At 47.0% G+C, this 115,343-nt stretch carries 96 protein-coding genes and 1 pseudogene (2 of these 97 cut by a window edge); 32 read left to right on the top strand and 65 right to left on the bottom strand.

Going from position 1 to position 115,343, the window contains the following annotated elements:
• The 6 genes from lepB to AC5YB3_RS19175 form a co-directional block, all read right to left on the bottom strand.
• A protein-coding gene (lepB, locus tag AC5YB3_RS19200; RefSeq protein WP_494525957.1) for a signal peptidase I crosses the window boundary here: on the bottom strand, nucleotides 1-515 show its 5' portion. It extends 445 nt beyond the left edge of the window; the window shows 515 of its 960 coding nt (coding positions 1-515); the start codon lies at nucleotides 513-515; the stop codon falls past the left edge of the window.
• 121 nt (nucleotides 516-636) lie between these two features.
• A complete protein-coding gene (locus AC5YB3_RS19195) occupies nucleotides 637-1,758 on the bottom strand; it encodes an ABC transporter permease (protein ID WP_006081051.1) in 1,122 nt (373 codons plus the stop codon).
• Entirely contained in the window at nucleotides 1,748-2,704 is a 957-nt protein-coding gene (locus AC5YB3_RS19190; protein WP_494525956.1) for an ABC transporter ATP-binding protein, read from the bottom strand. Before AC5YB3_RS19190 ends, AC5YB3_RS19195 begins: the two co-directional genes overlap by 11 nt.
• On the bottom strand, nucleotides 2,701-3,819 hold the full coding sequence (locus AC5YB3_RS19185) for an HlyD family secretion protein (protein ID WP_494525955.1): 1,119 nt from the start codon (nucleotides 3,817-3,819) through the stop codon (nucleotides 2,701-2,703). Before AC5YB3_RS19185 ends, AC5YB3_RS19190 begins: the two co-directional genes overlap by 4 nt.
• The gene (locus AC5YB3_RS19180) at nucleotides 3,816-4,517 is read right to left on the bottom strand and encodes a TetR/AcrR family transcriptional regulator (RefSeq protein WP_006085296.1); all 702 of its coding nucleotides are present in this window, start codon (nucleotides 4,515-4,517) and stop codon (nucleotides 3,816-3,818) included. The genes AC5YB3_RS19185 and AC5YB3_RS19180 overlap by 4 nt, the downstream gene beginning before the upstream one ends.
• Nucleotides 4,518-4,641: 124 nt before the next feature.
• Nucleotides 4,642-4,989, bottom strand: coding sequence for a hypothetical protein (locus AC5YB3_RS19175; RefSeq protein WP_011846399.1), 348 nt, complete (start codon nucleotides 4,987-4,989; stop codon nucleotides 4,642-4,644).
• A gap of 864 nt (nucleotides 4,990-5,853) precedes the next feature.
• On the opposite strand from AC5YB3_RS19175, the gene AC5YB3_RS19170 reads away from it, so the two are divergent.
• The 9 genes and pseudogenes from AC5YB3_RS19170 to AC5YB3_RS19130 all read left to right on the top strand — a co-directional run bounded on the left by AC5YB3_RS19170 (nucleotide 5,854) and on the right by AC5YB3_RS19130 (nucleotide 19,294).
• Nucleotides 5,854-6,711, top strand: coding sequence for a lipase family protein (locus AC5YB3_RS19170; protein ID WP_226058678.1), 858 nt, complete (start codon nucleotides 5,854-5,856; stop codon nucleotides 6,709-6,711).
• Nucleotides 6,712-6,722: 11 nt separating this feature from the next.
• A complete protein-coding gene (locus tag AC5YB3_RS19165) occupies nucleotides 6,723-8,051 on the top strand; it encodes a DUF4785 domain-containing protein (protein WP_494525954.1) in 1,329 nt (442 codons plus the stop codon).
• A 502-nt stretch (nucleotides 8,052-8,553) separates the two neighbouring features.
• On the top strand, nucleotides 8,554-11,820 hold the full coding sequence (locus AC5YB3_RS19160) for an nSTAND1 domain-containing NTPase (protein ID WP_494525953.1): 3,267 nt from the start codon (nucleotides 8,554-8,556) through the stop codon (nucleotides 11,818-11,820).
• A 22-nt stretch (nucleotides 11,821-11,842) separates the two neighbouring features.
• Entirely contained in the window at nucleotides 11,843-12,217 is a 375-nt protein-coding gene (locus AC5YB3_RS19155) for a DP-EP family protein (protein WP_063883207.1), read from the top strand.
• A 274-nt stretch (nucleotides 12,218-12,491) separates the two neighbouring features.
• A pseudogene (locus AC5YB3_RS19150) lies at nucleotides 12,492-13,553 on the top strand (transposase).
• 301 nt (nucleotides 13,554-13,854) lie between these two features.
• Entirely contained in the window at nucleotides 13,855-14,883 is a 1,029-nt protein-coding gene (locus AC5YB3_RS19145; RefSeq protein WP_006081041.1) for a sensor domain-containing diguanylate cyclase, read from the top strand.
• A 132-nt stretch (nucleotides 14,884-15,015) separates the two neighbouring features.
• Nucleotides 15,016-17,610, top strand: a complete 2,595-nt coding sequence (locus AC5YB3_RS19140) for an FAD-binding oxidoreductase (protein WP_494525952.1) — start codon at nucleotides 15,016-15,018, stop codon at nucleotides 17,608-17,610.
• A gap of 105 nt (nucleotides 17,611-17,715) precedes the next feature.
• On the top strand, nucleotides 17,716-18,594 hold the full coding sequence (locus AC5YB3_RS19135; RefSeq protein WP_494525951.1) for a DMT family transporter: 879 nt from the start codon (nucleotides 17,716-17,718) through the stop codon (nucleotides 18,592-18,594).
• 175 nt (nucleotides 18,595-18,769) lie between these two features.
• Nucleotides 18,770-19,294: a lipocalin family protein gene (locus AC5YB3_RS19130; protein ID WP_063883209.1), complete on the top strand. Its 525-nt coding sequence runs from the start codon at nucleotides 18,770-18,772 to the stop codon at nucleotides 19,292-19,294.
• 158 nt (nucleotides 19,295-19,452) lie between these two features.
• On the opposite strand, the gene AC5YB3_RS19125 is transcribed toward AC5YB3_RS19130, so the two are convergent.
• Together AC5YB3_RS19125 and AC5YB3_RS19120 are read right to left on the bottom strand one after the other, a co-directional pair.
• The gene (locus AC5YB3_RS19125) at nucleotides 19,453-21,045 is read right to left on the bottom strand and encodes an ABC-F family ATPase (RefSeq protein WP_012196852.1); all 1,593 of its coding nucleotides are present in this window, start codon (nucleotides 21,043-21,045) and stop codon (nucleotides 19,453-19,455) included.
• 367 nt (nucleotides 21,046-21,412) lie between these two features.
• Complete coding sequence (locus AC5YB3_RS19120; RefSeq protein WP_494525950.1) at nucleotides 21,413-23,647, bottom strand: heavy metal translocating P-type ATPase; 2,235 nt, start codon at nucleotides 23,645-23,647, stop codon at nucleotides 21,413-21,415.
• A gap of 147 nt (nucleotides 23,648-23,794) precedes the next feature.
• Here AC5YB3_RS19120 and AC5YB3_RS19115 point away from each other — a divergent pair, with 147 nt between their 5' ends.
• Nucleotides 23,795-24,304 carry a MerR family DNA-binding protein gene (locus tag AC5YB3_RS19115; protein ID WP_494525949.1) on the top strand — a complete coding sequence of 170 codons (510 nt, stop codon included), beginning with the start codon at nucleotides 23,795-23,797 and terminating at the stop codon, nucleotides 24,302-24,304.
• A gap of 14 nt (nucleotides 24,305-24,318) precedes the next feature.
• On the opposite strand, the gene AC5YB3_RS19110 is transcribed toward AC5YB3_RS19115, so the two are convergent.
• The 9 genes from AC5YB3_RS19110 to AC5YB3_RS19070 form a co-directional block, all read right to left on the bottom strand.
• Nucleotides 24,319-26,367: an alpha/beta hydrolase family protein gene (locus tag AC5YB3_RS19110; protein WP_259520963.1), complete on the bottom strand. Its 2,049-nt coding sequence runs from the start codon at nucleotides 26,365-26,367 to the stop codon at nucleotides 24,319-24,321.
• Between the two features lie 63 nt (nucleotides 26,368-26,430).
• A complete protein-coding gene (locus AC5YB3_RS19105; protein WP_006081033.1) occupies nucleotides 26,431-26,673 on the bottom strand; it encodes a hypothetical protein in 243 nt (80 codons plus the stop codon).
• Between the two features lie 215 nt (nucleotides 26,674-26,888).
• Nucleotides 26,889-27,647, bottom strand: coding sequence for an SDR family oxidoreductase (locus AC5YB3_RS19100; RefSeq protein WP_494525948.1), 759 nt, complete (start codon nucleotides 27,645-27,647; stop codon nucleotides 26,889-26,891).
• A gap of 24 nt (nucleotides 27,648-27,671) precedes the next feature.
• Nucleotides 27,672-28,574 carry a 3-hydroxyisobutyrate dehydrogenase gene (gene mmsB, locus AC5YB3_RS19095; RefSeq protein ID WP_259581995.1) on the bottom strand — a complete coding sequence of 301 codons (903 nt, stop codon included), beginning with the start codon at nucleotides 28,572-28,574 and terminating at the stop codon, nucleotides 27,672-27,674.
• Between the two features lie 145 nt (nucleotides 28,575-28,719).
• A complete protein-coding gene (locus AC5YB3_RS19090) occupies nucleotides 28,720-29,871 on the bottom strand; it encodes an enoyl-CoA hydratase/isomerase family protein (RefSeq protein ID WP_006085280.1) in 1,152 nt (383 codons plus the stop codon).
• The gene (locus tag AC5YB3_RS19085) at nucleotides 29,871-30,644 is read right to left on the bottom strand and encodes an enoyl-CoA hydratase (protein ID WP_494525947.1); all 774 of its coding nucleotides are present in this window, start codon (nucleotides 30,642-30,644) and stop codon (nucleotides 29,871-29,873) included. The genes AC5YB3_RS19090 and AC5YB3_RS19085 overlap by 1 nt, the downstream gene beginning before the upstream one ends.
• A gap of 59 nt (nucleotides 30,645-30,703) precedes the next feature.
• Nucleotides 30,704-31,861 (bottom strand): acyl-CoA dehydrogenase family protein, encoded by a 1,158-nt coding sequence (locus tag AC5YB3_RS19080; RefSeq protein WP_347672624.1) that lies wholly within the window; start codon nucleotides 31,859-31,861, stop codon nucleotides 30,704-30,706.
• Between the two features lie 101 nt (nucleotides 31,862-31,962).
• Nucleotides 31,963-33,462, bottom strand: a complete 1,500-nt coding sequence (locus AC5YB3_RS19075; protein ID WP_259483206.1) for a CoA-acylating methylmalonate-semialdehyde dehydrogenase — start codon at nucleotides 33,460-33,462, stop codon at nucleotides 31,963-31,965.
• A 115-nt stretch (nucleotides 33,463-33,577) separates the two neighbouring features.
• Nucleotides 33,578-34,768 (bottom strand): thiolase family protein, encoded by a 1,191-nt coding sequence (locus tag AC5YB3_RS19070; protein ID WP_011846380.1) that lies wholly within the window; start codon nucleotides 34,766-34,768, stop codon nucleotides 33,578-33,580.
• Between the two features lie 714 nt (nucleotides 34,769-35,482).
• Between AC5YB3_RS19070 and AC5YB3_RS19065 the strand changes: the two genes are divergently transcribed.
• Nucleotides 35,483-37,129 carry a methyl-accepting chemotaxis protein gene (locus AC5YB3_RS19065; protein WP_063883215.1) on the top strand — a complete coding sequence of 549 codons (1,647 nt, stop codon included), beginning with the start codon at nucleotides 35,483-35,485 and terminating at the stop codon, nucleotides 37,127-37,129.
• A 200-nt stretch (nucleotides 37,130-37,329) separates the two neighbouring features.
• On the opposite strand, the gene metA is transcribed toward AC5YB3_RS19065, so the two are convergent.
• Together metA and AC5YB3_RS19055 are read right to left on the bottom strand one after the other, a co-directional pair.
• Complete coding sequence (gene metA, locus AC5YB3_RS19060; RefSeq protein WP_226058694.1) at nucleotides 37,330-38,271, bottom strand: homoserine O-acetyltransferase MetA; 942 nt, start codon at nucleotides 38,269-38,271, stop codon at nucleotides 37,330-37,332.
• 70 nt (nucleotides 38,272-38,341) lie between these two features.
• Nucleotides 38,342-38,761: a YbaY family lipoprotein gene (locus AC5YB3_RS19055; RefSeq protein WP_259584847.1), complete on the bottom strand. Its 420-nt coding sequence runs from the start codon at nucleotides 38,759-38,761 to the stop codon at nucleotides 38,342-38,344.
• Between the two features lie 117 nt (nucleotides 38,762-38,878).
• On the opposite strand from AC5YB3_RS19055, the gene AC5YB3_RS19050 reads away from it, so the two are divergent.
• A complete protein-coding gene (locus tag AC5YB3_RS19050; RefSeq protein ID WP_259523329.1) occupies nucleotides 38,879-39,622 on the top strand; it encodes an SDR family NAD(P)-dependent oxidoreductase in 744 nt (247 codons plus the stop codon).
• 92 nt (nucleotides 39,623-39,714) lie between these two features.
• Here the strand turns inward: AC5YB3_RS19050 and ompW are convergent, their stop codons facing one another.
• The 7 genes from ompW to phhA form a co-directional block, all read right to left on the bottom strand.
• Nucleotides 39,715-40,362 (bottom strand): outer membrane protein OmpW, encoded by a 648-nt coding sequence (gene ompW, locus AC5YB3_RS19045; protein WP_432404738.1) that lies wholly within the window; start codon nucleotides 40,360-40,362, stop codon nucleotides 39,715-39,717.
• A gap of 505 nt (nucleotides 40,363-40,867) precedes the next feature.
• Nucleotides 40,868-41,545, bottom strand: coding sequence for a nucleotidyltransferase family protein (locus AC5YB3_RS19040; protein WP_494525946.1), 678 nt, complete (start codon nucleotides 41,543-41,545; stop codon nucleotides 40,868-40,870).
• Nucleotides 41,546-41,995: 450 nt separating this feature from the next.
• Nucleotides 41,996-42,646 carry a maleylacetoacetate isomerase gene (gene maiA, locus AC5YB3_RS19035; protein WP_268649537.1) on the bottom strand — a complete coding sequence of 217 codons (651 nt, stop codon included), beginning with the start codon at nucleotides 42,644-42,646 and terminating at the stop codon, nucleotides 41,996-41,998.
• Between the two features lie 87 nt (nucleotides 42,647-42,733).
• Entirely contained in the window at nucleotides 42,734-43,720 is a 987-nt protein-coding gene (locus AC5YB3_RS19030) for a fumarylacetoacetate hydrolase family protein (protein WP_006085272.1), read from the bottom strand.
• Nucleotides 43,721-44,106: 386 nt separating this feature from the next.
• A complete protein-coding gene (tyrR, locus tag AC5YB3_RS19025) occupies nucleotides 44,107-45,645 on the bottom strand; it encodes a transcriptional regulator TyrR (protein WP_006085271.1) in 1,539 nt (512 codons plus the stop codon).
• A gap of 267 nt (nucleotides 45,646-45,912) precedes the next feature.
• On the bottom strand, nucleotides 45,913-46,251 hold the full coding sequence (locus tag AC5YB3_RS19020) for a 4a-hydroxytetrahydrobiopterin dehydratase (protein ID WP_006081014.1): 339 nt from the start codon (nucleotides 46,249-46,251) through the stop codon (nucleotides 45,913-45,915).
• 144 nt (nucleotides 46,252-46,395) lie between these two features.
• Nucleotides 46,396-47,196: a phenylalanine 4-monooxygenase gene (gene phhA / locus AC5YB3_RS19015; RefSeq protein WP_311989564.1), complete on the bottom strand. Its 801-nt coding sequence runs from the start codon at nucleotides 47,194-47,196 to the stop codon at nucleotides 46,396-46,398.
• A gap of 321 nt (nucleotides 47,197-47,517) precedes the next feature.
• On the opposite strand from phhA, the gene galU reads away from it, so the two are divergent.
• The 6 genes from galU (at nucleotide 47,518) to AC5YB3_RS18985 (ending at nucleotide 54,668) form a co-directional block, all read left to right on the top strand.
• Complete coding sequence (gene galU, locus AC5YB3_RS19010) at nucleotides 47,518-48,426, top strand: UTP--glucose-1-phosphate uridylyltransferase GalU (protein ID WP_107402248.1); 909 nt, start codon at nucleotides 47,518-47,520, stop codon at nucleotides 48,424-48,426.
• Nucleotides 48,426-49,439: a UDP-glucose 4-epimerase GalE gene (gene galE / locus AC5YB3_RS19005; protein WP_300483929.1), complete on the top strand. Its 1,014-nt coding sequence runs from the start codon at nucleotides 48,426-48,428 to the stop codon at nucleotides 49,437-49,439. Before galU ends, galE begins: the two co-directional genes overlap by 1 nt.
• A 95-nt stretch (nucleotides 49,440-49,534) precedes the next feature.
• The gene (gene napF, locus AC5YB3_RS19000) at nucleotides 49,535-50,017 is read left to right on the top strand and encodes a ferredoxin-type protein NapF (protein ID WP_494525945.1); all 483 of its coding nucleotides are present in this window, start codon (nucleotides 49,535-49,537) and stop codon (nucleotides 50,015-50,017) included.
• 111 nt (nucleotides 50,018-50,128) lie between these two features.
• Nucleotides 50,129-50,578, top strand: coding sequence for a bactofilin family protein (locus AC5YB3_RS18995; protein WP_107402251.1), 450 nt, complete (start codon nucleotides 50,129-50,131; stop codon nucleotides 50,576-50,578).
• 314 nt (nucleotides 50,579-50,892) lie between these two features.
• On the top strand, nucleotides 50,893-51,867 hold the full coding sequence (locus tag AC5YB3_RS18990; protein WP_494525944.1) for a LysR family transcriptional regulator: 975 nt from the start codon (nucleotides 50,893-50,895) through the stop codon (nucleotides 51,865-51,867).
• A gap of 506 nt (nucleotides 51,868-52,373) precedes the next feature.
• Nucleotides 52,374-54,668, top strand: a complete 2,295-nt coding sequence (locus AC5YB3_RS18985) for an OmcA/MtrC family decaheme c-type cytochrome (protein ID WP_494525943.1) — start codon at nucleotides 52,374-52,376, stop codon at nucleotides 54,666-54,668.
• A 150-nt stretch (nucleotides 54,669-54,818) separates the two neighbouring features.
• On the opposite strand, the gene AC5YB3_RS18980 is transcribed toward AC5YB3_RS18985, so the two are convergent.
• From AC5YB3_RS18980 to AC5YB3_RS18945, 8 genes are all read right to left on the bottom strand, one after another.
• Nucleotides 54,819-55,502 (bottom strand): DUF2982 domain-containing protein, encoded by a 684-nt coding sequence (locus AC5YB3_RS18980; protein WP_011846369.1) that lies wholly within the window; start codon nucleotides 55,500-55,502, stop codon nucleotides 54,819-54,821.
• Nucleotides 55,503-55,572: 70 nt separating this feature from the next.
• Nucleotides 55,573-56,274 (bottom strand): YdcF family protein, encoded by a 702-nt coding sequence (locus tag AC5YB3_RS18975; protein WP_494527200.1) that lies wholly within the window; start codon nucleotides 56,272-56,274, stop codon nucleotides 55,573-55,575.
• A gap of 217 nt (nucleotides 56,275-56,491) precedes the next feature.
• Complete coding sequence (mak, locus tag AC5YB3_RS18970; protein WP_494525942.1) at nucleotides 56,492-57,409, bottom strand: fructokinase; 918 nt, start codon at nucleotides 57,407-57,409, stop codon at nucleotides 56,492-56,494.
• Between the two features lie 60 nt (nucleotides 57,410-57,469).
• Nucleotides 57,470-58,276, bottom strand: coding sequence for a 3'(2'),5'-bisphosphate nucleotidase CysQ (gene cysQ / locus AC5YB3_RS18965; protein WP_494525941.1), 807 nt, complete (start codon nucleotides 58,274-58,276; stop codon nucleotides 57,470-57,472).
• 367 nt (nucleotides 58,277-58,643) lie between these two features.
• Nucleotides 58,644-59,807 (bottom strand): SDR family oxidoreductase, encoded by a 1,164-nt coding sequence (locus AC5YB3_RS18960; RefSeq protein ID WP_494525940.1) that lies wholly within the window; start codon nucleotides 59,805-59,807, stop codon nucleotides 58,644-58,646.
• 15 nt (nucleotides 59,808-59,822) lie between these two features.
• Entirely contained in the window at nucleotides 59,823-60,593 is a 771-nt protein-coding gene (locus AC5YB3_RS18955) for a phosphatase (RefSeq protein WP_259483228.1), read from the bottom strand.
• 50 nt (nucleotides 60,594-60,643) lie between these two features.
• Nucleotides 60,644-63,865 (bottom strand): DEAD/DEAH box helicase, encoded by a 3,222-nt coding sequence (locus AC5YB3_RS18950; RefSeq protein WP_494525939.1) that lies wholly within the window; start codon nucleotides 63,863-63,865, stop codon nucleotides 60,644-60,646.
• Nucleotides 63,866-64,145: 280 nt separating this feature from the next.
• A complete protein-coding gene (locus tag AC5YB3_RS18945) occupies nucleotides 64,146-65,990 on the bottom strand; it encodes a DUF885 domain-containing protein (protein WP_494525938.1) in 1,845 nt (614 codons plus the stop codon).
• A gap of 565 nt (nucleotides 65,991-66,555) precedes the next feature.
• On the opposite strand from AC5YB3_RS18945, the gene cspE reads away from it, so the two are divergent.
• A complete protein-coding gene (gene cspE, locus AC5YB3_RS18940) occupies nucleotides 66,556-66,765 on the top strand; it encodes a transcription antiterminator/RNA stability regulator CspE (RefSeq protein ID WP_006080998.1) in 210 nt (69 codons plus the stop codon).
• 106 nt (nucleotides 66,766-66,871) lie between these two features.
• On the opposite strand, the gene AC5YB3_RS18935 is transcribed toward cspE, so the two are convergent.
• A complete protein-coding gene (locus AC5YB3_RS18935) occupies nucleotides 66,872-68,818 on the bottom strand; it encodes a monovalent cation:proton antiporter family protein (RefSeq protein ID WP_494525937.1) in 1,947 nt (648 codons plus the stop codon).
• Between the two features lie 170 nt (nucleotides 68,819-68,988).
• On the opposite strand from AC5YB3_RS18935, the gene dgcS reads away from it, so the two are divergent.
• A complete protein-coding gene (dgcS, locus tag AC5YB3_RS18930; protein WP_006080996.1) occupies nucleotides 68,989-69,879 on the top strand; it encodes a diguanylate cyclase DgcS in 891 nt (296 codons plus the stop codon).
• Nucleotides 69,880-70,127: 248 nt separating this feature from the next.
• Here dgcS and tilS read toward each other — a convergent pair whose 3' ends face one another.
• The 17 genes from tilS to rpsB all read right to left on the bottom strand — a co-directional run bounded on the left by tilS (nucleotide 70,128) and on the right by rpsB (nucleotide 90,097).
• A complete protein-coding gene (gene tilS, locus AC5YB3_RS18925) occupies nucleotides 70,128-71,588 on the bottom strand; it encodes a tRNA lysidine(34) synthetase TilS (RefSeq protein WP_494525936.1) in 1,461 nt (486 codons plus the stop codon).
• Between the two features lie 41 nt (nucleotides 71,589-71,629).
• Nucleotides 71,630-75,103, bottom strand: coding sequence for a DNA polymerase III subunit alpha (gene dnaE, locus AC5YB3_RS18920; protein WP_494525935.1), 3,474 nt, complete (start codon nucleotides 75,101-75,103; stop codon nucleotides 71,630-71,632).
• A 118-nt stretch (nucleotides 75,104-75,221) separates the two neighbouring features.
• Nucleotides 75,222-75,854: a ribonuclease HII gene (gene rnhB, locus AC5YB3_RS18915; protein ID WP_494525934.1), complete on the bottom strand. Its 633-nt coding sequence runs from the start codon at nucleotides 75,852-75,854 to the stop codon at nucleotides 75,222-75,224.
• On the bottom strand, nucleotides 75,854-77,032 hold the full coding sequence (gene lpxB, locus AC5YB3_RS18910; protein WP_494525933.1) for a lipid-A-disaccharide synthase: 1,179 nt from the start codon (nucleotides 77,030-77,032) through the stop codon (nucleotides 75,854-75,856). The genes rnhB and lpxB overlap by 1 nt, the downstream gene beginning before the upstream one ends.
• A 220-nt stretch (nucleotides 77,033-77,252) precedes the next feature.
• Nucleotides 77,253-78,023: an acyl-ACP--UDP-N-acetylglucosamine O-acyltransferase gene (gene lpxA / locus AC5YB3_RS18905; protein WP_006080991.1), complete on the bottom strand. Its 771-nt coding sequence runs from the start codon at nucleotides 78,021-78,023 to the stop codon at nucleotides 77,253-77,255.
• A complete protein-coding gene (gene fabZ, locus AC5YB3_RS18900) occupies nucleotides 78,020-78,484 on the bottom strand; it encodes a 3-hydroxyacyl-ACP dehydratase FabZ (protein ID WP_006080990.1) in 465 nt (154 codons plus the stop codon). Before fabZ ends, lpxA begins: the two co-directional genes overlap by 4 nt.
• 31 nt (nucleotides 78,485-78,515) lie before the next feature.
• Nucleotides 78,516-79,541: a UDP-3-O-(3-hydroxymyristoyl)glucosamine N-acyltransferase gene (gene lpxD, locus AC5YB3_RS18895; protein WP_432320346.1), complete on the bottom strand. Its 1,026-nt coding sequence runs from the start codon at nucleotides 79,539-79,541 to the stop codon at nucleotides 78,516-78,518.
• Nucleotides 79,542-79,544: 3 nt separating this feature from the next.
• Nucleotides 79,545-80,042 carry an OmpH/Skp family outer membrane protein gene (locus tag AC5YB3_RS18890; RefSeq protein WP_011846353.1) on the bottom strand — a complete coding sequence of 166 codons (498 nt, stop codon included), beginning with the start codon at nucleotides 80,040-80,042 and terminating at the stop codon, nucleotides 79,545-79,547.
• A 64-nt stretch (nucleotides 80,043-80,106) separates the two neighbouring features.
• Nucleotides 80,107-82,587: an outer membrane protein assembly factor BamA gene (gene bamA / locus AC5YB3_RS18885; RefSeq protein WP_012088728.1), complete on the bottom strand. Its 2,481-nt coding sequence runs from the start codon at nucleotides 82,585-82,587 to the stop codon at nucleotides 80,107-80,109.
• Nucleotides 82,588-82,618: 31 nt separating this feature from the next.
• Complete coding sequence (gene rseP, locus AC5YB3_RS18880; RefSeq protein WP_006085251.1) at nucleotides 82,619-83,989, bottom strand: sigma E protease regulator RseP; 1,371 nt, start codon at nucleotides 83,987-83,989, stop codon at nucleotides 82,619-82,621.
• A 39-nt stretch (nucleotides 83,990-84,028) separates the two neighbouring features.
• On the bottom strand, nucleotides 84,029-85,219 hold the full coding sequence (gene ispC, locus AC5YB3_RS18875) for a 1-deoxy-D-xylulose-5-phosphate reductoisomerase (RefSeq protein ID WP_494525932.1): 1,191 nt from the start codon (nucleotides 85,217-85,219) through the stop codon (nucleotides 84,029-84,031).
• A 4-nt stretch (nucleotides 85,220-85,223) separates the two neighbouring features.
• A complete protein-coding gene (locus AC5YB3_RS18870; protein ID WP_006085249.1) occupies nucleotides 85,224-86,081 on the bottom strand; it encodes a phosphatidate cytidylyltransferase in 858 nt (285 codons plus the stop codon).
• 20 nt (nucleotides 86,082-86,101) lie between these two features.
• Nucleotides 86,102-86,929, bottom strand: a complete 828-nt coding sequence (uppS, locus tag AC5YB3_RS18865; RefSeq protein WP_006085248.1) for a polyprenyl diphosphate synthase — start codon at nucleotides 86,927-86,929, stop codon at nucleotides 86,102-86,104.
• Between the two features lie 82 nt (nucleotides 86,930-87,011).
• Nucleotides 87,012-87,569, bottom strand: coding sequence for a ribosome recycling factor (frr, locus tag AC5YB3_RS18860; RefSeq protein ID WP_006080982.1), 558 nt, complete (start codon nucleotides 87,567-87,569; stop codon nucleotides 87,012-87,014).
• Between the two features lie 21 nt (nucleotides 87,570-87,590).
• On the bottom strand, nucleotides 87,591-88,328 hold the full coding sequence (gene pyrH, locus AC5YB3_RS18855; protein ID WP_006080981.1) for a UMP kinase: 738 nt from the start codon (nucleotides 88,326-88,328) through the stop codon (nucleotides 87,591-87,593).
• Nucleotides 88,329-88,396: 68 nt separating this feature from the next.
• The gene (tsf, locus tag AC5YB3_RS18850; protein ID WP_006085247.1) at nucleotides 88,397-89,248 is read right to left on the bottom strand and encodes a translation elongation factor Ts; all 852 of its coding nucleotides are present in this window, start codon (nucleotides 89,246-89,248) and stop codon (nucleotides 88,397-88,399) included.
• A gap of 120 nt (nucleotides 89,249-89,368) precedes the next feature.
• Nucleotides 89,369-90,097, bottom strand: coding sequence for a 30S ribosomal protein S2 (gene rpsB / locus AC5YB3_RS18845; RefSeq protein ID WP_006080979.1), 729 nt, complete (start codon nucleotides 90,095-90,097; stop codon nucleotides 89,369-89,371).
• A 283-nt stretch (nucleotides 90,098-90,380) separates the two neighbouring features.
• Between rpsB and map the strand changes: the two genes are divergently transcribed.
• Genes map through dapD form a run of 3 tightly spaced genes read left to right on the top strand, consistent with a single transcriptional unit; the run spans nucleotide 90,381 to nucleotide 94,676 of the window.
• Nucleotides 90,381-91,211: a type I methionyl aminopeptidase gene (map, locus tag AC5YB3_RS18840; protein WP_227257044.1), complete on the top strand. Its 831-nt coding sequence runs from the start codon at nucleotides 90,381-90,383 to the stop codon at nucleotides 91,209-91,211.
• Between the two features lie 33 nt (nucleotides 91,212-91,244).
• On the top strand, nucleotides 91,245-93,830 hold the full coding sequence (gene glnD / locus AC5YB3_RS18835; protein WP_494525931.1) for a bifunctional uridylyltransferase/uridylyl-removing protein GlnD: 2,586 nt from the start codon (nucleotides 91,245-91,247) through the stop codon (nucleotides 93,828-93,830).
• 21 nt (nucleotides 93,831-93,851) lie between these two features.
• Entirely contained in the window at nucleotides 93,852-94,676 is an 825-nt protein-coding gene (dapD, locus tag AC5YB3_RS18830) for a 2,3,4,5-tetrahydropyridine-2,6-dicarboxylate N-succinyltransferase (RefSeq protein ID WP_006080976.1), read from the top strand.
• Between the two features lie 129 nt (nucleotides 94,677-94,805).
• On the opposite strand, the gene AC5YB3_RS18825 is transcribed toward dapD, so the two are convergent.
• The 4 genes from AC5YB3_RS18825 to AC5YB3_RS18810 form a co-directional block, all read right to left on the bottom strand.
• Entirely contained in the window at nucleotides 94,806-96,737 is a 1,932-nt protein-coding gene (locus AC5YB3_RS18825; RefSeq protein WP_494525930.1) for an HD domain-containing phosphohydrolase, read from the bottom strand.
• 191 nt (nucleotides 96,738-96,928) lie between these two features.
• Nucleotides 96,929-97,795, bottom strand: a complete 867-nt coding sequence (gene purU, locus AC5YB3_RS18820; RefSeq protein WP_494527199.1) for a formyltetrahydrofolate deformylase — start codon at nucleotides 97,793-97,795, stop codon at nucleotides 96,929-96,931.
• Nucleotides 97,796-97,960: 165 nt separating this feature from the next.
• Nucleotides 97,961-99,442 carry a PTS transporter subunit EIIC gene (locus AC5YB3_RS18815; protein WP_126492391.1) on the bottom strand — a complete coding sequence of 494 codons (1,482 nt, stop codon included), beginning with the start codon at nucleotides 99,440-99,442 and terminating at the stop codon, nucleotides 97,961-97,963.
• Nucleotides 99,394-99,858, bottom strand: a complete 465-nt coding sequence (locus AC5YB3_RS18810) for a flavodoxin (protein ID WP_011846344.1) — start codon at nucleotides 99,856-99,858, stop codon at nucleotides 99,394-99,396. Before AC5YB3_RS18810 ends, AC5YB3_RS18815 begins: the two co-directional genes overlap by 49 nt.
• 121 nt (nucleotides 99,859-99,979) lie before the next feature.
• Here AC5YB3_RS18810 and AC5YB3_RS18805 point away from each other — a divergent pair, with 121 nt between their 5' ends.
• A complete protein-coding gene (locus tag AC5YB3_RS18805) occupies nucleotides 99,980-100,174 on the top strand; it encodes a hypothetical protein (RefSeq protein WP_006080971.1) in 195 nt (64 codons plus the stop codon).
• A gap of 211 nt (nucleotides 100,175-100,385) precedes the next feature.
• Here AC5YB3_RS18805 and truC read toward each other — a convergent pair whose 3' ends face one another.
• Together truC and AC5YB3_RS18795 are read right to left on the bottom strand one after the other, a co-directional pair.
• The gene (gene truC / locus AC5YB3_RS18800) at nucleotides 100,386-101,249 is read right to left on the bottom strand and encodes a tRNA pseudouridine(65) synthase TruC (RefSeq protein ID WP_413483990.1); all 864 of its coding nucleotides are present in this window, start codon (nucleotides 101,247-101,249) and stop codon (nucleotides 100,386-100,388) included.
• Nucleotides 101,236-101,556 carry a YqcC family protein gene (locus tag AC5YB3_RS18795; protein WP_259573339.1) on the bottom strand — a complete coding sequence of 107 codons (321 nt, stop codon included), beginning with the start codon at nucleotides 101,554-101,556 and terminating at the stop codon, nucleotides 101,236-101,238. The genes truC and AC5YB3_RS18795 overlap by 14 nt, the downstream gene beginning before the upstream one ends.
• A gap of 162 nt (nucleotides 101,557-101,718) precedes the next feature.
• Here AC5YB3_RS18795 and AC5YB3_RS18790 point away from each other — a divergent pair, with 162 nt between their 5' ends.
• Complete coding sequence (locus AC5YB3_RS18790) at nucleotides 101,719-102,732, top strand: DUF3549 family protein (protein WP_259573340.1); 1,014 nt, start codon at nucleotides 101,719-101,721, stop codon at nucleotides 102,730-102,732.
• Nucleotides 102,729-103,115, top strand: coding sequence for a DUF3301 domain-containing protein (locus AC5YB3_RS18785; protein ID WP_006080967.1), 387 nt, complete (start codon nucleotides 102,729-102,731; stop codon nucleotides 103,113-103,115). The genes AC5YB3_RS18790 and AC5YB3_RS18785 overlap by 4 nt, the downstream gene beginning before the upstream one ends.
• 1,708 nt (nucleotides 103,116-104,823) lie before the next feature.
• On the opposite strand, the gene AC5YB3_RS18780 is transcribed toward AC5YB3_RS18785, so the two are convergent.
• Nucleotides 104,824-105,129 (bottom strand): Mpo1-like protein, encoded by a 306-nt coding sequence (locus AC5YB3_RS18780; protein WP_259584817.1) that lies wholly within the window; start codon nucleotides 105,127-105,129, stop codon nucleotides 104,824-104,826.
• Entirely contained in the window at nucleotides 105,113-105,760 is a 648-nt protein-coding gene (locus AC5YB3_RS18775; protein WP_494525929.1) for a GNAT family N-acetyltransferase, read from the bottom strand. The genes AC5YB3_RS18780 and AC5YB3_RS18775 overlap by 17 nt, the downstream gene beginning before the upstream one ends.
• Nucleotides 105,761-105,909: 149 nt before the next feature.
• Between AC5YB3_RS18775 and AC5YB3_RS18770 the strand changes: the two genes are divergently transcribed.
• Entirely contained in the window at nucleotides 105,910-106,143 is a 234-nt protein-coding gene (locus AC5YB3_RS18770) for a DUF2789 domain-containing protein (RefSeq protein WP_012588139.1), read from the top strand.
• Nucleotides 106,144-106,153: 10 nt separating this feature from the next.
• Here AC5YB3_RS18770 and AC5YB3_RS18765 read toward each other — a convergent pair whose 3' ends face one another.
• On the bottom strand, nucleotides 106,154-106,561 hold the full coding sequence (locus AC5YB3_RS18765; protein ID WP_006080961.1) for a DUF3192 domain-containing protein: 408 nt from the start codon (nucleotides 106,559-106,561) through the stop codon (nucleotides 106,154-106,156).
• A 164-nt stretch (nucleotides 106,562-106,725) separates the two neighbouring features.
• On the opposite strand from AC5YB3_RS18765, the gene AC5YB3_RS18760 reads away from it, so the two are divergent.
• Both AC5YB3_RS18760 and AC5YB3_RS18755 read left to right on the top strand, forming a co-directional pair.
• Entirely contained in the window at nucleotides 106,726-107,109 is a 384-nt protein-coding gene (locus AC5YB3_RS18760) for a hypothetical protein (RefSeq protein ID WP_126492397.1), read from the top strand.
• Nucleotides 107,109-107,882, top strand: coding sequence for a Zn-ribbon-containing protein (locus AC5YB3_RS18755; RefSeq protein WP_494525928.1), 774 nt, complete (start codon nucleotides 107,109-107,111; stop codon nucleotides 107,880-107,882). Before AC5YB3_RS18760 ends, AC5YB3_RS18755 begins: the two co-directional genes overlap by 1 nt.
• Before the next feature lie 154 nt (nucleotides 107,883-108,036).
• Here AC5YB3_RS18755 and syd read toward each other — a convergent pair whose 3' ends face one another.
• The gene (gene syd / locus AC5YB3_RS18750) at nucleotides 108,037-108,687 is read right to left on the bottom strand and encodes a SecY-interacting protein (RefSeq protein ID WP_494525927.1); all 651 of its coding nucleotides are present in this window, start codon (nucleotides 108,685-108,687) and stop codon (nucleotides 108,037-108,039) included.
• 59 nt (nucleotides 108,688-108,746) lie between these two features.
• Between syd and queF the strand changes: the two genes are divergently transcribed.
• Nucleotides 108,747-109,604, top strand: coding sequence for an NADPH-dependent 7-cyano-7-deazaguanine reductase QueF (gene queF, locus AC5YB3_RS18745; RefSeq protein WP_006080957.1), 858 nt, complete (start codon nucleotides 108,747-108,749; stop codon nucleotides 109,602-109,604).
• A 93-nt stretch (nucleotides 109,605-109,697) separates the two neighbouring features.
• Here the strand turns inward: queF and AC5YB3_RS18740 are convergent, their stop codons facing one another.
• Nucleotides 109,698-110,639, bottom strand: a complete 942-nt coding sequence (locus AC5YB3_RS18740; protein ID WP_006085227.1) for a LysR family transcriptional regulator — start codon at nucleotides 110,637-110,639, stop codon at nucleotides 109,698-109,700.
• Nucleotides 110,640-110,762: 123 nt separating this feature from the next.
• On the opposite strand from AC5YB3_RS18740, the gene AC5YB3_RS18735 reads away from it, so the two are divergent.
• A complete protein-coding gene (locus tag AC5YB3_RS18735; protein ID WP_494525926.1) occupies nucleotides 110,763-112,751 on the top strand; it encodes an alkyl/aryl-sulfatase in 1,989 nt (662 codons plus the stop codon).
• A gap of 140 nt (nucleotides 112,752-112,891) precedes the next feature.
• On the opposite strand, the gene AC5YB3_RS18730 is transcribed toward AC5YB3_RS18735, so the two are convergent.
• Nucleotides 112,892-113,437, bottom strand: coding sequence for a hypothetical protein (locus tag AC5YB3_RS18730; protein WP_494525925.1), 546 nt, complete (start codon nucleotides 113,435-113,437; stop codon nucleotides 112,892-112,894).
• A gap of 192 nt (nucleotides 113,438-113,629) precedes the next feature.
• Nucleotides 113,630-114,535, bottom strand: coding sequence for a 4'-phosphopantetheinyl transferase family protein (locus tag AC5YB3_RS18725; protein WP_494525924.1), 906 nt, complete (start codon nucleotides 114,533-114,535; stop codon nucleotides 113,630-113,632).
• A gap of 652 nt (nucleotides 114,536-115,187) precedes the next feature.
• On the opposite strand from AC5YB3_RS18725, the gene AC5YB3_RS18720 reads away from it, so the two are divergent.
• Nucleotides 115,188-115,343: the 5' portion of a transposase family protein gene (locus AC5YB3_RS18720; protein WP_494525923.1), read on the top strand. The gene runs 714 nt beyond the window's last position; the window shows 156 of its 870 coding nt (coding positions 1-156); the start codon lies at nucleotides 115,188-115,190; its stop codon lies off the right edge, out of view.

Genomic DNA, 115,343 nt, shown 5'->3' with positions numbered 1-115,343 from the left:
CCTCTTGCGGGTGTTACCGATGGCGTCGACTTAGCCAGTTGAAAACCTAAATATCGATAGTTACCAAAACCATACTTGCTCACCAACACATGATCGCCGGGCGCTAACGTCGGCTTCATGGAAGAGGCCGGAATACTAAAAGGCTCAAAGAAAAAACCTCGTAACACAATCAGCGGTAACATCATCAAAGCGTAACTCGCTAACACTATCCACCAGCGAGCATACCAGCGGCGGGGTTGAGTAATATCGTAACGACGGGCGATTATAAACCCGTGAATGGGACAAATAACAATAAATAACCAAGAGAGGTAAATATGTTGAAGCCAAGCCATATTCCCCGATTTAAATGGGAAATAGTTTGAGTGTAAAAATACATCCATGGCCGCGATAATCAGCGCACCAATAAAATATCGAATAAAATATTTAAATTGATTAACGTATAAAAATACAAACGGCTGAAAAAATAGGCCTAATAATATTGCGAGCCAAGCTTTTGGCTTCCATTGAATATCCAATTGAACTCCGTTTCACCCTAGATTTGGAAAACGGCATCATAATTCACTGCCTAACCTAGCACAACCTCATTTCCTGTCGCTGATAGCCTGCCATGCGACTATCAGCATACTGATGATAATATTAATCTAGACGCTTAGAGAATCTCATACTGGCGATAAATAGCCCGATACAGGTAAAACCTATCATCCACAGGGCATCAAATTGCAGATCCATCACTTGGGCATCGCGCAACACTATGGCCCGTGACATGCGCATAAAGTGGGTTGCGGGTAAGGCTTCGGCAATCCACTGCGCCGCGATGGGCATGGCTTCGTAGGGGAACATAAACCCCGACAATAGAATCGATGGCAGCAGGATAAATACCGTCATTTGCATCGATTGCAGCTGGGTTTTAGCTATGGTCGAAATCACTAATCCTAAGGTTAAACTGGCGCAAATGAATAACATAGCGGCAAGGGCGATGGAGTCGATTCCGCCACGAATCGGCACATCAAACAACAAATGCCCTGCGCTCAGGATAATGGTCACTTGCACAAAGCCGACGATCACATAGGGCACGATTTTACCCAGCATCAACTCCAGCGGCCGCACTGGCGTAGTGATCAGAAACTCCATATTACCCTGCTCGCGCTCGCGCACTATGGCGGCGGAGGTAAACATCACCATGGTCATAGTCAAAATCACCCCCAACAGGCCGGGGACGATATTGACCACAGAGCGTTGCTCAGGATTGAAATATTGCACCACTTCAAAACTCGGCATCACAGTTTTTTGCGCTCTTCCTGCGACTTCATCCAGTGGCATTTGCCTAAGGCTACGAATGGTTGAGGCGACAACCGTATCAGAACCGTCCACCAGCCATTGCCCTACCGGCTGAGCTAAATATTGCTGGCCCGCAAAGCTTGGGTGACGCACTAAGCGCTCATCGAGATCGGCGGGCAAATACAGCACAGCTTTAACTTCGCCGCGAGTGATCGCCGCCTCTGCCTCAGCTGCACTTAAATAACGCTGTTTGAAATCCACCACCTGCGTCGCTTCCACCGCCTGCACCAATGAGCGGCTGTAGGCAGAATCACTCAAATTCACCAGCCCCGCGGGCAGATGGCGCGCATCGGTATTGATGGCATAACCAAACAACATCAGTTGCACCAGCGGGATCATGACTATCATGCCAAAGGTCATACGATCCCGTGATAATTGCCGCAGCTCTTTGACTACAATTGCAAAAATTCTACGCCACATGGTCAGTTGCTCCCTTGGACACCTCAGCCAAACGCTCGCCGGTGCAAGTGACAAACACATCCTCTAGGCTAGCGCGCACTTCTTCCATCGTACGGCTGGCAACCCGAGGTTTAAGCCAAGCGAGTGGATCTTCAATATCGCTGCGCACTAACACCCGCAAACGACTGCCGATTTGCGCCGCCGACAATACCGCTGACTCGCTGATCAATGATTGTTTTAAATTGCGTAAATCATCCCCTGAGATTTCAACCACCCGAGCGCCCATCGCCGCCATCAGCTGCTGGGGTGAACCGTCGGCGCGTTTTATCCCCCGCTCTAAAATCGCCAGACCGTGGCAACGCTCGGCTTCATCCATATAGTGAGTCGACACAAGAATCGTGGTGCCTTGGGCGCAGAGATCGAATAAGCGCTCCCAAAACTCGCGCCGATTCTCAGGATCGACCGCTGAAGTCGGCTCATCGAGAAACAGCAATTCGGGGTGATGCAAGGTCGCCGCCGCTAAGGCCAAACGCTGTTTCTGGCCGCCACTCATGGAGCCTGCCATTTGTTTTTCTCGGCCGACTAAATCGTACAGCGTGACTAACTCGGCTATCCGCAGCTTTGAGGCTCGGCGGTTCAAACCATAAATTTGCGCGACAAACTCTAAGTTTTCCCGCACAGAAAGATTGTCGTACAGGGAGAATTTTTGCGTCATATAGCCGATGCGGCGACGCAGTTTTTCCTCGGCGCCGGGTAAGGTTTCACCCAAGACGCGGATTTCCCCCGACGTTGGGCTCAGCAGCCCAGTCAACATGCGGATTGATGTGGATTTTCCGCAGCCATTGGGGCCAAGAAATCCATAAATGGTTCCCTTGGGAATGGCGAGGTCGAGGTTTTCCACCGCATTGACGCCGCCAAAGGCGCGGGTCATGCCTTGGGTCTCGAGAGCAAAGTCGGTGTGGCTCATGGCAGCTCCACGGCTAATGCCATGCCCGTCGGCAAATCCTGACCCGCGGCGGAAATGGTGATATCAGTGAGATACATCAACCTTGCTCGGTCACGTTCATTGAGCGCATAAAATGGTGTGTAAGCGGGTTGACTGCGGATATTACGCACAGTGCCAGCAATCGGCATTTCGCGGCCATCCACTCGGATATTGACCTTATCACCCGCCTTCACTCTGTCTAACCAAGTCGCGGGCAGATAAACCCGCACATAGGGATCCTCACTCGCCAACAAACCAATCAACTGAGTACCCGCCGCAATACGATCGCCGACTCGCCAAGGTAGCGTATCGACAACGGCATCACGCGCCGCCACTAAGCTCAAGTCTGCTAAGGCTTTTTGTTCGATGGCGACACTGGCGCTGGCGGCGGCCACGGCGGCTTTAGCTTGTTCTAGCTGTTCACTACGGGTGCCATTTTCTAATAGGCGCAGGCTTTGCTCCGCCTCGGCTTGCTTGGCTAAACTGGTATCCCGCGCCGCACGGGCGGTATCTAAATCCGCTTGGCTCAGCACTTTGGTGGCATACAAACGGTTAGTGCGCTCAAAGGCTCGCTGCGCTTCCTTCACGCTGGCATTCGCCCCATCGAGCACGGCCTTGGCGCGTTCTATATCCTCTAAACGCGCACCAGTCACCGCCTCAGAAAGTTTAGCCTTGGCTTGTTCAAGTTCGGCTTGACGCAGGGCAAGGCGCGCATTGGCCGAGGTCGAATCGAGTGTGAGTAGCACTTCGCCCGCCTTAACCTGCTGACCTTCAACCACATTTACCTGAGTAATCAACTCACCCACGGGCGCGGTCAGTGTCAGTCTGTCACGCTCGACTGTGCCAAGGACGCTCGGCGACTCTTGGCTGCAAGCCGCTAACTGCAGCAGCAAAAAGCCTAAAACGACACCTGTCGCGACTCTTTTAGCTAATGCGGTTTGATTAGTTAACTTATTGTTACTTAACTTATTGTTTCTTAACTTGCTGCTACTTAAACTGTTGTTACTTAAACTTTTGTTACTTGAGTTGTTTTTACTGAAACGATTGCGACTAAAATCTTGGTCATTCAACATAGTCAAACCTTTCGTTGAGCTCATGACTGGCTCCTTGGTTCACATAACAGTCCCTGCGTAAAAACCTGCATATTGTGCAGAGCTAAGCGCTGCAAAAGCGCTGCATCGGCATCAAAAAAGCCGAACTGTCGCATTAATACGGGCGGGGCAATAAGCGGAAATACCATAAGACTTACAAAACTTAGCCGTGCTAAATCGGGGTCGACGCCCTCTTTTAATAATCCCGAATTAACTAAGGTGGATTCGAGCCATTGCCGCGACAGAGTTAACACTTGCTCAAACACGGACAAGATAATTCGATAGGGTTCCGAGCCATCGCCCTCCTGCAACACTCGTATAATCAGCCGTGGCAAGCCAGGGTTGGGCGCCATAACGCGATAGTAGGTCTGCATGATTTCGCCGACATTATTAGGCGCTTCAGCCGCGGATATTTCGCGTAAGCGGGTTAATACGGGTTCAAGGGTTTCCCGTACCATTTGTTCAAACAAACCCGCTTTCGAACCAAAATAGTAACGGATAAGTGCGGCATCGACCTCGGCTTCGCGGGCGATTTCACGGGTAGACACAGTAGGATAACTGCGATGACTAAAGAGACTTAAGGCAGCGGTTATTAAGCGTTGACGCGCGTCTGAGTTTCCCTTCGGACGACCGAGAATGGGCGGCGATTCAGGTTGGGCGCTAAATGGAACGACGCCCCTAGGACGACCGGGAATAAGCGACATGGCAGGCTCCAGCAAAATTCATCTATTGATGAATATACTGAAACGCCGCGTAAAAAGGCAGCAGTTAAATTCCTCATTTTCATTGGTATTGAGGAATTTAACCCTAAAGCGTCAAGACTAAAATTTATGCACCTTTGACTATGGCACCTAAACGGCTGACAAATTGCTGCACGGCTTCGACTGTGTCAAAGCTAAAGGCAAGTCCATAGTGGGTTTCGGTGAGACTCTTATGCAAACGCTTTGGAAAACGAGTCATCTCCGCATTGTGGAAATAATCGTATTTGGCATGCACGCCTGCAATGGTGGCGAGTTCGCCAGAAAAAACCTCAAATGCGGGCCGAATAATCAAGTTCGGGGATTTACCGTCGAGGTGTAAATAGAACGCCTCTTTGGTGTCTGGGAGCATGTATTCAGTAATGTTTTTTATGGTGAAATTAGTGCGGCATTGCAATCCACTTAAGCAGCTCACCATCTCATTATGTTCTATCGCCAAACTTATTCTCCCTTATCTCTTTAAACCTGCCCAAGTCGCATTGCATCTCGTATTTCAGCCCATCGCTCAATCACTGTTTGAATCGCTGTTTCTATTAGTGATTCAAACAATGGCTCAAATCAGTGGTTCAATCAATGGTTAAATCAATGACCTAATAGCTGACTTATCATAAATGCGTGCATGCTTGGCATGTATGGGTATTCATCACGTTGATACTACTTTAACTCAGCTCAGCCTAATCGGTTTACGCTTTAAATGCACTAAGCTGATGTCGATCTCACAAAGCGAGTGGCTAAGTTTAGCGGATTTATCCAAAAAACCTTTATATACAGAATGATAAACCTATTAACTCAAACGCAAAGCCAATGTCACAGAAAATTCTTTTGCGTAATCGAGCCATGATTTCAAACACCATAAAACACAGTACCATTTATTAGTCATTGCTTATCATCACCTTATCGCCCTCGATATTGACATTAAAACGTATGCTTTAAAATACTGCCATGCTATTCAATTATATGGTGATTTTTTTACTTGCCAGCTCAAAATGTTGCGTCTAGGTTAAGAAGCTTGAGTTAAGTCCTGTTGATAATGGCTAAGTTACGGCAATCACATTGGCTGCCAACCTAAACTAGCGCATTCACCCTATCCCGTCGTATTCAGGCCTTAAATCATGTTCTACCCAAAGTGAGTAACCCGCGCCTATGGCGCATATAACCCGAGCCATGTCAGCCGATTTAACGCTAAATTACGGCAAATCCTTAGCATTAACCGATTTGCCCTAAACAGTCGCAACGGACTGCGCGGCCACTATCAACAAGACCAACAACACGAGATATACCCATGAAGATCAAAAAAGCCCTCATGCTCTTGGGTCTGTTAGCTGTCAGCCCAGCGACATTAGCTGCAACCGGAGTTGCCTTTATCCATGGTACGGGTCACCAGACCAATGCCTTAGCCGATTACTGGACGCCCGAATTTGTTAACTCAGTGCGCCAAGGTATCCCAGTGCCAAACAATTACACAGTGATCAACTGCGACTTTGACCAATATATGTGGGAAGAAAGCGCCGCAGGTTGTCTGGCGACCCAACTCAATAGCTTTATCCAAGCCAAAAATATCGACGACTTAATTCTGCTGACCCACTCCAATGGTGGCAACGTAGTGCGGTGGATTTTATCTAACCCCACGTGGGACAGCCGTTATCCTGCGGTGATCAACGCCACCTCAAAGGTTATCGCCCTCGCCCCTTCCAGTGCTGGTACGCCGCTCGCCGATGCGGTGAACCAAGGTAATGTGTTCGAAACCAGCTTAGGCTGGCTCTTAGGCTATGGCAGCAATGCGGTGAAACAACAGCAAGTGGGTTGGATGGCAAACTACAACAACACTATGCTCTACGGCACTGCAGGTCGCCCATCGCTGGGTAAACCCTTCGAGGTCGTGGTGGGCTCAGATGTTGATTCCGCCATTTGGGACAGCGACAGTTACTGCGCGGGTTACCAATACCAAGTCGCGCTCGAAACCACTCAAAACTGGCTCGATAGCTGCTCCGACGGCTTCTTAAATTGCAGCTCGCAAAAGGCAGCTGGCACAGTCTGGTTTATCGATAAACAAAAGACCCGTGGCCAAGAACCCCTAAGCCATCAGCAGAGCCGCCGTGCGTGTTTCAATTTAGACACGCTGATCCGCAACCATATTTAAGGAGCACTAAGATGCACACACTCAGCAAACTTGCCAGTGTCTTGGCGCTAAGCGGACTGCTCGCAGCCTGCCAAGACGAAGCCACACCCATAGATCCCAAAACCAATGCCAGCCCTATGTACGCCAAAGGGTTAACCCTAGCCGCGCCGAGCGATACCGATCTTGTCGATAGCAATATTGCCAGTCCAACACTGGCGCCCATTAACACCAGTACGGATTACATTAGCTTTATCACCCCTTTGTATGGCGAGTATCAGGCAAGCGCGCCGCAGCTTGAACAAGCCAGCCAAAGTGACGAGTATTGGGTCAATGTAACCGGCGCTCAGCTTAATGCGGGCGTGGGCCTCACCATGAGCCAAGCGTCGAGCCTAGTGCGCATTGCGCCTCGGGGCGATACCAGTTCTGGCGCCTTAATGCATGCAGAGGCTATTGCCCCTGAGCGCGTACAAATTCAGCGCGTTAGCCCTAATCAGTCACCCCAAGGCAAAGCGGCCAACAGCAGTGGGATAAACACTAATGAGTCATTGGTCAAATCGATGGCCAACGCCGATGCCCTTGCTAGCGCAGGATTAACCGATGATTCCAGCGCACTGCAAATGTCGGCGAAAGCCACACCGGGCCAATATCGCCTGCAGGTCAGTCAGCCGTTAACGCCAAGCGCCAACTACTTAGTCAATGTGAAGGAAAAAGGCTCGCCCTATCAACTGAGTGTCAAAGCCTCCTCCGCTATCGCGGCTGATGCGCAAACCCTTGGGCTTGAACTCGCACTCAGCCAAAGTGATAACACCTTCGTGCCGCAGGCAACACTCAAGCAAGCCGATGGCGATATGCAACCACTCATGATGGTAAAACAAGGTGAGACATGGCAAGCGGTGATCCCCGCGGGCGTGGCACTTTCGAGCAGTAATGCGGGTTTCAGTGAAGTTGAAATTACAGTGCAAACCCAAGTCGATGGCCGCCCAGTGCAGCGCACGGTCAAATCTGTCTTTAAGTCCTATGTCAATTCGGCGAGCATCAAGCCCGAAGTGCTCACGGTTTGGGATAAAGGCCTGCCTAACCAAATCAACTTTGAGTTATCGGTCGCCGAGGCGGGACGTTTTGGCATAAGTGGCACGTTAACCGGTACCAATGCCGAAGGTCAAAAGGTGGCGATTCTACGTACCCAAGCGGCTAATTGGCTAACCCCAGAGTCGCCAAAGTTAAAGCTGATGTTAGATCCTAAGCTCATCCAAGCCTCGGGTTTACAGCCGCCATTCGAACTCAATGAGTTAGAACTGCAAGATCAAGGTCAAATGGCCAGATTAAGCTATCAAGCCAAAGCATTGATCTTAACCCGCTAACATTAAGCTGCTGATATTAACGAGCAGATAGAAGACGCGGGCTTTAAATGCCAATGTTAAACCAGAGGCGAGGCTCAAGTTAACCGCCCCAAGCTAACACGACAAAGTTAGCCCGATAAAGTTAATCCGCCCGAGTTTTCTCTCTCATTGAAAAGTGCCCATAGTGGGCACTTTTCCATTGTTGATGTTTTGCTAATAAACAGCCAAAAGCCGCCGCGTTATTTAACATGCTGCGTAAAGCACAAACTGTTGACAGAAAAATGACAAGCCGCAGATGATTCCCCATAGCTGCCATGAATAAAATTTACATTGATTATCAAGGGTCATTCCTTTTAAATAACAAATGCAACAGGCATAATGTCAAGGCTTTGACATCAAACCTTAGGCCGACAACAGCCCAACATTTACCATAAAAACACAACAAAAATATAACTATAAGAGTGGTAACTAACGGTACGTTTCCCACAGTACGCTAGCCAATACTCAATAAATGGACATCGTTATGAGTGACAGCACATTTTTCTTTGGTGAATGGCAAATCAATCCCAGCGCCAATAGTCTGCTTCTTGGCAAACAAGTCAAACAACTTGAGCCCAAGGCGATTGATGTGCTGCTGTTTCTCTGTCAACGGGCGGGCGAAGTCGTCAGCAGTGATGAAATAGTCAGCCACTGCTGGCCGGGTGTTGATACTGGCGACAACCCACTACATAAAATTATCAATCAGTTACGTAGAGCATTAGGCGATAGCGCCACCGATCCCATCTATATAGAAACCATACGCAAACGCGGCTATCGCACCTTAGCCGAAGTGCGTTTTCCTATCGGCCACGAAGCCACCGCCAGCCCGCAAAGTTGGCAAGGCGGCTCGCCCTTTCCGGGTCTGCAAGCCTATAGCGCTAACTATGCCGAGGTGTTTTTTGGTCGCAGTGAACAAATCAGCACTTTGCTTAACCGTATCAGCCAGCAAATCATCTATGGTCGTGCCTTCTGTCTGGTTTTAGGCCCAAGTGGCAGCGGTAAATCCTCCCTGATAAATGCCGGTGTTGTGCCCAATTTAATGAAGGGCGGCGGCTATAACGGCATTGGTGTCGCGTCATTCAGCAGCTTAGATTTTGCCGATGTGAGTAAAGGGCAACTGTTAACCGATCTTGCCAGCGCTATGCTCGACTGGGAAATCAACGACACGCCAGTATTCGAAGGCATGAGTGCCGATACACTGGCGGTTCAACTCATCGAAGATATCCAAGGCGTAATCAACCTGTGCACCCAAGCACTCAAGGTTCAGCCCTTTACTCAGCCGTTTTTTGCCTTGTTTATCGACCGATTAGAAGTGTTGCTCTCATCACCGCTATTTAGCGACACCGAGCGCACAGTATTTGTTGAACTGCTGGAACAACTCGCTACCTCTAAGGCCGTGATTATTATCAGTGCCTGTCGCAACGATTTTTATCCTTTACTTGTGGGCTACCCAAGCTTAATGGCCGGCAAATCTCGCGGCGCCCACTTTGACTTAGCGCCGCCGACACGCACTGAACTGTTGCAAATGATCCGCCTGCCCGCGGTGGCCGCCAACTTAAGCTGGGAAGTTGACAGCGAAACCGCAATGCCGCTCGATGAAATGCTCTGCAGCGACGCCGCCAGTAACCCGGATGCGCTGCCCATGTTGCAATACACGCTGCAGGCCTTGTATTTGCAGCGCAGCGCCGACGATAAGTTATTAGTCTCGGTTTATCATGCCCTTGGCGGTATTGAAGGGGCGATTGGTAAAAATGCCGAGCAAGCGATTTCCCATTTAAGCGATGCCGAAAAAGCCAGTCTGCCACGGATTTTATCCCTGCTAGTCACCCTGCGCGAAGATGAAAAGTCCATCACCAGCCGCACCGCCCGCTGGTCGCAGCTGCAAAGCACCGCCGAAACCGCCCTAGTGCAAGCCATGGTCGATAGCCGCTTATTCGTGTCGCATCTGCAAAATGGTGAACCCTGTTTTAGCATCGCCCACGAAGCCCTGCTGCGCCGTTGGCCACGGGCGACGGCTTGGATTAGTGAACATAGCGACAGTTTGAGCATTAAGAGTCGCCTACAGCATCTTTCAACACGCTGGCTCAGCGAAGCCAAACACAGCGCCTATCTACTCGCTGAAGGTAAACCTTTAAAAGAAGCCCAAAGTCTCAGCCAAAATCCGTTATTCGATTTAGACGATCCCGAAACCGCCTTTATCACAGCCTCCACCAAACGCGCCAATATGCTGCGCTGGACGAGGCGCTTAACCGTTACCCTATTATGCGTCCTCACCCTCACCTCCATTATCATGAGTGTGCGCAGCATAGAAGCTGAAAAACTCGCCCTGCAAAAACGCCTCGCCGCCGAAGATTTACTCGGTTTCATGGTGGGCGACTTCGCCGACAAGATGCGCGGCATCGGCCGTATGGACTTACTCGACGGGATCAGCAATAAAGCACTGGAATATTTCAGTGATTTTTCCAATAAAGAGGATGATGCACACTTAAGTTTTGACGCCCGCTTCCAACACGGCCAAACCTTAGAGGCCATGGGCGAAGTGGCATATTCGCGCAATAAAATCGATGAAGCTCGCAGCGCATTACTGGCGGCGCAAGAAAAAATGTTGCCGCTCTTGAGTGTGCAGCCGAAAAACTTAGCCCTACTAAAAACTCTAGGTGCCAATGCCTTTTGGTTAGGGCAACTGCAATATGATGTCAGTGATTGGGCCGCCACACGCCCCTATTTCGAACAGTACTTAGTCTATAGCCAAACCATGTATGCCCTAGCGCCAGAGGATAAAGATGCGCTGATGGAGCTATCTTACGCCCATAATACTTTGGGTTCTGTATCTATGAAGCAGCAGGAATTTACTCAAGCACGGCAGGATTTTGAAGAGTCGCTAAGGCTAAAATTGCTCGCCTTGGCCAAAGCACCTGAGGATAGTCAGCTCATTGCGGATGTGGCGGATACTAGATCTTGGTTAGCGAGTGCAGCCCTCTCTCAGGGTGACTTAAATTCTGCAATCACAATACATAAGCAGCTGCAGGTTGGGTTAGAAGCAATAAGGAAAATAAATAGTGTGGATGGATATCTATTAGACAGACTGGCAAGCAGTTTGAGAAATAGTTCTGATTTATTGGGATATCAAAACCTTACTCAGCAAGCTTTTGATAGTGCATTGCAGGGAGAAAGCCTAATGCAGCAAGCTGTAGCTTTAGATCCCGAAAATTCTGCATGGAAAACAAAACTGTATTACCTCAAGTTCCAACTAATGTTGCTTAACGCTACTCTCAAAGATCCTCGTTGTACTTATACACCTGTAACTTTGCAAGCTGAACTTTCAAAAGAAAAGACCGCTTTTTCTTCCAGTCGAAGATATCGCCCACTGAAAGCTATGCTGCTAAAAAATGCCGCTCAATATTACCAGCTTACTGGGCAGTTCAAGAAAAGCAGGGGGCTAATAGAGGAAGCAAACACTTTACTTGTAACATTGATCAATGACGCTCCATATGAATATAAATATCATGCCAGCATGGCAGAAGTGGAACTACTAAATGCTCAATTGTTCAATCAACAACAAGATGTAAAAGCTACGCAACAGAACTGCATGCGAGCAAAGAATCGACTCATGCAAATTCAGAATAAAGATAGAGATCCCCAATATTTACAACCTTATAGTAGAGCGCTTGACTGTTTAGGGGAACTGGATCGAGATCAAGAACTCGTAAATAGACTAAAACATGCAGGAATACAAAGTATTAAATTTTAACAACACACAAAGGAAATAACAGATGTCAGACAATTATGGACAAGCTCATTATGTTAAAGTCACGGTGGCTCTTGAAAATGGTGAACCTGTGTTCACTTATACAAATGCAGAAGGAAGTGAATGCCCAGGTGATGTGACTATTACTGCTGCTAGCACTATCACTTACCTACTCGATGACCAAACTGGTAAGGGACTTAAATTCGTAGGCGCAGGCTTTTTAACCCCCTTTGATGGCATTATAGATGCTTTGACCCTAAGCAGTGATGGCGCGATATTGCAGATGATCGACCTTGACCACACTTCTGGTACAACTAAGTTTCAGTTTGTACTCACTAATACTAACAATACTTTACTGTTACTTAGCCCTGATCCACAAATCATTAATGATCGTGATTAAAGGATTTTTCTCAGGACCGCCATATCTTTTCGAGATAAGTGCCTCCTGAAATGAGCTCTAAATGCTCTGTCGCTGCGGCAGAGCATTTCTCACAAGACATCCGCTTATCCTCCGTTTTCCCATAACAGCACTGTCTTTGGTTGCTAGTGACGCTAAATTCCGTAAAATGCAGGCTAAGGCTAACGAAAAGCAGGGACAGCCATGCCTTTTTGTGCTTTGTCCCCTCTTCTACTAGTCTTTAGATTATCTTCACCTTGTCTGTTTGGAGCGAGTCATGACCTCGGCCAGAAGAATGCTTATCGATGCCAATACAACGCCCTTCTATCATGTGATAAATCGCTGTGTCAGAAGGGCTTTTCTGTGCGGTGAGGATAAACTCACAGGCCGCAGTTATGAGCATAGACGTGGCTGGATTGTCGATAAAGTCAAAGCATTATCCACCATCTTTTGTATCGACATTTGCGCCTATGCAGTAATGAACAACCATTACCATTTAGTACTTAAAATTGATGTTGAGGAAGCAAAAACCTTAAGCCCAAAAGAGGTTATCAGCCGATGGTGTCAAATCACCAAAGGCCATGCCATTGCCACTAAATATATGAATGGTGATGACTTAATTGACGATGAACGCATGTTACTCGATGCCTTAATTGCCGAGTGGCATGAACGTTTATCCAGCATATCTTGCCTTTGATTTGAAGAAGAGGTGCGCTGCCTGAACGAAGAAATTGCCCGTAAAGCGAATCGTGAAGATGAGTGTAAAGGCGCGTTCTGGGAAGGCCGTTTCAAATCCCAAGCTTTGCTAGATGAGCAAGCCTTACTAGCCTGCATGATGTACGTGGATTTAAACCCTATTCGAGCAGGGATTGCCGACTCTTTACAATCTTCTGATTTCACCTCGATTCAAGAAAGAATTAGTGCACTCAAGCAGGTAAATAACATCATCATCTCACCGCAAGCACCAGTCCAATCCGCAAAAAATAAGCCTCAAACGATAAACAAATCTCTCGCCAAGTTCGATGTGGCGACACACTCTAGTCAACAAACGGGCATCCCTTTTCATTTTGCGGATTATCTGGAACTTATCGATTGGACTGGCCGCGCCATTCGCCATGATAAAAAAGGCTTTATCGATAATCAGCGACCAAAACTGCTCAATGAGTTAGGGATTGCATCAGATGCTTGGCTCAGCTCTGCTAAAGATTTTCGCCGCCAGTACAGTGGCATCAGTGGTCGTTGGGATGCGATGTGCGCTTTTAAACTTCAGCAAGGTGGTAAATGGTGTAGGGGAAAATCAGGTAGCGAAGCTCTGCATCCAAATCAACCTTTAGGGTAAACGAGTCGTTTCCACCTCTTTATCTGCGGTTAAATTTCGACACTAAAATGCTTTGCTCTTGCCGCTTAATAGCCAAAAATCCACTCATGAGTGCCACTCTTTCAACTTTTTCATACCCCAAAATCTCGCACGTTTCAGCTAAACCTGAGAATTCACCGTGAGAAGAGTAAATTTAAAACCTTTATAAACAATAAATTAAATCGGAAGGTAAGCAGAAGGTATCTTTTCTTTGCAGAGAATAAAGTCATCATCAGAAAAGCGCTTAGCGCAGATGACATTAGGTTCACGGAGAATGATAACAATGACAAGCTCACCTAAACAGACTCGCTCACAACATCCATTATCACTTGTGGGTGAAGACAATGGCTTACAGTGTACTGCGCAGCAAGGCTTGGTCGAGCCCGCATTGCCGTTAACCTTCTTCGAGCATGCCTCGATTGAAACGATTCAACAGTTTATTCAGCATCTGACCGAGCCTGTGATTATCGTCAATGCCCAAGGTTACATTTACTTTAGCAATAGCAAAGGTGCTGACTTACTGACATGCCCGCAGGCCAGTTTGAAGGGACAAGATTGGCGCAACTTTTTGACCGAGCACCATCAAGCTCGCTACGACAATCTGCTGAGCAATGATATTAAACTAGGCAAAAACTGCGGCATTCCAGTGCAGCACTGCGCCGAAGAAATCACCCTCATTACCGCCTCAGGCAAAGCAAAAGATGTCGAACTCTCCATTTCCTACATCCCCAGCCATGAACCTCTGTTCGTGATGATGATGCACGATTTAACGCAGCACAAAGCGGAGAATCAAAAGCTGCGTAAATTGGCCGCCACAGATTCACTGACTGGGTTGGCGAACCGCCGATACTTCGACGAAATGCTGCATCACTATTGGGAAGAATGCACAGGTAAGCTGCGCCCTATCAGCGTGGTGATTATCGATGTGGATTATTTCAAAGTGTTCAACGACCAATTCGGCCATATCCAAGGCGACGAGTGCCTACGTAAGATTGCCAAAGTGATTGCTGACATAGTGCCAATAGACATTGGCCTGGCAGCGCGTTACGGCGGTGAAGAATTCGCGCTAATTCTACCAAGCCACAATGCCAAAATGGCACTAACGATTGCCCAAAAAGTGCAGCAAGGGATTAATGACCTGCGCTTTACTGAGCAAGGCCTGCGCGACTATGTCTCTGTGAGCGCGAGCCAAGGGATTGCGAGTGAAATCAATGGCCAGTTCCGTACCTCACTCGCCATGCTGTGCGCCGCCGATACCGCATTGTATCGCGCCAAAGCCGATGGCCGTGACAGGATCAATACGTCGCTTTAATCCCCATTAATTGGCGACTTATTTACCCGAAACTGATTTACCCGCGATGGATTAACCACGGGATGAATTACCCCAGTAGCGCTTTAGCGCACTGAGGTAAAACACGCAAAGCACACGAAAGGACGCACGAATATGAATAAGCTTGAGGCATCAAGAAATATACGGGCAGTGATTGAAAAAAGCTTACCCGTGAGCACGTCACCCCTTGCCATATTTACTTACCAGTGTTGGGTAAAAACCAGCGCAGGTGGGCGTGTGTTCCATTATAAAACCGATCGAGAAGATACCTATTTCGCGGTGGATATTAATTCACTGGGGCATATTGAATGCGTGATTAATACCACCTTGCTGCGGGTTGAGGCAATTTCAACCTTAGGTGGACTCAACGATGGCCAGTGGCACTTATTGTCTATCTGCCATGAATACCATGAAATTAATTGTTATGTGGATGGTGAAATTACCCATACACAACTCAATAACCTTTCACTGGTTGCTGACAATGAGTTTTTAATTGAAAACGTGTCATTAACCAATCACCGCGACACACATTTCGATGGTGAAATATTTGGCATCACTTTACTTAATCGATTATTAACCCGAACCGAAATCGTCGACTATTATCGTAATCCGGCGCAACAAAAATCGATTACCGAAAATAACCTTTACATTTATCAGCATCAAGATGTATATAATTTTCGTGATGAAAACTTTATCCCACTTCAAAGACAAAAAGTGCTGCTGGTCATATTTAATGATACTGAATATCAATTCATAAAAACCACCGCGGATTGCAACGCCTATAATCAACAACTGCCTAAGATTATTCCACCCCACGAACGCCGAGCCTATATTATTGAGTGTGACTATAACACTTGGCCTAATTTTAATTATGTCGTTAATTACGCGGCGAGCAATCAAGCGGATATCACCCTCAATATCGAAGTATTTAAATCGCTGACGGCCTATCGTTCGAATATTAAAGTGACCGTCGCAAATGAACTCGAACGGGATTGTTTGATTATGCAATCGACCGAAGAAGAATTAAGTGCAGAAGTGCGGATCAGTGAAAACTTAGTGATCACTCAAGCCAAAAACTTTGTTAATTTCATCAATGAAGTTCGCGCACACATTCCGGCCGACCATATTATTACCGCTGGCCATTATTATAGTGAACAGCAATTCTCGGTCAGCACGGGTAAGCAAATGATTGCCTACCAACAGGCTTGCCAGCTGTTCAACCGCAGGTTACAAAAAAAACCACTGGCGATCATCAAATGCACTTCCACTGAAGAAGTCAAAATCGCCTATAAAGCAGCCATCGATTATAACTTGCCGATCAGCGTGCGCTCGGGTGGGAATGATCACGAAGGTGAAAGCACTGAAACCAATACCATAGTGTTGGATCTGCTGAAGATGGATAGCCTCACTTTGGATCCCATCACAGGTATTGCGGCCATTGGCCCAGGCAATCGCTTTATCAATCTCACCACTGCCCTTGCAAAAAAAGGCGTGATGATCCCCCATGGCACCAGTGGCAACGTTGCCTTAGCGGGATTTATTATGGGCGGCGGCTCAGGACCTTGGACCCGAAAATACGGCATGTGCTGCGAATCCCTATTACAGGCAGAAATTGTCCTCGGCATTGGTGAAACCCAAGTCGTCTCTGTTGCCAATAAACCTGAGTTACTCTGGGCGCTCAAGGGTGGCGGCGGATTAAGTTACGGCATAGTGACCCGCTTTTTTGTGCAAACCTTTCCACTACCGCCTTGCCTGCTCAAGTTTGAATTAGAGTGGAATTGCTATGATAAACAAACCCAAGAACTCATTGAGCACACCCCAACCAAAGACATTTTACAGCGCTGGGAAGCCATCATTAATGCCGACAGCACAGGCTGTTTGATTGGTACCAATCTCAAGATAAATGCCAAACATTTACCCGCAGAACAACACAAAACGCCTGACATAGACACTGAGTCGATTAAGCATAACTGCTTGATGTATGGCTTTTGGGAAGGAAATTCAGCCAGTCTGAATCACTTTATCCAGACACAATTTAATGAGTTTGACCTAGTGCCCAATGAAATTCGCATCGAGGGGATGGGCGGACTTACCAAAGCCTACGGTGAAAACTTAATGGCCAATTGGGAAAGGGAATCTTTTCATCATCTGCAAGCTGACTTACAAGGCATAAACCGCTCACCGACGCCACCCGATTTGGATGAGCCCGCGCCCCATAAAGTCACCTCGCGCTTAGTCAATCATACGGGACTGAGGGACGGTTATAAGCCACTGCTCGAAAGCTTAACTTCTCGCTATGTGCTTGAAGGTAATCGCCAATTGGGGCTATTTACCTATGTTACCCTTGGCGCCATTGCGGGTGATTATTATCGCACTATGGGCGAAGAGCAAAAGAGTCGCAGCGCCTTCCCCTACAAGGACAGACAATACACGATTCAATATCAAACTTGGTGGAATAACGCGCTGCAAGAGAAACAACAATTGCAGGATAGCCAAGTGTTTACCCGCATCAATCGTGCACTCGATTGGATTGATGCCAGCCGAAATTATGACATCCCCAACACCTCGGGCGCCTTTATCAGCTTCAAAGATAAGGCCATCCCCACTGATGTGTACTTCGACCATAACTACGCCGCGTTAAAACGGATTAAGGCGGCCTACAGCCAAGATAGCTTTAACCATTTCCGCTCACGTAAAAGCATTATTTAGTTAATATATCGGCATAGCCTAGGGAGAGTTTTTAAGGCAAAATCGACGCCGTCCACAGGACGGTGTCGCCCCTTAACTCTCTGTTCACTCTGTTGTAGGTTATCTATGCCAAGCTCAGCTTTACCAATCATTTTTGCCCTATTGGCGGCCATTCTTATGGGCACAATCGGTGTATTAGCACGCTTTGCCGCCCTACCCGCCGAGCACATTACCTTTTACCGCTTACTACTCGGTGCCCTATTTCTATTGGCTTATATGCTGCTCACAGGTAAAGGCCATCAGATTCGCCATAGACCGAGTAAACGCACCTTAGTGAATGGTGCTATGCTCGCGGGTTTTATGGCGTTTTACATTGAAGCCATTCAGTACACCCAAATGGCCAATGTGATCATGATTATTTACTTAGCCCCAGTGGTGTCGGCTATTTTCGCCCATTATTTCTTTGCCGAGAAACTCACCCGCTTAAGCATGGCAAGCGTAGTGGTCGCGCTGATGGGCTTTATGTTAATGATCCCTACAGGGCCGCAGCAAGCGAACAATCACACTGAATTATTTGGCTATTTTTATGCTTTACTCGCCCTTTTAACCTACTGCGGTTTTATGTTAATCAACCGAAAACCGAGTCTGAGTTCGCCCTACCAGAGCACTTTAGTGCAGCTTTGTGTCGGCGCTTTATGCCTACTGCCCTTAGTGATAAATGCACCGCTGACGCCAAGTTTGCCGCAAATTGTTTGGTTGATCGCGATTGGATTCTTCCCCGGATTTTTAGCAATATTATTGGCGGTAAAAGCCCTGCGGCAATTGCCTGCAGTCACCTTTGGCACCCTCGCCTATGTGGAACCCGTTATCGTAGTGACGCTGGCATGGTGGATATTTGGTGAAACCTTGAGCCCAATTCAATTAAGCGGTGTCGGCTTGATTATTCTGGCCGGCATTAGCCAAGGCTTTATCAGTCAGCGCAAAGTGCAGGTTGCGAGCGAGTAACCCACAAGACTGTCGCCGACAGGACTTTAAACAACAGGACTTTAACTAATAAGACTTTAACCAATAGAAGCCAAGTAGCTGAAATAATATGAAGAAAATAGTGTAAGCTCGACAGAGGATTGATTGAACATTTAACTTAAGATGTGCGACTAAGACTTAAGATTAGGAGGTCAAATTGAGAAAGCTACTGTTGGTCATCAGTGTATTTTTGCTCAGCGGTTGTTTAGGCATGCCTAAATTGGTTCAACCCGTTAATGATTTTGAGCTGAATAAATACTTAGGGAAATGGTACGAAATTGCGCGCTTAGATCATTCATTTGAAAGGGGGTTAAGCCAAGTTAGCGCAGAATACAGCCTGAAAGACGATGGCGGTGTGATGGTCATTAACCGTGGATTTTCAGCGGCTAAAAACGAATGGAAAGAAGCCGAAGGTAAGGCCTATTTTGTGAATGGGGACTCAGAAGGCTATTTGAAAGTCTCCTTCTTTGGGCCATTTTATGGATCGTATGTGGTCTTCGAATTAGATCATGAAAACTATCAATACGCTTTTATATCGGGGCCCGACACGGGTTATTTGTGGCTACTGGCTAAAACCCCGACTGTGCCACCCGAGGTGCTGCAAAAGTTTGTTGAAATGTCTAAAGCCCGCGGTTTTGATACCGACAGTTTGATTTATGTGCAGCAAGAGTCTGCGCAATAACGAGCGTGGCTAATGCGCTAGAATCAAGTGCATAAAAAACTAATCGCTAGATAATAGACAGATAACAGATACAAAAACGCCGCAATGCATTGCGGCGTTTTTATTGATGCTGCATTTAGATGCATGCATTTACACATGCAGCTAAATCAAGAATAACCTTAGACTTCGATGCCTTTGCTGGCAAGGAACTCATCGTAAGTGCCTCTGAAGTCATTCACACCTGTGTGAGTCACTTCAAGGATACGGTTAGCTAGCGATGATACGAATGCACGGTCATGACTCACGAAAATCAAGGTGCCTTCGTACATTTCCAGTGCATTGTTTAATGATTCGATCGATTCCATATCCATGTGGTTGGTCGGTTCGTCGAGCACTAAAATGTTGGCTTTTTGCATGATGAGCTTGCCGAATAACATACGACCTTTCTCACCACCAGACAGCACTTTGACTGACTTTTTGATGTCGTCAGAACCAAACAACATACGGCCTAAGATGCCACGTACCGATTGGTCGTCATCTTCTGGTTTGCGCCATTGGCTCATCCACTCGAACAAGGTCATTTCGTTCGCGAAATCAGACTCATGGTCCTGTGCATAGTAACCAATGTTGGCGTTTTCAGACCATTGGATAGTACCTGCATCCTGCGGGATATCGTGGATCAGAGTACGTAACAGGGTCGTTTTACCGACGCCGTTTTCACCCAGTACCGCAATGCGCTCGCCCACTTCAACAATCAAGTTTAAGTCTTCAAATAGCGGCGTGTCGTAACCTTTAGTCAGATTTTCAATCACTAAGGCATTACGGAACAGTTTCTTCTCTTGCTCGAAACGAATGAAGGGGTTCACACGGCTAGAGGCTTTTACTTCGTCTAACTTAATCTTGTCGATTTGACGGGCACGTGATGTGGCTTGTTTCGCCTTAGATGCGTTAGCCGAGAAGCGTGCTACGAAGGTTTGCAGCTCAGAGATCTGGGCTTTTTTCTTCGCATTATCAGACAATAAACGCTCGCGAGCTTGGGTAGCCGCTTGCATATATTCGTCGTAGTTACCTGGGTAAACGCGCAATTCGCCGTAGTCTAAGTCAGCCATGTGCGTACAGACAGAGTTTAAGAAATATCTATCATGCGAAATGATAACCATAGTACTGCTACGTTGGTTCAACATGTCTTGTAACCAACGGATTGTGTCGATGTCCAAGTTGTTGGTAGGTTCGTCGAGCAGCAGCACGTCAGGATCAGAGAACAGGGCTTGCGCTAACAGTACACGCAGTTTTAAACCCGGTGCGATTTCAGACATCAAACCAAAATGGCTGTCGATACCGATACCAACACCTAACAGCAATTCACCGGCGCGAGATTCGGCGGTATAACCGTCCATCTCAGCAAAATCCATCTCTAGGTTGGCTACAGTAATGCCGTCTTCTTCACTCATTTCTGGTAAAGAATAAATACGGTCACGCTCTTGCTTTACCTTCCACAGTTCGCGGTGGCCCATGATCACTGTGTCGATCAGGTTGAATTCTTCATAACCGAACTGGTTCTGGCTTAGTTTACCCAGACGCTCATTCACATCTAACGAGACGTTACCGCCGCTAGGATCTAGATCACCACACAGGATCTTCATGAAGGTCGATTTACCACAGCCATTTGCGCCGATAAGACCGTAACGGTTACCACCGCCAAATTTAACTGAGATGTTTTCAAACAGTGGCTTAGCGCCGAACTGCATGGTGATATTTGCTGTTGTGATCAAAATGAACTTCCAAATCGAGTAATGTTGGCCGAGCCAGCTGGCGCCGCTTTAAATAAGCATAAACCAAATAACGCTATGCCGAAGGGGTAAAAATAAACGTGGCACTATAGCAGTTTGGGCTAAATTATCAACTACCAAGGCCGATCAAAAGCCAGAGGGAATGCCGAAATCGCCGCACAATGCCTGCGTGAGAAGCGTAATTAATTTTACCCTATTGGCTTAGCTTTCAATGTATTCGAGCAGAATGACAATCTGATGACCCTTAGCGTCGCAAACCTTGCCGACGCCAAAGACTCATGTAGGCATAGCCCTAAGCTAACTCAAGATACCAAATTCAACATTTTGAGTTTGCTTAGGTATCGACAGCTTATAACTTCTGCCGTCTTAAGCGGTTGGCGTTCGTCACCACAGTGAGTGAAGACAAGGCCATGGCGGCACCCGCGATCACTGGGCTTAATAACATGCCCGTGAGTGGATAAAGCACGCCAGCCGCAACCGGTATGCCTAAACTGTTATACACAAAGGCGCCGAACAGATTCTGCTTAATATTGGTAATCGTCGCCCGCGACAATGCCAATAAGTTAGCAATCACTATCAACTGCTGCGACAGCAAGGTGATATCCGCACTTTCAATCGCCACCTCAGTGCCCGATCCCATTGCAATCCCCACATCGGCGCTCATCAGAGCAGGCGCATCGTTAATGCCATCCCCTACCATAGCCACCACATGTCCTTGCTTTTGCAAATCCAGCACATGCTGTTGTTTTTGCTCGGGGAGTACACCGGCAATCACTTCAGTGATGCCCACTTGGTCGGCCACCGCCTGCGCCGTTTGTGGGTTATCACCCGTTAACAGCACCACGCGAATACCCCTTTGCAACATGGCCGCGATGGCGTCTTTAGCATCGGGTTTAATCGGATCGGCAAGCGCGATAGTGGCCACTAACTTGCCCGCTTTGGCGACATAAATCGGAGTTTTACCTTGGTTTGCAAAGCTTAATGTCGCTTTTGGATCTAAGGCACTGCCATAGGAATTAACAATATCCAATGCCGTCATTAAGGCGAGATTACCAATCGCCAGCGATACGCCATCGACCTTGCCCTCAATCCCCTTACCTTGATGGTTCGTAAATGCCTGTGTGTCGGGCAATTGCGACAGGGATTGCTTGGCATAACTAACAATCGCCCCCGCTAACGGATGCTCAGAGTGCTGCTCAAGACTCGCAATTTCACCCAGCAAAGTCTCTTTATCGGCATCACTCAGCGTTTGCACTAAATTAAAATCAGTGACTTGCGGCTTGCCTAAGGTGACAGTACCGGTTTTATCCAGCACCACACAATCGACTTTACTGGCGGTTTGCAAGGCCTCACCATTTTTAACTAACACGCCCATTTGGGCGGCGCGGCCAACGGCCACCATGATAGACATAGGTGTCGCCAGCCCCTGCGCACAGGGGCACGCTATGATGAGCACGCTCGTCAGCACCACTAACGCATGGCTTAAGGCGGGTGCTGGCCCCACAAAATACCAAATTGCCGCTGCCAACAGCGCTATAGCCACCACAGTCGGGACAAATACCGCTGAGATTCTGTCAGCCAATCGACCTATGGGTAATTTCGAGGTTTGCGCTTGCTGCACCAGTGCGATGATTTTGGCGAGTTTGGTATCTTCTTGCCCCGCCGTTACTCGATAAACTAAGCTGCCGTTGCCATTGACTGTACCCGCACTCACACTGTCGCCGCGATTTTTAAGCACGGGAATGGGTTCACCTGTGAGCATGGCTTCATCTAATAGGGATTGCCCCGTTTCGACCTCACCATCGAGGGCTACTCGGTCACCGGGGCGCAAACGCAGCTTATCGCCCAATTTCAGCTGACTTATCTCAACCTTTTCATCGCCCTTATCTGTGATCCGAATCGCAGTGGTGGATTGCAATCCAAGTAATCGCTGCACCGCTTCACTGGTTTTGCCCCGCGCTTTAAGTTCCAGTCCGTGACCTAAGTTAATCAAACCTAGAATCATCACACTCGCCTCAAAGTACACATGGCGGGTATCCATAGGGAATGCGCTCGGCATAATGACCACCAGCATGGAATAAGCCCATGCCGTACTGGTGCCCAGCACAATCAGCGTATCCATGTTCGTGGTTTTGGCTTTTAGCGCCCGCCACATGCCTTGGTAGAAATGTCCGCCCGTGGTAACAAGCAAGGCCAAGGTGACCAGTCCCATAATGCTCCAGCCAAGCTGCATCGCTGGACTGTTGATCATCATCTCGCCGCCCAATAATCCCCACAGCATCATAGGCACGCCCACAACGAGCGCGGCTATGGCTTGGCGCATCCGCAGCCGATACTCAGTAGCATCTTCTAGGCGTTTTTCTTCGGCGGCGACTTTTGCATCCACCACTACCTGCGCCGGATAACCTGCTTTTTCCATCACAGTTAAGGCGGTATCGGCGCTCATCTTGCCTTCTACCGTCACTTGTTTATCGGCGAGATTAACACGCGCTTCGACGCCCGCTTGGGCGGCAAACGCCTTTTCAATTTTCGCGACGCAGCCAGCGCAATTCATATTGGCGACATAGAGTCTGGTCATAGACATGGGAGATCCCTCACTTGATGTTTTACACTATAGGTCTAAGATAAAGTCTCCCATTGCGGGAGAGTCAAGGATGAATTTGCTCAATGTGATCACATCGACAATTAATTGCTGGGCGAAAACCATTCAGTTGGAAAAATAGAGGTCAAGATGAAAATAGGCGAAGTGGCGAAACAAACGGGCTTGAGCGTTAAGAGTATCCGTTATTACCATGATATTGGCTTAGTGTGCGGCGAGCGCAATGAGGCGGGTTATCGGGTTTATCGCCATCAAGATATTGAAGCGCTTAAGTTTGTGCATCAATGTCGCGACTTAGGTTTTAGCCTAGAAGATTGCAAATCCTTGCTTGGCCTTAAGGGCAATGAAAGCCGTAATGCCGAAGACGTCAAACAACTTACCCGTACTCACCTTGCCTATGTCGAAGAGCAAATCAATAAGTTGCAACAGCTTAGGGCGCAATTACAACACATGGTGACCCAATGCCAAGGCGGCGATCAGCCCCACTGCGCCATTATCGATAGCCTAAGCCATGAGGACAACGAGAGTCATGGGAGTCATGAGACTGACGAAGACAAATCCCAAAAAGACCAAAGCCTGCACGATGCAGGCTCTAAGTGTTGTCGTAAAGCCAGTCGCACTAGCAACGGCCAAGAGTCATAACGGGAAATACTGCATTATTGATTGCGGACTAAGGTCGGCTTTAACGCCGCAGCATTATCCAGCACCAATGTTGCTAGCTTACCCGCAGGGGTGAAGTTAAACACTTGTCCATAAAATGCGAGTTCAGTCTCTAATCCTGCGGCCCTGTGCTCAGGCTTCCAACCGCCGTGTGGCTCATCTTGATAGGCAATATAAGCCGTTGGCACACCTCTGACTTTTAACGCCTCATAAATTTGTCGCGACTGCTGTGGCGGCACAATTTGATCCCGCAAGCCTTGAAAAATTAACAAGGGCTCATTCAAGCCTTCAAGATGATACAACGGCGACAACTCCCTATAGCGGGCTTGATTGTTCGCATAGGGACCAATGAGCTGATCTAAATAACCCGTCTCAAACTTATGGGTACTCTTGGCCAGCTGTTCAAAATCACTGATCCCCGCATAACTTACCCCCGCTTGAAACACATCATAAAAAGCCAACGACGACATCACAGTTAACCCACCTGCGCTTACGCCTCGAATCGCCAGCTTTTGTCCATCAACCCAACCTTTATCGACTAAATAACGGGCCGCATTGACCGCATCTTCCACATCAGCTTGGCCCCATTTTCCGTAAATACTCTGACGATAGGCACGGCCAAAACCACTGCTACCGCGAAAATTAACATCGAGCACCGCAAAGCCACGGCTGGTCCAAAATTGAATGTCACTGCGATAAGCCAGACTCGCCCGCGCTGTTGGCCCGCCGTGCAACATTACTATCAGTGGCGGGCGGGTATCATGGGGCGCAGTATAGTTGGGGTTAACCGGCCCATAAAAATAACCGTAGGCTTGCTGGTTAACGCCGGTTTTAAAGGTAATATTTTTTGCCCGAGAAATATAATTGGGATCAAGCTTTGGCAAGTTAGGCGTATACACCAACTCAGTGCCGCGGCCGATGACTTTATAAATCCCCTTCTCTGGCGTCGCCTTAGCGCCGACAAAATAGACGGCATCTTCGCCCCTGATCACTTGGGTGATTTCGCCGAAATCGACAGCCAAGGACTCGGTCAAACCCGAATCCAAATGCAGCCGAATTAGCGCCGCCTGACTGCCAAGCATATAACTGGCAATGATGGTTTTTTCGGATTCGAAGGCGTAGTTGTGATTGCCTAAATACCAATCGGCCACGGCAAACTCGGCTTTTTTGTTCAGCACTGGGGCTAAGGTATTTTGTGCCGTGACTCGATAGATATTCCACCAGTTACTGATATCCGACACGACATACAATTGTCCATCAGGGCTGAATAATGGCTGCGTCACGGAAGAATCCGTAGGCGTGTTGACCTTACGAATATTGTGTAGTTGCCCTTTGCGGTCGAGATCGCCAAGCCAGAGAATACTGTTATCCCATGGCATATAGGGATGTTCCCACGTGATCCACGCCAGTTGGCTGTTATCGGGCGAGATAGCGGGCGAAGAAATAAAGTCATGCCCCGAGACAAAAGTATCGCCTTCGCCGGCAAAGTTAAGATTGATTGTTACTAGACTCGCCTTAGGCTCACCGGGCTGACGATGATCCTCGCGCACACAGATAATCCGCGACCCTTTAGGATAAGCGATACAGTCAGCATGACGGGTGCCATTAGGCGTTAACGGCAGGGGGGGTTGATTAGGGGCGAAACGATAAAACAGTTGATCCTGTGCCTTAGTGGCAAACAAACTCTGGCCTATCCCTAAAAAGGCGGCGCCGCCGTATTCATGAACCGCGGATTTAACATTAAAGCTTGGCGGCACGACGTCGGCGATATTGCCCTTTTTATCGAGACGCTTAATCCCTACTTGGCCTTGCTTATCACCATCGGATTCAGAGAAATAAATCGCCCCATCTACGCTTTGTAACTCGGCGACATTATCGGCCTGTTCAAATACATCATTCGCCGATAAGGGAGACAGCCAACTGCCATAGGGCGCAACAATACGCCCACCATTATCACTAAGATGCGGTGTTTCTTTGTTCGAGCGCTCGCAAGCCCCCAAACAAAACAAACTCCCTAGCACCCATAAATATCCATGTAACTTCATTGTTTCTCCCCAATGTTTGCCAACTGCACAAACCGAAACAAAATAGGAACTTGCAGAAATTGGTTATTTTTTAAATTTTTTTAAGAACCAATTTACCACTTGCACTTGCTGTACTTGCGTTAAGCCAAAATAAATACACACCCAAGGTGAGATAAGGAAAAACCACGGGATCACGGCCACAGAGCGACCACTGAAGAGCAGAAAAAAGAACCCGCAATAGATCACAATCAACCCTAGGACACCCACGATTAACATCATGCGTTTAGTGATTTTCTCAAGCCAGAGGGCTTTATCCTGCCAAGACATCCGGATGTTAAGCTCCATTACATGCGACAAACATGTATGTAAAGTTATGTAAAAAAACTGGAGGGCGATTGTTGAAGGTTAACAACTAAATGTCAACTCCAACAGTGAAATCTAAATAAATCCAAAGACTGAGTTCAAAATGCCATTATGTTTCTTTACTCAATAAAAAACCGAGCCTGAGCTCGGTTTTTATGAATATCAATAAGATATCGTCATTACAGACGAATACCACCATCGATTTCGAACACGCGACCATTTACATAGTCGTTCTCAATAATAAAGCGTACGGTGGAAGCTATCTCGTCGGCATGACCAAGGCGTCCTACTGGCACTAGCTTCTCTAAACGCTCCAGCGCCTCAGGTTTCATTGCCGCTGTCATCTCAGTAGCGATAACACCCGGTGCAACCGCTGCGCTACGGATATTGTAACGCGCTAATTCCTTCGCCCAGCCAACAGACATGGCCGCAACGCCTGCTTTGGAGGCGGCATAGTTCGACTGACCCATGTTACCCGCTTTCGCTAGGCTAGAGATGTTGACAATCACGCCCGCTTGACCGGATTCAATCATGGCCGCTGCCGCCTCACGACCGCAGAGGAAGCTGCCCGTCAAGTTCACATTGATCACAGATTGGAATTGCTCATAAGACATACGGTCGGTGACTTTGCCGTCTTTGGCTTTGACTAACAGGCAATCACGCAGAATGCCGGCGTTGTTCACTAACACGTTCACTTGGCCAAAATCTTCGAGAATATAGGCAAAACCTGCCACGACGTCTTCTTCGTCGGTAATGTCTAAGGCATAACCTTGAACTTCAGTGTCCGATCCAAGCTCAGCACAGGCTCGCTCGAGTTTTTCTTGGTCCACGTCGATAAGCGCTATCTTAGCACCCGCCTGCGCAAAATTTTGCGCCATTGCTAGACCTAAGCCACCCGCGCCGCCAGTAATGACGACAACCTTATCTTTTAAATCCATCTGGTTATCCCTTGTTAACTATGTCTATTTTTTAAGTTGTGCAAATTGTTCAAAAATACTGGAAAAATCTCGGCGGCCGTTGCCTTGTCTTGCATGATTCACATACAAGCTGCGGGCTAAAGCGCCCATTGGCGTGCTGGAGTTGCTCAATAATGCGGCTTCTTGGGACAGACCGAGATCTTTAACCATCAAATCTACCATAAAGCCGCCCTGATAGCCCTTAGAAGAAGGTACAGTCTCCATCACACCTGGGCATGGATTATACTTTTCGAGGGTCCAGTTACCACCACTGCTAACCTTCATAATGTCGGACAAGACTTTAGGATCGAGACCATGGTCAATGCCCATTTGCAACGCCTCAGAAGTGCCGACCATCAACACAGATAACAGCATGTTATTGCAGATTTTAGCGACTTGTCCCGCACCTGGGCCACCAGCATGGAATATGTTCACCCCCATAGCTTTCAGCACTGGCTGACCCCGCTCAAAAGCGCTATCGGAACCACCACAAATAAAGGTTAAAGTACCCGCCGCCGCGCCTGCTGTGCCGCCAGAAACCGGTGCATCCATAAACTCTATGCCGCTTTTAGCCGCTTCGGCCGCCACCAATTGCGCGCTTTGCGCATCGATGGTCGAGCAATCGATCAGTAAAGTATCACCCGCAACCACTTCGAGTAGTCCTTTGTCTGTGCCATTGCCTAAATATAAACTTTTCACATGCTTGCCCGCAGGCAGCATAGTGATCACCACATTGGCACCTGCCGCCGCGCCGCAGGCCGTGCTAGAAACAAAAGCGCCTTGGTCGGCAAGGCTTTGCATGGCTTCTGGGACTAAATCAAATACGCGAACCGTCATGCCCGCTTTTAATAAATTGGCCGCCATTGGGCCGCCCATATTACCTAAACCGATAAATGCTACTGTACTCATGCTGTCACTCCTGTGTGCTGTTCTCTTTATTAGTGTAGTGATACTGCTAGTTTGTTGATTATGCTGTCGTTATTACAGCTTAGAGTGAGCTTGGCTGAGCCAATACACTCAGCACTATTCAAGTCTGCGCTAATCAAGTCAACGCTTAGCTCAGTTGGCTAAAGGGATGCGCCTCGCCCCAAGGGGAAGTCAATATTTGCTCAAGTACGGCGGTAGGCACTGAGTTCACATCCTTAAAGCGCCACTGGGGTTGTCTGTCTTTATCAATCAAGAGTGCGCGAACCCCTTCACAGAAATCACCATGGGCACACACGTTAACGCTGGCGGTTAATTCCCATTTAAAACATTCAGCTAAGCTTAACTTAGTACCAAGTTGTGATTGGATATTAACCAGATGCCAGCTGATAGGACTGCCCGCAAGGAAGGTATCGCGCGCCTTCATTAACCAAGCATCCTCCGACGCTAACGTCGACATACGCGTGACGATATCCTCCAAACTCCCCGCCATCAGTCGGTCGATATTATCTTGGCTGTCCGCCAATACACTTTCGCCCTTAGGGATATCCACTTGATTAGATAACTCGTTGATCATGCTATCTAAGCGTTGATGATTAAGCGCCGGAGTATCGCTCCAATCTAAGGTGGCCATGGCATCGAACATCAGTTCTTTGTCGTCACGGTTTAGGTAATGATCGGCAAGGCCCACATAACAGGCATCGGCGGCATTGAGTTGATAGGCCGTGAGCCCTAAAAACAGTCCCATTTTGCCCTGCATGCGATTAAGGAAATAACTGCCGCCCACATCGGGGTACAAGCCAATCGTCACTTCAGGCATAGCGATACGCGAGGTTTCAGTGACGACTCTGTGGCTTGCGCCCGCCATCAAACCGAGCCCACCGCCCATCACAATACCGTCGCCCCACACCAACACAGGTTTGCCAAAGGTATGCAGTAGATAATCGAGGCGATATTCCTCTTCGAAGAACACCTTCGCCTCCTCAGTCACTTGTCCCTTCGCGGCAATGGATGCATGGTATAAAGCGCGCACATCCCCCCCCGCACAAAAAGCCTTCTCACCGCTGCCATCTAAAACGATACAAGCGATAAGCGAGTCTTTCTTCCATAGATTGAGCTGCGCCGTCATAGCGCGCACCATGTCTAAATCTAAGGCGTTGAGGGCTTTTTCCACATTGAGTGTCACCACCCCAATCAACTTACCGGACGCGGTGGCTAAGGTTTGAAAAACCACGTTTTGCGTGGTCGTGGCCTGATTTACGTTATCTACTACATTAGTCATTAGCGGTTCTTCCAATCAGCTTTACGTTTGCCCAAAAACGCATTTACGCCTTCGGCCTGATCTTCGGTATCAAATAACCCGACAAATAATTCACGCTCAATCGGCAGCGCTTGGCTACGCACCATAGTGCGGCCCGCTTGAATGAGTGTCTTGCACGCTGTGACGCTGCTTGGGCTTTGGTTAGCGACTTTTACGGCCAACGCAATTGCCGCATTGAGCGCTTCGCCCGTTTCGACCACTTCTTCAACTAAACGTAGATTCAGTGCCTGAGTCGCATCGACGCGCTCACCGCATAAAATCATCCGCTTAGCCCAACCTTCACCAACTAATGCGGTCAGATTCTGGGTGCCACCTGCGCAAGGTAATAAACCCACTGTCGCTTCAGGCAATGCCATCACAGCTTGAATTTCGGCGATGCGAATATCACAGGCCAGTGCGACTTCTAAGCCGCCGCCCATGGCATAACCGTTAATCGCGGCAATCGATACACCGCGGAATTGACTTAAGGTTTCAAAGGCTTCACCGAAATGCTTTGCCATCGTCGCCGCATTGCCTTTGTCGCCGTCACTAAACAGCTTTAAATCGGCGCCGGCGGAGAAGAACTTTTGCCCTTGGCCCGTTAACACTAAGGCATAAATTTCTTTATTCGCGTTCAGCTCAAGCACTTTGGCTTTGAGCGCCTGCAAACTCTCGGCGGTCCAAGTGTTTGCCGGTGGATTATTCATCGTCAGAATGGCCGTATGGCCTTCGATACGTTCTACTAAATATTCCATCTTTATAGACTCCTTTTATGTTATCGCCAATCGATAAGTCACACTTCTTGCGAGTAGACTTACAGGATTTGTCCTGCATTTTCATCGAGTAAACGACGGGCGATAATTAAGCGCATAATTTCGTTGGTGCCTTCTAAAATCTGGTGCACACGCACATCACGGAAATGACGTTCCAGCGGGTACTCCCTTATATAACCATATCCGCCATGAATTTGCAGCGCCGCATCACAGACTTGAAAGCCCACATCGGTGGCAAAACGTTTTGCCATGGCGCAATAGGCTGTGGCTTCAGGATCGCTGCTGTCGAGTTTAAAGGCCGCAAGGCGCACCATTTGGCGGGCTGCGACTAACTCAGTCGCCATATCGGCGAGCTTAAATTGTAGTGCTTGGAAAGCCGCTAACGGTTTACCAAATTGCTGACGCTCATTCATATACTGAGTTGCACGCTCTAGCGCCGCTTGCGCAGTGCCTACTGAACAGGTCGCGATATTGATACGACCACCGTCTAAGCCTTTCATCGCGAAGGCAAAACCTTGGCCTTCTTCACCGAGCAAGTTGGCCACTGGCACACGCACGTTTTCAAAGGTGATTTGACGGGTCGGCTGGGCATTCCAGCCCATTTTATCTTCGGCCTTACCGTAGATAACGCCAGCGGCATCCGCCGGAATGGCAATGGCAGAAATCCCCTTAGGCCCAGCTTGACCCGTGCGGCACATCACCACTAATAGCTCAGTGGCGCCTGCACCTGAGATAAACATCTTCGAACCTGAAATCACATACTCATCACCGTCGCGCACCGCTTTGGTTTGCAAAGATGCGGCGTCTGAACCCGCGCCCGGCTCAGTTAAGCAATAGGACGCTAACATTTGCCCTGTGGTTAACGGCTCAGACCAAGTCTGACGCAGGATTTCAGTACCCCAAGTCGTCACCATCCAAGTGGCCATATTGTGAATGGTCAGCATGGCCGTGGTCGCAGTGCAGCCCTTGGCGAGCTCTTCAAAAATAATCGACGCATCGAGGCGCGATAAGCCCATGCCACCTTCAGATTCTGGCGAATAAAGCGAGCAAAAACCCAGCTCACCGGCTTTTTGGATCACGTCTTTGGGGAAATGATGTTCTTCATCCCACTTGGCGGCAAACGGGGTTAATTCTTCCGCGGCAAACTGGCGCGCAAGATCGGCAAACTGGCGTTGGTCATCGTTGAAATTAAAATCCATTTGGCTCTCCTATGACTCTGTGGTCACTTTTTTATTTAATAAATTGGGCGCCGTAAAGACGCCGTGGTTTATCGATTAATCACTGAGCTTGACGTACGAGCTTAGCGCAAGTTAATGCTCATGTTTGGCGTAGACGCCACGGCGATATCGGACTCGAACCAGCGTGAAGTGATGGTCTTAGTCTCGGTATAGAAACGTACAGCTTGCTTACCGTAGGCATGTTGATCGCCGTAGAAACTGCCCTTCCAACCAGTAAATGAGAAGAAAGGCAATGGCACAGGAATAGGTACGTTAATCCCCACTTGGCCGACTTCTATTTCGTGTTGATATTTACGAGCAGCCGCACCGCTGGCAGTAAAGATAGAAGTACCGTTGCCATACGGGCTGGCATTGACTAATTCGATGGCCGCTTCTAAGGAGTCAGATTCCATGCAGCACAATACAGGACCGAAGATTTCTTCCTTGTAGATGCTCATCTCTGTGGAGACTTTATTGAACATGGTTGGGCCAATCCAGTTGCCTGACTCATAACCTTCCACGGTAAAGTCGCTGCCATCGAGTAAACACTCGGCGCCTTCATCAATCCCCTGCTTGATAAGCTTGAGCACGCGTGCCTTGGCTGCAGGGCTTATGACAGGGCCGTAACCGGCTTCTTTATCGTCCCATAAACCTGGGCGAACTTTGGCTAAGGCTTCTTTGAGTTCTGGGATCCACTCTTTAGCGGCGCCAACAAACACGGCAACCGAAATCGCCATACAGCGCTGACCCGCCGCGCCCACAGAAGCGCCAACTAAGTTATTGATCACTTGCTGTTTGTTCGCATCAGGCATAATGACGCAGTGATTTTTTGCGCCCGCAAAGGCTTGTACGCGTTTTAAATTATCGGTACCGGTTTTATAAATATACTGGCCCACAGCCACTGAACCGACGAAGGAAATGGCTTTAATTGCAGGGTTTGCCAGCAGAATATCCACGGCAGTTTTGTCGCCATGCACTAATTGCAATACGCCCTTAGGTGCGCCCGCTTCAACAAACAGTTCAACAAGGCGCTGCGGCGTCATTGGATCTTGTTCTGAAGGCTTTAAAATGAAGGTGTTACCGCAAGCGATTGCCAGTGGGAACATCCATAACGGGATCATCGCAGGGAAGTTAAATGGCGTAATACCGGCACACACACCCAGTGGTTGAGTGTAGCTATAAGTGTCAATTGAACGCGCGACGTTCTCAACGGTTTCGCCCATCAATAATGACGCCACGTTACAAGCGTGTTCAGCGACTTCGATACCGCGCCATACATCGCCCTTGGCATCTTCGAAGGTTTTACCCGTTTCATGGGCAAGAATGGTCGCAAGTTCATCGTGATGTTCTTTTAACAGATGTTGATAACGCAACATGACGCGCGCACGTTCAGAAACAGGCACTTCTTTCCAGGTTTTGAAAGCGGCTTTGGCGCTAGCAATGGCAGCGTGAACTTCTTCGCTCGTAGCAGCATTAATCACGGCAATCGGCGAGTTATTCGCGGGATTGGTGACAATAATCTGCGATGTGCCCGTACCTTGGGTAAACTCACCGTCAATGTAATGCTTTACTTGTGTGGTCATGTTGCAATCCTTTCCTTGTAGAGTGATAGGCGGGCGGTGCGATATTATGATTATCCTCAAGGGAAGTGATTGCCCTTGCCAGCCCCGTCTTGTTGATTTAACTAAACTGTTGCGATTAAACCTCGATGGCCATCGCCGTCGCTTCACCACCGCCGATACACAGCGAGGCAACACCGCGCTTCAGGCCGCGGGCTTTTAAAGCATGAATTAAGGTCACCAGCAAACGTGAACCCGAGCAACCAATCGGATGACCTAAGGCGCAAGCGCCGCCATTAACGTTTACCTTAGCGATATCTAAACCTAGCTCAGACACGGCAAGCATAGTCACCATGGCGAAGGCTTCGTTGATTTCGAATAAATCCACCTCATCCGTTGACCAACCGACATTGGCCAGCAATTTTGCCATAGCGCCAACCGGTGCAGTGGTGAACAATGAAGGCTCTTGGGCGTGAGTCGTGTGGCCTTTAATGGTGGCTAACACGGCTAAGCCTAAACGGTCAGCTTCGCCGCGCGAGGTCAGCATTAATGCCGCTGCACCATCGGAAATCGAGCTAGAGTTTGCCGCTGTGATAGTGCCATCTTTGGTAAAGGCAGGGCGCAGCGTAGGAATTTTTTCAGGGCGGGCATTACCGGGTTGCTCGTCGGTATCGATAGTCACATCACCACGACGATCACTGACTGTGACGGGGGTGATTTCGGTTTTAAAGGCACCCGAGTTAATCGCGGCATTGGCTTTTTCGAGCGAGCTTAAGGCAAAAGCGTCCATCTGCTCGCGAGTAATACCAAATTCATCGGCCGTTTTCTGGGCAAACGTTCCCATAGCACCGCCCGTGTAGGCATCTTCAAGACCATCTAAAAACATGTGATCTAACACTTTGCCATGGCCCATGCGCATGCCGCCGCGGGCTTTATCTAATAGATACGGTGCTTGGCTCATGCTTTCCATGCCGCCTGCGATCACCACTTTTGCACTGCCCGCTTTAATCAAATCGTGGGCTAACATTACCGTCTTCATGCCTGAGCCACAGACCTTGTTCACTGTGGTCGCACCAACGGATAAGGGTAATCCCGCACCTAAGGTTGCCTGACGTGCAGGCGCTTGACCTAAGCCTGCGGGTAATACGCAGCCCATCAAGACTTCATCGACATGCTCACCCGCCAATTGTGTTTCCGCTAACAAGCCTTTAATGGCCGTCGCAGCTAACATGGGTGATGCTACGGATGACAAATTGCCTTGAAACCCACCCATTGGGGTGCGTTTAGCGGCAACAATAACGATATCTTGATTTAACTGTTCAGTACTCATGAAGGCTCCAACCTAAATTGACCACGAAGCCTAGTACCAGCCTCGGGACGTTTAATAAAATCGACAATAAAACCACTCTGACGTTTACGCGAACGTAAAGCAAGTATTCCTTGGTCTAATGTGCAGATTTTATCAGTGGAAAATGTCAGTAAGGATTTACAGTAAAAATGGGATGAAGAACAACAAGGGGCGGTATCGATAAGGCGGTAAGAGTGATGACTGAGATATAAAGGCATTCGCAATCCTAGCGAATCCGTTGAAGTAAAAAGTGGATATTGGCTCAGCATAAACGATAGAGCCTATCCAGCTCATGCGCTTTTATTGCACTGAGCCAACCTTGCTAAGTTAATTTAATATCAGTGAGTGATATCTAGGGCGTGTTGTCACTTAACGTCCTAGCAGCGAATGATTTATGCTCGTCATTAAGAAATGAACGCATGAGCTTGACGAACAAACGAGTTCAAGTGGACAGACCTGTTATAACATCGACATAAGGATTTGGTTGTTATCTATAAAATCGCTATGCTCAACTACACAGTTAGCATGTTATTGACCCGCTTACATAAATCCATAGTGTGCAAAGTGGGATACCTTAACTGGGTACTAAAATTTAAGAATAAAAATTCAAGCTATTGTTCCTATTTAATAATGCCAAATTATCTAACCATAAACATCCCAACCAGATAACCCTAAATAAAAGTAGGAAGGAAAGACATGCTAAATCAGATGACGCTTAAGACCCAGTTTATCGGGGTCATCGCTATTCCCTGTATTGCTCTTATCTTAATCAGCTTAACGGCCATTCAAGGCTTATCTGGTATGCAAGATCAAACTAAAACACTCGCCGAAAATACCAGCGCGCCATTACGGTCGATGGCGGAAGTTGCGTCCCGTATTCCTCGTATGCGAGTGGGCATTGATATTATTATCTTACAAGAAATCCCGACGATGAAGGATCAAAAAGGCGTATTAACCCGAGTGACAGAAACCCGTGCTGAGGATATTCCAGAAATGGATGCGGCATTAAAAGCTGCCCGTGACGCTCAGGTAAACCCCATTACCCGTGCCGAAGTACAAAAGTTGATCGACCTCTTTGATAAAGTCAAAAGTGACGAACTTGCGCCTATGCTGACAGCGATGGAAAAGGGGGAAGTGGCAAAATCGCAAGAAATCTATCGTAACCAGTTCGCAGCTAGCTACAACATAATGAGAAAGAGTACCGATGCCATTCTTGACTCATTGCTACAACAAGGCAACGCCAGCTTCGTTGACAGTCAAAAAAACTACCAAGAAACACGCATGGAAATGTTTGTTGTTTTAACCATCGCTTTGATTATTTCAATATTTCTAGGTTTTATGATGCTGCGTCGTCTACGACTTCGCGTGGCATCGTTACAACAGCATATTTCTTCTGCCAGTGACAAACTTGATTTGCATAATATGATCGAGTTAAAAGGCCAAGACGAACTCAGTGATATTGCTCTGCACTTTAATCAGTTTGTGTTGAAGATACGTAATGCGATTGAAGCCGTGGCTGACAACTCACGCCAACTCGCCCATACGGCAAACGATGTCGCCAGCAAAGCCCAAGCAACCCATAGAAATTGTATTAACGAGCGCGATCGCACCACGCAAATCGCAACGGCAATCCATGAGATGGGCACCACAGTGGACAATATTGCTGGCAACGCAACCCAAGCGGCTAATGCAGCCAAAGAAGCAGATAATCAAGCGCATAATGGCGCGAGTGTGGTCGCCAAAGCTCGCCAGGGTGTCAGCTCATTATCCATTGAAATTCAACACATCAGCACTGACATTACTTCGCTCGCGACGCAAACCAATTCTATCGGCAGTATTTTGGATACCATACGCAGCATTTCAGAACAAACTAACTTGCTAGCACTCAACGCAGCCATTGAAGCTGCACGTGCTGGCGAGACAGGTCGAGGTTTTGCCGTCGTCGCCGACGAAGTCCGAAACCTTGCCAGTCGTTCAGCGTCATCGACAGATGAAATTCAAACTATGATTAACAAGCTGCAGGAGCAATCGTCCAAAACAGTGACCGCCATCAAGCGGGGTCACGAACAAAGCGGTATGGTCGTCAAGCAGGCAGATGATGCCAATGACTCCTTAACCCTGATTACTTCGCATATTAGCCAAATCAGCGACATGAACATTCAAGTCGCCACCGCGACAGAAGAGCAGTCTATGGTTGTAGCAGAGATAAGCCGCAATGTTGAAGAAATTAATCAGTTAACGACTGAAACATCGGAGATTGCCGACGAGTTAACGGCATCCAGCGCAAACTTACAAAAACTATCGGTTCACTTAGATAAATTAGTGACCCAATTTAAGTTATAAGCGGTAAAAGTTATCATATACCGCAGGACGCTTAGTGCATTCAATCAACGTAATGCCTCAAAAACATAGTGACTTTAAAAAACAGTGTCCTAAAACAGTTACTTAAAAATACAGTGCTTTAAAAACAGTGCCTTAAATCAATAAGGCACTGAAGCACTAAGCGCTATCTTGACAGGAACTCACAGAAATAACTGCGTGAATTAACGCGACTCCCACGGTGTCATCGCCGTCATATCGCTTAAGTCGTAAGGGGTTAACTGATAGACGTAATAGTTGAGCCAATTACTCACCAGCAGGCTACCGTGGCTGTGCCAACGGGCAATGGCGTCGGCTTTAGGATCATCATTGCGATAATAATTCTGTGGCACATTCGGGTCTAAGCCTTGGCTTAAATCTCGCTGATATTCCTCGTTTAAGGTCGACTTTTGATATTCAGGGTGACCCATCACAAACAAGTTACGATTATTCCGACTTAACACCAAATAAGCCCCTGCCTCATCGGACTCGGCCAATAGCTGCAGCTGTGGATGTTGTCTAATTTCTTCGACATCCATTTCGGCAAAACGGGAATGGGGTGCAAAAAATTCATCATCAAAACCGCGCAGTAGCGGGAAATGCTGAGAAGTACGGCGATGCACAAATACGCCAGAACGCTTTTGCGGCAATATTTTTCGATTTAAACCATAGAGATGATACAAGCCCGCATGGGCTGCCCAGCATAAAAACAACACTGAGGTGACATGCTCTTGCGACCAGTCGATGATTTCACGGATATGGTCCCAATAAACCACATCTTCGAAATCGATTTGTCCAAGCGGCGCACCTGTGATGATAAGACCATCGTAATTTTTATGGCGCACGGCTTCAAAGTCACGGTAGAAAGTATTCATGTGATCAATGGAAGTATGCTTGGATTCTTTGTCGTGAATACGCAGTAAATCCACATCGACTTGTAAAGGCGTGTTGCCCAGTAAGCGCAGTAACTGGGTTTCCGTCTCGATTTTGTTCGGCATCAAGTTCAAAATCAGCACCTTCATCGGTCTGATATCTTGATTCGCCGCCCGCGTCTCGGACATAACGAAAATATTTTCTGACTCTAACACTTCTGCTGCGGGCAGATGATCTGGAATTCTAACCGGCATACCGCGCCTCTTCTGTTCGTAAATACCAACGGATTCGGCGCGTATGTCAGCTCACTTCTGAGCGGGCTAACTAGCCACCGACTTTCTCTAGCAGTATCGTCATTGGCTCAGTGGAGTTGAGGTCAATATGATAGGCTTGAGTATTAATAAACAATAACTTATCACCGAGCATTATCCGTGCACCTATGGCATAAGTGTGCCCGGGTTGGAACTGATCGCTGCCAATCGCAAAACTGAATGGCGTTGGTGTTGCAGCACCTTGTTGTACGCGCTCCGCCATCACTATGGCTGGCACATCCATTTTTGAGACATCGAGCAGTTGCACTACGACCTTAGCCTCGGCGGGCAGAGCAATCCGTTCGCGATACAAGGTCTCGCCTTTTATCTCCACGATAGCATTGGGTGTCGCACAACCCGATAACACACCCATTAGCGCCATTAATGCTAAAGCGGTTGATCTCAACGCGCTTAAACGCAACCATTTGTTCATTTTGTTTCTCCTAATCATACATAAAGACTTCTAGATGTCCATACGCCCAAGCTATAAATCTTGTCTTGGCGAACATATCTTCCTATCATAAGCCACCATTTCGTTGCCGAAAAACCTATGACCCAAGCAACTGCAATAATTGTGGGAGCTAGCTCACAATTAAGTCGTGAAATTGCAAAGCAATTGGCAGATCAACAGGTTGAATTAGTCTTATTCGCCCAAGATCCAGAATCACTCCGCGATTTTGCCTTATCCTTGCCAACAAAAGTACAAGTATTTGCACTTCAAATTGAACAGCCTCAAGCCATTATCACTCAACTTGAATCCGTCTGGCAGAGTCTTGGCGGTGCGCACTTAGTCTTAGTCAATACAGGCCTCAATAGTTATGATCCTGAGCTGCCTTGGCTGCCAGAGCAAGACATTATCGATGTCAATGTGCGAGGTTTTGCCGCTATCTGCAATACGGCATTTAGACTATTTCGCGAGCAAGGTTATGGACAACTGGCGGCAATAAACTCTATCGCAGGTTTGCGCGGTGGCCCAAGTGTGGCCTATCACGCCTCAAAAGCCTTTGGGCAGAATTACCTTGAGGGCTTATGTATGCACGCCCAGCGCCTCAAGTTACCCATTACGATTACCGATATCCAGCTCGGTTTACTCGATAAAGCCGCCATGCAGCAAAGTGCGATGTGGTTGGCACCATTGCCACAAGTCGCAGCACAGATCATCAAAGCAATGAAGCAAGGTAAACGCCGTGTCTATGTGACTAAACGCTGGCGCCTCGTCGCTTGGCTTACTGTGTTATTACCCGAATTTATCTATAACACTCGTCACTGGAAGGCTAAAAAGCCAAAGCGCTAAGTCGGCTTAACCTGAGTGGAACATGCGCGATAAAAGTGCAGAAACGAAAAAGGAGCCTAAGGCTCCTTTTTTACGCTTATCTGATCCGTAGATTAGAAAGTGTAACCTACGCTGACCATATAAACCCATGGGTCAATATCGGTACCAATAACCACAGTGTCACCCGATAATTTAAACTTCACATCGCTGCTAATTTGCGCGTACCACACGGAAGCGTTCACTAACCAGTTTTTGTTAACCTGATAATCAATACCTGCTTGTGCCGCTAAGCCCCAAGACGTGGTCATACTCAAGTCAGTTAACGCACCACCTAAATCATTGGTGAATTCATTATCATAAAAGTTAGTGTAATTAACACCGACGCCAATGTAAGGGCGAACCACTGATTGAGAATTACCGAAATAGTACTGCGCCACTAAAGTTGGCGGCAGTTGCTTAGTTTCAGCAATTTTACCTACGCCAGCCAAAGAAACATCGTGGCTAAAAGGCGTTGCTGCTAATAACTCTACCCCAAAGTTATCAGTCAACATATAACCGAAGTTCAAACCAAGTTGAGTATTGTTACTCACTTTGAACTCACCAAAAGTTGCAACTGGGTCGCTTGATTCGTTTGGCGCAACAACGATAGCACCCGCACGAACGATAATGTCACCTGCTTGGTGAGCCGATACAGAAGCAGAAAAACCAGCAGCTAAAAGGGTGGCAGCGATCAGTGTAGAAACAGTATTTTTGTTCATCATCATACTCCATATGTACAACATAGGTTTTTGTTTTAAATTACATCCTTAACAATTGACGCCTACACTGCCAGAGAAGCGCGGCTGATTTATTGATCCAAATCAAAGTGAATGACCAATACTCATTTCTAGGTACAGCCTATGGGAGCTAAATCACGAAATTCAAACATTTATCGACAGTACACCTTTGTTTTCTGTGAGCTCAGTTCTTTATTAGTCATCACTAATGACTACAGCAAGAGGTAGACACCATTAGCGAAACTAACATTTGAATAACAATAAAAAGCACTTAGCTGAGGGGGATTTGGCCATTAAGTTCAAATTGGTGGGACTAGATGGGGAAGAATAGAAGCAGAAAACGGCCGAACCCAAACGGCTTAAGGATGATACCCATACTGTTAGCGGTCTAAATTAGTGAGTAACTAAATTGAGTCGCTATGTTGAGTCGCTAAATTACATGGTGCAATTGAGTGAGCTGCTGGGGTCGAATTAAGAATGAATGAGCAGATCAGCTTGTGCGGCAACACTCAAGCAAGGGATACTGAGTGAGCCAACCCTTAGTCGCGACTCTGTGATGAAACACGGATAATGCTCGCTTTGGATTGGCGCTCAGTTTGAGTGCAAACAGGGAGTTAAGCCCAAAGGGAGCCACCAGCTCAATATCGTAATACGCTGCATGATTTATCATCCCAACACAAGTCTGAGTCTGAGTATCAGATTTTACATCAACAACTTGATAGCTTACCCCGACTGCGGTTTCAAGTTCTGGCCAATAGGACATAGCATCAACACAAGATGTGTAAGCCATGTCTTGATTTCGAACATGCAGGCGCGCCTGATTCTTCACCGACCAAGGTAACTCAGGGGCAAGCTGATTAAGATAGGTTTCAATTGCCAGATCCCGCTCAGGACTAATATCTAACGGGCAAAAATAGATCAGATCGATATCGTTCAGTGGACTCAACTCAAATCCGTGCAAGCGATCCCAGACTAAATTACGGACAAATCCCGCCGCAAGGCACCACTGCGGCATTGAGTGTACTTTGGTGCATTGGAGCACAAGTTCAAGCGCCCTCACCCGCTCGCAATCTTGGGTTATCCATTTGAGTAATCGATGCTTTAGCTCTGCTTCACACATAGCATCATCCATAACATTATTCATAGCACCATTCAGAACATGACTCATACATTACTCATAACAGTATCGTTCGCTTCAATATCAAATAACACCACGGGAATGACATTCGGCTTACTCCACTTCGCCATCGGTTTCTGAGCACTTTACGACCTCATGACAGAATAGAGATACGAGACTATAAATAGGTGCCATCACCGCCAAATAAATCCAAAAACCATATACATCTTTGTCTAGCAGATTAACGCTAAGAATATAGATGGGCACGAACAGTAGCATCCAATTTATTATATTGAGTTTGTACCGTATCGGCTTATCACAATGACAGCAGCGTCCTTCCTTAATCGGCACTTCCTTAGCGCCGAGTTTACCTTTGCAATACGGACATTTTTTACTAAAAAGCATTTAAACTCCATCGCAGAGATTAGACTCGCAACACAAGCCTCATCATCCATTCTTTCAATTCGTAAAGACTATATCCGCACTATTCGTTACAAAGCATCACACAGCATCCGCTTGGCGCTCTGGGGCCGCATCGGCAAAAGCTTCTAGCTGATTACACTCAGTCCACACGCGCATGATATTGGGATAAGGCGTTAAATCCACATTAAAACGCTGAGCGTTATACACCTGCGGCACTAAACACAAGTCGGCTAATGTCACTGTATCCCCAAAGCAGTAACGACCACTGTGCCTTTTCAACAAGATTTCTAGGGCAGCAAAACCACTTGCAACCCAGTGGTGATACCAAGTATTTTTAGCCGCTTCATCGACCCCTAAGGTTTGAGTTAAATACTGCAATACCCGCAAGTTATTTAATGGATGAATTTCACAGGCTACCGTGAGTGCCATGGCGCGCACATGGGCACGCTCAAGAGCCGATGCAGGCAATAATGGCGACAGTGGGTGTATCTCATCAAGATATTCGATAATGGCTAAGGATTGCGACAATGCATCTGCATCTAACTCATCGTCCATCACTAAGGTTGGCACTAACTCCAGCGGATTGAGCGCACTGTAGGCCGCTTTATGTTGCTCGCCGCCATCACGTACAAGATGCACAGACAACTGCTCGGCTGAAATACCCTTAAGATTGAGGGCGATGCGAACACGGTACGCCGCGCTTGAGCGCCAATAACCATAAAGCTTCATATTTTCATGTCCTTATAAAAGTCTGTATAAAAACGGGGCAATTAAGCCCCGTTAGTTTGAGTCGATGTAGCCCTTTAAGGGAAAGCCTTAGGCTTTGTATTCAACCACTTTTTGATCGATAGAACCGAAAATCGTTACATCGTTGTCATCGAGCATTTCGATGCGCACAGTATCGCCAAAACGCATAAATGGCGTAGTGGCTTTGCCTTCAGCAATCACTTCTAGCATACGTTTTTCCGCTAAACAGCTAGAGCCTGCGCTACGGTCATAGTTAGAAATAGTACCAGAGCCAATAATCGCGCCAGCGCCCAATGGACGGGTTTTTGCAACATGTGAAACTAACTGGCTGAAATTAAAGGTCATATCGACGCCGGCATTCGGACGGCCAAATAACTCACCGTTTAAATGGGTGATCAGCGGTAAATGCACTTTAGAATCTTCCCAACGTGCGCCCAGTTCATCCGGCGTCACTGCCACAGGTGAAAAACTGCTCGATGGCTTAGATTGGAAGAAACCAAAGCCTTTCGCCAACTCACCAGGGATTAAGTTACGCAGTGACACATCGTTCACTAACATCAACAATTTAATATGCTTAGCCGCATTGTCGCTGCTCACGCCCATAGGCACATCATCGGTAATGATCGCGATTTCAGATTCGAAATCGATACCCCAGTCTTCACTCGCCAGTGGAATATCGGCTTTAGGGGCAATAAAACTGTCTGAACCACCTTGATAGAACAGCGGATCTGTCCAGAAGGTTTCAGGCATTTCTGCGCCGCGAGCCTTACGGACTAACTCAACGTGATTCACATAAGCGCTGCCATCGGCCCATTGGTAGGCACGCGGTAGTGGCGACAAGCACTTAGCTTCGTCAAACGCTTGGGCGTTATCTAACATGCCTTCATTTAACGCGTCGTACAATTCTTGCAATTGCGGTTTCAGTAAATCCCAACCGTCGAGTAATTGCTGCATAGTGTGGGCAATAGCAGGAACGGCAACCGTTTTAGTGAGATCGCGGCTAACTAACATCAACTGACCATCGCGGCGACCATTGTTATAACTTGCAAGTTTCATATTGGCTCCAGTGCTTCTAAGGCTAGGCGTACAATTTTATTGTGCTGGAAAACGCGCGGCGTCATTCAGCTTATATTCGGCGATTTTAATCGGACTCTTTGACTCATTAAGGGCGCACACGTTACGCAGTCCGCGCCAACAGAGGCATGCCCTTTTGCTTGCTTTAACGTATTTGTTGCGCGTAGAAATACCCGAAGCTGGCGCAGATTCCTATAGCGTGACCCAAATCACATTTGGGTCAATTATTTCACATTTCGTAAACTAATCATTACGTTTATAACCTAGTTGCCGCTTATCAATATCTCGGTAAGCAATATGCCTGAAAAGTCGGCAACTAAGTGGAACGATACTGTTACATCTATCGCGTCAAGCCAGCAAGACTCGGCTTAACGACGCTTGGCTATCTTGTACTCACGCAGCTTATTGGCAATAGCGGTGTGCGACACCCCGAGCTTTTTCGCTAACTGCCGAGTACTCGGATAGGCTGGATATAATCGACGCAACAGACTCGCTTCAAACTGCTTCATTGCATCGTCGAGATTGCCTTCAAACTCATTATCAAAGTAACCAAAACCTTCGGCGTAGGACGGCAGTTTTAATTGTTCTACCGTCAACTCGGCCGAACCATCCCACATAGACACAGCTCTAAATACTGCGTTCTTTAATTGGCGTACGTTACCTGGCCAAGCGTAGGTGAGCAAATGATCGCGGCACTGGGCCGAAATCCGCCGCACTGGGCTAGATAACTGTTGACTGTAATGTTCGAGGAACATTTCCGTCAGTGGAATGATATCGACTTTACGCTCGCGCAGTGACGGTATGTGATAACTCAGCACATGGATGCGATAGTACAAATCTTCCCTAAACTCACCGGTTTGGCACAGTTCGGCTAAATTTTTCTGGGTTGAGCAGATGATCCGCACATCGGCGCGGACTTCTTCATCGCCGCCTATGCGTCTAAAGGTACCATCTTGCAATAGCCGAAGCAGCTTAACTTGGGCGGCCTTAGACATTTCAGCCACTTCATCGAGAAATACTGTGCCGCCTTTAGCTTCTTCAAAGAAACCCCGTTTAACGACTTTGCCCTGACTGACATAACCGAATAGTTCTTCTTCGGCGGCGCTGTCGGGCAGAGCGGCGCAGTTGATGGCGATAAAGGGTTTCTCACGGCGCATGCTGGCATCGTGGCTGGCTCTGGCCATTAATTCTTTGCCAGTACCCGTTTCACCTGTGATCAATAAAGGCGCATCGAGCTGGGCCATCCGCCGCGCTTGCTTAAGCACTTCCTTCATTTTGTCACTGCTGGCTAATACATTTTCAAAGCCAGTGGTTTGATTCTGCAGCGCGTTAAATTGTTTTCCAACCCGCGCAGGGGATTTTAGCGACACCACAGCGCCAACTAAGATGGTTTTTTCATCCTCATCGGGCAGGTAAATCGGCAGCATTTCAGCTAAATATTCGTTTGGACCAATTTGTACCCTCGCCGCTTGCGGTAAGACTTGGCTTTCGCTCAACCAGCGGCTGAAGTTAAAACCTTGCACCCAATGATTGAGCGACTCTTCGAGCACTTCGTGCTCACCCATGCCGATATTGAGCAAGGCGGACTCGTTAACGATACGGATACGCGCTTTGGCATCAATGGAGAAAACGGAGTCAGGTAAGGTTTTGAGCAAGGTTTTAAGGGCGTAATGTTCTTGCTCTGAGGGCATAAACGACACCGTACGCACATCATGGACACTTTCCACTTTGCGGATCTGCGGCATCAAGGCACTTAAGGTTTCAAAACTGATTTCGGCAAATTGTAAGTACAGGAATCCTTGGTTACTGGCATCAATAGCAATTAAATTAATACCATAACGCTCTAACACGACTAAGATATCTTTGGCTAAACCAACACGATCCTGACAGCTGACTTCCAAGCGCATAATGACTGATATTCCCTTTTTTGATTCGAATTTTGGGGATAAACCGTGCAGAGCTATTTTTCGCCTTAAGCTTTACAACAAAAATGACGCTTGCTAGGCAAGTTGTTACCTTAACGAAAACGTCAGCGATGAGGGTAAATAGCAGAGCCCATATACGTTAGAAGGTTAAACAGAAAGTGGCAAGCCTAGTTTACAGTTGAATTGTAACAGGAAGAAAAAATCAGCATCGAAAAATAGATTAAGATGCTGATTAAATTGGCGAATTAATTAGACTAATAACTGGTCTGTCTTGGCGGCCATGATGAAGTCGTTCTTATGTAGACCCTTGATAGAGTGTGACCACCAAGTGACGGTCACTTTGCCCCATTCAGTGAAAATGCCTGGATGATGGAATTCTTCTTCCGCTAAATCCGCCAGCTTATTTGTGAATGCCATCGCCAGTTTAAAGTTTTTAAACTTGTAAACGCGCTCAAGCTGCATTACGCCATCACGCACTTGCACTCCCCAGTCGGGGATCATACGAATAAGTTCAGCCAATTCTTCATCGGTCACTTTAGGTGCGTCGGCTTGGCACGCTTCACATTTCATATTCGATAACGCTGTCATACATACTCCTCTTGGCAACATTGATTAGGGATATTCAGTTGCACTTTACTCATTTTCTATTAATAACTTAAATCACATCACTCAATCAGATGGCTAAATTAGATGTCAGCCAAATAACGAGTCAACTCATCAATCTAATCGAGGCTAACTCGCCTTGGCTTTTGGCGGAAACTTAGGGGCAAATAAACCTAACTGACGCGCCTTAGTGACATAACCCATGATGTCCATCTTGGCAATTTCATCCAGCATATCAATATGCTCAATCACATAATAAATCGGTTGCATAATGTCGATCCGATATGGGGTGCGCAGCACATTTAATAAATCAAAGGGTTGACGCTCTGGCACATCACTTTCCATCGCATACAAGGTTTCACCGGGCGAGCTTAAAATGCCGCCGCCATAGATACATAAGGCGCCGTCTTTAGGCTGTAGTAAACCAAACTCAACCGTAAACCAGTACAAACGCGCTAAAAATACCCTTTCCTCTTTGCTGGCATGTAAACCTAACTGGCCATACATATGAGAGAAATTGGCAAATGAAGGATTGGTGAGCAAAGGGCAGTGACCAAAAATCTCGTGGAAGATATCTGGCTCTTGCAAGTAATCAAACTCTTCCTTGCGGCGAATAAAGGTGGCCACAGGAAACTCTTTATTTGCCAGTAATTCAAAAAAACGGCCGAAGGAAATCAGCGCAGGTACCGCCGCCGTTTTCCAGCTAGTGGTCGCTTGTAATACCGCATCAATTTCGGCAAGTTGCGGAATGCGATCCTTTGGCATACCCAAGGCATCGAGCCCTTGCAGATATTCCTTGCAGGCACGACCGGGAAGATTAACGGCTTGACGGGCGTAAAGCTGACGCCAAATATCGTGCTCTTCTTGCGGGTAATGGATAAACCCAGTGTCATCGGCTCTGTGAGCGATGTACTCTGTTCCTTTCGTCATAATCTTCACTTGGTGGCTAACACTCATGACTCCATAGTGGTCTAAGGCTTTAAATTTGTTAACTCCCTCACACTTTATTCTTGTGCCGCTACTGTGACGTAAACGTAAAGCAAATATTACAAGGTCATTAAAATCCCCCTGCTGGTACATGCCATGAATGCTGGATTAGATCCACTGTGCTACTTTTGCTAAAACTTACGTAAAGTTTGCCGTTAAAATGCTTAAATATCCGAAGTTTTCAGCGTTTGTAAATAGCTTTTCTGTGCAGGTCATTTACAATATTGGCCATTAACCGCATCTCCTTGACCTAAAAGGTTCGCAATGAAACAACATCAAATTCGTAAAGCCGTTATTCCTGTCGCAGGCCTAGGCACTCGTATGCTTCCAGCGACCAAAGCGATTCCAAAGGAAATGTTACCGGTTGTCGATAAGCCATTGATCCAATATGTGGTCAGTGAAGCTATCGCTGCTGGGATCAAAGAAATTGTCCTAGTGACCCACGCCAGTAAAAACTCTATCGAAAACCACTTCGATACCAGTTTCGAATTAGAAGCCCAACTCGAGCGCCGCGTTAAACGTCAGTTACTCGAAGCCGTACAATCTATCTGTCCTAAAGACGTGACTATCATTAGCGTGCGTCAATCTCAGGCGAAAGGATTAGGCCACGCCATTTTGTGTGCAAAATCTGTCGTCGGCGATGCACCATTTGCAGTATTGCTGCCTGATGTGATCATCGATGAAGCCAGCTGTGATCTGCGCCGCGATAACTTAGCCGCTATGGTTACCCTGTTTGATGAAACCCAAGTGGGTCAAATCATGGTTGAAGGCGTGCCACACAATGTCGTTAACCAATATGGTATTGCTGATGTGAATGGCCATGATTTACAACCTGGAGAATCAGAACCATTAGTCGAACTGGTTGAGAAACCAGCCGTGGATGAAGCGCCGTCTAACTTAGCCGTTGTAGGCCGTTATGTATTACCTGCCAGCATTTGGCCACTACTGGCTAAAACCCCTGCAGGCGCGGGCGATGAAATTCAATTAACCGATGCAATTGCTATGTTAATGAAGCAAGAAACCGTGAACGCTTATTATATGGAAGGTAAGAGTCACGACTGTGGTAACAAACAAGGGTATATGCGCGCGAACGTTGAATACGCCCTGCGCCACAGCGAAATCGGTGAAGATTTTGCGCAATATTTAAAAACCGTTGTAAAAGGGATGAAGTAATGACGATTTTAGTGACCGGTGGTGCTGGCTATATTGGCACTCACACTGTGGTAGAACTGCTCAATGCTGGCAATGACGTGATTGTGTTAGACAACTTGTCTAATTCGAGCATAGAAGCCTTAAATCGAGTCGAGCGGATCACAGGTAAATCGGTCATTTTCTATCAAGGCGATATTCTCAATAAAGCCTTATTACAGAAAGTGTTTAACGATCATGCTATCGATTCGGTTATTCACTTTGCTGGATTAAAGGCTGTGGGTGAATCCGTCGCTAAACCCCTTAAGTATTATGAGAATAACGTCACAGGAACCCTGATCCTCTGCCAAGTTATGGCGGAGTTTAAGGTGAAAAATCTCGTTTTCAGCTCATCGGCCACTGTATATGGCGATCCAGCTAGTTTGCCTATCACCGAAGACTTTCCCACTGGAGCGACCAATCCCTATGGTCAGTCTAAGTTGATGGTTGAACATATATTGGCAGATGTACACAATGCCGATCCGAGCTGGAATATCGCTCGTCTGCGTTATTTTAATCCGGTTGGCGCCCATACCAGTGGCTTAATCGGCGAAGATCCTAATGATATCCCTAACAACTTAATGCCCTTTATTGCGCAGGTTGCTGTGGGTAAACGTGCCGCCTTAAGTGTGTTTGGTGATGATTATCCGACTCATGATGGAACTGGCGTGCGTGACTATATCCATGTGGTGGATTTAGCCAATGGCCATTTAAAAGCACTGGCAAAATTGGCCACTAAACCGGGTCTGGTCACCTATAACTTAGGCACAGGCCAAGGATATAGTGTTTTAGACATGGTTCATGCCTTTGAAAGAGCCTGTGGTAACACCATTGCCTACCAAATTGCGCCACGTCGCCCGGGTGATATTGCCGCCTGCTACGCCGATCCAACCCACGCAAGGGAAGATCTTGGCTGGCAAGCAACACATACGCTAGCAGATATGGCCAACAGTAGCTGGCATTGGCAATCGACCAATCCCAATGGTTACAACGGCTAACAAATTGAATGGCTTGTGGAAATATCCCAAGCCATTTTTCTTTATCACTGTGAATACACCCATCACTTTAAATAACTAACCGTTCGAGGAGCAACATGACTCAAAGTATTAATCACAGTCGTCGTAACCTCTTTCGCCGCCGTAAAGATAATGCCTTGAGGCCGCCTTGGGTGCGTGATGATATCGAGTTCACCGATGTATGCACTCGCTGCTCAGCCTGTATTGAGGTGTGTGAAACCCAGATCATCATCAAAGGCGATGGCGGATTTCCTGAAGTCTCCTTTAAAGACAATGAGTGCACATTTTGTACGCTTTGCGCTAAGGCATGCCCTGAAAATATCTTCGATTTAGCCCAAACACCTTGGTCGTATCACGCCCATATTCAACAGAGTTGTTTAACCTTTCAAGGGATCTGGTGCCAAAGTTGTAAGGATGCCTGTGAACCAAGAGCCATCAGTTTTGTGTTCAATATTGGCCAAGCTCCACGTCCGCAAATAGACCTTGAACTTTGTACCGGATGCGGCGCCTGTGTGGCTCCCTGCCCTAGCAAGGCCATTGAAATAACCCGATCGACTTAATGCAGCAAAGCCATCGCATTAACTCATACAAAGCTGTGCTTATCATACGTTTTACGCTAGTATCGCGCCTCTATTGAACTCAGTTAATCCCTTCTCGAATTAAGTTGATTTATGATGATGTTTGTAAAAAAACTGTTCTTCCCCCCTAAAAAAAGTCCCTCTTTTAGCTTTATTTCTCGAGGCACTAAACTCACGGGGAACATCGAATTAACGGGCGACGTGCTTGTTGGCGGTGATATCCAAGGTCAACTGCTTTCTGAGGCTAATATCACGATAGAACAAGGCGGTACGATTCAAGGCGAAGTAAAGTGCCATGAATTTATCGTTGACGGACACTTCAAAGGCAGACTCATTTGTGAGCGTTTAGTGATCCAGCGTAATGGCGTTGTCGATGGCGAAGTGGCGAGTACTTCAATGCAAATTCTTGAGGGCGGCCAGTTTATCGGCATGCGGATTAAAGAAGATGCGCCAACCATTTATTCCCATGCAATAGGCCACACTCCTGCAACAGACAATCGTAACTTATCGCACGTACAAAACGATGTTATAGAATCTCGCTAAAACGGCGAATAAATGACACTCGCAAGCTCACCCACTTAGGCGAGCTTGTATTTTTAGCTCGATCTTTTTTTAATACCCCGACTCAAAGCCCTTCACTTACCAACCAAATAACTGCCTGCGAAATAGCACGCTTTACAATGGTTAAATAATTGTTATTTTACCGAGAGTGATCACAGTTAATCCGCACGACTGCTGTTAATCTTAGTGGCTAATAGCGGCGGTTCGGGTAATAGCAAGGAGCAGAGTCAGGGCCACAGAATGCCCTTAATAACCCCGCAAAAAATAGTTAAGACTCATATAGGGCAACATACAAAATGAGCAACGCATTACTCAAACAAATCTGTGAACTCGATGTTTTTACCTTACTGGTATTTAAGAGTATTTTCGACACAGGGCACGCGAACAGTGCCGCCAAAGCGTTGGATGTTTCTGCACCGAAAATCAGCCGTTGTCTCAACGCATTACGCCTGACCTTTAACGATGAACTCTTCTATCGCCGACAACAGGGGCTAAAACCCACTCCCCTAGCAGAAAGCCTGTATGTGGCTATTTGCCAGTTTACTGAATCGGTTTATCACCTCGAACAATCAGCAACTCAGATACAAAATGCAGCCATCAATGCCGATTTACCGCTGCATATTGCCGCCTGTAATGGGCTATTGAGCTTTTTAGCGCCACAATTAAGCACGCCGGACGTCGCCCAAGCGCTAGGACAAATACGTTTACATAAATGGCAGGAAAATAGCGCTGAGTTAATCCACGCAGGTGCGCTGGATTTTGGTATTACCTTAGAAAGTGCTGAAAATAAAGAATTAAGCTATACCAAACTGGGCTCAGTCAATGGCGTTTACATCGTTGCCGCCAAACAACATCCTCTGTGGCAGATTGAAACCGATATTACCTTAGAGCAAATCTGTCGCCATCCATTCCTGTACCAAGAAGTGAAGGGCTTTAATAGCAAAATTGACCCCTTAGAATTATTTTGCCAGCGCCAAGGCCTCTTGCTACCAGCGGTGGATAAAGTCATCGACAGGGAGGAGTGGTACGCCCATTTACTCACCATGAAGAGTGTGGCTTTTTGTTCCAGCATTGATATGCACACAGTAAAACATATGCCCGGATTACACTTAGAACGCCTAAGCGATACAGAGCTCAATCGACTCCACGATACTATGATGGCGCCACAATATTATCTTATTGAAAAACCAGCCATTCATCGGCGCTACAGCCAGAGTCAAAGCGCGCTTGTCGTACGTTCCTTACTTGCCGCGCTCGACCCCGCACGCTAACGCGAGACAATAAGCTCAGCCAAGCTCGTGGATATAATGTTTACTAAACCTTGTTTACATCATTGCGATGAGTCGATGTTAAACGGGGTTTAGGTAGTAAAAGACCGAAGTTTAAAACAGCAAAATTTCATCGATATTTTATCTCTTAACAAGGCTTATCCTCAGACGACAGTACCGCTTATTTTTCCCGTCGCTTTGATGCTTAAAACGTCAATTCCATCACTCAGATTTAGGCTATCTTAGCCTCGTGTATTTTGCTTAACCGAAAATGAATTCTTCACTGAAGCCCAAGTTGAAAAATATAAATTGTGATGCCCATCATGGCTTTCCAGCTGAATTTCATTATTTAAAATATCAAAATGCAAATTTTAGAATTCCCATTCACGTTTGTTAAATCATCGTTCACATATCAGATACAAACTTGCAAATACCACTTTATAAGTAGGTGAATCCTCCTATATTAGAGGCACTGCACACGCAGTCTTATAGAAAGAAAAAGGGACGCGATGATGAAAAACTACAATAAATCTCTACTGGCACTGGCTCTCGTCAGTACCTTAAGCCTTACCGCCTGCGGGGACGGAAGCGATGGTCAAGATGGGGCACCTGGCACACCAGGTACACCCGGAACACCAGGCACTCCCGGAACACCAGGTACACCCGGAACCCCTGCGGGCTCCTTCGCAACGACTGCTCAATCTATTACTGATCTGGCTTTCACTTTAAGTCCAGCGGACATTAAAGTGACCAGCAGTGAAGGCTTTAGCGTTAAATTTACTGTTACCGGAAAAAATGCTAACAAAGATGTTCCTTTTACAGGACTCGATAAAGTTGCGCTTTATTCTTTAACGGCAAATGAAAATACCTCAGGTACTGGCGCCCCTATTCAATGGCAAAACAATGCCATGGCGAACGCCGCAGGTACTTCGCTAACTTGTACCTTAGATGGTCTTAACGGTACTAAAAATGCTTGTACTTTAACCGAAGATACAGCAACACCAGGCACTTACACTGCAACTTGGGCACATGATGGCGCAGCGCCAATCATTAATCCCAATGATAATCCAAATGCAGTACACAGAATATTTCTACGTGCTTACAACGTCACTGACAGTGCAGGCGTAGCCTTATCTGACAAGATTTTATCTGTACCCGTTGACTTTATCCCTGCCACTGATGAACTTGCATCATCAGGTAAAGATACCGTCAGTAGCGCAGCCTGTGAAAAATGTCACGGTGAAGCAGATGGCCATATCGCCAATATTTCAGCCCACCATAACTACCAAGGCGTTAAAAATTGTGTGACCTGTCATAACCCAGATCAAATCCCAAGTGATGCAGATCTAGCCGCAGGTTTGATATTTGACTTTGCACCTATGATCCACAGGATCCACTCTGGCGCAGAAAACGCAGCAAACTTCGATACTAGCAATAATACCGCTAAAGAATGGAGTGAAATTGGCTTCCCATCTGATCTGAAAGAATGTACTTCTTGTCATACTACGGACCAACCTAGCTATAACACTATTTACGCCCAAGCTTGTGTAGGCTGCCATATGACAGTCAACTTTGCGACCGGTGAAAACCACTCTGAATTTGCCCTAGCTCAAGCAGATGATACTCAATGTAGCTCTTGCCACGGCACAGGTAACTTGTCGCCTGCGGTGGTGCATAGTGTCGGTAAACGTGCAGAGTATGCTTCTCTGTTCAAAGTTGACTTCACCAGTGCTACAACAGTTCCATCGGCTACTCTAGGCATGAAAACCTTAACCTTAACAGCCAATGTCACCTTAAATGGTGCGCCAATTGCTGATGGTACATCGTTAAAAGCCTACAACGCGACCACTAACCCAACAGCGATGTTTGTCGCTAATGGTCTATTGATCGGTAATGTGGCCACTGACGGTACTGTGTACTCTTGGAGAGATGTTAAACCTGCAGCAATCAGCCTGAAACTGGAAAACGGTTCGCTTGCTGGTGGCGTGTTAACTATCGTTAAAGATATCCCAGATGCGCAAGCTGTGGGCACTCTCTACGTAGGTTCAGAAGCCAACTTCTGTGCTAAAGCGGGTAAAGTGGTTAGCTGTAATACTCCAAGCTTAGAGTTTGGTCCAACTAGCCCTATCGGTAACGAAGCTGCAGTGAAATTCTATAGCCCAGATGGTAGCGCAGTCACTAAAGCCCGTATGGCTGATCCTACTCGTATCACAGTCGCAGAAACTAAGTGTAATGCTTGTCATGGCACTTTAGATTATGCAAAAGGTTCAAGACACGGCGCTTACACCTTCGACCAATGTATGCACTGCCATAACGACACCACTGGCGCTTCTGGCCACGGTGCAACTGGCTATAAAGGCGATGATGGTAAGTTAGTTGTTAATCCTGAAGTGACCTTCAATAACAAAGACCTATTCACAGTTGCTCACCGTTTCCACAGCGGTAACTTCGGTGTAGTAGAAGGTATCTTCCGCGATGCGAAAGGTGGTTTGTTCGGTTATCCTGCGGTTGAAACAGATTGTGCGGCTTGTCATAAAGACAATGCCAAACTGTTTGCAACTGACGGTGGTTTAACTTCAGGCAAACGCTCAATCAAAGTAGGTGCTTACTACATTAGCCCAGTAGCTGAATCATGCCGTACTTGTCACGCTCACTCTGATGCGGCAGCTGTCGCTCACTTTAGAAGTAACGGTGCGGTAGTAGAAGCGGATGCAATGACAGATCCTAACCTACCAGTAGAATCTTGCGCGACCTGTCATGCTGAAGGAAAAACCTACGGCGTAGATAAGGTACACGCAGAGTAGCACAGCAGTACTAGTACCTTTGGGTTGCCCCTGCACAACCCAAACTTCATCTCTGCAACTCATTGGGGACCCTTAGGGTCCCCTTTTTTATTGCCAATTATCTTCACGTAAAAATGCAATATCAATCGTATTAATAACTGCGATAAAGACTTAATCCGCTAAGCGACTGGCTTGTGCAATCCGTTGTCTAAGCAGCTTGATAAAGTCCTTAGCTTCTCTGTCCAAACTGTCGTGGGGAATATACAAGTGATAACCTAAACGCGTATCTAACATCACGCAGCGATGCCCAAACATCGCCAATACACCGCGATAACGATCCCCTTCTATCACCAAAGGACCAAACTCTGCGCCGAGATAAGTTTCTAAAGTCGCTAAGTCTTCATCTTGCGAGGCTGCAGTCACTAATAAAGGCCGCTGCTCTGTTAATAAGCCGGTGGCTAAGCGCAAGGAGATATTATCCAAAATAGGATTTAAGTGTTTTAGCTTAATGCCTAAATAAGATAACTCTATGGTATCTAATCCATTAGTCACCCGCGGAATATCGACCCTTTGAATATTATCCCAACCGATAGACACTTTGCCGCGGCGATGAAAATAGGTCAGCCCCTTGTCATCTAATGCTAGGGTCGTTTCCGGCTCATACACCTTAGCTAAACCGAGAATAAGTGAAATAGCGCCCAAACTAAAAAACATCAAACCCACGGCAAACAAGGCTGGCCACGTTAGAAAAAGTCCCAACCCCAGCAGCAGACTTAAGCCACCCAGCCAAGTTAAGGTTAACCCATTTCGTTTTGATAAAGGACGCACTGACATTATTTCTGACTCAATTGTCATTGTTCATCTTCCTGTTAACACTCACTATCTTTAGATTGAAGTCGGAAACCACACCCTTAACTTGCCATCTTTAACTTACGGTCTTTAACCATAACCACAAACGGCCAATATATTCGTGAATCGCCCGCTGAGAGGCCACTAGATTATCCGCCGTCAAACGCCACCAAAAATCATCTCTCCCAATAAAATCCGTTGGTGCGGCTTCAGGATGTAAACCTTTAGCGGTGAAGATAGCCATAGCCCGTGGCATATGAGTGGCCGATGTGACTAAGCGAAAGGGTTCTTCGCCTAATTCCCACTGTAAATATTGCGCTTCTTCTATCGTATCTCGCGCTAAAGGGAATTGAATGATCCGACGTTTATCAACGCCCAGTTCAACTGCGGCTTTCGCCATCATTTCAGCATGGGAAACCTGCGTGAGTTCACCGCCCCAACCGCTGACAATCAACTTGCATTCTTGGCCTAAATTAAGTTGTCTGACACCTTCACTAAGCCTTGCAAGCGCTACTGCAGACAAGGATTGCACCGCAGTCGCACCTTGAATATCCGAGTGCGCCGAACCTAATACCATCACAAAACAGGCGCCAGCGATGGGCGTAGAATTAATAGGGTAAGCCGCTTCTAATGGCCGCACTAATGTATTTACACTCAGTTGACTGCTTAAAAAGAGTAAGAGAAAGAAGGCGCACGATACTAAGTATTTCGCCATACTCCGACGGCGCCATACCAGAAAAGAAATGACTAATAACAATAGGATAAAGGGTATCGGCATTATCCCCTGTGAAACAACTTTCTTAACCCAAAACATGATGTCCATGCCAAGCAACCCAAAAGAGCGCAATCATAGCATCAAAATACGGCGAAACGCATAGCAGATAACATTAGCCCAGCGTTTTGCTGGGCTAATGTTTATAAAACGTATAAGCCATTAAGCATTGATTTAAAAGCCTAATAAGCTCACTAGATGAGTACAGATATCCAAGCGAAGATTACTTTTCCCATAACCAAGCGGCGCCGCGCACACCCGATGAACAACCATAAAGATTCTGCACCACAGGTGTATGGCACTCACGCCCCACCACATAATGGGCCAGCAATGCCGGTAATCTTGGGTAAATCGCCGCGACATTCGACATACCGCCGCCCAGCACTATAGCATCGGGATCGAGCATATTGATCACATGGGCGAGTGAGCGAGCGAGCCTATCCATATAACGATCAAACGCAGCGACCGCAATCACATCCCCCTCATCGACTAACAACATAATATCGGCACCTGATTTTGCAGCAGCACGCACTGTGCCCGCCGCCGTCAATGCCGCATTAAAATCACGCACAAAGCCAGTGCCAGAGATAAAGGTCTCGATACAATCTGGATTGCCACAGAAGCAACGGGTGGTATTAAACTCTTCCTTAGTCATCCAAGGCAGAGGATTATGACCCCATTCACCGCCGATACCATTACCCCCGCCGTGCACTTTGCCGTTAATTGCCACGCCAGCGCCACAGCCAGTGCCTAGAATCACACCAAACACCACAGATGCGCCAGCGGCGGCACCATCGACCGACTCTGATACCGCAAAGCAGTTTGCATCATTGGCAACCCGCACTTCACGCTGTAACAACTCCCCTAAATCCACATCGAGGGGATGACCATTGATCCACGTTGAATTGGCGTTTTTCACTAAACCTGAATAGGGCGATACCACACCAGGAATTCCCACACCGACTGTGCCTTGCTCGCCGAGTGTCGCTTCCGCTTCCTTAACTAAATTGACAACCGCGGCAAGCGTGCCCTGATAGTCACGTGGCGTCGTCACACGTTTGCGAAATAGCTCATTACCTTCATCACTCAGTGCGACTAATTCTATTTTTGTTCCGCCTAAATCGACGCCCATGCGCATCATGAATACTACTCCAGTGTTTAGCCCGCCCTTTCATCAACGAATATCGATGCTAGGCGGTTGTTATTTCACCCAGCCTGGGGCTGTGGCAATAAAGTAAGGGTTTAAAATGTCAGGTTTTTGATTATAAGTTAATGGTTCACCTGACTCATAACAGACAACTGTGCCGCCTGCACTTTCGAGCACAGCTTGCGCCGCCGCAGTATCCCATTCGCTGGTAGGGCCTAGCCTGGGGTACAGATCGGCACTGCCTTCTGCCAACATACAAAACTTAAGCGAGCTACCCACACTTAAGATGTCATGCTCGCCAAACTGTTGTAAATATTGCGCTAAACCTGGGCTCAAGTGCGAGCGGCTGCCAACAATCATCGGCATTTCGCGTGGCGTGTTGGCGCCCAATAAGGGGCTCTCTTGACCCGCTTGTTGACGCCATGCACCTAAATGCTTAGCGCCGTAATAATAGGTATCGAGCACAGGCGCATAAACCACACCTGCGATAGCAACCCCTTGATGGATAAGCGCAATATTGACGGTAAACTCGCCATTGCGCTTAATAAACTCCTTAGTGCCATCTAAAGGGTCAATCAACCAATAGGTTTGCCATTGACGACGCACGTCCCACGCAATATCCGCCGCTTCCTCAGACATAATAGGAATACCGACAAACTGCTGCGCCAATGCCGCCACTATCACGTGGTGCGCGGCTAAATCGGCGGCCGTCACGGGGCTATCGTCACCCTTGTGGCTCACCGAAAAGTCATCATGACCATAAACAGTCATAATGGCATCGCCCGCCGCTTTGGCAATCGCGACCACTTGCAATAGATCTTGTTTGGTCAATGTCTGTGCTATTGTCGTCTTGTTTGTCACTGAAACGTCCTTAATGCATTAAATATCTTGGCATTATGCCATTGTCATCCAAGGGGAATTTAGAACAAATTCATCATACATCAAGCAAAATAGACTAAGACTCGCGGCCTAAACCACGGCACACAAAACCACAGATTAACAAAGTGATTACGATACTAAGGCAAGCCATCGGCGCTGAGAAGGGGCTTGAGTCCAGCTGCATTCGTATTCACAGCCTATGTTTTCATATTGATAGTCTACATTTGTCGCTTAAATCTGATTATTGGCGGGCTTATTGTTTTCGACAGCGTTAATCACTGCGATAACGTAAACGCTTAACGCCTGATTAAAGCAGCCTAAAGCAAAATGTGAGTCACGCTCATTATCGTCAAGATAACCGCCGCAACATGCGATTCAGTTGCTGACGCCAATCTTGCCACTCGATCTGTTCAGGCATCAACAGTGCATGATGGGTCACCAAAGTGGAACGTAATTTACCACTGTTTAACACACTATAACTCGGCCTTTTTGCCAAATTGACACCGCGGTTTAGTGCCTGCTTAGCATAATCCGCACTGGTAATCGGCTGGATATCCACAGGTTGACTTAACAGATTGAGCGCTAGGGCTTGTCGCTGGATTTCACAGGCAAACTCATACCAACTGCATTGGCCTTGAGCGCTATAATGAAATACGCCAGAGCACTGCTGCACGACTAATTGCCATATTACCTTAGCGAGTGCATCACTCCATGTCGGGCAGCCGATTTGATCGGCTATCACCTGCAAACTTGGCTGAGTACGCATCAAGTTCAGCATGGTGTTGACAAAATTATGCCCATCTTGACCGTAAAGCCATGAGGTGCGCACAATCGTTGCGCAATCACCCAAGACCGCCAATACCCTCTGCTCACCAAGCAACTTACTCTTACCGTAAGCAGACAACGGCTTGGGAGCATCAAGTTCAACAAATGGCCTTGGTAAATGAACTTGGTTTGGGTTTGGGTTTGGGTTTGAATTTGAAGCTGAGTCTGGGTTTTGATGTTGTTCAACGCCACTTTCTCTAGCATCGCAAACAACACGTTCAGCAGCATGAGCAATCTCGCAAACAGCTTGACCACCAAACACATAATCGCTCGACACATGCAGCAAGCGGGCGCCCGACAACAAACATTGCTGCGCCAATAACTCAGGGCCGAGTGCATTCACCCGATGCGCTTCGATTGCGTCATGCTCAGCAGCGTCTACCGCATTATAGGCCGCGCAATTGATCACCCAGCTTGGTCGATATTGATCAAACACTGCTGCAATATTGGCGGCATCGGTAATGTCTAACTGACTGCGACTTAACGCATAAAGCTCCAGCGGTATGCTTGTGTTTGTGCTTGCGTTGCTATTTAGGGCTAGCTCGCCAATATTGGCAGCGATTCTCAGCAAGGCCTCTGCGAGCTGACTCTTCGCGCCCGTGATTAACACGACTTGCGGGATGTTGGCTTCTGTGGTGCTCGCCTCAGCGCATTGAGTTGGCATCGCCTCAGTGACCACTATTTTCATCACGAATCATATTCACTATGCATCTATTAATTGAGCATCGTCACTAAATAAGGGGATCAAATCGGCGACGGTTTCATGACCACGGGCGGCTAAAAAGGCCAAGAGTGCCGAAGGACTGCGATTGAGTAATCGTGATGGCGGATAAGCCACTTCATCAATGATCGCTTGCGCCCGCGCAAAACCGCCTAAACTAAAGGCCACATGGGAATCAGAGCCCATAACTAAAATAGTGCCAAATTCCTTGGCCGCTTTAGCAATCGCAGTGCAATTGGCTTCGCTGCCCTTACGGGAAACTTCAAAGGAGGAATTATTAATTTCGAGCGCTACACCGTATTCGGCAGCGGCGCGGGCAACGGCTTCAATATCAATTGGATAGGCAGGGTTTCCCGGATGAGTAATGATATCGACCTTGCCGCTTTTAATGGCATTAATCATAGCCTCTGTGTGGGTTGCCTTATCAGATGGCGGATAAACCGGCTCATGAAATCCCGCGAGCACAATATCGAGCTGCTTTAGATAATCGCCAAAGAAATCAATCTCGCCGTCGATATTTTTTATGTTGGCTTCGATACCGCGCAAAATCCCGACGCCATCGACCATACGTGGCAGCACTCTTAAATTCACAAAGTGCCAAAAATGCGGTGCATCCGCCATCGCAGGCCCATGATCTGTATTCGCAAATAGGCGAATACCCTTCTGTTTTGCTACGGCAATATAGTCATGAATCGTGCTATAAGCATGGCTTGAAGCCACAGTATGGGTATGAGTGTCGACTTGGTACTGCATGGTTCACCTCAGTCAAATGATTCAATCAATTTAGAAAAACTGGCCACGATTTAACTAAAAAGCGATAACAATTCATCTGCGCTTCCTTGCCATGTGCCCTTACCTTTACCTTCGAGAATACTGTCCGCCAGACTTTGTTTATGCTGCTGCATTTCTTGGATTTTTTCTTCTACAGTCCCTTCGGCAATCAGCTTATACACAAACACTGGCTTATCTTGGCCGATACGATGGGCTCTGTCCGTAGCCTGTTTTTCCGCCGCTGGATTCCACCAAGGATCGTAATGGATCACAGTATCCGCCGCGGTGAGATTGAGCCCAGTCCCGCCCGCTTTTAAGCTGATTAAGAACACAGGCGTATCGCCCTCTTGGAACTTATCTATCTGGGCTTGACGCAGGCGAGTTTGTCCTGTGAGCTTACTGTAATCGAGTCCCAAGTCCACCAGCTCAGCTTCAATCAGGCTGAGCATGCTAGTGAACTGGCTGAAGATCAATATCTTACGCCCCTCTTGCACCATCTCGGGCAAGTTCTGTTTTAGCCAGTCTAACTTAGCATTACTCTTCACTTTTTGCGCTTGCTCTAACTTCACCAAGCGCGGATCGCAGCAGGCTTGGCGTAGCTTAAGTAAGGCATCGAGAAACTCAATATGACTGCTGCCAACGCCTTGAGTGGCAAATAAATCCCGCAGTTTTTTCTCCATTACCAGTCGAATACTCTCGTAGAGATTACGCTGATCTTTTTCTAACTCTAAGCTCTGGGAGATTTCGGTTTTAGGGGGTAATTCACCGACCACTTCATCTTTGGTTCGGCGCAGCACAAAAGGCGCAATCCGCTGACTCAAGATTTGCGCTTGTTCCATATCGCCATAACGTTCAATTTTGTGCCTAAAGGATTTATTAAAGAAAGCATTAGTACCAAGTAATCCGGGCAAACAAAAATCCATCAAGGACTTAAGTTCACCTAAGTGATTTTCAAGCGGCGTACCCGACAGGCACAATCTAAACGGCGCTTTAAGATCTTTAATCACTTGAGTCACTTTCGCCTGCGCATTTTTAATCTGCTGCGCTTCATCGAGCACGATATGTTCAAACACCTGCTGTTGATAATAGTCACTGTCGCGCACAATCAGCGGATAGGTCGTCACCACAATATCAAACTCACCTAAGCGTTCGAGTAAAGGCTTACGTAAGGCGCCATGAATGACGACAAGCTTTAACGAAGGCGCAAATTTCGCGGCTTCTTTCGCCCAATTGCCCACTAAACTCGTTGGGCAAATAATGAGGCTCGGTACATGGCTAGCACCCGTCGGTTTTAACGCTTGCTGCTTAAGTAAAAAGGCCAAGGTTTGAATGGTTTTACCCAGTCCCATATCGTCGGCCAAAATACCGCCAAGCTGATATTCCTTTAAAAAACAGAGCCAATTTAAGCCTTGCTGTTGATACTGGCGTAACTCAGCATGTAAGTTGTCTGGGACTGCGACCTCTAACACACCGTTAAAATTTTCAAGCTTAGTTGCTAAACTGCGCACCCGTTCGCCATTAAGCAGGCGAATATCGCTGTCGGCAAAATCATTTAATAGGTGGGCACGGTATTTAGGCAAAGACACGCTATTGCCTTTATGGCTGTCGAACAGTTCTAAAATTATGCTGATCAGCGGCTTAATCACGCTGGCTTTGACTTTTAACCAATCGCCATTCGGGCTGGGTAGCAGTAATTCTGCATCATCTGCCGGTTCACCATACTGCTTAAGCCAAGTGGCAATTAAGGGCAGCATAGGCACCATTTGGCCATCGATATCGGCATTCAGTGACAGGGAGAACCAACCCTCTTGGGTATCATCCAGTTCAATCGCCAATGGAGTATCAATCACATTCAAACTGAAATGGTCGGCAAAATGCACTTGGTAACCTAAAGCCTCTAGCGCTGGGATTTCCTGTTGAATAAAGTGCAACCAAGCATCAATGGTTTCTGGCAGTGACCCTAAACCCCAAATGCTGACATAGCTGCCACTATTCGGGATATAAGATGGCGCCAGCTCCACCAGTTCCAATGCCATCAAACGATTAATCGCATCCATTTCCGCATCGAGTTGACGCGCGACTTGATAGGTTTTGCTTTGATGGGTAACTAAGGACAAGGGCTCGTCGGGATATTGGCCGCCAAGTACCACGTCTTGATAGACAAACTCCAACAGCACCAGTGGCTGCGCCATAGCAAACTCGGGTAACTCCTGTGAAGTTAAGGTCAACCTGACTTGCAGCGGCACTTGCAGCTCGACAAAATCAATCGAAGCGGGCGTAGGTACGGTTTTTGCCGAAAAATGCTTAATCAGTTTGTGGCTCACCATTTCAATTTGCGAGCTAGGCACTGGCGGCATCTGGCTGAGTAACAAGAGTTTTTCAACGCTGATCTCTGTCTCTAATGCGCCTATCTTAAAATAATCTAAATCGATATAAGTCGGCGGCTCACAGGGGATCAGCTCCCAATTTTCTTTATTGGGCAACGTTAACTGCATCTGCTTATGCTCGGCATCCTTATCCAGCCAAATGAATTCTGGCTTTAACGGTTCACCTCGGGTAAGCGGTAAACGACTCTCTTCCCAAAAACACCGTTCAGTGACGAGCATTTTTTCCAGCGCCATAGCGCCTAACTGAGCTTTGAGGTACAAACGCGAGGCACCGTGGCGGCGGGTCGACATAATGAGATTGATGATGAGTACGTCTTCGGCGCCAATCCAAGCGGGCATGTAATATTGCACATCGGATAACGCGATTTTAGAGCCTTTGTTATAGCCGCCCTTCTTCGCCAGCTTGCCTTTTCTTAGTTCAAGGTAAACGCCGTTATCATCTTTGGATAATACGTACAGCACGCGATCGTCATAGAGTAAATCGACATTTGAAACCGTGAGATCATCACTTTCGTCTAGCAGATGTAACCACTGGGCAATACGTTGATCTTCAACGGTTCTATCACTCAGTAAACTGTAAAGCACTGCGGCAATATGCTTGCAATGCCCAGTGGCGGGGCATGAACAGAAGCCATTCATGATCAACTTATGGTTAACACTCACGAGGCGAATATCTTGTCGATAGGGCTGGGATTCCGTCCCCATGACGCGACCTTCAATATGACGAAAATCGGCATTCGCTTTAGCGCTCAAGACCCGTCCCTTCATCACATAATCACGCGCGCGCATTAAGGTTGGCGGCGTGAATAATGACTCAATCGTGGTGCGAGTCAATTGGATAGGATCTTGGGGGGACAAGCGATTCATGTAAAAACCTTGAAACTAAAAATATCGATACCTAACAATAGCAAGCCATTGCCGAGCGACATTTATCAATGAGTTGTGTGGGATTGTATTGAAAGCCTTGGCCGAAAGCCAGAATGATAGCCTCTATCGATAAACCCACCCTGCCTGCAAGATAAGAGAACACACTTATTCGCAGACAGGATCTGGATTTAAACTCGCATAAAGCCATTGATAAATCAGGTGTTAGCGTTGGATTAATCACTAAGCGTTAACGGTTGCAACCAAGGGCTAAACTTTAGCTTTAGCCTTTTGCTTTAGCCTCAGCACTTTTTGTATCAGCAATGTAGCGATCGACCAATGTTTCTAAGATATCCAAGGGCACGGCGCCATTTTTCAGTACCACATCATGGAAGTCTCTGAGATCGAACTTATCCCCTAGGGCCGACTTGGCTTTTTCACGCAGTTCAAGAATTTTCATCATGCCGACTTTATAAGCCGTCGCTTGGCCTGGCATAACGATATAACGCTCAATCTCTGCCGTGACATCACGATCGGACATGCCAGTGTTTTTCTTCATATAGTCAATCGCTTGCTCACGAGTCCAACGGCTATGGTGAATGCCCGTATCTACCACTAGACGCACAGCGCGGAACAACTCTGCCTGCAAACGACCGATATTATCAAAGGGATCCTTTTGAAAACCAAGCTCCCACGCCAAACGTTCGCTATATAAAGCCCAACCTTCAATGTACGCCGTAAAAGGCGCCATCTTACGAATAAGTGGCATACCTTCTAACTCCATCGCCACCGCAATTTGGAAATGATGCCCAGGGATCCCCTCGTGGTAGGCTAAAGTGCGCATACCGTATTTAGGTGTGGCCTTGATGTCATATAAATTGGCATAGAAACGCCCCGGACGACTGCCGTCAATCGCGGGCTGCTGATAATAGGCACCCGGTGCTGTTTTCTCTTTAAATTCAGGGATACGCACCACTTCCATGCCCGCTTCGGGTCGAATACGGAAGGCATCACCGAGTCCCGCATTCACTTCATCGAGAATATGCTGATAATCAACCAGAATTTGCGCTCTGCCCGCATCGCTATCTTCGTAGTAAAACTTAGGATCGGCGGCTAATGCTTCAATCGCGACCGAGAAACCTTGGCTCACATCGTAGCCTTCAGCGGCTAAGATAGTCATGATCTCGCTCTGAATGCGATCCACCTCAGCCAGCCCTTTGGCATGGATTTCGTCAGCAGTGTAATTAGTGGTCGTAAAGAACTTCAGCAATTGCTCATAGGCAAGGTCGCCATTAGGCAACGCCCAGTAACCATCATCCGTCCCTGCTTTGGCTTGTAACTGGGTAAAGTAGTCAATAAATAATTGATATGCTGGATGCACGTAACCTTTAATGTCCGCTTCGGCGGCGGCCAATAACCGTGCTTGTTCATCGGCACTGATATCCGTGTCAGACAATTTGGTTTTGAAGGAACTGTATAGAATATTGTCTTGGATCGGCGTCGCGACAAAATCATTCATCTCGGTGAGCACCCGATCAATCACGAACTTAGGCGGAATAATCCCTTTAGCTTCACGGATTTTTAAGCCTTCGAGAGTTTGCGTAAACTTAAGTTTCACCTTTTGTAAACGCGACAGATAGTTTTCAGCATCGCCCACAGAATGGACTTGGTGCTGTGCCTGCATAAAGCTGGGATACCCGTTTTGCACACCAAACAACTGATTCAGCGGATAGTTATGGTAACGATACGGCTCAGAGACCAATGCGAAATCGGCAAGATATAAGGCAATGTCCTTGGAGATACGTTGATTTTCATCTAAATCCGCATCGGAATAGCTCAATAAGGTTTCACGTAGATCTCGCACTTGCGCGAAAGTCTTATCCATCGCCTCTGGACTATCATCATCCAACTCGGCGTTATGGCCTGTAATCCCTACCGATTCTAAGAAGCCCAATGAAGTTAAGGTCTCAGGGCTTTCAAAAGCCATCTTGACCACACTTCGATCTAAAAACGCGCGAAAGAAAAACGGCTTTTTCGCAAACCATTCATGGGCGGCCAGCGCCGCTAATAACAGCACTAAGACTAAGCTGCCGAGTCCAATCCGTTTTAGTACTGTTTTCAACGTCATTCTCCATTCTTATTATATTGGGTCTACAGTTATCGCACTGAATCTAAAGCTCAAGCACGCTGTTATTTTGCAGACGAGAATATCACCAACACAAATAGGCAACAATTTAATAACGTAACTAAGCGTGACTGAATCCTGTCTCTGGCATACAGGGCGCATCCCACACTCCACAGGCACCTAATAGGTAAACTGTCGCTAAGTCGCGACAAACAGACAAAATATTTTTTACGCTCGATAACTTTCAAACTAGCTACGTATCCATTTGAATATAAACAGTTATAAAGAATAGCTTTCCAAAAATCTTTCCATAATTCTCTCTATAGATGAAAGGTATTTCAAAATAAAGCTATACAAACCCCTAGAGTGTGTTAATCTGCACTCCGGCCTGTGATTCAGACCTATTTATAAGCAATATTATGTATTTGAAAACCTTCGCTACGCCTGTAATATTTTTTGCTGTCATGAAGCTTTCCACTCATAACTTATCATCAATGTAAATAATTCTATTTCTGGCTAACATCCCGCATAATTGCGAATTATTTGTTTGAAAATTTTGGAGACATTCATGTCTAAAACTACTGGTGTAGTTAAATGGTTTAACGAAGATAAAGGTTTTGGTTTTATTTCTCCTGACAATGGTGGCGCTGACGCATTCGTTCATTTCCGCGCAATCGTTTCAGAAGGCTTTAAAACTCTTGCTGAAGGTCAAAAGGTTTCTTTTGATATCGAACAAGGCCAAAAAGGTCCTCAAGCTGCGAACGTAGTTATTCTGTAATTAGACTTTGTCTAATTTAAGTTAACAAGTTCCAGACAAAAATGCCGACATTATGTCGGCATTTTTATATCTGCGTTTTCATTCATCACTCACGCTGACTTAACCTTTAGCCGTGCAGCAGTTTAGCTTCCGCTTTCTCAAGTCTTCGTGGTTTACCCACTATCAGTAAGATATCCCCTGCACGAAAAACCCAGTCCTGCTCAGGATGTTCCACTTCTGCGCCACTGCGACGAATCGCCCTTAACTCCACCCTCAATGTTTCCCACATGATCTCAGCAACGGTTTTACCAATCGCATCTGCACCACGCGGTAACGCCACCGCATGCAATGACTCTAAGGTGAAATCGGTTTCTGTGCCGGAAAAGAAACCATGCAAAAATTGATAATGATTGCGCCGCTCTGACTCTAAGCGTTTTAAAATCCGCGCCAGTGGCACACCACATTGGTGTAGCACCTGTGACACTAACATCAGGCTGCCTTCCAAAGACTCAGGGATCACTTGATTGGCACCGGCTTTTTTCAGTAAGTCTAAATCACTATCGTCTTTAGTTCTGACTAAAATTTTAGCGTCTGGCGCCAATAACTTACATAAGGGTAAGACTTCTTCCAAACTGCGCGACTCACAAAAAGTGATGACGATCATCTTAGCCTGCTTAACGCCTATTTGTTTTAACATCGCCCGTTTACACACATCCCCGAAGTAAATAGGTTCGCCGGCACGACGCGCCTCAGAGACACGAGTCGGATCGAGATCCATGACCAGATAAGGTACAGCTTCAGTTTTCAAAAAACGGGCGATAGTCTGCCCGACTCGGCCGTAACCAAAAATCATCACCAGATCATGCTCATCCATCAAGAGTGGCACAGCTTCATCCACATGTTTTGCCTGCCTTATTCCTAACACCCACTTAGCAATATCCACGCTATGGCGAACTAACCACGGGGCTATCGTCATGGAAAGCACGGCGACCATGACTAACATGGTACTGATTTCATTATCTAGAAGTTGATAGTTAACAGCTAAAGCCAACACCACAAAACTGAATTCGCCCACTTGGGCTAGGCTCATGGCGGTGCTCATCGCAATCCGAAAGGGTTCGCCAACCAATCTTAAGATCCCATTAATTATCAGCGCCTTACCGAGTACAACGGCCACTAAGATCAACAATATCTGCCACCAGAAACGCATCACTAAGGTAAAGTCCAGCATCATGCCGATGGAAATGAAAAACAGCCCCATCAATAGATCGCGAAACGGCCGGATATCCGCCTCAAGTTGGCGACGGTACTGGCTTTCCCCCAGCAGCATGCCCGCCATAAATGCCCCCAACGCCATAGATAAACCCAGCCATTGGGTAAATGCGCCTGTCACTAAAGCCACCACCAGTGTTGATAACACGAAGAGTTCGTTAGAGCGGGAGCGGGCAACTTCGTCAAAAATCCGCGGCAGTGCCCATTTACCAAAAGCCATCAAGAGGAAAAAGGCCAAAATACCTTTGAGCAAGGCAAAGGCGATATTCGCGACCATCAAAGGTTCGCCGCCATTGGCCAGTAATGGTAATAGGATCAACAGCGGCACAACCGCTAAATCTTGGAATAATAAGACGCTGACGGATAGCTCACCATGACGACGACGCAACCACCCCTGTTCATTGAGTAATTTTAGGACGATGGCTGTAGATGATAAAGCAATGGCAGCTCCGATAACTAAGGCTTCGACCCAATTAAGACCACACAACAGGGCCACGCCCATAGTCAACAGGGTCGTTATCACCATCTGTGCACTGCCTAAGCCAAATACGGTACGGCGCATGGCCCACAGCCGCGGCACGGAGAACTCTAAGCCTAAGGTAAACATCAGTAGCACTACCCCAAGTTCAGCGACAGATTGCATTTGATGCTGGGTAAACCAATGAAAACCGCTCGGTCCACTCACTACACCAGTGAGTAAATAAGCCAGAATTGCGGGTAAGCCCAAACGGCGCAGCACAGCAATAGCCACAATGGCAATCACTAACATAAGTAGTACTTGGATTAAGAAGCTATGTTCCATTGGAGCTATGACTCCTGTCAAAATGCTGACGTGTCAAAAAAACTAACGCTGAGTTTTAAGCTTAACTGAATGACTAACAAAGACAAATTTTATTAACAAATATTACGGCACGGTATTTGCTTAGACTAGGTAAGAGATGTATCGCACTAACATTTGCTGGAGTGATGATTATGGACTTTGGCCTAGCGACCGAGCTATATCCCGACGAATATCGCTATCAAACAGAACATTATAGTCCCAATGATAATCCATTGGACTTGGTACAAGTGATCCAACAACTGCACGCCAGTTTAGATCCAAGGACAGTCTTTGCCTGCTATGGCAAAGTGCTGGGACAACACTTGCCGATCCAAGGTGTGCGCTTAAGTTATGGCGAACATAAATTAAGCTGGGGCAAACGTTATGGTATCAGCGTCAAACGACAGCTGATATGTGCTGGTATGCCGCTGACGATTCAATACCAGTTATTGACGCCACTGACGCCATCGCAAACCTCAAACCTGAAAGAGATTGAGCCGCTGTTATTGCAACCGTTATTAAATGCAATGCAATACCAAGAAATGTCGATGCAAGCCATGTTTGACTCGCTCACAGGTTTAGGTAATCGCCATTACTATAGTCAAAGTCTCAGCAATGCGACCGCCAGAGCCCATAGAAAACAAGGTTCTGTCGCTCTCATAGTGCTCGATTTAGATAACTTTAAACAGCTAAATGATAAATTCGGCCATAAATGTGGTGATTATATTCTGAAGGAATTTGGCGACATCATTCGTGCGACCATACGTAATACGGATCAAGCATTCCGTATCGGCGGTGACGAATTCGTGATTATTGTCCAAGGCAATATTCATGCGGCAGGCTTGCTATGCGAACGGATTGTCTCGGCCATCAATCAGCACAGTAGTTTCACCCAGTTTGGAGTGAGCTGTAGTTTAGGTGCGGCAGAATCACACGATACCATTGAAGCCGAACAACTTTATGAACTTGCCGATAAGGCGCTATATCAAGCTAAAGCAGCGGGACGTAACTGCTATAAACTCAGCCAAAATCAATTAGTTTAGACGCGCAGGGATGCCAAATGAAATGCGATAACAAACTCGCAGCGCGTAATCTGTGAAGGTTCAAAACGAAAGGAAAGTTAATATCTCAATGTAGATCTCAAGGAAGATTCGAATCAAACTGACGTGCTGCGACCTACTCTTTCTTACTTTGCTGCTTTACTGCTTTCCTACTTAAAAAGAATAACACCGCAACGACTCACAAAAACTCCAGCGACAACTCCCAACCCCTTACTTCGCCAAACAAGCACTTAAACAGAAGCTTGAGATACCTGCAAACCTAGTCCATTCGACTCAAGAATAAAGCTTTTTTCAACCCACAGCCCAATCGCCATAACCAGTTGCTCGTTATAAAACACGAAACCGACCTTTTCACGTACCCAAGGCGGAACGCCAAACTCTTGCCACAGTTTCTTTAATTCTCGTCCCTTGCCACGGGAATGGGGATGACAGCGACATTGCCCCGCAAGTTGATAACGCACACTCACCACTTCATCTGGCCGAGGAAAGCGAGCTCTAGGCCCTTGTTTAGAGGCACTGAGACGTATCGACTCACCACATGTAACCTCCGCAGGTTTCACGTCTAATTGAGTAACGTCTGATTGAGTCACGTCAAATTGAGTGATATGGCCCTGCACTAAAGGATTTAGGAGCTGCAAAGGAAATGCCCAGCTAGCAGGCTTAACATGACGCATGCGGGTTTGATACTTAAATAAATACACTTGATTAGCAAAGCGGCGAATTTCACATTCACCGACACGAATATGCACTTTGGCATCATCTTTCGCGGTTAAAAGCTGAGTGATGATCTGATTAAGCTGCACCTTTGAGGGCAAGGCAAAACCTTGTGATTCGATAAAACCCCGCAAGAGTAATGCTTGCCAATCGGCTGACTGCTCAGCAAAACCATCGAGCTTGAATACACTTTGAGTATGATAAGGCGCTTGGGTTAACCATAAAGGTAAACGTTCACTCACCTGTAAATCCAACGTTGCCTGTTGCTCGGCGCACAATGCCGCGCTGCGACTCGCGGTTGTCGCAATACTCGGCCAACGCGCTTTCAAGCGGGGAATGATTTCTAAACGTAAAAAATTACGATCGTACTTATCGTCTTGATTACTTTCATCTTCGATATGCACTAAGCCTTGCTGTTTTGCGTAGGCCTCAATCTGCTCACGGCTAATATCCAATAACGGCCGCAATTGTTTGCCTTGTGCTAATGCTTGTACTTGCCCCATGGCAGCCAGCCCTTTCGGGCCCTGACCACGTTTCAGCGCCAATAGGATAGTTTCCAGCTGATCATCTTCATGGTGGGCCGTTAACAACACATCATTTGCAGTTAAATGCCGTTCAATCGCTTGATAACGGACTTTTCGTGCTTCGGCTTCAAGGCTTAATCTGGGTCCGCGATTAACTGTCACTCGCTCAACCGTTACGGGCAAACCATAATGTTGACCACGCTCAAGACAATGCTGCGCCCAAGAATCAGCGTTATCACTTAAGCCGTGGTGCACATACACCAGTTGATAGCTAAACTCGGGATGTTGCCGCGCAAACTGACTCAAGCCAAAAGCTAAGACTTCGGAATCAACCCCGCCACTGTAAGCCAGCACTAACTTGCAGCGAGGCGCTAAAGACTGCGCTGTCAAAAAAGCACGGATATGCTCGCTGAGATTGCCAGCTGCCAATGGCTCATCAAACTTAGCCGACATAGGTTAACTTCATCTGTTTGCACCTAAGACATTCGCCAACATTAGAATAAAATTCTCACCTTGTTTGGCCCGAGCAGCGATTCAAGCGAGAGCATCAAGTCATCGGTCGGATTCACTCGCCAAGCATCGGCGAGCCTAAATTGACCTTTGACTTGGGCTTGAGTGTAGTTGATCACTACAGGCACGGCGCCGTTACGCCACGGGCTTAGGGCTTGCTCGAAGGTATCAAGGGCTGATGGCGTTAACTCACTGCCATCCATATCGATTTCTAACGCCTTAGCAAAGTGACTTCGCGCCTCACTGATGTCGATAATGTTACGCGCCGTCATGCGGTTGCCGCCGGCAAAATCATCGTAACTCACCTCACCTTCACAAATGAGGATACGATCTTTTTCCAGCAGATGATTAAACTTTTCAAAGGCTTCGGTAAACAACATGATCTCAAGCCGCGCGCTCTTATCATCAAGCGTCAACAGACCCATTTTCGATCCGCGCTTGGTCAACATCACGCGTGTTGCCACCACTAACCCTGCAGCCTTGGCTGTTTTACCGCGCTCGGTAGGATGCACATCTTTCAAACGCCCGGACGTGTAATGCTTAAGCTCTTTTAAATACTGATTGATCGGATGACCGGTCAAATACAAGCCTAAGGTTTCACGCTCGCCTTCAAGCCAAATTTTATCTGGCCAAGGGGTACATTCAACAAACTGCTGCTTACTGTCTTCGGGTTCACTGTTGAGCAAACCAAACATATCGTGTTGGCCAATCGCTTCGGCTTTAGCATGTTGATCGGCGGCGCGAATGGCTTCGGGCAAGGTGGCCATCATTGACGCACGGTGCGGCCCAAGATTGTCTAAGGCGCCCGCGCAGATCAGCTTTTCAATCACGCGCTTATTGAGTTTTTTCAAATCAATGCGGGCACAGAAATCGAATAAATCGACAAAGGGGCCGTCTTTACGCGCCTCTAAAATCGATTCAACTGGGCCTTCACCCACACCTTTAATGGCGCCAATGCCATAAACAATGCGCAGATCATCATCGACGGTAAATTTGAACAAACCTTTGTTCACATCCGGCGGAATAAGCGGCAAGCCCATCCGCTCACATTCATCGACCAAGGTCACAATTTTATCTGTGTTATCCATATCGGCCGACATTACCGCCGCCATAAACTGCGCAGGAAAATGGGTTTTAAGCCATAAGGTTTGATAGGAAACCAGCGCATAAGCGGCTGAGTGGGATTTGTTAAAACCGTAGCCGGCAAATTTTTCCACTAAGTCGAAGATCTTCATCGACAAGTCGCCATCGACGCCGTTATTGATTGCGCCTTCTTTAAAGATACTGCGCTGCTTGGCCATCTCTTCGGGCTTTTTCTTACCCATAGCACGGCGCAGCATGTCGGCGCCGCCAAGGGTGTAGCCCGACAGCACCTGCGCAATCTGCATCACCTGCTCTTGATACAGAATAATGCCGTAGGTCGGCGATAACAGCTCACGAAGCGATTCATGCTGATACTGAGAATCTGGGTATGAGACTTCCTCGCGCCCATGCTTACGTTCGATAAAGTTATCTACCATGCCCGATTGCAACGGCCCCGGACGGAATAGTGCCACCAGTGCAATCATGTCTTCGAAACAGTCGGGCTGCAGACGCTTAATCAAGTCCTTCATACCACGGGATTCGAGCTGGAAGACCGCCGTGGTTTCATACTTTTGCAGCAAACGGAAACAGGCGGGATCTGTGAGTGAAATCGCCTCAATCCGTATTGGTTTGCGCCCGTTTTTCACTTCGACCTTATTCACCATCTCGAGCGCCCAGTCGATAATCGTCAGGGTTCTTAATCCCAAGAAGTCGAACTTAACCAGCCCTGCGGTTTCAACGTCGTTTTTATCGAATTGTGTTACTGGGTTTTTGCCTTCTGCATCACAATAGAGCGGCGCAAAATCGGTAATTTTTGTCGGTGCGATCACCACACCACCGGCGTGCTTACCAGCGTTACGGGTTACGCCCTCGAGCTTACGGCACATGTCGATCAGATCTTTGACGTCTTCATCGGCATCATAGGATTCTTGCAACGCTGGCTCGACTTCAAAGGCTTTCGCCAGTGTCATGCCAGGTTCAGGGGGAATGAGTTTAGAAATTCGGTCAACGAAACCATAGGGATGACCGAGCACACGGCCAACGTCACGGATAACCGCTTTTGCCGCCATAGTACCAAAGGTGATAATTTGCGATACCGCTTCGCGGCCGTACAACTCGGCCACGTGGTCGATCACTTCATCGCGTCTATCCATGCAAAAATCGACGTCAAAGTCGGGCATGGAAACACGCTCAGGGTTCAAGAAGCGTTCGAACAGTAAGTCAAATTCGAGCGGATCTAAGTCGGTGATTTTGAGCGCATAGGCCACAAGTGAACCCGCACCCGAACCACGACCGGGTCCCACTGGGATACCGTTATCTTTACCCCATTGAATGAACTCCATTACGATCAAGAAGTAACCAGGGAAGCCCATCTGGTTGATTACTTTGAGTTCAATATCAAGGCGCTCATCGTATTCGCCCCGTTTCTCGGCGCGCACTTCAGGGTCCGGGAACAAAAACTCGAGCCGCTCTTCAAGGCCCTTCCTCGAGCAATCAACCAGAAAGTCTTCTATGGACATATCGCCCGTCGGGAAGTTGGGCAGAAAATACTCGTACAAACGAATCGTCACGTTGCAACGTTTAGCGATTTCGACACTGTTCGCCAGCGCCGCGGGAATGTCGGCAAATAGCTCGCACATTTCCTCTTCGCTACGTAAATACTGCTGTTCACTGTACTTTTTAGGACGGCGCGGATCGGCAAGGGTAAAACCATCGTGGATCGCGACTCGAATTTCATGGGCGTCGAAATCCTCAGGTTTAAGGAACACGACCTGATTGGTTGCGACCACAGGAATGCCTTTCTCCTGCGCTAAGATCACTGCCATGTGTAGATAACGCTCTTCGTCTGGGCGGCCGGTACGGATAAGTTCGAGAAAATATCGATCGGCGAAATGTGTCTGATAAAACTCACATAAAGATTCAACCTGAGTGCTATTACCCTTGAGGAGCGCCTTACCCAGATCGCCCTCTTTGGCACCTGATAACAGCAAAATGCCTTCGTTATAAGTGAGTAACCACTCTTGGTCGATCACCACACGCCCAGCCACTTGACCACGCAAATAGGCCTGACTGATAATTTGGGTCAGATTCTGATAACCAACATTGTTCATCGCAATTATGGTCAAGGCGCATAATTCGCCTTCGAATCCGGGCACTTGCATCCAAAAATCGGCGCCGATAATCGGTTTGATCCCCGCACCATGGCAACCACTGTAAAACTTAACCAAACCACAAAAATTGTTTTGGTCAGTCAGGGCGACAGCCGCCATTCCCTGCGCTTCCACCTGCGCCAAAATAGGCTTGACCTTGGCCACGCCATCGGTCATTGAGAAGTCACTGTGGACACGAAGATGCACAAAACGAGGATCGGACATAATTAGGATTATCTTTGAATAGCAGGTTAACAATAACTAGAAAGCAGACTAACAAAGTCACGCAGCCAGAGCCAGTGACTTTGCCGGATAACGGGAACTATAGTGCTAAAAGCAGCGCTTACAGTCCCAGTAATGCCTTGACGGGTTTGAAACTTTTACGATATTGGTCAAACACACCATGTTCGGCTATGGCCTCAAAATGCGCCTTAGTTGGATAGCCCTTATGTTTTGCAAAACCGTATTGCGGATAAGCGGCATCGAGCACGTCCATCTCGCGGTCCCGCGTCACTTTCGCGATGATCGAAGCGGCGCTGATGCTGGCAATCAAACCATCACCTTTAATGATGCTGTGGCTGGTAAGCCCAGCGCCATTATGGGCAACAAAGATGGGGCTACGATTGCCATCCACAAGCACAAGCTGAGGGGCAATATTAAGCCCAGCAACTGCACGCTGCATCGCCAACATAGTGGCGTGCAGAATATTCAGCTCATCGATTTCAGCAGGACTGGCACGGCCAACGTGATAACACAAAGTTTTATCACAAATCTCATCGAACAGGGCTTCGCGGCGTTTCTCACTGAGTTTTTTAGAATCATTCAGACCACTGATGGGCTTGTTTGGGTCTAAAATTACCGCGGCAGTGACCACATCGCCGACTAAGGGGCCGCGGCCGACTTCATCCACACCGGCAATTAAACCCGTTGAAAAGGCGAGCAAATCGGCTTCGGTTAAACTTTTATAGGTTGCCACTAATGAGCCTCCTGCGATTTAGCATGAGTGTGTTTAGGCTCAACCAGCGCCATTACCGCCTCGGCGGCTTTTAAACTTGCATCACGGCGTAATACTTGGTGCAGAGCTTCAAACTCGGCTTTAAGCGGCGCAAAATCGCGATTGAGCTCAAGGGTGACTGCCGCCGCAATTTTCTCTGGGGTGCAATCTTCTTGGATGAGTTCTGGGACGAGATCTTTTCCAGCCAGCAAATTCGGTAACGAGAAACGCTCCACCTGCATCATGCGCTTAGCAATGCGATAGGTTATCGGGCTCACCCGATAAGCCACCACCATAGGACGCTTGACCAGCATGGCTTCTAACGTCGCTGTACCAGAGGCCAATAAAATCCCATCGGCTGCCGTCATCACTTCACGCGACTGACCTTCAATCATGTGGATTTCAAGATCTGGCGCAAAATCCTTCAGCGCTTGCTCAAATTGGTCACGACGTTTTTGATTCACCAGCGGCGTCACAAAACGTATGTCGGGGAAATTTTGTCTAATCAATAAAGCTGCTTTCACAAACGGCTCGGCCAGTTGCTTTAACTCACCGCCGCGGGAACCGGGCAGAATCGCTAAGTATTCAGCATCAGCATCTAGTCCGAGCAAGGCACGGGCAGCCGCCTTATCGCTTTGCATGGGAATATCGTCGGCCAAGGTATGACCGACAAAGGTACAAGGCACCTGATGCTGATCGTAAAAGGCTTTCTCAAAAGGCAACAGCGACAACACCATATGGGTGGCTTTGGCGATTTTGAATATCCGTTTTGGACGCCACGCCCACACAGACGGGCTCACATAATGAACCGTCTTAATGCCACGCGCTTTGAGTTTAAGCTCGAGGCCAATATTAAAATCCGGTGCATCTATACCAATAAAACAATCGGGCTTAAGCGTGGTAATCTCTTTAATCAGGGAGGCACGTACTGTTAATAAACGAGGCAAACGGGATAGCACTTCTACAATCCCCATCACGGCGAGCTCTTCCATCGCAAACAGGGATTTAAAGCCGAGGGCTTCCATACGGGGACCACCAATACCGACAAAGCGCGCATCGGGGTGATTCTTTTGCAGCGCCGCCATTAAACCTGCGCCTAAAATATCGCCCGAGAGTTCTCCGGCAACCATGGCAAACACTAATGGAGTTTTATTGCTCATAAACCAATCATGTCTCATGAATGAATGACATTGGATGACGGAGCGAACAACAGCTAAAACACATCATTCCAAGCCATACTGATGTAAATTAATGATTAAGCTCATTGATGGTTGAATGCACAAGGACATTACTAACAAAAACGTCTAACCACCCAATAGGCTTAAGCCAATAATACAAAAGGGCATAAAAATGCCCTTTTGTTGTCGTGTGGTCATCAGGTTAGCGAATAATGCCGCGACTCGATGACTTTACAAATTCAAGGAACAATTTCACTTGCTCATCGTTCTGCGCATCTTCAGCCAACGCTTCAATCGCTTCTTCAACTGTCAAGCTGCTGCGATATAAGGTTTTATAAGCGCGGCGCACTGCCAATTGGCTTTCTTTAGAAAAACCACGACGCTTCATGCCTTCGCTGTTTAAACCGCGTGGAATCGTCGGTTGACCTGCCGCCATAACAAAGGGAGGTACATCCTGCAGCACTAAAGAACAACCTGCAGTAAACGCATGGGCACCGATATGCACAAACTGGTGAACACCTGTCATGCCGCCTAAAATCGCCCAATCACCCACATGTACGTGACCCGCGATAGAAGCGTTATTGGCCATGATCACATTGTCGCCGACCACACAGTCATGGGCGATATGTACATAGTTCATAAACAGGTTGTTCGACCCAATACGCGTCTCACTGTTATCTTGAACTGTACCGCGGTGGATAGTCACGTTTTCACGGATGACGTTATTGTCACCAATGATCAGTCGTGTGGGTTCGCCAGCGTACTTTTTGTCTTGGCACTCTTCGCCTACTGAGGCGAATTGAAAAATACGATTACCTTTGCCGATAATCGTTGGGCCTTTAACAACCACATGGGAACTCAACCAACAATCATCGCCAATTTCAACGCCTGCACCGATATAGGTCCAAGGGCCAATGGTGACGTTATTGCCAATTTTTGCATCGGGATGCACAAACGCTAATGTATCTATCACTGACTAATCTCTCTGCGGGCACACATGATTTCAGCGGAACAAACCACTTCACCATCCACTTTGGCCTCACCGTAGAAGACGCCAATCCCGCGGCGCTCTTTAATCATTTTGACATCAAAATGGATTTGATCTCCTGGCTCAACGACACGTCTAAAACGCGCATTGTCGATACCAGCAAAGTAATACAACACCCCTGGAGGCGGCACATCACTGCTCATGGTTTTAAATGCTAACAGGCCAGTTGCCTGCGCCATGGCTTCTAAAATAAGCACGCCTGGCATCACAGGCTGAATCGGGAAATGTCCCTGAAAAAATGGCTCATTTATTGAAACGTTTTTAATCGCCTGCAGACTGACACCTGGGGTGTAGTCCAGCACACGATCGATCAATAAGAATGGATATCTATGGGGCAGATATTTAAGTATTTCTTTAATATCCATAGTGTTCATTTGATTAGACACGAACCGAGTTCCTCAAATTGCTTTGGAGCAATTAATCTGGTGTTTTTAAATTTTTTTCCAACGTTTTAACACGATGGAACAGTTCATCTAACTGACGGAAACGAACTGTGTTTTTACGCCAAAGTTTATTGTCCATTGCCACAGTGGCAGAAGAGTATAAACCAGGCTCACGCATAGTACTGGTAATGTTAGTCCCACCAGACACATGCACACCATCGGCAATGCTCAAATGACCTGCGATGGCACAACTACCACCAATAATACAATATTTACCTATGGTGACACTGCCTGCGACAGTCGTACTGCCTGCGATAGCGGTATTCTCACCGATAATATCGTTATGGGCAATTTGTACTTGGTTATCGATAATCACACCATTGTGGATCTCGGTATGGCCTAATGCACCGCGATCTACCGTTGAATTAGCACCTATTTCAACCCGATCGCCGATACGAACGCCGCCCGTTTGTGGGATTTTAATCCACTGACCGCGTTCATTGGCATAACCAAAACCATCTGAGCCTAATACAGCGCCCGAATGGATAATACAATCTTGTCCTAAATGCACATCGTGATATACAGTGACATTAGCCCACAAACGCGTTTTTGAGCCAATAACCACATCTTGTCCAAGCACGACACCGGCACCTATCTGGACATTTTCACCTAAAATGACGTTCGCACCAATAACCGCATTCGCCCCAATCGCGACACCTTCACCTATATGGGCAGAAGCGTCAATTTGAGCCGAAGGATGGATACCCACCGCCGCTTTAGGCGTAGTGTCCAAATACTGGGCAACACGGGCAAAACCGACATAAGGATCTTTTACAATTAACGCAGTACCTTGATAATCCTGCGCATCTTTAGCTGACAATAACACCGCACTCGCTTGAGTTGCCTCAAGCTGAGAGCGATATTTACTGTTGGCTAAAAAAGAGATTTGACCTGCTTTGGCATGTTCTAAGGTCGCCACACTATTAATAATTAGCGTTTCGTCGCCTTGGATATCACCGTCTAATAACAGGCCTAGCTCTTTTAAAGTCACACTATTCATCTATTACTTGCCTTTGCTTAAGGCTTCAACCACTTTGCCACTGATGTCAGCGTTAGGCTTAACATAAATGACTGCACCACGTTGTAATACCAAATCATATTGGTCTTTTTCAGCGATAGTGTTGATGGCTTTCTGCACTTTAACTAACAGTTTATTTTGCTCTTCACCTTGGCGACGACGTAAGTCTTCATCCAATGCTTTGCCTTTTAACTGATATTCAGATTTTAGCGATTCCATTTTACGAACCAGTTCCGTTTTTTGTGCATCGTTCATTAACGCACCGTCACGTTGCTGCTTCTCCATTAGAGAGCGCATTTCTTCTTGCATTTTTTGGACATCAGCCATGCGATCGCCAAACTCTTTCTTCAGAGATTGAGAGATCTGTTCACGTTGTGGCAGCTGTTCGAACACAGCGCCCATATCCACTACGGCAATTTTCTCAGCATGTGCCATTAACGGCGCGCCTAACAAAACTAACGTCATCAGCGCGCGATTTACCATCTTGTTCAAAATAAACTCCTTGTTACCTTGTTATAGTCAGCAAAACTTGCCGAGTGTATGCCTTTTAAAAAGTTTTGCCAATATTGAAAGAGAAGATCTCTGTTTGGTCGCCTTCGTATTCTTTAATCGGCCACGCTAAGCTAAACACCATAGGACCCATAGGTGATAACCACTGCACACTTAAGCCCCAAGAAGCGCGTAAACGTGCTGGATCACTGTAATCCTGTAACTTAGCAAACTCGTCTGCTGGAAGTGTTTGATATGCATTGTAATCAAACTCAGTATCCCAAACGTTACCCGCATCAACGAAGAAACTCGTACGCACTGAGTTTGTGTAAGCCTCATCCAAGAATGGCGTCGGTACAATCAACTCCATGCTCGCTGTCGCAAGGGCGTTACCACCGATTGAACGGCCAGAACTCACTTGGATACTGTTAGGATCGCCCGGCAAACTACAACCATCGCCCGATGGATCCGGTGCACATGGCTCACTACCTCGGTAGAGATAGAAAGAACGTGGCCCCACAGAGTTAGACTTAAAGCCGCGCAGTGAACTGCTACCACCTGAGTAATAGTTCTCCCAGAACGGAAGAATTTGGTCGTTATCATTAAATTGACCATAACCGTTACCATAACCTAATCGACCACGGGCCAAGAGCACAAAGCTCTGACTACGGTTAATCGGGAAATAGAAGTTAGTGTCAAAGTCTGTCTTAAAGTACTGTAAATCAGACCCTGGCGAAGTCATTTTACCGTTCAAACGCTGAGACGAGCCGTCTGTTGGGAAAGTGCCACGGTTCAAGGTGCTACGATACCAGCCAAGACTCAGTTCAAAGTTATCGAAACTTAAGTCCGCATTTGGATCGTCATCACGGTAGATGTTATAGAAACGCAGTGCTTGCTCATAGGCAGAGATTTCAGAAATCGTGTTATGACGATAACCTATGCCACCGTTGATACGGTTGTATTCATTGATCGGGAAACCCGAATTCAACGCCACACCGTAAGAACTGTTTTTATAACGCTCTAAGTTAGCTTCATTGGCGTCAAACTCGCTCCAATAAACGCTCCCCCCTAAACTCACGCCATCTTTCGTCCAATACGGATCGGTATAGGATAAGTTAACGTTCTTAGAGTACTTGTTGGTGCTCAAGCTAATACCCGCTTGGTTACCTGTGCCTAAGAAGTTATTTTGCTGCACACCAAACTGCAAGCTCAGGCCTGATTCAGTACCATAGCCGACACCCGCGTTGAATGAGCCCGATGGCTGCTCTTTCACTTTAACCGCGACATCGACTAAATCATCGGTACCTGGCACTTGAATGGTTTCAGTGTCAACGGTTTCAAAGAAGCCCAAACGGTTAAGACGCGCTTTAGATTGCTCAACTTGCGCTGAGTTTAACCAAGCCCCTTCCATCTGACGCAGTTCACGGCGCATCACTTCATCTTTGGTCACTGTATTACCAGTGAAGTTAATCGCACGCACGTAAACACGTTTACCCGGTTTAACATTGATGTTTAAGGTGACTTCTTTAGTCTTATCATCAATTTCAGGATACGTTTTGACTTCTGGATAGGCATAACCGAAGCGGCCTAAATACTTGCTGTACATTTCTTCGGTGAAAGTCACATCACCGCCGTTGTACATATCTCCCGCTTTGATCGGCAGAATTGATTTCATCAACTCTTCACGGCCCATCAAATCACCCGTCAGGTTTACTTCTTTAACTTTATATTTCTCACCTTCATCTACGTTGATGGTGATATATAAACCTTTACGGTCAGGCGTCATCGCCACTTGAGTCGAGGTGACTTCAAAGCGGATATAACCTTTATTGTGATAATAGGTTTTGATGGTCTCGAGATCAGCTTGCAGCTTTTGTTTCTGATAACGGCGTTCGCCGAACAGATCCCACCAAGCCACATAATCTTTAAGTTCCAACATGCCAATCAACTCAGCATCGGTGAACTCATGATTACCGACCACGTTAATTTGGCGGATTTCGGCCGCTAAACCTTCGGTGAACTTAAATTTCAGCTCAACCCGGTTACGGGGTAAGTTGATCACTTGAGCTTCCACTTTAGCGCCGTATTTACCCACGCCGTAGTAGAAATCCTGCAGACCCTTTTCAATACCGGTCAACATAGTGCGATCGAGCGACTCACCAACTTTAACGCCAGAACCGTCCAGACTTTCCTGTAACTGTTCGTCTTTAATGTCTTTGTTGCCATCGAATGTCACGGCACTGATGGTAGGACGTTCAGTGACTTTCACCACTAATACGCCGCCATCTCGGCTCACGGAGACATTTTCAAAGTTAGTCGATGCATACAAGCTTTTAATGGCTTGTTGAATTCTTAACTGGTCAACAGTGTCACCTACTTTTACTGGTAAGCTTAACAGGGCAGCACCGAGTGCAACTCGCTGCAAACCTTCAACTTGGATGTCGGTCACTTCAAACGGTTGGAAAGTATCAGCCAACACAGTCCCTGAAAACGACGCACCGACGAATAACATCGAGGCAAAAAGTTTATTCAATCTCATAGAGCACTTCTAATTATTAGTCTGTCCTTGCTCAGAGTCGGGCAAAATCATTGAAAAGCGCAATGCTCATCAACATCAGCAGTATTGCTGCCCCAAATCTGAATCCTATTTCCTGCACCTTTTCAGGTACAGGTTTACCAGTTATTACTTCAATAAAGTAATACAGCAGGTGTCCCCCATCGAGCACAGGTAAAGGCAACAAGTTAATGATGCCTAAATTGACGCTGATGAGCGCGAGGAACCCGAGAAAATAGACCAAGCCATAGTTTGCACTACTGCCCGCACCCTGTGCGATCGAGATGGGTCCACTCAGGTTTTTCACCGACACATCGCCGGTAAATAATTTGCCAATCATCTTAAAGCTCACAGCAACAAGTTGCCATGTTTTATCCGCTGCGATGCCGAAAGAATCGATTGGTCCATATTCAAGTTGTAAACGCATATTGTCTGGCCATGGCGCTTGGGTTGGGCTCACCCCAAGCATACCTATCTCTTGGCCATCGGCGCTTTTGCTGCTTAATGGTGTCACTGCCACGTTAAACTGTTCGCCATTACGACGCACAGTTAAGCTCACAGGCACATTGGCAGAATGTTGAATAATGTCAACAAAAGCCTGCCAATCGGTATAATTTTTACCATTTATCGCCACTAAGGTATCGCCGACTTTCAGCTCACTCTTGGCAGCGGCGCTGTCAGGGCTAATAGCAGCAATGGTCGGGTCGATTTCGGGGCGATATATCCCTAAACCTAAGGTGGTAATCGGCGATTCTTTTTCAGGATCAAAATGCCAATTGCGGGTATCTAAGGTATAAGAGCGCGCGCTGGAATCTAAGCCCTGCAAACCGCTCAATGGCGTCAGCGATACACTCAGGCTTTCATCGCCTATGTGGCCCACTAAGGCTAAATTCACTTCTTCCCAGTTACGCACAGCCTGGCCGGAAATGGCCGTAATTTGCATGGGCTCTGTGACCTGGATTTGCGCGGCGGCAGTCCCAGGTGTTGTCGATGTGATCACAGGTTTCAGTGACGGCACACCAATCAGATACATAAAATACAGGGCAACGATGGCAAAAATAAAATTCGCAATCGGGCCAGCAGCCACAATCGCAATGCGCTGCCATACGGTTTTACGATTGAATGCTTGATCTTTTAATGCGTCTGGGACGTCTTCAACGCGCTCATCGAGCATTTTGACATAGCCACCGAGTGGGATCATGGCTAACACGTATTCAGTGCCGTCTTTACCGACACGACGCCAAATCGCCTTACCGAAACCAATGGAGAAACGTTCGACTTTGACACCACAACGGCGTGCGACATAGAAATGGCCGTATTCGTGGGCTGTGATTAACAGGCCCAGTGCAACGATGAAAGAACCTAAGTTCCATAAAAAATCTAACATCCCACTCCTTACGTCATTGATTTAATCACTCAGCCATTGCTAAGCGATGCTTGCTAAAGTCTCACGAGCATAGACGCGGGTTTGCGCATCTAAGGCTAAAATATCTTCTATGCTGCCCATAGGGCGCTTAGGCACAGTCACTAAACAAGCTTCGTTCACTTTTGCAATTTGAGTAAAGCCAATCTGTCCCTGTAAAAACGCTCCAACGGCCATCTCATTGGCAGCATTTAACACAGTTGTCGCCTCTTGTCCTTGGGCACACGCGTCCATTGCCAGAGCCAAACAGGGGAAACGTTCAAAATCAGGTTCATAAAAGCTTAACTGTCCGACTTTGAAAAAATCTAAAGGTTCAACGCCAGAATGAATTCTTTGCGGATAAGCCATGCAATGGGCAATAGGCGTACGCATATCTGGGTTACCCATTTGGGCAATAACTGAGCCATCACGGTACTGCACCATAGAGTGGATCACGCTTTGCGGATGGATAACCACCTTAAGTTGCTCAGCCTGAGTGTTAAACAACCAACGTGCCTCAATAAACTCTAAGCCCTTATTCATCATAGTGGCGGAGTCGACGGAGATTTTAGGTCCCATGGACCAATTAGGATGTTTACAGGCTTGGGCTGGCGTCATGGCGGCCAGTGTCGCAATATCCGACCGCAGGAAAGGTCCGCCAGAACCGGTTAACAGAATATGGGAAATACCCGATGCCGCTAAGTCACAACGGCCAAGGTTGGCTTGCACTTCCTGGGGGAGACATTGGAAGATGGCATTATGCTCACTGTCCACAGGCAAGAGCACTGCGCCAGAGCGCTTAGTCGCCTCAATAAACAGCTCACCTGACATGACTAAGGCTTCTTTGTTGGCCAGTAATACCCGCTTACCCGCCTTTACGGCTTCAAGCGTCGGTACTAGCCCTGCAGCCCCTACAATCGCAGCCATCACGGTATCCACTTCGGCAGCGGTCACTAACCCGAGTAAATCGTTCATGCCTGTGGTGACTTGGATATTGAGCCCTGCAGGTAAAACGGCACGCAACTGTTTTGCTGCCGCTTCATCCACCATATGCGCCACTTTTGGTTTATGGGCCACACAGAGTGCAAGCATCTTATCAACGCTCGCGTTGGCCACTAATCCATACACGCTATAAGCGAGTGGATTAGCCGAGATCACACTTAAGGTACTGGCACCTATAGAGCCGGTAGCACCCAAAATCACCATATTTTGCATAGCGTTACATCCAGAATGCAATGTAGATCAGGGTAAACACCGGCAAGGCTGCAGTCAGGCTGTCGATGCGGTCGAGCACGCCGCCGTGACCTGGCAAAATGGTGCCAGAATCTTTGATACAGGCCGCACGCTTAAACATACTTTCAGATAAATCACCCAGTGCTGACACTAAGGCAACAAATAAGGTCACGGCCACAACTAAGCCCAGTTCTTGCTCAGGCGAATAATACATCACCGCACCAACCACTATCATAGTGGTCACTAAACCGCCGAGTAAACCTTCAAGCGTTTTAGCTGGGCTTACCGCTGGCATCAGTTTGGTTTTACCTATCGCCTTGCCAACGAAGTAAGCGCCTGAATCCGCAGCCCACACAATCAACATCACCAATAACACCAACACAGGGCCATAATAAGGCGAAGCTTGCGAGCTAATGGATTTGAGCGCGATCAGGGCGACAAAACAAGGTATTAAGGTTAGCTGTCCAAACATGGACTTAAACATAGGATTCTTTTGCCAGAACTTTGCGCTTTTAGGATAAGTCACCACTAATAATAGTGAGGCCAACCACCAAAGTGCGCCAATGTAGAGAATGGCTAAATAAATAGGGTGTAACTGATGGCTTAACCAAACAGCATCGATGGGCACAATCAGATTCAGTGCCACTAACAAGATACCGACCGTACAAGTGAAGCTCCACTGGGTGACGTCACACTGATTATCGATAATTCTTCCCCATTCCTTTGCAGCAATGAGAAAGACGCCGACCAAGGCCCAAGCGAAGTAGTTGGCAGGGAGTAAAAATATCGCCCCCAAAACTAATGGAACTAACCAAATTGCTGTTATTATTCGTTGTTTTAGCAAAAAAAATCCCTCATGAGGTTTTACAATGCACGCATCTCATCAATCTGACTTCCAGTCAAACCAAAGCGGCGCTGGCGACTTGCAAAAATGGCAATCGCTTCATGAAAAGCCTGTTCATCGAAATCAGGCCAAAGGGTGTCGGTAAACACCAATTCTGCATAGGCCGCCTGCCACAGCACAAAATTGCTGATGCGACAGTCCCCGCCTGTGCGGATCATTAAATCAACTTCACTCTGATTTTGCATGCACAAATGTGCACTTAAGGCTTCTTCGGTGAACTGACTGCTGGTCATTTCGCCAGTTTCGACCTTTTCCGCTAATTTTTGGGCTGCTTGAAGTATGTCCCAACGGCCACCATAGTTAGCGGCAACATTCAGAACCAAGCCAGTATTGCCTGATGTCTTCTCTTGCGCAGCTGCAATTTGCTTCTGTAATCGCGCCGAAAACCGGCTGATATCACCAATAATCTTCAGCTTAACCTGGTTCTTATGCAGCAATTTAATTTCGCGCTGTAATACGGTAAAAAACAATTCCATCAGCAAGCTGACTTCTTTATCGGGTCTTCGCCAATTCTCGCTAGAAAATGCAAATAACGTTAGCGATTCAATGCCCAATTGGCTTGCCGTGCTTACGGCTCTTCTAACGGCCTTAACACCGGCCTTATGTCCCAACACTCGTGGTTTACCTTGGGTTTGTGCCCAGCGCCCATTGCCATCCATGATAATGGCAACATGCTTAGGTAACGACTGTTTCACGAGTTCGGGTAATTGTCCCGGCAAGGTCGTTTGAGTGTGTAAATCACTCTCACTCGTCCTAGGGTGCGGATCAAGTTCCACTGTGGATGACATCTAATACAGCCCTTTAAAATAGACAAACGCCGTGTAGTATACCCCTACACGGCGCATCAACTCTAGCTTATCGAACTTGAGATTAGACTTCCATCAACTCAATTTCTTTGGCCGCTAAAATCTCATCAATCTTTTTAATGTGAGCATCGGTGAACTTTTGTACTTCTTCTTCGCTGCGACGAACATCATCTTCAGTACAAGCTTTGGCTTTCTCAAGTTTTTTCACTTCAGAAATGGCATCACGACGTACGTTACGGATGGCGATACGACCGTTTTCAGCTTCGTTACGCACCACTTTAATGAAGTCTTTACGACGTTCCTCAGTCAGCGCGGGTAATGGAATACGTAATGTAGCGCCTGCTGACATAGGGTTCAGACCTAAATCTGAGCTCATAATGGCCTTTTCAACGGCTTGGATAGCACTACGATCGAATACAGTCACAGACAGAGTGCGAGAGTCTTCAACGCCCACGTTAGCCACTTGGTTCAGTGGTGTCATAGTACCGTAGTAAGACACTTGAATTGAATCAAGCAGGCTTGGGTGGGCACGACCTGTACGCACTTTTGCCATTTGGTTTTTAGTTGCGTCTACACATTTACCCATGCGTTCTTGCGCATCTTTCTTAATGTTCTCAATCACGTTAAATGTCCTTCTTGGTCATTAAATAACTTTTTTCGCTCTGATCAGCGTGCCTTCTTCTTCACCCATGATAACGCGGCGTAGAGCGCCAGGCTTGTTCATGTTGAAGACTAAAATAGGCATGTCGTGATCACGCGCCATAGTAAAGGCTGCTAAGTCCATTACTTTTAATTCTTTTTCCAGAATTTCCGCATAAGTCACTTCATCATACTTAACGGCGTCTGGGTTCTTCATTGGGTCTTCGGAGTATACACCGTCGACTTTAGTGCCTTTCAACACAACTTCAGCTTCGATTTCAATGCCGCGTAAACAGGCCGCAGAATCGGTCGTGCAGAAAGGATTACCTGTACCGGCAGCAAAAATAACCACTCGGCCAGATTTTAGCAAGCTGATCGCTTCAGCCCAATTGTAATCGTCACACACACCCTTTAACGGGATAGCTGACATCAGACGGGCATTAACATAGGCACGGTGCAAGGCGTCGCGCATTGCCAAGCCGTTCATAACCGTTGCCAGCATACCCATGTGATCGCCCACCACACGGTTCATGCCTGCTTTTGCTAGGCCTTCACCGCGAAACAGATTACCACCACCAATAACCACACCCACCTGAATACCCAGCTCAACCAGCTCTTTCACTTCCTGAGCCATGCGATCTAATACTTTGGGATCGATGCCGAAGCCTTCGTCGCCCATCAGTGCTTCGCCACTTAATTTAAGAAGAATGCGTCTAAATGCGGGTTTTGGATTGGTGCTCATAATTTTTATCCTGGTCATAACAAGACCGCAGCTATTGCCGCGGTCTTGGGGGTATTTAGCGTTGGCGATTAAGCCTTTTTAGAAGCAGCGATTTGAGCAGCAACTTCAGCTGCGAAATCTTCTTCTTTCTTCTCAATACCTTCACCCACTTCTAAACGAATGAAGTTAGTGACTTTAGCGCCTTTCTCTTTCAGAATTTCGCCAACAGTTTTCTTTGGTTCCATGATGTAAGCTTGACCAGTCAGAGAAATCTCACCGGTGAACTTCTTCATACGACCAAGAACCATCTTCTCAGCGATCTCTGCCGATTTGCCTTCGTTCATTGACATTTCGATTTGCAGAGCTTGTTCTCTTGCAACGATTTCTGCAGGAACATCTTCTGGGTTCACGTATTCAGGCTTAGAAGCAGCAACGTGCATTGCGATGTGCTTTAAGGTTTCTTCGTCAGCTTCACCGGCTACAACAACACCAATGCGCTCACCGTGACGGTATGAAGATAGGTTTGCACCATCGATGTACTCAACACGACGAATGTTGATGTTTTCACCGATTTTAGTTACTAACGCAACGCGTGCGTCTTCGAACTGTGCTTTTAAATCTTCAAGCGTCACTTTAGATGCAGCAGCGGCATCTAATACTGCGTTCGCGAATGCTAAGAAGTTTGAATCTTTAGCAACGAAGTCAGTTTGACAGTTAACTTCTAACAGCGCAGCGAAACCTTCGCCATTCTTGATCAGAATTGTACCGTCAGCAGCGATGTTACCCGCTTTTTTAGCAGCCTTGGCAGCACCAGACTTACGCATGTTGTCAATTGCTAACTCCATGTCGCCGTTAGTTTCTGTCAGAGCGTTTTTACAATCCATCATGCCTGCGCCAGTACGGTCGCGCAGTTCTTTAACTTGGGCAGCAGTAATTGCCATTGTTAAATCCTCTATAAAAAATCGACTAATTTGCAGATATAAAACAGGGGCCGAATGGCCCCTGTTAACCAATCAAAAATCTTGGTTAATAAGGGTGATGATAATCATCGCGCCTTATTATTATTCGGCTTCTACGAAACCGTCTTGCTCAGCTTGAACAGCCAAATCTTGACCACGGCCAGCTTTTGCAGCAGCAGCAACAGAAGAAGTGTACAGGCGGATAGCACGCATAGCGTCGTCGTTACCAGGAACGATGTAGTTAACACCATCTGGCGCAGAGTTAGTATCAACAACTGCAACAACAGGGATACCCAGGTTGTTAGCTTCTTTAATAGCGATATGCTCATGGTCAGCACCGATGACGAATAATACGTCTGGCAGGCCGCCCATGTTTTTAATACCACCTAAAGATTTTTCCAGCTTTTCAAGCTCACGAGTACGCATCAGCGCTTCTTTCTTGGTCAGCTTGTCGAAAGTACCGTCAACTGATTGGCTTTCTAGTTCTTTCAGACGTTTGATTGACTGACGAACAGTTTTCCAGTTAGTCAACATACCGCCTAACCAGCGGTGATCAACATAAAACTGATCACAAGACAGAGCAGATTCTTTGATCGCTTCGCCAGCAGCACGTTTAGTACCAACGAATAATACTTTACCTTTCTTTGAAGCTACGTTGCTGATGAAAGCCAGCGCTTCATTGAACATTGGCACTGTATGCTCAAGGTTGATGATGTGAACACCGTTGCGAGCACCGAAAATGAATGGCTTCATTTTTGGGTTCCAGTAACGGGTTTGGTGACCGAAGTGGACACCGGCCTGAAGCATATCGCGCATTGAAACTGTAGTCATTTCTATTACCTTAAAATTTAGGGGGTTAGACCTCCACGCATCCCATGTCTTCGACCCCGCAATTGATAACTGAGGGCACCCCGAAGAATGTGTCGACACGTGTGTGATTTAGTATTTAGACAAATAGCCATGTATAATGGCCGCCATCTTTAGTCTTGCAAGTATCTAAGCAGAGCAAAAGCTGGCTAGGACAATTCATCAAGACTTAAACATAACGGCGCGCTTTATACCATAAATAGCCCTAAAGCACAAATTTTTGCATTAGGTTGCGTGGCCAACAGACATTAAAGACACAAGAGAAAACGCAATGAGTATAGTCATCAAGACAGCTGAAGAAATTGAAAAAATGCGTGCTGCGGGCAAACTTGCCGCACAGGTATTAGAAATGATCGCTCCGCATGTTAAGCCGGGCGTGACCACCAATGAACTCAATGACCTCTGCGCCAAATATACCGAAGAGCAAGGTGCGATTTCGGCGCCGCTTAACTATCATGGTTTTCCTAAGTCCATTTGTACTTCTGTAAACCATGTGATTTGCCACGGTATTCCGAACGACAACCCACCATTGAAAGAAGGCGATATCCTCAATATCGACATCACAGTGATTAAAGACGGCTATCACGGCGATACCTCACAGATGTTTTTGATTGGTGAAGTGAGCGCGAAGGACAAACGTCTGTGCCGCATCGCACAAGAAAGCCTGTATTTGGCCATTCGTAAGGTGCGTCCGGGCCTAAAACTGGGTGAAATTGGCAATACTATCGAAAAATTCATCAAAGCAAGCAAAACAGGCCTTGAGAAATATTCCATCGTGCAAGATTATTGTGGCCACGGTATTGGCTCGGGTTTCCATGAGGAACCTCAGGTCATGCATTACCGCAACGGCGATAACACAGTATTACGCCCAGGCATGTGTTTCACTATTGAACCTATGATCAATGCCGGTCGCCACACGACCATACTCGATCGCGATGATAAGTGGACGGTTACCACCTCCGATGGTAAAAATTCTGCCCAGTGGGAACACACCCTACTTGTGACTGAAAAAGGGGTTGAAGTACTGACCCTGCGTGAGGATGAAGATTTCCCTCGCATCATCAATCACGAGCGATAGGCCAAACCAACAAAAATAAAAACAAGGGACTCGATGAATATAGCTCTGCTCGCTAAACAATCATTAATCGAACAGAATCAGACTCTTTTAGCCAGTTTCAAGGCTAAAACCCCGATTGAAGAGCTAGTCACGCAGCGCTGTCAATTTGTCGATGCCCTTGTAAAGCAAGCTTGGGAACAGCACGGTCTAAGGGAATTTGATATTTCCCTGATTGCCGTAGGCGGCTATGGCCGTGGGGAGCTGCATCCCCACTCAGATGTCGACTTGCTGTTCCTGTTTAATGATATATTGTCACCCGCCGCCGAAGCGGCACTCAGTCAGTTTATTGCCTTTCTGTGGGATGCCAATCTTGAAATTGGCCACAGTGTCCGTACGTTAAACGACACTATTACTCTCGGCCGTGAAGACATCACTATAGCCACTAACCTGTTAGAGGCAAGACTGCTCGAAGGACCTGAGTTTTTATTCGACCAACTTTACGATGCCATTCGTCAGAGTGACTTTTGGACCTCAAGCGACTTCTTTATCGCTAAGCGTGACGAACAAAATGCCCGCCATGCCAGAGCCAGTGCCTTCGATTTAGAACCCAATATCAAGAGTTGTCCCGGCGGACTTAGGGATATTCAAACCATTGCTTGGGTGGCCATGCGTCACTTTGGCGCCGCTCGCCTCGAAGAATTAGTTCAATACGACTTTTTAGAGACCGGTGAATTAGAAGAGCTGCTCGAATGTCAGCACTTTTTATGGAAGCTACGCTTTGCCCTGCACATGGTGGTCGGTCGCGATGAAAATCGCTTACTGTTTGATGTGCAGCGCCAAGTTGCCGAACTTATGGGTTATGAAGACGCCACCCAGCTTGCCGTTGAGCAGATGATGAAGCGCTACTATCGCACGGTGCGCCGAGTGATGGAGCTGAACGAAATGCTGTTGCAGCTCTTTAAGCGCGCAACGCTGGGGCACACAAAAGCCTTAGAAATTCAATCGATAGACAAACACTACCAGCGCCGCGGCACCTTTATCGAAGCGCTCAGTGATGATCTGTTCGATAGCGGCGAAGAAATTGTGCGGCTGTTTTTGTTAGTCGCTAAAAACTCCAATATTAAAGGTATTTACGCGCCAACGCTGCGTTCACTGCGCCGAGCAAGACGCGCCCAGCCGCAAGCCTTGCAAGAAAACCCGCTTTGCCGCCAAGCCTTTATGGAAATTTTGCGCCATCCTCGCGGCATTGTTGCCTTGTCTTTAATGCACAAACACGGCGTGTTATCGGCCTATTTACCCGCATGGCGAAACATTGAAGGTCAGATGCAGTTTGACCTGTTCCACGCCTACACAGTCGATGAACATACCCACAGATTGCTGCTCAATATTGAGCGTTTTTCTCAAGCCGAACAAAAAGAAGAATTTCCCTTAGGCTCGATTCTCATCAACCAACTGCCGAAAAAGGGCTTACTGGTATTAGGCGCTATCTTCCACGATATCGCCAAAGGCCGCGGTGGCGATCACAGTAAACTTGGCGGCGCCGACGCCCTCGCCTTTTGTAAGCTACACGGGTTAAACGATCACGATGGTCGTCTAGTCGCTTGGCTGGTTGAGAATCATCTGGTGATGTCTGTCACCGCCCAGCGCCGCGATATTTCCGATCCCGATGTGGTGGCCGATTTTGCCAATAAAGTCTGCGATGCCGTGCATTTAAGCTATCTGTACTGCTTAACCGTCGCCGATATCTGCGCCACCAACGAAAAAACCTGGAACAACTGGAAAGGCTCACTGCTGCGCGACTTGTACTTTTCGACCCAAAGGGTGCTCGCACGTGGTAAAGAAAAACCCGTCGACATTCGTGCCAGAGTACGTGAATACCAAGCCAAGGCGAAAAAAGAACTGCTGCGCCGTGGACTGAAAGAGAAAGATCTCGATACCCTGTGGCAACGTTTCAAGGCAGATTACTTTTTACGCCACCAGCCCAATCAAGTCGCGTGGCACGCCGAAGCGATTTTAAAGCATAAACAACAGGATGAGCCCTTAGTCTTAGTGTCCAAACACACCACCCGTGGTGGCACTGAGCTTTTTGTTTATTGCCAAGACAGACCTAAATTGTTCGCAACTGTGATGGCGGTACTCGACAATAAAAATATCAACGTCCATGATGCCAACATCATGACCTCAAAAGATAATTATGCCCTCGATACCTTTGTGATCTTAGAGCAAGATGGCGCGCCCGTTAGCCAGCTGTCACGCATTCAAAGTATCCGTAAGGCGCTCGAAAAAGCCCTGTCGAGCGACAGCCCAAAACTGCCACGCTTTAGAAAACTGTCGCGCAAGATGAAACCTTTTAATGTTCCGACACAAGTGAGTTTCCTCGAAAGCAGTCGTCATGGTACAAGTATGATGGAGCTTATCGCCTTAGATTCGCCAGGATTACTGGCAAAAGTCGGGGATATCTTTTACCGTTGCAACACGACGTTACTCGCGGCCAAGATCACCACCATTGGTGAGCGAGCCGAAGACTTTTTTATGCTGCAAACCAACGATGGCCTGCAGCTTAATGAAACCCAAGAGAATACCCTCAGGGACGCTTTAATCAGTGCCTTGAGTGCAAAGAATATCGAATCAGTTAATTAACGAGACCAGTGGGAGAAGTAAATGGAGGCTTTACGCCAACGTATTGAGGCGGCTTTTGAAGCTCGCGCCGACATCACGCCAAGCACAGTTGACGCCAGCGTGCGTGACGATGTGCAAAATGTCATCAATATGCTCGACAAAGGTGAAGTCCGTGTCGCCGAGAAAATCGACGGACAATGGCATGTACACCAGTGGCTGAAAAAGGCGGTATTACTGTCCTTCCGTATTTTCGATAACGTGGTTATCGATGGCGCCGAAACCAAATACTTCGACAAAGTGCCGTTAAAATTTGCCGAATATGATGAAGCTCGCTTTAAAGCGGAAGCGATTCGCGTGGTGCCTTCGGCTACAGTGCGTAAGGGCTCATTCATCGGTAAAAATACCGTGTTGATGCCATCCTATGTGAACTTAGGTGCTTATGTTGATGAAGGCACTATGGTTGACACTTGGGCGACTGTTGGCTCATGTGCACAAATCGGTAAAAACGTGCATTTATCTGGCGGTGTAGGTATTGGTGGCGTACTTGAGCCATTACAAGCGGGCCCCACCATCATCGAAGATAACTGCTTTATCGGTGCGCGTTCTGAGATTGTTGAAGGCGTTGTGGTTGAAGAAGGCTCAGTGATTTCTATGGGCGTGTATATCGGCCAAAGCACTCGAATTTATGATCGCGAAACTGGCGAAGTGCATTACGGTCGTGTACCAGCAGGTTCCGTTGTCGTTTCTGGCAACCTGCCCTCTGCCTGTGGCAAGTACAGCCTCTATGCCGCCATTATCGTTAAGAAAGTGGATGCAAAAACCCGCGGTAAAGTGGGTATCAACGAATTACTACGTATTGTTGATTAACAGTATTCGTTCGATAACATGAGTTCCATAAAAAAGATGCCCGAGGGCATCTTTTTTATTGTCGGTAAAATTTAGCCTATAGTTGCGCTGTCATTATCAGGCTTAAAAATAAAGTGTTTAATAAGGCACTTAAATCAAGCGCTCAACTTCACGAAATGCATTTCTCGTCATGGCAATAGCCCGCCAGCCGATAATCCCCAATGGCTGCTGCGCTTTGTTCACTACCACAAGATATTCTGAGTCCAAAAGATTCAACTGCAATAAGGCATCTTCCGATGTGGCCACCTCACTGATGATAGGTACCGAATGCTGCATGATCTGATGGGCTTTTTTATGCAGTGATGCCCTATCCTGCTCACGCTCAGCCGCTGTGCCAAGTAATGGGCTGAACCAATGTTCCAGCAAACGACTCGTGATCACGCCGAGTATCCTATGTTGTTCATCCAATACCACGGCCACCTTAGCGTGGGCGGCTGTAAGTAAACGCTTAACGTCGACTAACTCATGGTCGAGGGAAATCGTAACTAGAGGTTCAAGTGGCGCAGCGCCGATATGGTCGCTAATACTCAACTCACGATTAATCAAAATCTCTAAACAGGTTTCGACTATCTCAGGATCAAAAAGAGTCCCTTTGCCCGCACGCAGCACTTCGGTCATTTTCTCCAGCCCCAAAGATGGACGATAGGGCCTGTGGGATAATATCGAATCGGCAACATCGGCTACGGCAATAATTTTCGCCTCATAGAGAATGGCTTTATCCTTTAACCCCGCGGGATAACCTGAGCCATCGAGCCGCTCATGATGCTGTAAAATCATCTCTTTAATGGGCCAAGGAAACTCCACATCCTCAATAATTTCAGCGCCATGGAGTGGATGGGTCTGTATTAATGCGTATTCTTCTTTCGAAAGTTTCGAAGGTTTGGTCAAGATCTGCGATGGAATGGCCAACTTGCCGATATCATGGACTAAGGCACCAATTTTCAGTCCTTCGAGACGCAGTGGATCTAAGCCTAATTTCTCACCAATCAAATAACTTAATTGCGCTACCGACTTTTGATGCCCTGCGGTATAGGCATCTTTCAGTTCCAATGCCTCAGAAATGGCACTAATAAGCTGGGTTAACGACTGAGATAACTGCTCTTTTTGCGATTTAATGATTTTAGACTGACGAGAGACAGCCCGTAATGTGCGCGGCAGTTCGATGGTGTGCCATAGGATGCTGGCGAAGGTGAGTAATGATCTTGCATCATTGCGACTATAGGGCTCGTTACGATCGACCACGCACACTATCCCGACCAAGCGGCTGCGAAACAAAATCGGCACCGCCAAATAACGCCCTGCAAGTAACAGTTTATCTAAGGGTAAATCCCCTAAGCGTCTTTGTGAGTCGGTTTGATTTTGGATGATCGGCTTATAATCTCGCACGCATTCGAGCCATATGCGGCTTTCAAGTTCAGACACTTGGGTATTATCTTCGATGAAATCGGCTTGATTCACCTCGGCGGGTGGATAGTCTGAACGTGCCGCGAGCGTGAGTGTTTTTGACTTTTCGTTATGCAACAGAATAAAGCCATATCGACTGCCAGTGAGCGACATCGCCTTGGAGACGGCAACTTTAAACACTTCTTCTTGGGAGGATTTAATCACATCTTCAATGTGTTGCAGCCAAGCATCGCTGGCTTGAATCGCTCGGCGATAATCCGAATGCAGCTCCTTCATCTGCGGATCTTCAAAATTGATGTCGGATAGAATCAAATACCATCCCATTTCAGGCAAGGAATGCAGCGCGAGATGCACACGTATGCCTCTATGGTCTTGTAACTGAAAACCTATCTCTTGCCCACGTCGCCTCACGATATCGGCGCACAACTCGGCATTAAAGGCACTAAATAGTTGGCTAATAGGTTGATTAATGATTTGCGCCGCCGAGCGTTTGCAACGGCTGTAAAAGGCTTGGCTCATCCGTAGCACGCGAAATTGCTCATCAAGCTGTGCCCAAGACAAATTCAAACTATCGGGCAAGTCTTTCATTCCAACGATAAGGCTTTGACTAGTTGACATCCAGTACTCCAGTCTTTGATTAGAGCATGGGCGACACACTTTAGCGTGATATTCGCCCGAATGTGAGCACTATAAAATCTCCAATAAACATAATGATAGCTGATCCCATGACATACGCGGATTAAAATAGGTTTAGCTGAATGTCATGTTATCGCTACGCTTGTCATTACCTTAGCGCGACTGCCTACGCTTTAGAAGACGATCGTTTTATTGCCGTACACGACCACTTGCTCATTAAGCACCAACTGCAACGCTTTGCTCAGCACACTCTTTTCAACATCGCGCCCAGCGCGTGCCATTTCTAAGGCGCTATAACTGTGATCAACAGGAATCACGTCCTGCTTGATAATCGGCCCCTCATCGAGGCAATTATTCACAAAATGCGCCGTCGCACCGATAATTTTCACCCCGCGCTCCCAAGCCTGACGATAGGGTGCTGCGCCAATAAAAGCAGGTAAGAAAGAATGGTGAATGTTGATGATGCGATTAGGATATTGCGCCACAAAATCAGGCGTTAATACCCGCATGTACTTAGCCAAGACTAAATAATCGGGTTCGTATTGGGATACCGCAGCCAACAGTGCTTGCTCGTGTTGAATTCGGTCTAGGCCTTCGTGACTCACCAGATGAAAGGGAATGTTAAATTTTTCGGCCAGTTCGCGCAGCGCATCATGGTTGCCCACCACAGCGGCAATCTCGACACTTAAACCACCGTAATAGGCTTTCATCAACAGATCGCCTAAGCAGTGCGCTTCTTTCGTCACTAACACCACAATGCGTTTCTTGCCGGCGCTGACCAAGGCCATGTGATTCTTAGTAGGCAGCACGTCGCGCAGATCTTGCAATAACTGTTCGCTATTAAAAATGCCCTCTAACTCAGTTCGCATAAAGAAACGCCCTTGGGCATTATCCACAAACTCACTGTTCTTGATGATATTCAGTTTATGGGTAAAACAAACACTGGTGATTTTAGCGATGAGGCCTTGGGCATCGGCGCAATCCGTCAGTAAGATTTTACGTTCTATGGATGGCGAAGTATTACCGCGAGTTTCAGTCATTTGTTGCAAAGTTGGATCTCCTATATTGTCCCTACATCGAGTTTGCCATAGCAAATCGTGCTGAACAGCATGAAAATCCTATAATGCGAAAATAAAAATGACATTTCAGAGGCTTGAATCAATAAAATGTAAAAATTAAGCAGTTAATTTTGTAAAAACACAATCCTAGCGGCGAGTATCTAAGTAACGCTGCAATACTTTACGCAGGGTTTCGGCCTTAGTGCCATAAACCACCTGCACACCTTTGCCCATAACGATCACGCCCTTAGCACCCAACTGACTCAAACGCACCTTATTGACTAACTCTGGCTTATGTACGCTCAAGCGTAACCGTGTCAAACAGGCATTCAGCTCCACAATATTGTCACGCCCACCGAGCGCCGCAATAATCGCCCGTAAACTTTCTTTGGGTCCTTTATTGTCGTTATGCTCAAGCCTGCCGGGCGTTTTCAAATTAAAGGCTAAAATACTCAACCTAAACAACAGGTAATATATGATGGCGGTCAAAGGTCCGAGGAAAATAAACCAGCTGGCATTACGGGACAATGGAAATAACAGCGTAAAGTCCACCAGCCCTTGGGAGAACACTATGCTGTGGTGAATATCGAGCATGATACAGACAAAGTAAGCGAGCCCAGTGAGTAAGGCGTGAATGATAAATAGGATTGGCGCCACAAACATAAAGGCAAATTCGATAGGTTCAGTCACCCCAGTTAACCAACTGGCCGCCCCCGCCGAGAGCATAATACCCGCCACGCGATTGCGCTCAGAAGGATCGGCGCAGCGCCACATTGCCAGTGCTGCCGCAGGTAATCCCCACATTTTAATCAGATAACCACCGGCAAGGTTTCCCGCCTGCGGATCGCCCGCTAAATAACGCGCCACCTCACCACGGACGACTTCATGCCCTAATAACTGATATTGACCCACTTCTAAGTAAAAAGGCGCATTCCAAATATGGTGCAACCCAAGGGGAATAAGTAACCGCTCTAATGCGCCATACACGCCAAAGGCAATGGCTGGTTTTTGATAAACCGCCCAGTCAGATACTCGCTCAATCAATAGCGCTAAGGGTGGCCACACATGGGCGAGTACATAACCTAAGCCCATCGCTAAGGGAATGATCAGCAAAGATGCACTGCGGCGTCCCTCAAAGAAGGAGAAAATCGCAGGCAAACGTATATATTGACTCCAGCGCACCGCAAGACAAGTAATACCGCCGAGCATCATGCCACCCGCAATCCCCGTATCTAAGGTATCCATTCCCAATAGAGGTTGGGTTGGAAGTCGGTACAAATCAGCCAGTGCGGCTAATGTCGCCGTCATCACCCCATAACCAAACACCGCTGTAAAGGCAGCAATGCCTTGATCGCGGCAAAAGCCAATAGCGACCGCCACGGCAAATAACATCGGCATGATGGCGAAAATGAGCTTGCCCACCGCCAACATCAACACTGTCAGCTCTTCGGGCATAAAAGGAATAGGACTAACGGTGAGGCCAAGCATGACCCCTGCGGCAGGTAAAATGGCAATAGGAATAAGCAGCGCTTGGCTTAAGCGCTGGGCAAATTTAAACCACTGCTGAGTAACGAAACTGCCTAAGCGACGAGCTCGGTTTTGACGACTTGATTCCAGCGTTCTAGCCATTTTATCGCTTCAACCTCAGGTTCCATGGTTTCACAGGCATCAATTTCTAATAATTCTACAAGTGGTTTAGCGCCAAGCTCACTCAAGAGCACATCTACGGCCCTACCGGCGCCGCAGAAGGTTTCATAACTTGAATCACCCAGTGCGATTACACTGTAGTTAAGCGCAGGTAAATAGGGCGCAAGATTTTTAAGATTATGATACCAAGGCTGAATATCTTCGGGTAAATCCCCTTGGCCCGTCGTAGAAGTCACCACTACTAACAATTCATCCTGCGGAGGAATAAAGCTGGCGACGTCATTCGGTTGCCACAATGTTACATCATAACCTAAAACTTGCATTTCTTTCTCTAGGGTTTCGGCGGCAAATTGTGCACTACCATAGACAGTGCCAAACACCAGATTCACCTTTTTCATGATACACTCCACATTGCGTTGCAAACCTTATTAGGCTGACCTTACTTTATTGTTCAGCGGATGGGCAAGCTAAGGCGCAAAATTTTTATAAATCAAGTCATTGAGCATGAGGAAATATCTGATGCGACAGTCCACCCGCCAAAAACACCTCAAGCAACACCACAAAACAACCCATATTCGACGTAAAAATTATTTCCACTCCGCCCAGCAAAATCTCACATCGCCACTCGCGCCTACCTCTGGATTCTCAACCTTAGCCGTCATGATGCAAGAATTACGTCCACAAACCGCACAAACACCGCAACGCCTCGACTAATTACCGCCAGACTCATTTTGATTGGACAGTTTTAATTGAACCGTTTTAATTGAACAATGTTGATTCGACCGTTATGGGTTCGATAGTTTTGATTCGATTGCTTAGTGTCAATAACCAAGCCAAGCGAATGACTTTTGATGCCACTCACTTGGCTGACTGCCAATTATGTCGAGATTGTCTCAGTTGAGTTTGGCAGAGTTAAGCTCATGAGTTACGCATTTCCAGCTGGTATTTCATCCGTGGCGATTAACAACTCAGCCTGTTGACTCAAGGTCGCCTCGTCCCAACCTAGCTCGGCAAACACGGTTTCCCACTCAGGCTCAAGCTCGGTTTCTATGCTGAGCCGAACTTGAGTCACAGGATGGGTGAAGCTGAGCTTTTTCGCGATAAGCCACAGGCGATTAATGCCAAAATGCTCGCGGAAAAACGCATTTTGCTTACCATCACCATGGGTGGTATCACCGACAATAGGATGACGTAGATGCGCCATATGTCTTCTGAGCTGATGTTTACGCCCCGTTTTAGGGCTCAAGCGTACCAGTGCAAATCGGCTAGTGGGATATCGGCCTGACGGATACGGAATCTCAGTATTGAGTAATGGCTCATAAGCCGTCACAGCTTCCTGCGCGGCTTTGTTAGGATCGGCATTCTTATCGCCCAACTCATCCAACTCAACCTTAAGCGCATAGTCTAAAATACCGCTCTCATGCATATTACCGCGCACTAAAGCCAAATATTGTTTTTCAATCGTATGGGAAGCAAATTGCTCACACAGTGCATTGGCGACTTCACTACTCTTGGCAAACAAGAGCACACCAGATGTCGGCCTGTCGAGACGATGTACGGGGAACACATGACAGCCGACTAAGTCGCGGGTCAACTGCATGGCAAAAAATCGCTCCCGACGCGCTAAATAACTGCGGTGGACCAATAAGCCTGCAGGTTTATGAATTGCCACTAAGTGCTCATCTTCATAAAGAATTTCAATCTCAGGCGCCTGCGCTTCTGAGTCATCCTCTTGGGATGCATTCAGTGCATTTTCAGGCGTTTCAAGCCAGATATCATCTTGATTCATTTAACAACATATCCAATTCATTCAATACACCAATCAGAGCTTGGCGCGGGGGCATATCCAGCCAAACATGTTCAGCCATAGGGGCTATCGCAATTTGCGTCGGCAATGGCGCACCCGTTTCGATTAAAGTCTGCATTCTAGGCAGTAAAATAAACTGCAACCACTGCTCAAGGGGCATAAGATCACAGGCAAAAGGCGCTGTGCTTGCCATTGCTGCGGCAGAAGGCGCCCGCTCAGACCACAACTCGGCCGCTTGCAGCGCTTGGGCAATCTGAGCCAATTTAGCTTGGGTTTGACTGTATAACATAGCTTTCAGATCCATTCTCATGTTAGCCATTGTGATTGAGGAACTTGCCACAATCCACAGGCCGAATAGGTCGATTAAAGTGCCGCAATCATACCATCCAGACGCACTTCCCCCTATAATGGCGCCAATTTATTGAGCCTCTTTGATTGATATGGCAGCCAAATGACTGAAATTACAACTTTAAGCCAGTTTTTAACCACAGCCAAAACCCAGTTCCAAGTGTATGATCTTGGCCGTAGGGTGCAACATATTGATATGCTCGCGTTTCACCAAATAGAATCTCTGTCTACCCCTTATCCTTACCCCATTCAAGGACATGCGCAGTTTGCTATCGTCTTTTGGGATGCGAGTCAGCAACACTTTATTTGGTTTCTAAAACTGGCGTTAGATGAGCAAGGATTACTGTCGCCTGCACCGCGCTCACAATTTATCGAAATGATATTAGCGGCATTAGGGCAAGATCCCACTCAGCCACTCAGTGATGAGCAGCAAGAACGACTCGCGAATAATCCGTTTAACTTCAAGCCAAGCCAGGAAAAACTCGCCGTATTCAACGCACTAGTTCGTAAACAACTCGGCCAACGCGCGTCATCGCAATACGAATTTGCCGTGCAGTACCTGTCAGGCCAAGTAGCCCCAGCACAATGGCAACATATTGGGATGCAAGGCATAGCCGATGTGTGCGCGCGCGCAAATGAATTTGATCATGAGCAGCACTTAGTATCGAGTTTTGATACTGCCGCCATCGAAGTGCAAATCGCCCTATGTCAGTGTCTTGAGCACTTACTGATTAGCGACACGCTCGCCGATAAAATTCTCGCGAAACTTCAAGATGCTGCCCCAGAACACCAAGCTTATTTCCTACGGGCTCTGGCTTCTAGCGCCAAACACAGCCAGCAAGCGTTCGAACATCTACACGGCCAAGCCTCTTTAGATACCAATGCCCTCATCAGCATTGCCGGGCGTAACTGGTCGGTATTAAAACAAGATTCAAGTCGCAGTCTTTACTTAGAAGCCCTAGCACTGCAGCCCCAAGCCTTTTTTAATCAGGTCTTTGCTGATATTGTGGCTATCCCTAGTTTGCGCAATCAACTACTAGGCGAATTAAGAAACCCCAATCGAAGCGTTCAACTATCACAAGCCATAGGTGGTTTGTTTAAGGCAGCAAGCAAATGATGTCAGATTTACTGTTAATTATTGGCCTCGTCGTGATTGCCGCATTTTTTTGGCAGTTACGCCAAATGGCAGAGTTGAGCCGCATTTTTGCCGAAAAAGAATGTTGGCGACAAAAAGTGCAACTGTTAGCCATAGCAATGGAAACCGCGCGCCCAAGTATTGGCGGCACCACGGGGATTTGTTGGAAAGCGAAATATTTATTTGAATTCAGCACTGACGGCATTAACCAGTACAGTGGCCATATTTGGATGCAAGGTAAGAAAATTCAAAAAATAGAATGGCCTATCTTCCCAGAGCCCGAATGGCAAGAAGCGCCGACAGCACAGGGGAAATTTGGCGGTTGTGGTACGCAAAGCGGCTGTAGCTCAGGCAAGTGTCATTAAGTTTTATCGACTATGATGCCCAAATAAGCTGTTCGCCAGAATAGAGAATAATCAGTCATTCTTTGGTGCTGCAAAATAACTCGCTGTAAAAATAAAAAAGAAAGGGCGCGGCCCTAAAGCCACGCCCTCCTATTCTCTGTTAAGCTATCCCGCTATTTTTGTGCTCCCTGCACCATCCATGCGTCAATCTGCGTCCTGCTTCATCCCTGCTCAATCCTTGAGGTCCCTGTACTCATGTACTTCCCTATCTCTTGGTCATCCAGTCCCAAGCTTGCTCTTTCCTGAGCGGTTCCATCATCATCCATGAAACGGGTATTGCATCCATTCAATTGCACTCCATGTGCCATTGCCATCCTATGCAATGAGTCTATCAATCCTTGATAGTCTCCCTTCCTTGGTATTGGCTCTCTTTCATCCTGAAAGGCCTATATCCCTATCATTCCTTAAGTCACATTCCTTAGTCACTGTTCGATCATCCTGATCGCCAACATCCTGTTGCCCGTAATTCCTTCTACAAGATGAATTCTACGCCAACCAACGAAAGTACTCATTGCGGATTATTTAAAATGTTAACGAAAATAGTGAGTTTAACTGATAAAAAATAGATTAACTGACTGATATAAATATAAATAATAACCAACCCCAAGACATAACCATCCTTTTAACCTACAAATTACTTACATACTTGTAAGAGATCTCTTACACGGAGGATGGCAATTCGAATCAAAAGTAAGCAAAACGCTAGATGTCTCCCCTGAGGACTTATGCATAAACCGCTATCGCTCAAAGTTCATTCGCGCATGACCAGCACACAGAGAGTAAATTATTGGGCAATAAGAGAAGTAAGACTGGTAAACATGCTTTGCGGTGAGAAGTCTTTAAGCAGAGTTAAAAAGTCAATGTGAATAGCGTTATAGCTTGGCAAAGCAAGATTAATGCTGAAAATGAACCAAAGAAAAGGGCGCAACTAAAGTGCGCCCCATTTATCCTTTGTAAGCCGTCCTGCTCGATTTGTGCTCCCTGCACCATCCATGCGTCTGCTTGCGTCCTGCGTCGTCCCTGTAATTCCTTTTCGTCCCTGTGTATCAAACTTGCGTGAGATAACACTCAGTCCTTTGACCTGTAAATCCATTTTACAGAGCCTGTCACTTCCTATGACTTTTTCCTATTGCATCCTGCAAAAATTTGTCTTCCATAGAGTAGTACAAGCTGTTCACCCTTATACTTTATCCTTGTCTCGACACATCCTGTCTCGAGTTCATGCTTAATCCTTAAGCGTGTCCTGTATTCTTCCTGAAATTCATCGTCCTGACGATACGACTCACTGTCTCTAATCATCCTTGAAAAGCAATCCTGCTTTTCCTTAGCCTATCCTAGGCGAATGACAGTTTTCCTACCGTCAGCGATTTCAACCTTGAAATCTTAATTCGTTGCTTCTTGCGTCCCTTTGGCCTGTTTCGCTTTCCTTGCTATCCATTTGCTTTGGCCATGAGTGAATTCTACGTTAACCATGACTTTTTTGTTCGGCTCAAAGAACGGACTACAAAAGAAATTACGGTCAAACATAAACTAAATAAACATAAGCAAATGATTCTATTTAAAATTAAACATAATAGAACAAAAAACAATCAAAAAGAAAACATTATGTCCTACAGCGTTTGTAAGCGATCTCTCACACGGGCATGGGCATCTCACTCGGACGGCTTTTTTAACGCTTAAAAAAGCCGCTGATCATCTGAGCAAACATTATCCAATCAGCCATCAAACTGTAAAAGGGATACTGAAATGTCGCGGGTCGATTCTTCTCGAATACGAAGTGTCCCACCCACGCAAAACCGTAGCCAACGACCGGAATAAACCAACATAGCCACCAGGCTTGTGAAACCAAGGCAATGCCAATCAGCAGCAGGACCAAACAACTGCCAATAAAGTGTAATTGCCGGCAAGTCGGGTGCTGATGTTGGGATAAATAGAAAGGATAGAAATCGGCGAACCGTTTATAAGAGTGAGTCATCTTGTTGAACCGAATAGAATAATAACTGACCATGGACACTGCCGATATTGAGCTCGCCTAAAGAGACAAAATCATACTGGGTAAATAACTGCAGATGGCTCTCCTGGGCGGCAAACACGCCAATACCATCCAAATCCGGCTGTTCATCACACCAACTCACTATCGCTTGCACTAACTTATGTCCGAGTCCTTTATGCTGCTCGTTCGGTGCAAGGGCGATAAACTGCAAAATACCGCAGTGCTTACTGGGTAAGAGTTCGACAATACTGGACTCTTTTTTCATCAAAGCTTGGGTCGATTGCCAGCCAGTACCTAACAACATCTTTAAGCGCCAATGCCAGTAACGCCCTTCTCCCAAAGGCACTTCTTGCGTTACCACACAGGCTAAACCAACCAGTCTGTCATGGTCGAACAAACCTATGAGTGCTTGTTTTTGTTGCCATAACGTATTGAGTTCTTCGCGGATCGCGGCGCGCAGTTTTTGCTCGTAAGCGGCTTTATCTGAGGTGAAAAGTGAATCGACAAAAAAAGGGTCATCATGGTAAGCGTTATAGAGGATAGAGGCGGCAATGCGTAAGTCTTCCGCGGTCAAATAGACTGCACGGCAGTCTTCCAAGGTTTCATTGTCCATTATTAGTATTCCTTGACTTAGCTCACACTTTTTATGAGTAACAATTAATTTACCAAGGAAACGGAAAAGTGCAAATTTTAATCATAGATTGCATTTTTCAATCAGGCGCTTACTCTAAACGAAGGCACTATACTGAAAAGGAAATAATGATGGATACAACTCCAGTAGACCTAAGCCACTTATTCGAGCAACTCGGTTTAGACAGTAGCGATGAAGCCATAGCGCAATTTATTGCAACCCATGATATCGACCATCACATCCATCTAAGCCAAGCGCCCTTTTGGACCCCTGCACAAAAGAGCTTTATCATCGAAGGCCTAGAAGCTGACGCACTCTGGACTGAGCCCATTGAGCAACTCGATACTCAGCTACGTAAGCTATAAAACTCGCGGGTTAAATTTTACTGTAAGCCGTTTCACCCCAACCCACTAAGGCATTGTTGCTCAGCACGATAGGTGTGCATTCGTCCTTAGTGGTTTTTCCATCGCCATTATTGCGCTGGGTACGATAAAACAACACTAAGACTTCTTTATTCGATTCACCTTGTTGAGCACTTTGTTGAATGTAGGCTTCACTAAAATCAGCGGTGCCCATTAAGATCATCACTTGATCTTTGGGCATCCCTAAACTCAGTTTGGTTAAGTTAGTGCGGTTTTTATCCTGCACTTTCTCCCATGATTCGCTGCTATCCCAACCCGATTCGCCATCACCGACATTGACCACACAGCCGCTAAGACCTAAGCTTGCAAGCCCTAAAAAAGTGATGGCGATAAGTTTGTTATTCAATTTATGGTTAATCATGTGACATCCTGTGTGATTATTATTTTTGCTTGAAAAAGCGATTTAGGCAGGACAATAGGCAAAATAGATGCCAAATGACAACACACTGTTTTTAAATGAAAAAACTTACGCAACCTTTTGAGATTAGTTTAAATCATCCAACAAATTAAGGAATTTTGCTAATTATGAGTCCACTTGACCAAGTATTAGCGGCTGCACGTTCGCTCGAAGCCTGCGGTAAAGTACCGAGCCTTGCCTTAATTAAAACCCGTTTAGGTAGCAGCCTACCTTTACCGATATTGATCCAAGGCTTGCAGCAATTTAAATCTATGCCTAAGGCGGATCGTGAGCGTTTAGCCGAGTTACAAGCCCTCAGCCCGACAATCGAAGCCGCAGCAACTAACGATACCTTGACGCTTGCGCTGCTTGCCGATCGCCTGCAGATACAACAGGCATATTTTGAACGTCATGCTGAGCAGCAAAAAGCAGAAATCATGCAATTGAAAAACGAACTGCTTGAACTAAAACAACGCATCAACTTATTAGAATCCCAAGGAAAAACCGCTTAATGTTTGTCACTGAACTGCGCTTCGAATGCTTCGCCGACACTACGATTTCTGCCGCCGAAAAAGCCATTAATCAGCTCCTTGAAGCCTATCGAGCTAATGGCCAAATCTTAGGGCGAGAATTTGCGGTCGCCTTTAATGACGGTGAGTTTAGAGTGCGTTTACTTATGCCAGAGAAAAGCAGTTTAGCGCATAAATATCACAGCCCTTGGGTCAAAAAAGCCTTAGCAGAGTTAACCGACGCTAAGCTACTCGCGCCGCGAGAAAAGTTTATCGGTCAGGACATTAATTCTGAGGTCAGCAATACTGACACACCCAGCTGGCAACTGCTGTATACCAGCTTTGTGCACATGTGCTCGCCCCTGCGCAGCGGCGATAATCTATTGCCCATTCCTTTATATCGACTCCCAGCAACCTTTAATGGCGATCACAAACGCATTATCCGTTGGCAGAGCGAATGGCAAGCCTGTGACGAGTTACAAATGGCGGCGGCCACCAAAGCAGAATTTGCCGCACTTGAGGAATTATCGAGTACGGACAGTGATTTATTTCGCAGAGGTTGGGATTTGCGCGGCCGTATCGAATATCTCACTAAAATCCCGACCTATTACTACTTATACCGCGTCGGCGGCCGAGATTTGGCCTCAGAAAAAGCCCGACCTTGCCCACGTTGTGGCAGTCATGATTGGAAACTCGATGAACCTTTATTGGATATGTTCCACTTTCGCTGCGAGCCTTGCCGCATAGTATCGAATCTGTCTTGGGATCATCAGTAACATCATCTTATCTCGCCAAAGACCTCAACCTAAGATAAGCCACGCTTAGGTTGAGCGTTCACACTCAAACTAAGTGTGGTTGAGCGTTCACGCTCTGGCTAAACATGATTGAAGGCTGAGAACTCGCAGCAAGATAGCGTCAAGCTCACGCCAACTAACGTTTACCAAAGAGGTTTTGCCATATACGTTTAAAGCTGGCAAAAATCCCCGGATGTTCTAATGCGGGCATAGGCAGTTCTTCATGTTTAACTGGCGGTGCTATCCGTGGCGATAATGCCCCAATAAATTCCGCTAAACTTGGCGACAGTTGCTGAGTCGGGATCTCACCTGGAAGCTCTATCCACACGCTGCCATCACTGTTGTTGATGGTGAGCATTTTATCGCCCTCATCTAATAAACCGATAAACCACGTCGATGGCTGCTTGAGCTTTTTCTTCATCATTAGATGACCAATCAGGTTTTGCTGCAGGCAGGTAAAATCATCCTCATTCCACACTTGCAGTAACTCACCCGTGCCCCATTCTGAGTCGAATAATAAAGGTGCAGAAAAATACTGACCGTAAAAATGATTGATTTCTGGCCATAAAGTCAACTCAAGCGCATGCTCAACATTGGCAAAACTGCCTTCGACTTCGCGTTTAACCGGCTGCCAAGAAACGGCTTGATCAAGATCAGCATGAAATTCGCCTTGAATACACACAGAAGCCTCACCCTGTGGGTAATAACGCGGTAGTTCACCTAAACTCGTTAGGTAAGCTTGATGATAGTTTTGCAAAAATTTATCGAGTGCGGGCAGACAAGACACTTAAGCACAATCCAATTTCAGGTATAATGTGCGCCTATTTTGACATGGAAACAGTATTGATGACACAGAATCACGATCCCTATAGTGATGCGCAAGCGCTTGTTGGCCTGACTTTAGGTAAAGCCACAGACTATCAAGCCGAGTATGATGCGTCGCTGCTGCAAGGGGTTCCACGCTCACTAAACCGTAATGCTATTGCACTCACTGGGACGTTACCGTTTCATGGTGCCGATATCTGGACGGGTTATGAGCTGTCTTGGTTAAATGCTAAAGGTAAGCCTATGGTGGCCATAGCTGAATTTCATTTAAGCTATGAAAGCCTGAACCTGATTGAGTCGAAATCGTTCAAACTGTATCTCAATAGCTTTAATCAAACCAAGTTCGATAGCATAGATTCACTGCAAAAGACCTTAGTCGCAGACTTAAGTCAATGTGCTCAAGGTGATATCAGCGTTAAAATCATCGAACCAAAAAGCTTTGGCATTCAGCGTATTATCGAGTTACCAGGCACGTGTATTGACGATCTCGATATTGAAGTCAGCGATTATAGTTTTAATCCTGATTACTTGGAAAACAGCACGGACGATAAGCAAACGGTTGCGGAAACGCTTAATTCAAACCTGCTGAAATCCAACTGTTTGATCACTTCGCAACCCGACTGGGGCAGCGTAATGATCCGTTATCAAGGGCCTAAAATCGATCGCGAGAAACTACTGCGCTATTTGATTTCTTTCCGCCAACATAACGAGTTCCACGAGCAATGTGTCGAGCGGATTTTTGTCGATTTGAAGCGTTTCTGTCATTGCACTAAATTGACCGTTTACGCCCGCTACACGCGCCGCGGCGGTTTAGATATCAACCCGTATCGCAGTGACTTCGAGCAACCTGGCGAAAGCCACAGACTCGCAAGGCAGTAATTAACGTTCGTTCGAGTATCAGATTACGGTCTAAGGTTTAGAACTGAGAAAAAACTAAGGTTAAAAACCGAAACTAAGCTCTGAATCGCTAGCCTAGCTGCTAGCAAGATTCAGAGCTTTTTCATTTACAGTGCTCGCACTGGCATCGAGCAATAAGCTTCGCAGCCATTGATGGCTCGGGTTTTGGGTGTATTTACTGCTCCACACCATATACAAATCAATGGGTCTTGTTTTCAGTGGCATAGGTAAAATTTGGATGCCGAACAACTCGGCGTACTGACTGGCGTACCGCAAAGGCGCTATGCCGATCGCCTCACTTTTGCCTACGGTAGCAAACATACTCAATAAAGATGACTGCTCACTATACATCTTGCGTCTGGGCAGGACGCCTTCGGTAAACAAATCCCCCGCAGTAAGATTAAAACGCCGCATATTCAAAAAGACGTGTTTCTCCTCAAAATACTGCTCATGGGTGATGGCGCCTTGAATCCGAGGATGTTGCCGACTGACGATACACACTAAGGTTTCGGTGAAGAGTAATTTGCTCGAGAGCAAACTTTGCTGCGCGGGTTTAATGTCTATCGCCACAGCGACTCGCTCAAGCAAGATATCGCGATATAAATCAGCTTCCTGTGGCGGTGATTCCCGAAAAATCACTTCAATATCCGCATCCTGTAATAACGCCTGCACACCGGTTTGCAGCGCTTCGATAACCGACTCATTGGCATACACATAGAAGCGTCGCTGACTGCACTTTGGATCAAAATGCTCAAACCCCAGCAATACAGTTTCGATATCTGCCATTGGCTGCTCAAACTTACGGTACATTTCCCGCGCCACTGCCGTCGGTTCAATTCCCCTCCCAACCCGATTGAACAGTGACTCCCCGACCCATACCCTGAATCGACTGATCGCGTTACTGACTGAAGACTGAGTTAAGTCCAACTCTTCAGCCGCTTGCGTGAATGAACGAGTACGGTAAACCACCATAAACACCCGCAATAAGTTTAAATCTAATGGCTTTTGTGTCGGCATAAGGGAAACTACTCATTCACAATATGAATATTACAACCCAAGCTAACGCGAGTTATCTAAATACACAAGCTGTCTATACTCAAACCATCAACGACACTATCCCTCCTATCTGTAGGTAAAATTATGCAAAAATCTTTGATGACATTGAGTATTATCGCAACGTTCTCCCTCAGCGCTACGGCGGCAGAACACGAGCATGAACATATCAGTCTGCACTATCAGGGAAAGCCTGCGACCCAGCAAACCGCTGAGGTCAACAAGGCCACAGCAGCCACTCTAAATTACACAGATAAAAAAGCCTTTGAAGAGTTCTCTAAGAATCTCATCGCCGAACTCGATGAACCAACTGCCGCCATTTTACGCACCGAATTCAGCTTTATCGGCGACAAAACCCCAGACACAGTCAACCCCTCACTCTATCGCCAAGCACAGCTGAATATGGTGTCTAACGGCTTATACAAGGTCACGGATGGCATTTATCAAGTTCGCGGCACTGACTTGTCGAACTTAACCCTTATCCGCGGTAAAACGGGGTGGATCCTTTATGACGTGCTGCTCACCAAAGAAGCGGCAAAGTTATCATTGGAGTTTGCGCTAAAAAACTTGCCTGAGGGTAATGACTTACCTGTGGTGGCGATGATTTATTCCCACAGTCATGCGGACCATTTTGGCGGTTCCCGTGCAATCAAAGACATGTACCCTAAGGTCAAAGTCTATGGTTCAAATAACATTACCAAAGAAATTGTCGACGAAAACGTTCTCGCCGGTAATGCCATGAGCCGCCGCGCTGCCTATCAATACGGCGCAACGTTAGAGCGAAACGATCAAGGTATTGTCGATGCAGCACTCGCCAAGGGGTTATCCAAAGGCGAAGTGACCTACGTTAAACCCGATGTCACCTTAAACGGCAAAGATAAGTGGGAAACACTCACCATTGATGGCATAGACATGGTGTTTATGGATGCCTCAGGCACAGAAGCCGCCTCGGAAATGGCCACCTATATTCCCTCAATGAAAGCCCTGTGGACGGGTGAACTCACCTACCATGGCATGCACAACATTTACACTTTGCGCGGTGCAAAAGTCCGTGACGCCATCAAATGGTCAAAGGATATCAATGCATTGCTGACACGCTTTGGCGATGATACGCAGGTACTTTTCGAGGCCCACTCGGCGCCCGTCTTTGGCAATGCGGATGTGAATGCTTACCTCAGAATGCAGAGGGATAACTATGGCCTAGTGCATAATCAAACCCTGCGTTTAGCCAATAATGGCGTGGGTATTCAAGATATTGGCGATGCGATTCAAACCACTATCCCTAAGGCGGTGCGCGATACTTGGTATACCAATGGTTACCATGGTACCTACAGCCATAATGCCAAAGCCGTGTACAACATGTATTTAGGCTATTTCGATATGAATCCAGCCAACTTAAACCCGCTACCGACAAAGGAGGAAGCGAAGAAATTTGTCGAGTATATGGGTGGTGCTAAAGCTGTGGTTAAACACGCCAAAGCCGACTATGCCCAAGGGGAATACCGTTTCGTGGCGACGGCGCTGAATAAAGTGGTCATGGCAGAACCCGATAACGAAAAGGCCAGACAATTACTTGCAGATACCTATGAGCAATTGGGCTACCAAGCCGAAGGCGCAGGCTGGCGTAACATTTATCTTACCGGCGCCCAAGAGTTACGCGTAGGGATCCAACCCGGCGCCCCCAAATCGGCATCGGCAGATATTTTAGGTGAAATGGAGATCTCGACTCTGTTTGACTTCCTCGCCGTAAAAGTCGATAGCATCAAGGCCGCTGAACTTGGACTCATCAGGCTTAATGTGATTAACCCCGATACCAAAGACACACTCTACGTCGAGCTAAGCAACGGTAACTTAAGCAATATTAAGGTTGATAAACCAATGGAGGCCGACACCAATCTTTATATTGATAAGCGCTATATTACCGGGATTTTACTCGGCAAAGTGACCCTCAAAGACTTACTTGCCAACGGCACGGCCAAACTCGAGGGCGATAAAGCGGCCTTCGGTAAGATAGCATCGACCTTAGTAAAATTTGATGAAAACTTTGAAATCGTCCCGCTAGCTAGCGCGAAATAATGACATCAACGCCCTGAAGCTTCAGGGCTTTTTTATGGGAAAACGAACTAGCGTATATTCACCTTGAACGGCTCTAGCACTGGGGGATTGGCATCATGCCAAGCAGATTCAGGATGATGTTGTCAGTTCAGAAAGCAGCATTAGTTAGCAGAGGCTGGCGTTGGCGCTACAGTTTTACACTCAAGTAATAATTGCTGGAAATGTGCGCCTAAATCTTGCTGGGCAAATTGCTCGCTCGCGGTCGCCATTTGCTTAAGGCTTTGTAAGGCTTGATCTAAACCTTGTTGCTCGATAAGGCTTTTAGCATAGGCCGCCGCATCCGCGCCCTTTTGTAACAGACTCGCTACCTGATCAAAACTGATGTCTTGCTGCATCACTTTCTGTAAGTCACCCAGTAATTCTGCTACCTTGGCCGACTCCACCAGCGAGCCTTCAACATTAACTAACTTACCAAGCGGATCTTGGCTAAGTTTTTCTGCCACGCAGGCTGAAACTGTGCCCGCCGCCGCGCTTTGGGCGACAACATCTAAGCCATTGGCACGAATTTGCTCAACCACTTGCTGCAACTGTGGATCTTGGGCCAACCAAGCCTGCTCTAATTGCTGCTTTTCATCGCCACCAAAATAACCACAACCAGATAGCAACACCAGCATAGTGGCCGGCAATACGCACTTAATCAGTTTCATGACTAAACCTCATTTATTTCATTCAAATTCAAAATATTATGGGCGTCACTATATCCAGCAATGTTTAACCGAAGATGAATAAAATGGATTGATAACAAGATAAGGCGCAGAAAGAATTATGGCTAAACGCAATCGCAGATCTTAGCGGTTTAGGTGAGTTTACTGGCGCGAAGAACGCACTCTGTTTCGCCGTTAATAATCGGCCAGTAAGACTTCTATGCTGCTCAGCTGCGCGGTTAGCGTCATGGGAATCGCGGCATTACCAGCATGCGCTAGGCTAATGGCAAAGCGATACTCCTCGGTCAAACGACCAAAGTGCGTTTGCCAATGCAAGGAGTCAGCTAAATCCAGTGTGTGTATTGGGATTTGTAGCGGGATTTGTAGCGGGATTTGTAATGGAATATGTGGATAAACATTAAGCATTGAAGCTACGCCGCAGGCTTGCCTCAATCCGGTATCTTGGCATGATAACTCAAGCGATTCTGCCGCCAATTGCTCAAACGGCTTAAGCTCAAAGGCGAAGGATTTGAGCGACTGCGCTAAACCTAGTCCTGTCGCCTTAATATAGGACTCCTTTAGCGCCCATAAATCGAAAAAACGCTGCCGCTGACTCGCTTCATCGGCGAGGGCGAGCAAGGCTGCAGTTTCTTGGGGAGAAAAATAGTGATTTAGGATTGGATAGATATCCGTCTTCGGCCGTGACCTTTCAATATCGACCCCAAATAAACCAGACTCAACACCATCAAACTGAGCCACACCAATCAATAACCAATCGCCGCTATGGCTTAAATTAAACTCAAGCCCCGTTTGCTGTTGCAATTTCGCCGTTAAACTCGGTTTGCCCTTAGCGCCATATTCAAAACACCACTCGTGTGGCGATAAATCCGCATAGCGAGATAACACGGCCCGCAGCGCCGCCCTCACCTGTAATCCCTTTATTTGCGCCTTGGGATCGCGATAGCGCCTGACCTTTGCGAGTTCATCATCACTTAACCAATACTCGGCAAGTGATGTTTGCGCCGCTGAAATATCGTTCAGCGGAATAAAAAACAGATCCACATTCACGCCGTTTTTGCTAGATGTTAGAGAGTCGGTCATTCGAGAGCCTAGCTGTACAAAGCCCTGCGGCTGATGAGTTATCATTGTCTGGCTTTTTGGGGAGCACTTAGCAACATTCTTATCTGGGTTCATTATTGTCTAGGTTCATCATTATCTGAGTTCATTATGCATCTTAAATAGTTTCAACTAAGCCCTATTTCAATTCTTAGCCGCACTCTAATAAGAGCAATTCTTAGAACAACTATTAGCTCCATCCTAAGCGCAATTTTTTGCTGCAATTGCGCCAAGGTTCCCCCAAAAATTAGCAGGTTTAGCCGCACAGCCTCATTCATGACTAAAGGGACGTAAGCCAATATTGGGCTATTTTACCCCGATAACTCAAAAAAGCTGCCTTCATCGCCGCTACAAATATAAATCTTCCACTATCAAAGTATTAAACAGCCCAAGGGGTAAGCGAAAACCCAACATAACGCACAGAAAATACCATTACTCAACGAAAGCCAATAAATTCCAGTCCCAGATGATTGTATCGACCCGAAACCTCAGGTAATCTGCATCCCCATTAAGTGACACAGATGATAAGCACAGGTTTTACGATGAGTGTCACGACATTAGTCATAAATGTCAGTCATGACTCAGCCAAAATCGCTTATCAGTCCCAATAGATTATGTCGGATGATAATTATTTTTAATGGCAACTCGCGACTCTCAATCTAAAGCGCCGTCTTACGCCCCCAAGAGCACGACTCCAGCGGAGCAAAAAGACAGCACACCTCGGCATCGCAACGCCACCACTACGCCTGAAATGCGACTCTTTATCCAACAATCGGATCTGAGCGTCAGCCAA

Source organism: Shewanella sp. 1311, assembly GCF_059338235.1.
The sequence above is the reverse complement of the archived record's forward strand: the minus strand, read 5'-3'. Positions and strand labels throughout refer to the sequence as shown.

Bases quoted from the DNA above. Each gene is read 5' to 3' on its own strand.
- AC5YB3_RS19020 (WP_006081014.1), bottom strand. From the start codon at position 46,251: ATGACAGCGTTATCGAATATGAAATGTGAAGCGTGCCAAGCCGACGCA.
- uppS (WP_006085248.1), bottom strand. From the start codon at position 86,929: ATGTCATCCACAGTGGAACTTGATCCGCACCCTAGGACGAGTGAGAGT.
- AC5YB3_RS18815 (WP_126492391.1), bottom strand. From the start codon at position 99,442: ATGGCTAGAACGCTGGAATCAAGTCGTCAAAACCGAGCTCGTCGCTTA.
- AC5YB3_RS19110 (WP_259520963.1), bottom strand. From the start codon at position 26,367: ATGAAGTTACATGGATATTTATGGGTGCTAGGGAGTTTGTTTTGTTTG.
- AC5YB3_RS18990 (WP_494525944.1), top strand. From the start codon at position 50,893: ATGAGCAACGCATTACTCAAACAAATCTGTGAACTCGATGTTTTTACC.
- AC5YB3_RS19170 (WP_226058678.1), top strand. From the start codon at position 5,854: ATGAAGATCAAAAAAGCCCTCATGCTCTTGGGTCTGTTAGCTGTCAGC.
- AC5YB3_RS19055 (WP_259584847.1), bottom strand. From the start codon at position 38,761: ATGAACAAATGGTTGCGTTTAAGCGCGTTGAGATCAACCGCTTTAGCA.
- AC5YB3_RS19115 (WP_494525949.1), top strand. From the start codon at position 23,795: ATGAAAATAGGCGAAGTGGCGAAACAAACGGGCTTGAGCGTTAAGAGT.
- metA (WP_226058694.1), bottom strand. From the start codon at position 38,271: ATGCCGGTTAGAATTCCAGATCATCTGCCCGCAGCAGAAGTGTTAGAG.
- tyrR (WP_006085271.1), bottom strand. From the start codon at position 45,645: ATGCGCTTGGAAGTCAGCTGTCAGGATCGTGTTGGTTTAGCCAAAGAT.
- AC5YB3_RS18995 (WP_107402251.1), top strand. From the start codon at position 50,129: ATGATGATGTTTGTAAAAAAACTGTTCTTCCCCCCTAAAAAAAGTCCC.
- truC (WP_413483990.1), bottom strand. From the start codon at position 101,249: ATGAATCAAGATGATATCTGGCTTGAAACGCCTGAAAATGCACTGAAT.
- AC5YB3_RS18790 (WP_259573340.1), top strand. From the start codon at position 101,719: ATGACTGAAATTACAACTTTAAGCCAGTTTTTAACCACAGCCAAAACC.
- mmsB (WP_259581995.1), bottom strand. From the start codon at position 28,574: ATGAGTACAGTAGCATTTATCGGTTTAGGTAATATGGGCGGCCCAATG.
- AC5YB3_RS18955 (WP_259483228.1), bottom strand. From the start codon at position 60,593: ATGCAGTACCAAGTCGACACTCATACCCATACTGTGGCTTCAAGCCAT.
- AC5YB3_RS18975 (WP_494527200.1), bottom strand. From the start codon at position 56,274: ATGCCGATACCCTTTATCCTATTGTTATTAGTCATTTCTTTTCTGGTA.
- AC5YB3_RS19105 (WP_006081033.1), bottom strand. From the start codon at position 26,673: ATGTCTTGGCAGGATAAAGCCCTCTGGCTTGAGAAAATCACTAAACGC.
- AC5YB3_RS19030 (WP_006085272.1), bottom strand. From the start codon at position 43,720: ATGAAACTTGCAAGTTATAACAATGGTCGCCGCGATGGTCAGTTGATG.
- ompW (WP_432404738.1), bottom strand. From the start codon at position 40,362: ATGATGAACAAAAATACTGTTTCTACACTGATCGCTGCCACCCTTTTA.
- AC5YB3_RS19155 (WP_063883207.1), top strand. From the start codon at position 11,843: ATGTCAGACAATTATGGACAAGCTCATTATGTTAAAGTCACGGTGGCT.
- phhA (WP_311989564.1), bottom strand. From the start codon at position 47,196: ATGACGAAAGGAACAGAGTACATCGCTCACAGAGCCGATGACACTGGG.
- tilS (WP_494525936.1), bottom strand. From the start codon at position 71,588: ATGTCGGCTAAGTTTGATGAGCCATTGGCAGCTGGCAATCTCAGCGAG.
- tsf (WP_006085247.1), bottom strand. From the start codon at position 89,248: ATGGCAATTACTGCTGCCCAAGTTAAAGAACTGCGCGACCGTACTGGC.
- napF (WP_494525945.1), top strand. From the start codon at position 49,535: ATGACTCAAAGTATTAATCACAGTCGTCGTAACCTCTTTCGCCGCCGT.
- AC5YB3_RS18770 (WP_012588139.1), top strand. From the start codon at position 105,910: ATGGATACAACTCCAGTAGACCTAAGCCACTTATTCGAGCAACTCGGT.
- AC5YB3_RS19180 (WP_006085296.1), bottom strand. From the start codon at position 4,517: ATGTCGCTTATTCCCGGTCGTCCTAGGGGCGTCGTTCCATTTAGCGCC.
- AC5YB3_RS19140 (WP_494525952.1), top strand. From the start codon at position 15,016: ATGAATAAGCTTGAGGCATCAAGAAATATACGGGCAGTGATTGAAAAA.
- queF (WP_006080957.1), top strand. From the start codon at position 108,747: ATGACACAGAATCACGATCCCTATAGTGATGCGCAAGCGCTTGTTGGC.
- rseP (WP_006085251.1), bottom strand. From the start codon at position 83,989: ATGTTAGATTTTTTATGGAACTTAGGTTCTTTCATCGTTGCACTGGGC.
- AC5YB3_RS19075 (WP_259483206.1), bottom strand. From the start codon at position 33,462: ATGACCACACAAGTAAAGCATTACATTGACGGTGAGTTTACCCAAGGT.
- AC5YB3_RS19080 (WP_347672624.1), bottom strand. From the start codon at position 31,861: ATGGATTTTAATTTCAACGATGACCAACGCCAGTTTGCCGATCTTGCG.
- bamA (WP_012088728.1), bottom strand. From the start codon at position 82,587: ATGAGATTGAATAAACTTTTTGCCTCGATGTTATTCGTCGGTGCGTCG.
- AC5YB3_RS18950 (WP_494525939.1), bottom strand. From the start codon at position 63,865: ATGAATCGCTTGTCCCCCCAAGATCCTATCCAATTGACTCGCACCACG.
- dapD (WP_006080976.1), top strand. From the start codon at position 93,852: ATGGAGGCTTTACGCCAACGTATTGAGGCGGCTTTTGAAGCTCGCGCC.
- AC5YB3_RS19050 (WP_259523329.1), top strand. From the start codon at position 38,879: ATGACCCAAGCAACTGCAATAATTGTGGGAGCTAGCTCACAATTAAGT.
- AC5YB3_RS18810 (WP_011846344.1), bottom strand. From the start codon at position 99,858: ATGAAAAAGGTGAATCTGGTGTTTGGCACTGTCTATGGTAGTGCACAA.
- pyrH (WP_006080981.1), bottom strand. From the start codon at position 88,328: ATGAGCACCAATCCAAAACCCGCATTTAGACGCATTCTTCTTAAATTA.
- AC5YB3_RS18725 (WP_494525924.1), bottom strand. From the start codon at position 114,535: ATGACCGACTCTCTAACATCTAGCAAAAACGGCGTGAATGTGGATCTG.
- AC5YB3_RS19070 (WP_011846380.1), bottom strand. From the start codon at position 34,768: ATGAGTACTGAACAGTTAAATCAAGATATCGTTATTGTTGCCGCTAAA.
- lpxD (WP_432320346.1), bottom strand. From the start codon at position 79,541: ATGAATAGTGTGACTTTAAAAGAGCTAGGCCTGTTATTAGACGGTGAT.
- AC5YB3_RS18980 (WP_011846369.1), bottom strand. From the start codon at position 55,502: ATGACAATTGAGTCAGAAATAATGTCAGTGCGTCCTTTATCAAAACGA.
- AC5YB3_RS18785 (WP_006080967.1), top strand. From the start codon at position 102,729: ATGATGTCAGATTTACTGTTAATTATTGGCCTCGTCGTGATTGCCGCA.
- AC5YB3_RS19175 (WP_011846399.1), bottom strand. From the start codon at position 4,989: ATGGTGAGCTGCTTAAGTGGATTGCAATGCCGCACTAATTTCACCATA.
- AC5YB3_RS19120 (WP_494525950.1), bottom strand. From the start codon at position 23,647: ATGTCTATGACCAGACTCTATGTCGCCAATATGAATTGCGCTGGCTGC.
- galU (WP_107402248.1), top strand. From the start codon at position 47,518: ATGAAACAACATCAAATTCGTAAAGCCGTTATTCCTGTCGCAGGCCTA.
- AC5YB3_RS19195 (WP_006081051.1), bottom strand. From the start codon at position 1,758: ATGTGGCGTAGAATTTTTGCAATTGTAGTCAAAGAGCTGCGGCAATTA.
- AC5YB3_RS18740 (WP_006085227.1), bottom strand. From the start codon at position 110,639: ATGCCGACACAAAAGCCATTAGATTTAAACTTATTGCGGGTGTTTATG.
- lpxB (WP_494525933.1), bottom strand. From the start codon at position 77,032: ATGAGCAATAAAACTCCATTAGTGTTTGCCATGGTTGCCGGAGAACTC.
- AC5YB3_RS19085 (WP_494525947.1), bottom strand. From the start codon at position 30,644: ATGGAATATTTAGTAGAACGTATCGAAGGCCATACGGCCATTCTGACG.
- AC5YB3_RS18985 (WP_494525943.1), top strand. From the start codon at position 52,374: ATGATGAAAAACTACAATAAATCTCTACTGGCACTGGCTCTCGTCAGT.
- purU (WP_494527199.1), bottom strand. From the start codon at position 97,795: ATGACTGAAACTCGCGGTAATACTTCGCCATCCATAGAACGTAAAATC.
- AC5YB3_RS19165 (WP_494525954.1), top strand. From the start codon at position 6,723: ATGCACACACTCAGCAAACTTGCCAGTGTCTTGGCGCTAAGCGGACTG.
- AC5YB3_RS19100 (WP_494525948.1), bottom strand. From the start codon at position 27,647: ATGGATTTAAAAGATAAGGTTGTCGTCATTACTGGCGGCGCGGGTGGC.
- mak (WP_494525942.1), bottom strand. From the start codon at position 57,409: ATGATGCGCATGGGCGTCGATTTAGGCGGAACAAAAATAGAATTAGTC.
- galE (WP_300483929.1), top strand. From the start codon at position 48,426: ATGACGATTTTAGTGACCGGTGGTGCTGGCTATATTGGCACTCACACT.
- AC5YB3_RS18775 (WP_494525929.1), bottom strand. From the start codon at position 105,760: ATGGACAATGAAACCTTGGAAGACTGCCGTGCAGTCTATTTGACCGCG.
- AC5YB3_RS19190 (WP_494525956.1), bottom strand. From the start codon at position 2,704: ATGAGCCACACCGACTTTGCTCTCGAGACCCAAGGCATGACCCGCGCC.
- AC5YB3_RS18945 (WP_494525938.1), bottom strand. From the start codon at position 65,990: ATGACGTTGAAAACAGTACTAAAACGGATTGGACTCGGCAGCTTAGTC.
- maiA (WP_268649537.1), bottom strand. From the start codon at position 42,646: ATGAAGCTTTATGGTTATTGGCGCTCAAGCGCGGCGTACCGTGTTCGC.
- AC5YB3_RS19185 (WP_494525955.1), bottom strand. From the start codon at position 3,819: ATGAGCTCAACGAAAGGTTTGACTATGTTGAATGACCAAGATTTTAGT.
- AC5YB3_RS19160 (WP_494525953.1), top strand. From the start codon at position 8,554: ATGAGTGACAGCACATTTTTCTTTGGTGAATGGCAAATCAATCCCAGC.
- cspE (WP_006080998.1), top strand. From the start codon at position 66,556: ATGTCTAAAACTACTGGTGTAGTTAAATGGTTTAACGAAGATAAAGGT.
- AC5YB3_RS18760 (WP_126492397.1), top strand. From the start codon at position 106,726: ATGAGTCCACTTGACCAAGTATTAGCGGCTGCACGTTCGCTCGAAGCC.
- AC5YB3_RS19040 (WP_494525946.1), bottom strand. From the start codon at position 41,545: ATGAGTCATGTTCTGAATGGTGCTATGAATAATGTTATGGATGATGCT.
- AC5YB3_RS18730 (WP_494525925.1), bottom strand. From the start codon at position 113,437: ATGAAACTGATTAAGTGCGTATTGCCGGCCACTATGCTGGTGTTGCTA.
- glnD (WP_494525931.1), top strand. From the start codon at position 91,245: ATGAATATAGCTCTGCTCGCTAAACAATCATTAATCGAACAGAATCAG.
- AC5YB3_RS19065 (WP_063883215.1), top strand. From the start codon at position 35,483: ATGCTAAATCAGATGACGCTTAAGACCCAGTTTATCGGGGTCATCGCT.
- AC5YB3_RS19090 (WP_006085280.1), bottom strand. From the start codon at position 29,871: ATGACTAATGTAGTAGATAACGTAAATCAGGCCACGACCACGCAAAAC.
- AC5YB3_RS18765 (WP_006080961.1), bottom strand. From the start codon at position 106,561: ATGATTAACCATAAATTGAATAACAAACTTATCGCCATCACTTTTTTA.
- AC5YB3_RS19135 (WP_494525951.1), top strand. From the start codon at position 17,716: ATGCCAAGCTCAGCTTTACCAATCATTTTTGCCCTATTGGCGGCCATT.
- AC5YB3_RS18755 (WP_494525928.1), top strand. From the start codon at position 107,109: ATGTTTGTCACTGAACTGCGCTTCGAATGCTTCGCCGACACTACGATT.
- AC5YB3_RS18935 (WP_494525937.1), bottom strand. From the start codon at position 68,818: ATGGAACATAGCTTCTTAATCCAAGTACTACTTATGTTAGTGATTGCC.
- rpsB (WP_006080979.1), bottom strand. From the start codon at position 90,097: ATGACTACAGTTTCAATGCGCGATATGCTTCAGGCCGGTGTCCACTTC.
- AC5YB3_RS18825 (WP_494525930.1), bottom strand. From the start codon at position 96,737: ATGTCAACTAGTCAAAGCCTTATCGTTGGAATGAAAGACTTGCCCGAT.
- ispC (WP_494525932.1), bottom strand. From the start codon at position 85,219: ATGCAAAATATGGTGATTTTGGGTGCTACCGGCTCTATAGGTGCCAGT.
- AC5YB3_RS18735 (WP_494525926.1), top strand. From the start codon at position 110,763: ATGCAAAAATCTTTGATGACATTGAGTATTATCGCAACGTTCTCCCTC.
- AC5YB3_RS19145 (WP_006081041.1), top strand. From the start codon at position 13,855: ATGACAAGCTCACCTAAACAGACTCGCTCACAACATCCATTATCACTT.
- dnaE (WP_494525935.1), bottom strand. From the start codon at position 75,103: ATGTCCGATCCTCGTTTTGTGCATCTTCGTGTCCACAGTGACTTCTCA.
- AC5YB3_RS18780 (WP_259584817.1), bottom strand. From the start codon at position 105,129: ATGACTCACTCTTATAAACGGTTCGCCGATTTCTATCCTTTCTATTTA.
- AC5YB3_RS18890 (WP_011846353.1), bottom strand. From the start codon at position 80,042: ATGGTAAATCGCGCGCTGATGACGTTAGTTTTGTTAGGCGCGCCGTTA.
- AC5YB3_RS18795 (WP_259573339.1), bottom strand. From the start codon at position 101,556: ATGTTATACAGTCAAACCCAAGCTAAATTGGCTCAGATTGCCCAAGCG.
- dgcS (WP_006080996.1), top strand. From the start codon at position 68,989: ATGGACTTTGGCCTAGCGACCGAGCTATATCCCGACGAATATCGCTAT.
- AC5YB3_RS18805 (WP_006080971.1), top strand. From the start codon at position 99,980: ATGCGACAGTCCACCCGCCAAAAACACCTCAAGCAACACCACAAAACA.
- AC5YB3_RS18960 (WP_494525940.1), bottom strand. From the start codon at position 59,807: ATGAAAATAGTGGTCACTGAGGCGATGCCAACTCAATGCGCTGAGGCG.